Source organism: Acinetobacter sp. YH12096 (genome assembly GCF_013419215.1).
Classification (GTDB): domain Bacteria; phylum Pseudomonadota; class Gammaproteobacteria; order Pseudomonadales; family Moraxellaceae; genus Acinetobacter; species Acinetobacter amyesii.
The window spans coordinates 57,672-173,014 of sequence record NZ_VPAM01000004.1; the positions used below are offsets into that span (position 1 = coordinate 57,672).

Annotated in this window: 103 protein-coding genes, 1 tRNA gene and 3 pseudogenes (2 of these 107 cut by a window edge); 47 read left to right on the forward strand and 60 right to left on the reverse strand. The window is 40.0% G+C overall.

Annotation, left to right across the window (positions count from 1 at the left end):
• The 10 genes from cyoC to alr form a co-directional block, all read left to right on the forward strand.
• On the forward strand, positions 1-422 hold the 3' portion of the coding sequence (gene cyoC / locus FTU36_RS02465) for a cytochrome o ubiquinol oxidase subunit III (protein WP_078188581.1). The gene continues 199 nt to the left of window position 1, outside the view; 422 of the gene's 621 nt are visible here — the last part of the coding sequence; its start codon lies beyond the left edge, outside the window; it ends in the stop codon at positions 420-422.
• Positions 422-748 carry a cytochrome o ubiquinol oxidase subunit IV gene (locus FTU36_RS02470; protein ID WP_078188582.1) on the forward strand — a complete coding sequence of 109 codons (327 nt, stop codon included), beginning with the start codon at positions 422-424 and terminating at the stop codon, positions 746-748. The genes cyoC and FTU36_RS02470 overlap by 1 nt, the downstream gene beginning before the upstream one ends.
• Before the next feature lie 10 nt (positions 749-758).
• Positions 759-1,637, forward strand: a complete 879-nt coding sequence (cyoE, locus tag FTU36_RS02475) for a heme o synthase (RefSeq protein WP_180073995.1) — start codon at positions 759-761, stop codon at positions 1,635-1,637.
• 103 nt (positions 1,638-1,740) lie between these two features.
• Entirely contained in the window at positions 1,741-3,855 is a 2,115-nt protein-coding gene (locus tag FTU36_RS02480; RefSeq protein ID WP_373683878.1) for a hypothetical protein, read from the forward strand.
• Positions 3,856-3,862: 7 nt separating this feature from the next.
• The gene (locus tag FTU36_RS02485; RefSeq protein WP_180116742.1) at positions 3,863-4,654 is read left to right on the forward strand and encodes a DUF3142 domain-containing protein; all 792 of its coding nucleotides are present in this window, start codon (positions 3,863-3,865) and stop codon (positions 4,652-4,654) included.
• A gap of 157 nt (positions 4,655-4,811) precedes the next feature.
• Positions 4,812-5,198, forward strand: coding sequence for a 30S ribosomal protein S6 (gene rpsF, locus FTU36_RS02490; RefSeq protein ID WP_004696436.1), 387 nt, complete (start codon positions 4,812-4,814; stop codon positions 5,196-5,198).
• 12 nt (positions 5,199-5,210) lie between these two features.
• Positions 5,211-5,438, forward strand: a complete 228-nt coding sequence (gene rpsR / locus FTU36_RS02495) for a 30S ribosomal protein S18 (protein ID WP_004278792.1) — start codon at positions 5,211-5,213, stop codon at positions 5,436-5,438.
• Between the two features lie 9 nt (positions 5,439-5,447).
• Positions 5,448-5,894, forward strand: a complete 447-nt coding sequence (rplI, locus tag FTU36_RS02500) for a 50S ribosomal protein L9 (protein ID WP_078188585.1) — start codon at positions 5,448-5,450, stop codon at positions 5,892-5,894.
• 238 nt (positions 5,895-6,132) lie between these two features.
• Positions 6,133-7,572 carry a replicative DNA helicase gene (gene dnaB / locus FTU36_RS02505; RefSeq protein ID WP_078188586.1) on the forward strand — a complete coding sequence of 480 codons (1,440 nt, stop codon included), beginning with the start codon at positions 6,133-6,135 and terminating at the stop codon, positions 7,570-7,572.
• Positions 7,573-7,620: 48 nt separating this feature from the next.
• Entirely contained in the window at positions 7,621-8,694 is a 1,074-nt protein-coding gene (alr, locus tag FTU36_RS02510; RefSeq protein ID WP_180116743.1) for an alanine racemase, read from the forward strand.
• Positions 8,695-8,790: 96 nt separating this feature from the next.
• Here the strand turns inward: alr and FTU36_RS02515 are convergent, their stop codons facing one another.
• From FTU36_RS02515 to FTU36_RS02530, 4 genes are read right to left on the reverse strand one after another with little or no spacing between them, the layout of a single operon-like run.
• Positions 8,791-9,525 (reverse strand): proteasome-type protease, encoded by a 735-nt coding sequence (locus tag FTU36_RS02515; protein ID WP_180023501.1) that lies wholly within the window; start codon positions 9,523-9,525, stop codon positions 8,791-8,793.
• 17 nt (positions 9,526-9,542) lie between these two features.
• A complete protein-coding gene (locus FTU36_RS02520; protein ID WP_180116744.1) occupies positions 9,543-10,322 on the reverse strand; it encodes a transglutaminase family protein in 780 nt (259 codons plus the stop codon).
• Entirely contained in the window at positions 10,319-10,921 is a 603-nt protein-coding gene (locus FTU36_RS02525) for an alpha-E domain-containing protein (RefSeq protein ID WP_180116745.1), read from the reverse strand. The genes FTU36_RS02520 and FTU36_RS02525 overlap by 4 nt, the downstream gene beginning before the upstream one ends.
• Positions 10,922-10,943: 22 nt before the next feature.
• Positions 10,944-12,491, reverse strand: a complete 1,548-nt coding sequence (locus FTU36_RS02530) for a circularly permuted type 2 ATP-grasp protein (RefSeq protein WP_180116746.1) — start codon at positions 12,489-12,491, stop codon at positions 10,944-10,946.
• A 260-nt stretch (positions 12,492-12,751) separates the two neighbouring features.
• Here FTU36_RS02530 and FTU36_RS02535 point away from each other — a divergent pair, with 260 nt between their 5' ends.
• Both FTU36_RS02535 and FTU36_RS02540 read left to right on the forward strand, forming a co-directional pair.
• Positions 12,752-13,750 carry a YafY family protein gene (locus FTU36_RS02535; protein WP_168377745.1) on the forward strand — a complete coding sequence of 333 codons (999 nt, stop codon included), beginning with the start codon at positions 12,752-12,754 and terminating at the stop codon, positions 13,748-13,750.
• A gap of 871 nt (positions 13,751-14,621) precedes the next feature.
• Positions 14,622-16,292: an FMN-binding glutamate synthase family protein gene (locus FTU36_RS02540; RefSeq protein WP_180076992.1), complete on the forward strand. Its 1,671-nt coding sequence runs from the start codon at positions 14,622-14,624 to the stop codon at positions 16,290-16,292.
• A 450-nt stretch (positions 16,293-16,742) separates the two neighbouring features.
• Here FTU36_RS02540 and FTU36_RS02545 read toward each other — a convergent pair whose 3' ends face one another.
• The 4 genes from FTU36_RS02545 to FTU36_RS02560 are packed head-to-tail and all read right to left on the reverse strand — an operon-like array spanning position 16,743 to position 20,507.
• On the reverse strand, positions 16,743-17,786 hold the full coding sequence (locus FTU36_RS02545; RefSeq protein ID WP_168377747.1) for an alpha/beta hydrolase: 1,044 nt from the start codon (positions 17,784-17,786) through the stop codon (positions 16,743-16,745).
• Entirely contained in the window at positions 17,786-18,925 is a 1,140-nt protein-coding gene (locus tag FTU36_RS02550) for a YdcF family protein (RefSeq protein WP_168377748.1), read from the reverse strand. Before FTU36_RS02550 ends, FTU36_RS02545 begins: the two co-directional genes overlap by 1 nt.
• Positions 18,926-18,947: 22 nt before the next feature.
• Positions 18,948-19,982: a UDP-N-acetylmuramate dehydrogenase gene (gene murB, locus FTU36_RS02555; protein ID WP_180022008.1), complete on the reverse strand. Its 1,035-nt coding sequence runs from the start codon at positions 19,980-19,982 to the stop codon at positions 18,948-18,950.
• Positions 19,983-19,991: 9 nt separating this feature from the next.
• Positions 19,992-20,507: a low molecular weight protein-tyrosine-phosphatase gene (locus FTU36_RS02560; protein WP_180088146.1), complete on the reverse strand. Its 516-nt coding sequence runs from the start codon at positions 20,505-20,507 to the stop codon at positions 19,992-19,994.
• A gap of 118 nt (positions 20,508-20,625) precedes the next feature.
• On the opposite strand from FTU36_RS02560, the gene FTU36_RS02565 reads away from it, so the two are divergent.
• Positions 20,626-21,786 carry an iron-containing alcohol dehydrogenase gene (locus tag FTU36_RS02565; protein ID WP_180022007.1) on the forward strand — a complete coding sequence of 387 codons (1,161 nt, stop codon included), beginning with the start codon at positions 20,626-20,628 and terminating at the stop codon, positions 21,784-21,786.
• 36 nt (positions 21,787-21,822) lie between these two features.
• Complete coding sequence (locus FTU36_RS02570; protein WP_180093557.1) at positions 21,823-22,254, forward strand: thioesterase family protein; 432 nt, start codon at positions 21,823-21,825, stop codon at positions 22,252-22,254.
• 22 nt (positions 22,255-22,276) lie between these two features.
• On the opposite strand, the gene dnaX is transcribed toward FTU36_RS02570, so the two are convergent.
• The 5 genes from dnaX to FTU36_RS02595 all read right to left on the reverse strand — a co-directional run bounded on the left by dnaX (position 22,277) and on the right by FTU36_RS02595 (position 28,955).
• Positions 22,277-24,496 (reverse strand): DNA polymerase III subunit gamma/tau, encoded by a 2,220-nt coding sequence (gene dnaX / locus FTU36_RS02575; RefSeq protein WP_180116747.1) that lies wholly within the window; start codon positions 24,494-24,496, stop codon positions 22,277-22,279.
• 134 nt (positions 24,497-24,630) lie between these two features.
• Positions 24,631-25,080, reverse strand: a complete 450-nt coding sequence (locus tag FTU36_RS02580; protein ID WP_180023492.1) for a copper resistance protein NlpE N-terminal domain-containing protein — start codon at positions 25,078-25,080, stop codon at positions 24,631-24,633.
• Between the two features lie 84 nt (positions 25,081-25,164).
• Entirely contained in the window at positions 25,165-26,451 is a 1,287-nt protein-coding gene (locus tag FTU36_RS02585) for a serine hydrolase (RefSeq protein WP_180116748.1), read from the reverse strand.
• 88 nt (positions 26,452-26,539) lie between these two features.
• Positions 26,540-27,394, reverse strand: a complete 855-nt coding sequence (locus FTU36_RS02590) for a MaoC/PaaZ C-terminal domain-containing protein (protein WP_180055168.1) — start codon at positions 27,392-27,394, stop codon at positions 26,540-26,542.
• A gap of 169 nt (positions 27,395-27,563) precedes the next feature.
• Entirely contained in the window at positions 27,564-28,955 is a 1,392-nt protein-coding gene (locus FTU36_RS02595; RefSeq protein WP_180022002.1) for a 3-oxoacyl-ACP reductase, read from the reverse strand.
• 241 nt (positions 28,956-29,196) lie between these two features.
• On the opposite strand from FTU36_RS02595, the gene FTU36_RS02600 reads away from it, so the two are divergent.
• The gene (locus tag FTU36_RS02600; RefSeq protein WP_180116749.1) at positions 29,197-30,717 is read left to right on the forward strand and encodes an acetyl-CoA C-acetyltransferase; all 1,521 of its coding nucleotides are present in this window, start codon (positions 29,197-29,199) and stop codon (positions 30,715-30,717) included.
• A gap of 67 nt (positions 30,718-30,784) precedes the next feature.
• Here the strand turns inward: FTU36_RS02600 and FTU36_RS02605 are convergent, their stop codons facing one another.
• Positions 30,785-31,888, reverse strand: coding sequence for an OmpW family protein (locus tag FTU36_RS02605; protein ID WP_180007892.1), 1,104 nt, complete (start codon positions 31,886-31,888; stop codon positions 30,785-30,787).
• Between the two features lie 205 nt (positions 31,889-32,093).
• Positions 32,094-32,519, reverse strand: coding sequence for a chlorhexidine efflux PACE transporter AceI (gene aceI, locus FTU36_RS02610; protein WP_078191799.1), 426 nt, complete (start codon positions 32,517-32,519; stop codon positions 32,094-32,096).
• Between the two features lie 117 nt (positions 32,520-32,636).
• On the opposite strand from aceI, the gene FTU36_RS02615 reads away from it, so the two are divergent.
• From FTU36_RS02615 to FTU36_RS02630, 4 genes are all read left to right on the forward strand, one after another.
• The gene (locus FTU36_RS02615; RefSeq protein ID WP_180116750.1) at positions 32,637-33,527 is read left to right on the forward strand and encodes a LysR family transcriptional regulator; all 891 of its coding nucleotides are present in this window, start codon (positions 32,637-32,639) and stop codon (positions 33,525-33,527) included.
• An 89-nt stretch (positions 33,528-33,616) separates the two neighbouring features.
• Entirely contained in the window at positions 33,617-34,606 is a 990-nt protein-coding gene (gene tal, locus FTU36_RS02620) for a transaldolase (RefSeq protein ID WP_078191801.1), read from the forward strand.
• Positions 34,607-34,679: 73 nt separating this feature from the next.
• Positions 34,680-35,330: a leucine efflux protein LeuE gene (gene leuE / locus FTU36_RS02625; protein WP_180060075.1), complete on the forward strand. Its 651-nt coding sequence runs from the start codon at positions 34,680-34,682 to the stop codon at positions 35,328-35,330.
• A 561-nt stretch (positions 35,331-35,891) separates the two neighbouring features.
• Positions 35,892-37,061: a benzoate/H(+) symporter BenE family transporter gene (locus FTU36_RS02630; RefSeq protein WP_180060074.1), complete on the forward strand. Its 1,170-nt coding sequence runs from the start codon at positions 35,892-35,894 to the stop codon at positions 37,059-37,061.
• Positions 37,062-37,391: 330 nt separating this feature from the next.
• On the opposite strand, the gene FTU36_RS02635 is transcribed toward FTU36_RS02630, so the two are convergent.
• From FTU36_RS02635 to FTU36_RS02645, 3 genes are all read right to left on the reverse strand, one after another.
• Positions 37,392-37,952: a TetR/AcrR family transcriptional regulator gene (locus FTU36_RS02635; RefSeq protein ID WP_180060072.1), complete on the reverse strand. Its 561-nt coding sequence runs from the start codon at positions 37,950-37,952 to the stop codon at positions 37,392-37,394.
• 1 nt (position 37,953) lies between these two features.
• Positions 37,954-38,298, reverse strand: coding sequence for an SMR family transporter (locus tag FTU36_RS02640; protein ID WP_078188613.1), 345 nt, complete (start codon positions 38,296-38,298; stop codon positions 37,954-37,956).
• Positions 38,299-38,379: 81 nt separating this feature from the next.
• Positions 38,380-39,387: an alpha/beta hydrolase gene (locus FTU36_RS02645; protein ID WP_180116751.1), complete on the reverse strand. Its 1,008-nt coding sequence runs from the start codon at positions 39,385-39,387 to the stop codon at positions 38,380-38,382.
• Between the two features lie 311 nt (positions 39,388-39,698).
• Here FTU36_RS02645 and FTU36_RS02650 point away from each other — a divergent pair, with 311 nt between their 5' ends.
• Together FTU36_RS02650 and FTU36_RS02655 are read left to right on the forward strand one after the other, a co-directional pair.
• Entirely contained in the window at positions 39,699-40,142 is a 444-nt protein-coding gene (locus FTU36_RS02650; RefSeq protein WP_078191806.1) for a universal stress protein, read from the forward strand.
• Between the two features lie 141 nt (positions 40,143-40,283).
• A complete protein-coding gene (locus FTU36_RS02655; RefSeq protein WP_078188616.1) occupies positions 40,284-40,730 on the forward strand; it encodes a universal stress protein in 447 nt (148 codons plus the stop codon).
• Positions 40,731-40,778: 48 nt separating this feature from the next.
• Here the strand turns inward: FTU36_RS02655 and FTU36_RS02660 are convergent, their stop codons facing one another.
• The 7 genes from FTU36_RS02660 to FTU36_RS02690 form a co-directional block, all read right to left on the reverse strand.
• Positions 40,779-41,807, reverse strand: coding sequence for a DUF1311 domain-containing protein (locus FTU36_RS02660; RefSeq protein ID WP_180116752.1), 1,029 nt, complete (start codon positions 41,805-41,807; stop codon positions 40,779-40,781).
• Between the two features lie 121 nt (positions 41,808-41,928).
• A complete protein-coding gene (locus tag FTU36_RS02665; RefSeq protein ID WP_180116753.1) occupies positions 41,929-43,404 on the reverse strand; it encodes an OmpA family protein in 1,476 nt (491 codons plus the stop codon).
• 179 nt (positions 43,405-43,583) lie between these two features.
• Positions 43,584-44,486 carry a lysozyme inhibitor LprI family protein gene (locus tag FTU36_RS02670; protein WP_257224780.1) on the reverse strand — a complete coding sequence of 301 codons (903 nt, stop codon included), beginning with the start codon at positions 44,484-44,486 and terminating at the stop codon, positions 43,584-43,586.
• Between the two features lie 15 nt (positions 44,487-44,501).
• Complete coding sequence (locus FTU36_RS02675) at positions 44,502-45,212, reverse strand: hypothetical protein (protein WP_180116754.1); 711 nt, start codon at positions 45,210-45,212, stop codon at positions 44,502-44,504.
• A 116-nt stretch (positions 45,213-45,328) separates the two neighbouring features.
• On the reverse strand, positions 45,329-46,561 hold the full coding sequence (locus FTU36_RS02680; RefSeq protein ID WP_180116755.1) for a dihydroorotase: 1,233 nt from the start codon (positions 46,559-46,561) through the stop codon (positions 45,329-45,331).
• A gap of 9 nt (positions 46,562-46,570) precedes the next feature.
• Positions 46,571-47,587 carry an aspartate carbamoyltransferase catalytic subunit gene (locus tag FTU36_RS02685; RefSeq protein WP_180010388.1) on the reverse strand — a complete coding sequence of 339 codons (1,017 nt, stop codon included), beginning with the start codon at positions 47,585-47,587 and terminating at the stop codon, positions 46,571-46,573.
• A 369-nt stretch (positions 47,588-47,956) separates the two neighbouring features.
• The gene (locus tag FTU36_RS02690) at positions 47,957-48,313 is read right to left on the reverse strand and encodes a hypothetical protein (protein WP_180010389.1); all 357 of its coding nucleotides are present in this window, start codon (positions 48,311-48,313) and stop codon (positions 47,957-47,959) included.
• Between the two features lie 221 nt (positions 48,314-48,534).
• Here FTU36_RS02690 and rlmKL point away from each other — a divergent pair, with 221 nt between their 5' ends.
• Positions 48,535-50,739, forward strand: a complete 2,205-nt coding sequence (rlmKL, locus tag FTU36_RS02695; protein ID WP_180116756.1) for a bifunctional 23S rRNA (guanine(2069)-N(7))-methyltransferase RlmK/23S rRNA (guanine(2445)-N(2))-methyltransferase RlmL — start codon at positions 48,535-48,537, stop codon at positions 50,737-50,739.
• Positions 50,740-50,780: 41 nt separating this feature from the next.
• On the opposite strand, the gene FTU36_RS02700 is transcribed toward rlmKL, so the two are convergent.
• From FTU36_RS02700 to crp, 9 genes are all read right to left on the reverse strand, one after another.
• On the reverse strand, positions 50,781-50,939 hold the full coding sequence (locus FTU36_RS02700; protein ID WP_162689727.1) for a hypothetical protein: 159 nt from the start codon (positions 50,937-50,939) through the stop codon (positions 50,781-50,783).
• Positions 50,940-51,062: 123 nt separating this feature from the next.
• Positions 51,063-51,248: a hypothetical protein gene (locus FTU36_RS02705; RefSeq protein ID WP_180116757.1), complete on the reverse strand. Its 186-nt coding sequence runs from the start codon at positions 51,246-51,248 to the stop codon at positions 51,063-51,065.
• Between the two features lie 189 nt (positions 51,249-51,437).
• Positions 51,438-52,739, reverse strand: coding sequence for a DUF945 family protein (locus FTU36_RS02710; RefSeq protein WP_180116758.1), 1,302 nt, complete (start codon positions 52,737-52,739; stop codon positions 51,438-51,440).
• A 128-nt stretch (positions 52,740-52,867) separates the two neighbouring features.
• Complete coding sequence (locus FTU36_RS02715) at positions 52,868-54,034, reverse strand: GNAT family N-acetyltransferase (RefSeq protein WP_180004895.1); 1,167 nt, start codon at positions 54,032-54,034, stop codon at positions 52,868-52,870.
• A 1-nt stretch (position 54,035) separates the two neighbouring features.
• Complete coding sequence (locus tag FTU36_RS02720) at positions 54,036-55,586, reverse strand: GH3 auxin-responsive promoter family protein (RefSeq protein ID WP_180116759.1); 1,551 nt, start codon at positions 55,584-55,586, stop codon at positions 54,036-54,038.
• Positions 55,586-56,422 carry a hypothetical protein gene (locus FTU36_RS02725; protein WP_306669694.1) on the reverse strand — a complete coding sequence of 279 codons (837 nt, stop codon included), beginning with the start codon at positions 56,420-56,422 and terminating at the stop codon, positions 55,586-55,588. The genes FTU36_RS02720 and FTU36_RS02725 overlap by 1 nt, the downstream gene beginning before the upstream one ends.
• A gap of 225 nt (positions 56,423-56,647) precedes the next feature.
• Complete coding sequence (clpB, locus tag FTU36_RS02730; RefSeq protein WP_180021988.1) at positions 56,648-59,227, reverse strand: ATP-dependent chaperone ClpB; 2,580 nt, start codon at positions 59,225-59,227, stop codon at positions 56,648-56,650.
• A 347-nt stretch (positions 59,228-59,574) separates the two neighbouring features.
• The gene (locus tag FTU36_RS02735) at positions 59,575-60,624 is read right to left on the reverse strand and encodes an NADP(H)-dependent aldo-keto reductase (RefSeq protein ID WP_180116760.1); all 1,050 of its coding nucleotides are present in this window, start codon (positions 60,622-60,624) and stop codon (positions 59,575-59,577) included.
• Positions 60,625-60,826: 202 nt separating this feature from the next.
• Positions 60,827-61,537, reverse strand: coding sequence for a cAMP-activated global transcriptional regulator CRP (gene crp, locus FTU36_RS02740; protein ID WP_180004890.1), 711 nt, complete (start codon positions 61,535-61,537; stop codon positions 60,827-60,829).
• 148 nt (positions 61,538-61,685) lie between these two features.
• Here crp and FTU36_RS02745 point away from each other — a divergent pair, with 148 nt between their 5' ends.
• Both FTU36_RS02745 and FTU36_RS02750 read left to right on the forward strand, forming a co-directional pair.
• Positions 61,686-62,114: an OsmC family protein gene (locus tag FTU36_RS02745; RefSeq protein WP_180116761.1), complete on the forward strand. Its 429-nt coding sequence runs from the start codon at positions 61,686-61,688 to the stop codon at positions 62,112-62,114.
• A 124-nt stretch (positions 62,115-62,238) separates the two neighbouring features.
• Positions 62,239-62,439, forward strand: a pseudogene (locus FTU36_RS02750) (IS5/IS1182 family transposase); the annotation flags it as partial.
• 86 nt (positions 62,440-62,525) lie between these two features.
• Here FTU36_RS02750 and FTU36_RS02755 read toward each other — a convergent pair.
• The 7 genes from FTU36_RS02755 to efp all read right to left on the reverse strand — a co-directional run bounded on the left by FTU36_RS02755 (position 62,526) and on the right by efp (position 69,937).
• Positions 62,526-62,602: transfer RNA gene (locus tag FTU36_RS02755), tRNA-Val, on the reverse strand.
• A 32-nt stretch (positions 62,603-62,634) separates the two neighbouring features.
• On the reverse strand, positions 62,635-64,647 hold the full coding sequence (locus FTU36_RS02760; RefSeq protein ID WP_180116762.1) for a DUF3488 and transglutaminase-like domain-containing protein: 2,013 nt from the start codon (positions 64,645-64,647) through the stop codon (positions 62,635-62,637).
• 3 nt (positions 64,648-64,650) lie between these two features.
• Positions 64,651-65,556 (reverse strand): DUF58 domain-containing protein, encoded by a 906-nt coding sequence (locus FTU36_RS02765; RefSeq protein ID WP_180021985.1) that lies wholly within the window; start codon positions 65,554-65,556, stop codon positions 64,651-64,653.
• A gap of 12 nt (positions 65,557-65,568) precedes the next feature.
• Complete coding sequence (locus tag FTU36_RS02770) at positions 65,569-66,492, reverse strand: AAA family ATPase (RefSeq protein ID WP_373686344.1); 924 nt, start codon at positions 66,490-66,492, stop codon at positions 65,569-65,571.
• Between the two features lie 262 nt (positions 66,493-66,754).
• Positions 66,755-67,057, reverse strand: a complete 303-nt coding sequence (locus tag FTU36_RS02775; protein ID WP_078190160.1) for a YbdD/YjiX family protein — start codon at positions 67,055-67,057, stop codon at positions 66,755-66,757.
• A gap of 13 nt (positions 67,058-67,070) precedes the next feature.
• Entirely contained in the window at positions 67,071-69,173 is a 2,103-nt protein-coding gene (locus tag FTU36_RS02780; RefSeq protein WP_078190161.1) for a carbon starvation CstA family protein, read from the reverse strand.
• Positions 69,174-69,367: 194 nt separating this feature from the next.
• Positions 69,368-69,937 (reverse strand): elongation factor P, encoded by a 570-nt coding sequence (gene efp / locus FTU36_RS02785; RefSeq protein WP_067762759.1) that lies wholly within the window; start codon positions 69,935-69,937, stop codon positions 69,368-69,370.
• Between the two features lie 388 nt (positions 69,938-70,325).
• Here efp and epmB point away from each other — a divergent pair, with 388 nt between their 5' ends.
• The 3 genes from epmB to FTU36_RS02800 are packed head-to-tail and all read left to right on the forward strand — an operon-like array spanning position 70,326 to position 75,213.
• Entirely contained in the window at positions 70,326-71,342 is a 1,017-nt protein-coding gene (gene epmB, locus FTU36_RS02790) for an EF-P beta-lysylation protein EpmB (RefSeq protein WP_180010399.1), read from the forward strand.
• Between the two features lie 14 nt (positions 71,343-71,356).
• Positions 71,357-73,102 carry a GTPase gene (locus FTU36_RS02795; protein ID WP_180116764.1) on the forward strand — a complete coding sequence of 582 codons (1,746 nt, stop codon included), beginning with the start codon at positions 71,357-71,359 and terminating at the stop codon, positions 73,100-73,102.
• Positions 73,084-75,213, forward strand: coding sequence for an EAL domain-containing protein (locus tag FTU36_RS02800; RefSeq protein ID WP_180116765.1), 2,130 nt, complete (start codon positions 73,084-73,086; stop codon positions 75,211-75,213). The genes FTU36_RS02795 and FTU36_RS02800 overlap by 19 nt, the downstream gene beginning before the upstream one ends.
• A gap of 83 nt (positions 75,214-75,296) precedes the next feature.
• Here the strand turns inward: FTU36_RS02800 and rpmE are convergent, their stop codons facing one another.
• The 5 genes from rpmE to gloA all read right to left on the reverse strand — a co-directional run bounded on the left by rpmE (position 75,297) and on the right by gloA (position 77,865).
• Positions 75,297-75,521 (reverse strand): 50S ribosomal protein L31, encoded by a 225-nt coding sequence (rpmE, locus tag FTU36_RS02805; protein ID WP_078190165.1) that lies wholly within the window; start codon positions 75,519-75,521, stop codon positions 75,297-75,299.
• Between the two features lie 217 nt (positions 75,522-75,738).
• A complete protein-coding gene (locus tag FTU36_RS02810) occupies positions 75,739-75,885 on the reverse strand; it encodes a hypothetical protein (RefSeq protein ID WP_180116766.1) in 147 nt (48 codons plus the stop codon).
• 118 nt (positions 75,886-76,003) lie between these two features.
• On the reverse strand, positions 76,004-76,210 hold the full coding sequence (locus FTU36_RS02815) for a hypothetical protein (RefSeq protein WP_180116767.1): 207 nt from the start codon (positions 76,208-76,210) through the stop codon (positions 76,004-76,006).
• Positions 76,211-76,266: 56 nt separating this feature from the next.
• Entirely contained in the window at positions 76,267-77,241 is a 975-nt protein-coding gene (locus FTU36_RS02820; RefSeq protein ID WP_180116768.1) for a bile acid:sodium symporter family protein, read from the reverse strand.
• Positions 77,242-77,463: 222 nt separating this feature from the next.
• Positions 77,464-77,865 (reverse strand): lactoylglutathione lyase, encoded by a 402-nt coding sequence (gene gloA, locus FTU36_RS02825; RefSeq protein ID WP_078191833.1) that lies wholly within the window; start codon positions 77,863-77,865, stop codon positions 77,464-77,466.
• A gap of 238 nt (positions 77,866-78,103) precedes the next feature.
• Between gloA and FTU36_RS02830 the strand changes: the two are divergent.
• Positions 78,104-79,351, forward strand: a pseudogene (locus tag FTU36_RS02830) (IS3 family transposase).
• A 51-nt stretch (positions 79,352-79,402) separates the two neighbouring features.
• On the opposite strand, the gene FTU36_RS02835 reads toward FTU36_RS02830, so the two are convergent.
• Complete coding sequence (locus FTU36_RS02835) at positions 79,403-81,547, reverse strand: MFS transporter (RefSeq protein ID WP_180116769.1); 2,145 nt, start codon at positions 81,545-81,547, stop codon at positions 79,403-79,405.
• A gap of 184 nt (positions 81,548-81,731) precedes the next feature.
• On the opposite strand from FTU36_RS02835, the gene FTU36_RS02840 reads away from it, so the two are divergent.
• Complete coding sequence (locus FTU36_RS02840; RefSeq protein WP_180116770.1) at positions 81,732-84,398, forward strand: ATP-binding protein; 2,667 nt, start codon at positions 81,732-81,734, stop codon at positions 84,396-84,398.
• A 170-nt stretch (positions 84,399-84,568) separates the two neighbouring features.
• On the opposite strand, the gene grxD is transcribed toward FTU36_RS02840, so the two are convergent.
• Entirely contained in the window at positions 84,569-84,910 is a 342-nt protein-coding gene (gene grxD / locus FTU36_RS02845; protein WP_067762767.1) for a Grx4 family monothiol glutaredoxin, read from the reverse strand.
• Between the two features lie 198 nt (positions 84,911-85,108).
• Between grxD and FTU36_RS02850 the strand changes: the two genes are divergently transcribed.
• A complete protein-coding gene (locus FTU36_RS02850; RefSeq protein ID WP_180022917.1) occupies positions 85,109-86,320 on the forward strand; it encodes an aspartate aminotransferase family protein in 1,212 nt (403 codons plus the stop codon).
• Positions 86,321-86,388: 68 nt separating this feature from the next.
• On the opposite strand, the gene FTU36_RS02855 is transcribed toward FTU36_RS02850, so the two are convergent.
• The 3 genes from FTU36_RS02855 to surE form a co-directional block, all read right to left on the reverse strand.
• A complete protein-coding gene (locus FTU36_RS02855; protein ID WP_180004878.1) occupies positions 86,389-87,318 on the reverse strand; it encodes a LysR family transcriptional regulator in 930 nt (309 codons plus the stop codon).
• A gap of 92 nt (positions 87,319-87,410) precedes the next feature.
• The gene (locus FTU36_RS02860; RefSeq protein WP_180116794.1) at positions 87,411-88,241 is read right to left on the reverse strand and encodes a peptidoglycan DD-metalloendopeptidase family protein; all 831 of its coding nucleotides are present in this window, start codon (positions 88,239-88,241) and stop codon (positions 87,411-87,413) included.
• A 114-nt stretch (positions 88,242-88,355) separates the two neighbouring features.
• Positions 88,356-89,129: a 5'/3'-nucleotidase SurE gene (gene surE, locus FTU36_RS02865; protein ID WP_180055106.1), complete on the reverse strand. Its 774-nt coding sequence runs from the start codon at positions 89,127-89,129 to the stop codon at positions 88,356-88,358.
• 116 nt (positions 89,130-89,245) lie between these two features.
• On the opposite strand from surE, the gene FTU36_RS02870 reads away from it, so the two are divergent.
• From FTU36_RS02870 to purB, 9 genes are all read left to right on the forward strand, one after another.
• Positions 89,246-89,620 (forward strand): MCR_0457 family protein, encoded by a 375-nt coding sequence (locus tag FTU36_RS02870; protein ID WP_168377836.1) that lies wholly within the window; start codon positions 89,246-89,248, stop codon positions 89,618-89,620.
• 227 nt (positions 89,621-89,847) lie between these two features.
• Positions 89,848-90,234, forward strand: coding sequence for an MCR_0457 family protein (locus FTU36_RS02875; RefSeq protein ID WP_180088102.1), 387 nt, complete (start codon positions 89,848-89,850; stop codon positions 90,232-90,234).
• A gap of 118 nt (positions 90,235-90,352) precedes the next feature.
• Positions 90,353-91,501 carry a D-alanyl-D-alanine carboxypeptidase PBP5/6 gene (dacC, locus tag FTU36_RS02880; RefSeq protein WP_111884220.1) on the forward strand — a complete coding sequence of 383 codons (1,149 nt, stop codon included), beginning with the start codon at positions 90,353-90,355 and terminating at the stop codon, positions 91,499-91,501.
• Positions 91,502-91,604: 103 nt separating this feature from the next.
• Positions 91,605-92,147: a gamma carbonic anhydrase family protein gene (locus FTU36_RS02885; protein WP_180116771.1), complete on the forward strand. Its 543-nt coding sequence runs from the start codon at positions 91,605-91,607 to the stop codon at positions 92,145-92,147.
• A gap of 37 nt (positions 92,148-92,184) precedes the next feature.
• Positions 92,185-92,778 (forward strand): hypothetical protein, encoded by a 594-nt coding sequence (locus FTU36_RS02890; protein ID WP_257222267.1) that lies wholly within the window; start codon positions 92,185-92,187, stop codon positions 92,776-92,778.
• 245 nt (positions 92,779-93,023) lie between these two features.
• Complete coding sequence (locus FTU36_RS02895; protein WP_168379208.1) at positions 93,024-93,509, forward strand: NUDIX hydrolase; 486 nt, start codon at positions 93,024-93,026, stop codon at positions 93,507-93,509.
• A gap of 4 nt (positions 93,510-93,513) precedes the next feature.
• Positions 93,514-94,650, forward strand: a complete 1,137-nt coding sequence (gene mnmA / locus FTU36_RS02900; protein ID WP_180116772.1) for a tRNA 2-thiouridine(34) synthase MnmA — start codon at positions 93,514-93,516, stop codon at positions 94,648-94,650.
• A 12-nt stretch (positions 94,651-94,662) separates the two neighbouring features.
• The gene (hflD, locus tag FTU36_RS02905) at positions 94,663-95,394 is read left to right on the forward strand and encodes a high frequency lysogenization protein HflD (RefSeq protein ID WP_078190181.1); all 732 of its coding nucleotides are present in this window, start codon (positions 94,663-94,665) and stop codon (positions 95,392-95,394) included.
• Positions 95,395-95,450: 56 nt separating this feature from the next.
• Positions 95,451-96,839: an adenylosuccinate lyase gene (purB, locus tag FTU36_RS02910; protein ID WP_180116773.1), complete on the forward strand. Its 1,389-nt coding sequence runs from the start codon at positions 95,451-95,453 to the stop codon at positions 96,837-96,839.
• 134 nt (positions 96,840-96,973) lie between these two features.
• Here the strand turns inward: purB and FTU36_RS02915 are convergent, their stop codons facing one another.
• A complete protein-coding gene (locus tag FTU36_RS02915) occupies positions 96,974-97,213 on the reverse strand; it encodes a hypothetical protein (RefSeq protein WP_180060146.1) in 240 nt (79 codons plus the stop codon).
• A 212-nt stretch (positions 97,214-97,425) separates the two neighbouring features.
• Here FTU36_RS02915 and FTU36_RS02920 point away from each other — a divergent pair, with 212 nt between their 5' ends.
• On the forward strand, positions 97,426-98,091 hold the full coding sequence (locus tag FTU36_RS02920) for a DUF2238 domain-containing protein (protein ID WP_180088097.1): 666 nt from the start codon (positions 97,426-97,428) through the stop codon (positions 98,089-98,091).
• A 364-nt stretch (positions 98,092-98,455) separates the two neighbouring features.
• Here FTU36_RS02920 and FTU36_RS02925 read toward each other — a convergent pair whose 3' ends face one another.
• The 6 genes from FTU36_RS02925 to FTU36_RS02950 all read right to left on the reverse strand — a co-directional run bounded on the left by FTU36_RS02925 (position 98,456) and on the right by FTU36_RS02950 (position 104,972).
• Positions 98,456-98,881, reverse strand: a complete 426-nt coding sequence (locus tag FTU36_RS02925) for a hypothetical protein (RefSeq protein ID WP_252725857.1) — start codon at positions 98,879-98,881, stop codon at positions 98,456-98,458.
• Positions 98,882-98,986: 105 nt separating this feature from the next.
• Positions 98,987-99,949: a protease SohB gene (gene sohB / locus FTU36_RS02930; protein WP_180009607.1), complete on the reverse strand. Its 963-nt coding sequence runs from the start codon at positions 99,947-99,949 to the stop codon at positions 98,987-98,989.
• A gap of 190 nt (positions 99,950-100,139) precedes the next feature.
• Positions 100,140-101,063 (reverse strand): phosphate ABC transporter ATP-binding protein PstB, encoded by a 924-nt coding sequence (pstB, locus tag FTU36_RS02935; protein ID WP_218948527.1) that lies wholly within the window; start codon positions 101,061-101,063, stop codon positions 100,140-100,142.
• A gap of 13 nt (positions 101,064-101,076) precedes the next feature.
• On the reverse strand, positions 101,077-102,468 hold the full coding sequence (pstA, locus tag FTU36_RS02940) for a phosphate ABC transporter permease PstA (protein WP_180116774.1): 1,392 nt from the start codon (positions 102,466-102,468) through the stop codon (positions 101,077-101,079).
• Positions 102,465-103,844 (reverse strand): phosphate ABC transporter permease subunit PstC, encoded by a 1,380-nt coding sequence (gene pstC, locus FTU36_RS02945; RefSeq protein ID WP_168379200.1) that lies wholly within the window; start codon positions 103,842-103,844, stop codon positions 102,465-102,467. Before pstC ends, pstA begins: the two co-directional genes overlap by 4 nt.
• A 99-nt stretch (positions 103,845-103,943) precedes the next feature.
• Positions 103,944-104,972, reverse strand: coding sequence for a substrate-binding domain-containing protein (locus FTU36_RS02950; protein ID WP_168379199.1), 1,029 nt, complete (start codon positions 104,970-104,972; stop codon positions 103,944-103,946).
• 410 nt (positions 104,973-105,382) lie between these two features.
• On the opposite strand from FTU36_RS02950, the gene FTU36_RS02955 reads away from it, so the two are divergent.
• Positions 105,383-106,435 (forward strand): Rieske 2Fe-2S domain-containing protein, encoded by a 1,053-nt coding sequence (locus FTU36_RS02955; protein WP_180116775.1) that lies wholly within the window; start codon positions 105,383-105,385, stop codon positions 106,433-106,435.
• 355 nt (positions 106,436-106,790) lie between these two features.
• Here the strand turns inward: FTU36_RS02955 and FTU36_RS02960 are convergent, their stop codons facing one another.
• Positions 106,791-108,323, reverse strand: coding sequence for an aspartate aminotransferase family protein (locus FTU36_RS02960; RefSeq protein ID WP_180116776.1), 1,533 nt, complete (start codon positions 108,321-108,323; stop codon positions 106,791-106,793).
• A 2-nt stretch (positions 108,324-108,325) separates the two neighbouring features.
• Positions 108,326-109,699, reverse strand: a complete 1,374-nt coding sequence (locus FTU36_RS02965) for a diaminobutyrate--2-oxoglutarate transaminase (RefSeq protein ID WP_168379196.1) — start codon at positions 109,697-109,699, stop codon at positions 108,326-108,328.
• A 484-nt stretch (positions 109,700-110,183) separates the two neighbouring features.
• Here FTU36_RS02965 and FTU36_RS02970 point away from each other — a divergent pair, with 484 nt between their 5' ends.
• From FTU36_RS02970 to arsH, 6 genes and pseudogenes are all read left to right on the forward strand, one after another.
• Positions 110,184-110,885, forward strand: a complete 702-nt coding sequence (locus FTU36_RS02970) for an SIMPL domain-containing protein (RefSeq protein WP_180040632.1) — start codon at positions 110,184-110,186, stop codon at positions 110,883-110,885.
• A 187-nt stretch (positions 110,886-111,072) separates the two neighbouring features.
• Positions 111,073-113,268: a TonB-dependent siderophore receptor gene (locus FTU36_RS02975; RefSeq protein WP_180116777.1), complete on the forward strand. Its 2,196-nt coding sequence runs from the start codon at positions 111,073-111,075 to the stop codon at positions 113,266-113,268.
• 113 nt (positions 113,269-113,381) lie between these two features.
• The gene (locus tag FTU36_RS02980) at positions 113,382-113,711 is read left to right on the forward strand and encodes a metalloregulator ArsR/SmtB family transcription factor (RefSeq protein WP_180109214.1); all 330 of its coding nucleotides are present in this window, start codon (positions 113,382-113,384) and stop codon (positions 113,709-113,711) included.
• Positions 113,708-114,181: an arsenate reductase ArsC gene (locus FTU36_RS02985; RefSeq protein ID WP_180007690.1), complete on the forward strand. Its 474-nt coding sequence runs from the start codon at positions 113,708-113,710 to the stop codon at positions 114,179-114,181. Before FTU36_RS02980 ends, FTU36_RS02985 begins: the two co-directional genes overlap by 4 nt.
• Complete coding sequence (gene arsB / locus FTU36_RS02990; protein WP_180116778.1) at positions 114,181-115,221, forward strand: ACR3 family arsenite efflux transporter; 1,041 nt, start codon at positions 114,181-114,183, stop codon at positions 115,219-115,221. Before FTU36_RS02985 ends, arsB begins: the two co-directional genes overlap by 1 nt.
• A gap of 1 nt (position 115,222) precedes the next feature.
• Positions 115,223-115,343, forward strand: a pseudogene (gene arsH, locus FTU36_RS02995) (arsenical resistance protein ArsH) (it continues 584 nt past the right edge of the window).

Sequence of the window (115,343 nt, forward strand, 5' to 3'; positions counted from 1 at the left end):
CTTTAGGTTTCGTTTTAACTGAAACTTTCGCCCTTCTTATCTCTTCTGTAACTTTTGGTTTTGCTGTTCTTGCAGCATACAAGAAAAATGTTGGTCAAGTTTTAACTTGGTTAGCAGTTACTTGGGTATTTGGTGCAGCCTTCATTGGCATGGAACTTTATGAGTTCAACCATTTAGTTCATGCTGGTCATGGCCCAAGCACAAGTGCGTTCTTATCTGCGTTCTTTACTCTAGTTGGTACGCATGGTATTCACGTAACTTCTGGTTTGGTATGGATGCTTGTGTTGATGTTCCAAATCAAGAAATATGGTTTGACACTTCCAAACACTCGTCGTCTTGCTTGCCTAAGCTTGTTCTGGCACTTCCTTGACATCGTTTGGATCTGCGTATTCAGCGTTGTTTACTTGATGGGAGTTATCTAATGAGTCACGATCATAACTCTGCTGGTGCAGCTCACGGTAACGTTAAACAATATACAATCGGTTTTATCCTTTCTGTTCTACTTACCGTAATTCCATTCGGTATGGTAATGGCAGGTGGTTTTAGCCGTGGTCTATTGGTTGCCGTAATCGCGATTACTGCGGTTGCTCAGGTTCTTATTCAGTTAGTTTACTTCCTGCATATGAACTCTTCTTCAGAGCAACGCTGGAACGTGATTGCATTTGTTTATACAATCCTCACAATTGCTATCCTTTTAGTAGGTTCTGTGTGGATTATGAACTACCTTCACTTCAACATGATGATCTAAACTGGTCGTCATGCTGAAAAAGTATTTATTCCTGACTAAACCAGGAATTCTCTTTGGTAACTTTGTTACCGCTTTGGGTGGCTACTTTGTAGCTGCCCAAGGTTCTGTAGATTTCCTTCTGTTGCTTCTCACCCTCTTAGGCACCCTCTTTGTGGTCGCTTCTGGATGTGTTGTCAATAACGTTATTGACCAAGACATCGATTCAAAAATGCAACGCACTCAAAATCGTGCGATGGTTAAAAAATCAATCTCGATTCCTGTTGCTTTAGTTTTTGCTTTAGTTTTAGGTGTATTTGGTTTTAGCATTTTATGGTTCTGGGTAAATGCTTACGCTTTTCTTTTTGCTGTTATTGGTTTTGTCGTATACGTTGGTTTTTACAGCTTATGGACAAAACGAACAACAATTCATCAAACCATTATCGGCAGTCTTTCTGGCGCAGCGCCACCTGTAATCGGGTATACGGCTGTTGCAAACCAGTTTGATTTAGGTGCATTACTGATTTTTATTGGTTATGCATTTTGGCAAATGCCTCATTCTTGGGGAATTGCAGTTTACCGATTTGATGACTACAAAAATGCAGGAATTCCAATTTTACCTGTAGCACGTTCAATTCATCGAACCAAGGTTGAATCTTTGGTTTACGTGATTTTGTTCTGCATCACCATGAACGGTTTATACTTTTATGGTTATGCCAATTGGATTTATATGATTGTCCTGAATGCCTTAAGTCTGTATTGGATTTATTTAACCATTCAAGGATTCAAAGCTGAAGATGATCAAGTTTGGGCAAAACAATATTTCATGTTTTCGGTCAAATTGATCACAGTGATTAGTTTAATTTTTAGTTTTACTTCCACTGCCCCTCTAAAGCCAATTGTATTTTTTTAAAGAAGATAGAGTTTTACTCTATCTTTTTTATTTCTATATCTCTTCAATGTATCCCTGCAACTTGATAATATCGCAGCCACAATTATAAATTTATACCTGCGCTATGTCATACCAACAACAATTCATTCGCTCTTCATTTTTAACACTGTGTATACCTTTTACTCTTTTGTTTGGCTTACCAAGCAATGCAGGTGTAGACATGTCATGTGAACCCTCAACACAGGTTGATGGTCATCGCTATAATTCTTGTGACAATTTACCTGTACTTAGCCCTGCAAATGACAATCGAACTAATATTCTGCTTTTACTCAGTGATATGGGTTTGGCCAAAATTAATATCGAAGAATCAAATTCAACACTATGGATGACCAACTATAGTAAAGTTCCGTTTGAGTTTTCAAATATCATCGATCATAGTACCAATAAACTGCCAAACGCACGGAGTCAAATCACGAATCCACCCTTAATTTATAATGAGCATTGCATTAGTCTAAAATCTGGCGCGCAAGCATTTATTCAGCAAGTCAAAACAGATACAAAACTTTCAAATACAGAAAAAGATATATTAATCCGTGAACGTCAAAAAATTGCAGAATGCACGGACAAGCTGAATTTAATCACCGTGAATTCGAATTGGTCAGTACCTACACGTCAATATGCATCCTATCTAAACGCCACAATTTCTTTTTATAATGCTAACTTTTCCACAGCAACGAAGATTTATTCAGTACTCACCAGTGTTGATCAAGCATGGCTCAAAGAAACCTCTCAATATATGCTGATTCGAAGCTCTCTAGATGAAGCCTATCAAAGTGGTGTTCGTGAATATGGTGATCTTGACCATAACAAGCTCAATCAAAATTTGCTCTCTACTTTTTTTAATAACATTACCCAGTACTTTAAGCTCTATCCGCAAGGTCAATATGCTGCAAGTGCTCGTGGTTATTTGCGTCGTGGTTTTTGGCTGAGTGGCAAACATGATTTACTCATTAATGAATATGTATGGCAAATCAATAACCCTAAATCTCGTGTTTATAATTTAGAAATTCCCAATTTACCTTATGAAATAGATCGTCGTGTTTTTCAGTCAAAACATTTTCATGTCAAAAACCTGAAAGATCCATTTTTTCTTAGCATTTATGACCTTATGCATATGCGCGAAAAACAGTCTGATGATGACATTGTGATTTCGTGGGCTGAACTCAATGCACAAAAAAATTACTTTAAAGACCAACCTGAACTGTTCCACTATTTACAGGCCAATCATTTATTTTATGTGCAAAACAAAGCACAAGAAGCACTCAAATATCTGCCACAACAAGCACCGAGCAGCATCAATAGTTACCTACAGTTGAGTCAGCTACTACTTAAAGGTCGTATTCTGGAAGCAAGTGGGCAAAATCAAGCTACTCAACAATATTGGGAAAACCTACTTTCCATCAGCAAAACCGCCGAACAACGAGGTTTGGCAGAACTCATGCTTTACCCTTATTATGCAAAGCTAAATAATGCTGCGCTTTTTGTCGGTAAACTCGCAAAAATCAAACAAGCTTCCCTTCAGAAAAGCTTTATTGAAAATATAGCGAATGAACGTAGTTTGATGTCGATCATTCAAGATCAAACAGCACAAACCGATCAGAAAAATTTAGCGATTAATACGATATTGCAAAAATCTTTGATTCATCAAAACTACAATTTATTCAATCAAGCCTACGCACTTTTACCTAAAAATGCTGCGCAATATATTTATAACAATGAAAAATTCGAACACTATAAAAACCAACCCCCACTGGGCGATTTTGTATGGAAAGGTACAAAAATCAGTCATAGTTTACAATGCCCTGATTTATATACACTAACGCAAAAACTTGAAAAATCCCCTCAAGATTTAACGCTACGCTTGTGCCTAGGTGAATATATTCGTTCCGAACAAGGCTATAGCGTACATCATCAAACTTATGTCGAAAAAGACCAAACAAGTTTTCAAGGCACCGTCTTTACTCGTGGGCAGGTCTATAAAGACATTATGAAACAGAGTGCCGATCCTAAGTTAAAAGCCTATGCCCTATATCGTTCTATTATGTGTTATTCACCCAATGGTACGAATGATTGCCAAGATCAAGACGTAGTTCAATCAGTTAGAAAACAATGGTTTAATCAAATCAAACGTGACTATCCTGACACTTCTTGGGCTAAATCTCTAAAATATTATTGGTAAATAGCTTATGTGGCCATTGAGTAAGTTTGCAAAAACAATTTGTCTTTTGTTTATATCAGGCTTGGTTTTATGTACTGCTTGCTCACCGGCTCAATCTGAAAATTCATCTTTATTGAAAGCAGATGTAGATCCTTCACGGTATGTTGATGCACGGCAATATGCAAGTTTTTGGATTTGGGGCAATATTTCTAGTAGCCCCTACTTACAGCAAGCCTCAGAGCTTTATATTTTACAAGGTGAAATGAATTGGAATAAACCTTTAAAGCAATCCGAGTTTATCCCACAAGGTATTCAAGTCCTCCATAAACCACAGCAGAAAATTTGGATTGTAATCCGTAGCCATCATTTACAATGGTCAAATAACAATATTCAGCAAATTTTGCAGCGGCTTAAACATTGGGAAAATAACGGCAATCAGATCCAAGGCTTACAAATCGATTTTGACGCCAAAACTAAAAACATTCATCAATATGCCTTATTCCTTGAAAATATACGAAAGCAACTACCTCAAAAATATCGTTTAAGCATTACTGGTTTAATGGATTGGACCAATGTTCAAGATCAGCAAACGCTCAGTATATTGCGCCGCAATATTGATGAGATCGCCATTCAAACTTATCGTGGTAGTGCCACGATCGAGAATTACACGAGTTATCTGAATAAAGTCTCAAAATTGAAACTACCCTATAAAATAGGCCTCGTACAACATGGCCGTTGGCACGCACCTCAACATTTAATTAATGATCCTTATTTTAAAGGTTATGTGGTGTTTTTATTACGTACCGCTAATCGGCCTTAAACCATAAATAATTCAAGCATTTTAAATCCATGCCTTGTATTTCAAACCTAAACGCTCTAAAATTCACGCTTCGCAATTATTGCGACACAACTTTGGTTGTGACTCCTTGCTTCAATCAATTAATGATTGGGGCTGCCTAAACCGTAAGGAGCTGACAATGCGTCACTACGAAATCGTACTATTGGTACATCCAGACCAAAGCGATCAAGTTGTGGGTATGGTAGAACGTTACCTAACTCACATCAAAGAAGCTGAAGGTCAAATCCACCGTCTTGAAGACTGGGGTCGTCGTCAATTGGCTTACCCAATCAACAAGATCCACAAAGCTCACTACATTCTTATGAATGTTGAGTGTGGTCAAACTACTCTTGATGAGCTAGAAGAATTGTTCCGTTACAACGACGCAATCATTCGTAGCCTTATCATCCGTCGTGAAAACGCTATCACTGAAGAGTCACTATTGGCTAAGAGTGCTGAAGAAAAACGTGCGCGTAAAGCTCAACGTGAAGAAGCACAACAAGCTCAAGACTCTGCTGAAGCATAAGGAGAACATAACATGGCACGTTTTTACCGTCGTCGCAAGTTCTGCCGCTTTACAGCTGAGAACGTTACGTACATCGACTACAAAGATATCGACACTTTAAAACAGTACATCACTGAAAACGGCAAGATTGTTCCTAGCCGTATTACAGGTACTAAAGCTCGTTACCAACGTCAATTAGCGCTTGCTATCAAACAAGCTCGCTACTTGTCTTTGATCCCTTACACTGACAATCATAAGTGAGGTTGAGCTGTGGATATTATCTTATTACAACGCATTAAAAACCTTGGTAAATTAGGCGATAAAGTTTCAGTTAAAGCTGGTTACGGCCGTAACTTCCTTATCCCTCAAGGTAAAGCAGTTGCTGCTACTGAAGCTAACACTGCTGCATTTGAAGCTCGTCGTGCTGAACTTGAGAAACAAGAAGCTGAGGTATTAGCTGCTGCTCAAGCACGTGCTGACCAATTGAACGAAGTTAACATCGTGATCACTGCTAAAGCTGGTGACGAAGGTAAACTATTCGGTTCTATCGGTACTCGTGACATCGCTGACGCGTTAACTAATGCTGGTCTTGTTGTAGACCGCGCAGAAGTTCGTTTACCAAATGGTGCGCTTCGCAACACTGGTGAATTCAACATCGCAATCCAATTGCATCATGATGTTGTTGCAGAAGTTCTAGTTACTATCGTAGCTGAGTAATTTCTTGCAAAGAAAAGAGCATGCTTACGCATGCTCTTTTTTTATCTGTAAAAAATAGTGCTCCAACTTTTTTATATTTTTAACTCTTCATTCAATTCAATGTATGACGAATTAATCGGAAATACTTGTTCGCATTTCTGTAGAAAACGCCTATCATTTCAGTTCAATGAAGAGTTGAAAAAACTGTAATTAGCACCCATTTCCATCACATTAAATGGTTTCAGCATCAGGGATTTTTATGTCACAGGCGAATGCCAGCAAGCCAAACTCTACGCCAACAGCAAAAACCACAGAACAAAGTTCGTTGAAAGAGTTTCGTACCCCACCCCATAACCTAGCGATTGAACAAGCTGTGCTTGCTGCACTGATGACCGTTGCAGAATCTTTTGAGCAAGTGGGTGATGTACTGACTGAAGCTGATTTTTATGCGACCCGTCATAAATATATTTTCCGTGCCATCGACCAGTTATCAAAAGATAGCTCACCTTATGATGCGGTCTTGGTCAATGACTGGCTGATTAAACAAAACTTGCTCGATGCTGCAGGTGGCGAAGAATATCTGATGCAACTCATGTCAGATTCACCTTCAAGTTTCTATAACCTTGAAACTTATGCTGCAAAAATTAAAGAATTTTCCACTTTACGCAGCATGATTAAAGTCAGCTCGGAGATTTTACAAAATGCCTATGACACCAAAGGTCGTACGGTCAGTGAAATTTTAGATCTGGCAGAAACCAATATTTTCTCGATTGCCGAACAACACAACAATAACGCCAAAGCACAAGGCCCTAAAGCCATTAACTCTGTCGTTGCTAGTGTTTTTGATAAGTTGAATGAACTTTCTCAAACTGAAGGCAGTATCACGGGTTTAACCACTGGATTTGTTGAACTTGATAATAAAACCTCAGGTATGCAAGCAGGCGATTTGATTATTGTGGCGGCCCGTCCATCGATGGGTAAAACTACTTTTGCCATGAACTTGGTTGAAAGTGTGCTGTTTAATAACAACCTGCCCGCTCTAGTTTACTCTATGGAGATGCCCGCTGACTCGATTGCCATGCGTTTGATATCCTCGTTCGGTCGTGTACACCAAGGGCATTTACGTGCAGGTAAAATGGATGCAGATGAATGGTCGAAAGTAACCAGTACCATTGTGCATCTCCAAGAAAAGAATTTGTATATCGATGACTCGTCTGCACTACCTCCAACGGAAGTACGTGCCCGCGCGCGCCGAATTGCCAAAATGCACGGCGGTAAACTTGGCTGCATCATGGTCGATTACTTGCAGCTTATGAAAGTACCCGGTATGGGCGATAACCGTGTTGGCGAGATCTCAGAAATTTCCCGAAGCTTAAAAGCACTGGCTAAAGAAATGCACTGCCCAGTAATTGCACTGTCACAGTTGAACCGATCACTGGAAAACCGTCCTAATAAACGCCCAGTGATGTCCGACTTACGTGAATCAGGTGCAATCGAGCAGGATGCCGATTTGATCATGTTTATTTACCGCGACGAGGTTTATAACAAAGAATCTAAAGAAGCGGGTACTGCAGAAATTATTATTGGTAAACAGCGTAACGGTCCAATTGGTACTGTGCGTCTTGCCTTTGAAGGTCAATACACCAAATTTAGTAACCTCTCCCCTGAGTTTTATGCTCAGTATGATGATGAAGAGTAAAGACTTTTTATCATCCATTAATTCATCGACCCTGTAGGAGTATTTAGGGTGCGCCAAGCTACAGTTTATATTGATCAACAAGCACTTCAATATAATTTAAACCGTGTCAAACAACTTGCCCCAACCGCTAAAATTGTAAGTATGGTGAAAGCCAATGCTTATGGACATGGAGTTAAAGACTGCTTAGCAGCCTTAAAAGACAGTGATGCCTTCGGTGTTGCCTGCCTAGAAGAAGCCTTAGAAATTCGTGAACTGGGTTATGAACAACCCATTACGTTGATTGAAGGCATTTTCTCAGATGATGAAATGCAAATTATCATCGATAAAAAAATTGAATGTGTGGTGCATCATCAGCAACAACTAAATTGGTTACGTGAGCATAAAGATGCCTATATCGCTCAAGGTCTGAAAGTTTGGGTTAAACTCAACAGCGGTATGAACCGTTTAGGTTTTAAAGTGCCTGAAATTATTGATGTTATCAATGCATTAAAGGCGGAAGGTTTTACTTGCGTACTGGCTATGCATTTTGCCAATGCTGACGCAGAAAATCATCCACTAAATGACCAACAACGTGAACAATTCTTACACGTAAAAGAAGCTTGTGCGCCAATCATGGGTTCGTGCTGTAACTCGGCTGCGATTTTCAAATGGCCAGAACTGAATTTTGATTTTGTTCGCCCAGGCATCATGCTATATGGCGCGACACCTTTCTCAGACCGTTCTGTAGAAGCATTAGATCTTAAACCGGTGATGACCTTTACCGCTGAAGTGATTGCTTTAAATACCATTCAAGCTGGTGAATCTGTGGGTTATGGATCGACTTTCGTTGCAGAACAAGAAATGAATCTTGCGATTGTGTCGATTGGTTATGGTGACGGTTATCCACGTGCCTTCCCTAAACAAAACTATGTATCCATCCATGGACAGAAAACGCGTGTGATTGGCCGTGTTGCCATGGATATGATTGCGATTGATATCACCGGTATGCATGCACCGATAGGCACTGAAGTTGAGCTTTGGGGCAAAGATCGTCTGGTTGATGACGTTGCAGAAGCGAACGGAACCATTGGCTATGAATTATTATGCCGTATGAGCGCGCGCCCTGTACGTAAATTAGCTTAATTACGCCAAATCAAAAAGCCCAGATCAAATCTGGGCTTTTTTTTATCTCGCTTTTTTTATTCACTTTTTAAATTGATCGATTTGTTGATCAAATGGTTATTGAAAATAGTCAGCTGTTGGTTTTGCCAATTCAATCAAACCCTGACGCAATGCTTCTGACCAGCCTTTACTGATCATGGTGAAATATGGGTCCTCTTCATAAATGCGCTTACCATTTGGTATTTCTAAACTGTCTTTTTTATAAACCAAAGCATCTAAAGGCATACCCACTGACACATTTGAGCGTATCGTTGAATCAAAAGAAATTAAGCTACAACGCATTGCTTCATCGAGTGGCATATCGTAACGCAAAGTTCGGTCAAGTATCGGCTTACCATATTTACTTTCTCCAATTTGAAAATATGGGGTATCCGGTGTCGCACAAATAAAATTACCTTGCGGATAGATATTATATAGCTGCATATCAGCGCTACCAATTTGACCACCTACTAATAAACTACAGTAATAATTACTTTGTTCTAAAATATCTGAGGTGACATCAGAGATAACTTTTTTTAAGGTATGCCCGACCAATTCAGCCACTTCGAACATCGTATTTACACTATATAAATTCGGCTCTTGTTTGACCTCTAGCTGATTTTGTAAATGCCCGATGACCGCTTGTGTAGTAGCTAAATTCCCAGAGGTTTGGATGGTAATAAATCGCTCACCCGCAATACCAAAGGTATAAAGTTTACGAAAAACTGAAATATGGTCAACTCCTGCATTTGTACGTGTATCACTGACAAACACCATGCCATCTTTTAATCGTAATGCACAACAATAGGTCATTTTTATCCCTCAAATGATTAACAACTCAACACTTGTACAATTGAGCTCATTGACTCAATACCACCTTTATCACGAACACCTCGAACAGGAGCTACATCCCAGTAATCCCGCCCAATCGCGACATAAATATGTGATTGTGGTGTAAATAACTGATTACTGACATCAAAACAAAACCATTTATTTTCGATATAGACTTCTACCCAAGCGTGACTGGCAAGGTGGCTACTATTCGGTACAAATAAATACCCAGAAATATATCGTGCAGGAATACCCAAATAGCGACACATTGCGATCATGACATGAGTATGATCCTGACATACCCCTTGTTTATAATGAAAAGCATCTATTGCAGAAGTACGTACAGATGTCTGATTCGAAACATAGGGAATATGAGTCAAGATCGCTTCAGCCAAACGAATCAGATTGGCACGATTGATACGAGGGACATAACAGTCGGCAAAACTTTTCATGTGAATATCGCACTGCGTACTCGGCGTTGGCTGTAAAAATAATTTTGGGTTTAAATCATCTGCATTTGAATCAGTTGAGCTCAAATTCATCTCTACGATGCCCTGCGCCATAATGGTCATTTGCAGATAAGGTTCGCGCTGCGTTGTGGTCAACCACACATTACCAAAAGTATCCAATTGCATATCACGTTGCCCCGGCACACTCACATCCCAATTTTGCACCTGTTGATGCGCATTAGTGGATGGGGTCATTTTGATATATTGAATGCTTCTGCTAACCACATCAGTGTAAACATAATGGGTCTGATGGTTGATCATGAGCCTCATACAGCCACCTCAAACATATTTTGGATATGATCACTGAAATGGTAAAAATTTTGGCTATTCGGTTGTTGCTTTAGTGCCTGCCATGCCTCTTGCACGTTTTCCCAGCCAAACTGAACCAAAGCGATTACGATATGTTCAATCTTCGCTAGGGTGTATTGAATCTCCTGCTGCATGCGTAACTGGCGATCAAGCTGCTCTATGGCTTGTCCTAAACTAAAAAATAAAAATACATCTTCAGATTCGGACTCTAAAACATCTTGGCAATCTGTTACCACGTCACAGATATAACCCGGGTTATCACTCGCATTACGAATTAAACGGCTGAGTTCTGCATAACTTTTTGCTGAAAGCACACCCCTTAAGTCCTGTATATTACTTTGCGCATATTTAAATTGGCTGGAAAATGACGCCGGTTGCTCCGCATTTAAAACCAATTCATTCATTGAGTCGGCATCGAAGGCTGGTAAACAAAAAGCATGTGCATAGTTCAATGCCGTATCGACATCTTGAAATGGAAAAATACTGCATAAATATTGAGTGCGTGCTAAATAACGTCCCAACCAAAAAATATGTTCTGCATTACTGTTTAATAAAATCATGTTTTGCTCCTTCACTGAAGTGCTATGAGCGTAAATCGTCTACAACCCATGTATCTTTAATCCCGCCGCCTTGTGAAGAATTCACCACCAATGAACCTGCTTGCATTGCAACACGAGTTAAGCCACCCGGTACAATCTCAGTTCGATATGGAGAGCTCAATACAAATGGACGCAGATCAATATGGCGTTCCGAAACACCCGCCTCACTTAGGGTGGGGCTGACAGATAAATTTAAAGTCAGCTGTGCAATATATAAATGTGGTGCTGCGGCCACTTTATCTTTAAAGCTATTTAATTCTTGTAAAGAGGCTTGTGGACCGATCAGCATACCGTATCCACCTGAACCCTGTGCTTCTTTTACTACCAATTTTTCGATATTCGACAGCACATAGTCCAATTCGTTCTGCTCACGACATTGATAGGTCGGCACATTTTTCAGGATCGCTTGTTCGCCTAAGTAGAAATGAATCATTTTATCCACATAAGGATAAATCGATTTATCATCTGCTACGCCTGTTCCCGGTGCATTTGCAATGACCACATTATGTTGCATATACGCTGACATGAGCCCTGCTACGCCCAAAGTACTGTCAGGTTTGAAACATAATGGATCGAGGAAAGCATCATCCACACGACGATAAATTACATCAACCTGTTGTCGACCTTTGATGGTTTTCACATAAACCTTATCGTTTTCTACATAAAGGTCACGCGATGTCACTAAGGGTACATCCATCTCCCTTGCCAAAAAGGCATGTTCATAATACGCACTGTTAAAACGCCCTGGGGTTAAAACCACGATAAACGGGTTATCGACGTAGGCATTTTCTGCAAGAATTTCACGTAAAAGCTGCGGATACTGCTCAATCCCCATAATGTTGCTTTGCTGGCAAAGTTCAGGCATCAGTTTTTGACTGATCTTACGGCTTTCTAGCATATACGACACACCAGACGGTGTTCTAAGATTATCCTCAAGGACGTAAAATTCGCCTGATTGATCTCGGATGATATCAATGCCACTGATTTGGCTATAAATTTTACCTTTTAGCCCATGCATATACATTTGTGGCAAATAGGCTTCATGGGTTAAGACTTGCAGTTCAGGAATAATTCCTGCTTTTAAAATATCTTGTTGATGATAGACATCATGTAAAAACAGATTGAGTGCTTTCACGCGCTGTGCGCAGCCTAGAGATAAATTATTCCATTCCTTTCGTGCAATCACACGCGGAATAAGATCATAAGGTATGGTGCGTTCAATGCCCTCATCTTCGCCATACACTGTAAAAGTAATACCTTCATAGAGAAAATGTTGTTTTGCAACCTGATTTAGTTGCTTCAATTCATCAAGCGTATGCTGTGATAACCACTGCTCTATCCGTTGGCATGATTCTTTAGCTACCGTTTTGCTGTCGCGCATTTCATTAAAAAAATCCGAATTGAATTGATTAAACAGCGCATATCCTCGAGCAAGTGGTAAAGTTTTTAATGTAGAGACAGAAGTATTAACCAACTTTGCCTCATAACCCTCAATTCCATTTGAAGTTGTATTACGATTTTCTTTCAGCATAGCAACTCCATGTTTTTGTCATGTTTTGTAAATCAGATAAAGCAATATATATGCCATCAATACATATGCTGCTTCTCTTTGATTATTTACGCATCATTTTTGCAAAGTGGTACAGCATGTAACTGCTCAAGTTGTGTCAAATTGCGTTATTAAAATCATCTTAGTTTTTTTAGATGAAGACTTGCTTAACGCAGGAAGATTTCTTATTGTGTCCCACAGCATCATTTTATTCATTTAAGTCCAAGTTCAAGCACTAGATTATGTCTTCACAAGAAAAAGAAACGTCGAACAGCCTCTATCGTCAGTGGCAAATTCTTTCACGACTGTCCACAGGTAAGTGGATGGGTACCCGTGAATTACAAGAAATACTGAACCGTGAAGGCATTGATATCAGCCTACGCACCATTCAGCGTGACTTAAATCAAATTTCTCTACGTTTCCCAATTGAGAGCAGTAAAACAACGCCGCAAGGCTGGCGTTGGCGTTCTGATGCACCGATTCAAAGCCTGCCTCATATGACCAGCTCACAAGCGGTCACCTTTATGATGGTTGAGGAGCATCTAAAGCATTTGCTTCCGCCAAGCTTAATTGAAGAAATGAATCCTTGGTTTGACCTCGCACGTCGAAGTCTGTCGTCGCAAAATAATGTCCGTCAGTGGATTAACCGCGTGCGGATCGTGCCAGCTACTCAGCCATTGATTCCTCCTGTGGTTGAAAAAGTCGCACAGCAATCGATTTATGAAGGCTTACTACAAGACAAACAACTGGAATGTCTATATCAAGGTCGTGGACAACAAAGCGAAGAAAAGACCTATATTTTAAATCCACTGGCGTTGGTCCAAAAAGGTGCAATTATTTATTTGGTGTGCACACGTCATGACAAAACAGACATCCAAACCTTTGCTTTACATCGTTTTAAATCAGCTACAGTCTTAAATTCACGTGCATTACACCCTGTCGATTTTGATATTGATGCCTATATTGACTCTGGAGCGCTTGGCTTCCGTGTGGACTTCAATAAGCCGACTGAAATGATTCAGCTCAAATTAACCATGTCGGAATCAGAAGCAGTTTATTTTGAAGAAAGTCAGCTAAGTAAAGATCAAGTGATTCAAAAAACCGAAGATGGCTGGGTTGAAGTTAGTGCAACAGTACCATTTACCTCTCAGTTAACATGGTGGCTGCGTAGTTTTGGGAAAAAGATTCAGAAAATTGAACCTGAAGAAGTCGCTATAGTTGTACAACAACGCAATGATTAAACCGATCTAAGGTTTTCTACTATCTTAAATACTAACTAATGTTACGCACATAAAAGTAATTTCGCATTTTAAAAATGATTTTTAAGTCTATTCGACGGAGTCTTACATCTAGGGTTTAAATAAAGGAATTAGCCTTCGGCTGGAGGTACTTTTGTTTCGGCAAAATGAGAAGCAAAGCTTCGCAAGGAAACCATCTTGCGGTGCAATGCACCTCACTGACAAAACTCGTTCACTAACGTCTACTTATTCAAAGTATCGCAAAAACATTTTTAAATAAATGTAGTCCTGTCTCAAACACTTGCGGATGACCTTACCGCGTATCATTCTTTTATTTGAGGTGACAACTTCTAACGCATAATGAATATCTAGTACATTATTTATGCTTAGATTTTCCCTTAAAATATCAACACATAAAAAAGTCCCAACGCTGGGACTGGATAATTTCTTAGAATATTTTTGTAATTTTAGTCGTTTAGGTCAAAGGAACTACAGCATAAGTATCTGCTGAATACCTTATACCATAGCGCTAATTTCTCATGGCTATAATCAATTACTGACATAGGCAGGCTAGGTCGGCATTATTATAACGAATAGATTTCATAGTCATATTCAGCACCTCGTGTTTAGAAAGTAAAATCACTTTAACCTCCATTTTGCGTACTGTGAAATAACAAGAACCGCGCTGCTTTTCACAAATTTTCTTAAAGAAGATTCCTGCTTTTCTTATCTGATTTGGCTTTAAATGAAAAATTCATCCAACTTCAATGTTGTTTTTTATAAATGCTACACTGAATCAACAAATTAAAGCTTGAGCATTGTGCATAAACTCGGCAAATTATGAGCAAATGAGCTGAATAAGATTTTTCAAAATATGGCCAGTCCAGCGCAAACTATTCGCCACAAGCTACTAAATACTTTTTTTTCTCGGCATTCAATTTGGTTTGCTTGTATTTTTATCTTCCTACTCATTTCGAGTTTTCATTTAGGTTATTCCCCTCGTTATATTCAATATTTTATTCCACAAACCTTATTGAATAGTATCTGGGTCATTACTGGGCTTTTAAGCTTATTGGGTTTGTATGACGTCATACAAAACAAACATTCGATCTTAAAAAATTACCCCATCATGGGGCACTTTCGTTTTCTATTTGAAGAATTTCGACCTGAAATTCGCCAATATTTTATTGAATCTGATCAAGATGCACTGCCCTTTTCTCGTATGCAACGTAGCTTGGTCTATCAACGTGCAAAAAACCAAAATGCAGATAAACCATTTGGTTCAATTGTTGATGTTTACCAAAATGATTACCGCTTTATCAATCACTCCTTGTCACCTTGCATTCCTGCCATTCCTGAAACATTCCGTATTAACATCGGCAATGAGCAATGTAAGCAACCGTATAGCGCATCGATATTAAACATCTCTGCGATGAGCTTTGGTAGCTTAAGTGCCAATGCCATTCGTGCCTTAAACTTAGGCGCAAAAATGGGCAAGTTCTACCATGACACCGGTGAAGGCAGTATTAGTCCGTATCATTTGGAAAATGGTGGCGATATTGTTTGGGAACTCGGTAGTGGTTATTTCGGTTGTCGTACGATTGATGGTCAATTCGACCCTGTACGTTTTGCTGAACAAGCCAAGCACCCTCAAGTCAAAATGATTGAGATCAAATTATCTCAAGGTGCAAAACCAGGCCATGGTGGCATTTTACCTAAAGACAAAATTTCCGAAGAGATTGCTCAAATCCGTGGTGTCAGCCGTGAACATGACTGTATCTCTCCATCTAGCCATCCTGCCTTTAGCACCCCTATTGAAATGATGCAATTTATTCAGCAATTGCGCGAACTGTCAGAAGGCAAACCTGTGGGTTTTAAACTGTGTATCGGGCAACCATGGCAATTTATGAGTATCGTAAAAGCCATGTTACATACAGGGATTACACCTGATTTTATCGTAGTGGATGGTTCTGAAGGTGGGACTGGCGCAGCGCCAATTGAATTGATCGATAATATGGGTACACCCCTGCGTGAAGGCCTACTCTTTGTTAATAACACCCTGATTGGTGCAGGCTTACGTTCAAAAATTAAAGTCGGTGCCAGTGGTAAAATTATTAGTGCTTTTGATATTGCCAGTACCATGGCAATTGGCGCAGATTGGGTCAACTCAGCTCGTGGCTTTATGTTTGCAGTTGGGTGTATTCAAGCTCAAAGCTGTCATACCAACCAATGTCCTGTTGGGGTTGCAACACAGGACAAAGACCGTCAAAAAGCCATTCATGTTCCTACAAAGGCAGAACGTGTTTTTAATTTCCACAAGAACACCATGCATGGTTTATCTGAACTTATTGCCTCAGCAGGTTTACAACATCCATCGGATATCCGTGCACACCATCTAGCGCAGCGCATTAATAACCGTGAAATTAAAAACTATGCACAGCTACATTTTTGGTTAAAAGATGGTGAGCTGCTCAGTTGTGAAAATAAAGATGAAGAAAACTTCTATTTCCGTATGTGGAATATGGCACATCTAGAAAAGTTCTAATCCCTACCGCATAAAAAAGAGGCGACCACGCCTCTTTTTTTCGTCTAGATCCATCACACTGATTAAGGTAAGCTGTGCTCAATCGTCAATTAGTAACTGATGTTACGCGCGTAAAAGTAAATACGCATTTTTAAAATAATTTTTAAGCCTATTCGACGGAGTCTTACATCTAGGGCTTAAATAAAGGGATTACCCTTCGGCTGGAGGTACTCTTACGAAACGTTGTTTCTCATTCGGCAAAATGAGAAGCAAAGCTTCGCAAGGAAACCATCTTGCGGTGCAATGCACCTCACCGACAAAACTCGTTCACTAGCGTCAAATTATTCAAAGTATTGCAAAAACATTTTTGATTAGAAGTAGTCCTGTCTCAAACACTTGCGGATGAACTTCCCGCGTATCGTACTTTTATTTGAATCAAATTACGCTCCTGATGTTAGTGCGTAACATCAGTTAGTAATAAGACTTACTATTCGATTGAGCATGCAAGAATGCCGGGATCAAACCTGTTAATGCAGCACGAATATCGGCACGTTCATTAATCAGCTGATGTGAACCTTCTTCAAGCATGAGAAGCGTCTGTAAACGGAATTTACGACGTATAAACTCAATGTTATAACGCCAATCCACCGTTTGATCCTGTGCGCCTTGAGCTAACCACACTGGAATACGACACGCAGGTCGTTCTTCCATTTCCTGCATCCATTTTGACATGGCCAAAATCCAATCCATCCCCATCATTCGAGGTTGTAGAGGATCCTTTAAACGTACAAAACGTAAAAACTCAGGGTTGTGATTATTCCGTCTAAAATGACGTGGCACTTCACGTTTAATACGACGAATAATGCCTAATCCAACCGAGTTATGCCACCATGCCGTTTTTGCAGGACGAATCAGCGGAGATAATAATAAAACCCGTTCGACATAAGGGTTTTTGCGATGTTCAGCAAAATCTAACAGATGATGCAGCCAAATCGCACCACCCGTACTCTGCCCAATCCCTAACCACGGTGTCGGTAATTGAGCTGCATGTTTCACATAACGATATACCGCTTCCAAAACTTGTTGGTAATGGTCAAAGTTTTGAATACTGGCTGGCGAGCCATTGCTTAGACCATGCCCCGGTAAATCATAGGTCAAAACACTAAAACCTTGATCTAAGAGCTCACGAATAATCGGCTGATATATTCCACTATGCTCTAAATAACCATGTAATAAAAATACAGTGCCTTTAATGACATCTGTTTCAGCCTTTAGTTTCGGTTGAAACACTTGTACATGTAGTTTGAACAAAGGCATTTCTACATAGCCTTGCCAATGTTCGCAGTTCAAGGCATCTAAGCCGTAGAGTCGTCGATAAGATTGTATTTCGACACTAGGCTCAAACGGCCGATTTAAATTTAGCGGTTCTAATAATTGTGGGGTTAATTCTCGACTTGGAACAGGAAGATCTAATTGTTTAAGGATCGAAGGATTAAGAAATGGGATATCTGACATTATGGGACCTCCCGACAGTCACTTGAGCCAAACCAAACGTCACGTAAGGTAGCTAATAATTCATAATTGGCACGACGACTATGGTCATAATTTTTTTCACTTGGTCGCCATGTGGTTAATGTCGTTGGCATAGGTGCAACAACAGGAACGGTTTCGATACCATTTAATGCAAATAAACGCCGTGTTCGAGGCATATGATATTGGTCGGTGATTAAAATAACCGTCGGTGCGCCGCCTTTTTTCTGTAAAAGTAACGAACTAAAGCGTGAATTTTCGCAAGTATTCATACTCCGGTTTTCAAGCAATTTCGCATCGACATCATATTGCTTTAACCAAGCTTGCATATACGGTGCTTCCACACCACTCAGTACAATCGGTAGCTTATGTGTGCGTTCGACATCGAGTGTTTTTTCCAGTCGAAGTCGTGTGTAGTCATTCACCACGATATCTTTATCATTTTTATCTAAAGTTAAGCCACCACCTAACACCACGATCGCATACGGATCTGCGGTTGGCTGCTTCAGGGTTTTATCTTTCATTTTGGCCAGATCAAGATATGTTTCATCATCGATCGGTTCCGCTTCTGAAGCAGCTTGCTCAATTTCATGAGTTTTTAAGAACTCTGTATATTGCGTCATGAGTCCTTTATTTTCCGCACTATTGAGTTCGAGCAGCTCTTTCATTTTTTGAGCAGGATTTTCCGCCATTGCTTCAGAGGATGCCGCCTCGGATGCAGAAGGATTCAGCAAAGGAACTTTCGGTATGTCCTTTTGATTATCACTTATTTCTTTTTCATGTTCTTCTTCAATGAGCTGCTGTAAAGCCTTATAACGCGCTTGTATAAGGGTCAAGTCTTGAGGCTCATCAGACTGTATGGCTTGCTCCATGAGTTTTAAATACGCTTGGCGCGCGATCCATAAGTCAGAACCCGGCTCATAATTATCATCATCACTCAAAGCACCGAGTTTTTGACTTTGCGCTGCGAGCTGATTGACTTCTACAGGAACGAAATAATTTAAACTTTTAACGATCAATTTAGAATAAAACGGCGTATAGATAAAAATCATCAGACAGCCCAAAAGTACAAATAGCACTGCGGCAATTTGTACTAAGCGAACCATCCAATGTGTTTTATGCATAAATCTAAAACCTATGTTTTTATTAATCTGCGTGAGATCGAATCAAGCCATTTGTATCAAATAATACAGGCTCAGGATGTAGTTCAATATTAAATTTTTCAAAAACATCATGTTGTACAGCTTTGTAAGTTGTACGTACATCTTGCAGCGTGGCGTCCTGATAATTGACCAACACCAAAGCTTGCTTATGGAACATACCCACTGAACCCACAGATTTCCCTTTCCAACCCGCTTGATCAATCAACCAGCCAGCTGCCAGTTTTACCGCATTATTCGGTTGTGGATAATGGGGTAAATTTGGAAATTGCAGCGCAATTTGGTCAAAGGCTTGCTGGCTAATCACAGGATTTTTAAAGAAACTTCCGACATTTGGAAATTCTTTCGGATCTGGAAGTTTGGTTTGACGGATATGAATGACTTGTTGTTGTAGGTTTTCTGCACTTAAGTCTTCGCCTACCGCCTGCTTTAAATCACCATAATTTAATTTTAAATCGGCATGTTTTAAAAGTTTAAAAGTCACATGCGTAATAATAAAACGCTCTGGCTCATCTTTAAAAATACTATGGCGATATGAAAAATGACAATCGGCAGCGCTAATACTACTTTGCTGTTCTGTTACTCGGTCATAGACCTGCACAGATTCAATAAATTCACCCGCCTCAACACCATAAGCTCCAATATTTTGCACAGGTGAAGCACCGACTAAACCGGGTATCAATGCTAAATTTTGTAAGCCATAAAACTGGTGTGTCGTCGTCCATAGCACAAAGTCATGCCACACTTGCCCTGCACCCACTTTTAAAGTTTGGGTTGCGGCATCGTCTTGTACATATTCAATACCTTGAATATCCATGTGCATCACTAAAGCATGTATTTGCTCAGGCAACAGCATATTACTGCCCCCTGAAAGCACCAATACATTTAATTGCTCAGCTTTGGCAAAGTCGAGCGCTGCTTGGATATCTTCGACAGATTGAACACGTACATAATGAGATGCAACAGCATCGAGGCTTAATGTATTAAATGGCTTAAGCTGAACCTGTGTTTGAATTTGCATTCTTAAACCTTAATTTTTTTGCTGTGCTTGTAACTGAGTTTTTAAATAATTGACCCAAGCCTGACTGCTAGATTCGCATTGATCTAATACATGTTCAAACCCTGCATCACCACCATAGTACGGATCTGGTACTTCTTGTTGCGGATATTGGTGATCATGTTGACTCATCAAAGACACTTGGGCACGTAGTTGACCGAATTGTTGCTGCGCCTTTTGCATGAGGTTTTGAATATTGTCTAAATTTTCGTAGTCCATGGCCAAAATCAAATCAAATTCAATAAAATCATGAACCGTTAACTGACGTGCGCGTAATGCAGATAAGTTATAGCCTCGTAATTTTGCATGCTGTTGGCTACGAAGATCAGGCGCTTTGCCCGGATGATAATTGCTCGTACCCGCAGAGTCGACGTGAATATTGAGTTGCGCTTCATCACAAAAATGTCTAAAAACCACTTCAGCCGTAGGTGAACGGCAAATATTTCCTAAACAAACACACAACACCTTATATGGCGTGCTGGATGACATAACAACCTCAAGACTACTTTTATTTCAAGCGTCTTATGTTAAGTTATTTACAGGATGAATCCTATATCAACACTCAAGAATAATGTTTATTTGGATATAAAAAATTAGGGATAAGCCAATGAGTCAATTTCAGTTTCAAACCGTCAGCAATATTATTTCAGGCTTAGGCTCTATTTCCCAACTGAGAGAGGTCCTAGGCGACTTTCAAGCCAAACGTGTCATGCTTGTGACCGACCCCGGTATGTTGCAACAACAATTACATTTACCCATTTTGGATATTTTAGAAAGTATCCATCAAGATTATGTGATTTATTCCAGTATTCAAGCTGACCCTGCAGAACATATAGTTTTGGATGCAGTTCAATTTGCCAAGAATGAAAAAGTGGATTTGATTATTGGTTTTGGCGGTGGCAGTTCAATGGATGTGGCTAAAATTATTGCGATCTTGGCTCATCCTAAGCAAACACAACAGATCAGTGATTTATATGGTGTTGCTAATGCAAAACGACCACGCTTACCGCTCATTTTGATCCCGACAACGGCAGGGACCGGCTCTGAAGTCACACCAATCTCTATCGTCACTACAGGTGAAACCACCAAAACTGGTATCGTCTCCCCTGTACTGTATGCCGATGTCTGCATCCTCGATGCGAACTTTACATTAAATCTTCCCGCACATATTACCGCAGCGACAGGTATCGATGCCATGGTGCATGCCATTGAAGCCTATACATCAAAAATCAAAAAAAATCCGTATGCGGATATGCTCGCCAAACAAGCTTTGCGTTTATTAAATAAAAACTTAGCACTGGTTTTACAAGATGGACATAACCTCGAAGCGCGTCAGCACATGCTAGTCGGTTCAATGCTTGCAGGTCAGGCCTTTGCTAATGCACCAGTTGCAGCGGTGCATGCACTCGCCTATCCACTCGGTGGACACTTTCATCTCTCGCATGGTCATACCAATGCACTGGTTCTCGCTGAAGTGTTAAAGTTTAATGCACCTCAGGCCAAGCAGCATTATGCAGAACTTATGAGTTGGCTAGACCCATACAGTACGGGCTGTACCGATGGTTTATGTGATTTATTTATTGATCATATGCAAAATCATTTAGATCAGAGCGGTTTAGTGCTTAAACTCAGTCAACTCAATGTGCCTGAAAATATGCTCGATCGTTTAGCAGAAGACGCATTATTACAAACACGACTATTACAAAATAATCCGCGAGAACTGCAGTTTGAAGATGCTCGCCAGATTTACCAATCAATATATGCCTAAAGTTCACTCATTTTTGAAATAAAGAAAATACCAACGATGAAACCTGAAACTAAACGCCGCCAAAACTATCGATTTTTATTTCCAATCCAAACGCGTTGGGCAGACAACGATATGTATGGCCACGTTAATAATGTCACCTATTACAGCTATTTTGATACCGCTGCAAATGCACTCTTGATTCAACATGCCGGTTTTGATTTGCGAAATACCCCGATCATTGGTTTAGTGGTCGATTCAGCCTGCAGCTTTTTACAAGAACTGTCCTATCCTGAAATCATTGAAGTTGGGGTTGCAATTGAAAAGATTGGTAATTCTTCTCTACGCTATGACTTGGCTATTTTTAAACAAGGACAAAATGAGGCTGCAGCCCAAGGACATTTCGTGCATGTGTTTGTTGACCGCCAAACACGAAAAAGCACCTCGATACCCGATGATATGCGAGATGCTTTAACTCAGTTTTTACTTTAATTTTTAGAATCCAGCTTGAAACTTATTTGAGCTGGATATTTTGCAACTCACCATCAAAGCTTTTGAGTAAGTCTTTCACAACAGGCTCAGCATGTAATAACTCATTTGCACGTGCAAAGGCTTTTTCCTTGCGGACATGTTGTAAAGCAAACGGTGTGGTTTCTTCGACATCTTCAAAGCTGATATGGAAACGACATTTTGACCATTGTGCATGAATGGCTTGTTCCAATACATGCTGCAATTGAGTCACTAAAGCTTCGTATCGCTTTGGAATATGGAAAGTCGATTCACCGTCAATCGTACCGCGCATGATGCCATGCTGAGCCAACTCTTGTACCGCAGGTGAAAGTTGACTATTTCGGAACCAATACTCCCACTTTTCGACCGTCCACTCACCTTCAAGGGTTTGAGGCTGTAAAGTCAAAATATCTTGTGGCATCAAGGTAGAAGATGAACCCGTTTGAACAGCATCCGAAGAAACGGAACTTTGCGTAACTTGTGCTGATGCTAGATCAAAACCATTGTCACCTTGAGCACCCGAAACTGATTCATTCACCACATGTTGTGGTTCAATGGCATTGATCAAATGTGGCTGAGCTGTTTCAGGCTCTACACTTTTTGACTCTAAAGCTGTTGGTTCTAAAGGTGCAATATCTTCAAAATTTATAGCGCTCACATCAACTTCTTCAGTTTCAGTACTCGGCGTCGGATCTAAATCAAATAATGTGTCTTCTGCCACGGCATCCATAACAAGCGTGTCATTTTGCTGTGTCGATACAGACTCAACCGGTGCAACCTCTTGCGTATCTAGAGTGCCATTTGCTGTAGATGCTGTAGAAGTTTGGCTTATTGCGTCTTCTTCAGGATCATCTAAAAAATCATCAGATGAAGGTTCATCGACTGCAGGTGCAGAAACATAGCCATCATCGTCATCATAATGTGAATCATCAAAATCATCGAAAGCTGGCGATGTGTCTACAGCGGGTACAGCTTCAGGCTGCTCAACAGTGGCAACCTGTGCAGCAGACTCAACAACGGTATTGGGTTTCTGCAAAGACTGTGTTTGAGTCGGCTGAACTGTTTCGGCCTGATTTTGAGCAAGCTGTGGCTGTGCGGCTGACTCTTGCTGTACGGCAGAGACCAACATTTCGTTTGGCTGTAATGGTCGGAATGCTAATAGACGCAGCACACACATCTCAAAACCTTGCTCTTGCGTGACTGCCAACTGCAAGTCTGCCCGACCTTTGCATGCGACTTGATAATACAACTGCAAATCTTGAGCTGAAATCAACTGCGACAATTGCATAATTTTTTGATTGATCTCAGCGCTATATTTCAACGCTAAGTCTGGCAAGTATTGTAATAATGCCAGTTCATGTAACGTTGAAATCAACTGATCTAATACCAGCGAAACATCCAGCGCTTGTTGACGGAATTGCATGAGTAAAGCACTCACGCGTTCACGCTGATTTTGATGAATGGCTAAAATCAAATCATAAATGATCGTACGGTCAATTAGGCCCAACATGTCTTTAACATCTTGGTGCTGAATTGAACCCTGACCATAGGCAATCGCTTGATCAGTTAGTGACAGCGCATCACGCAGTGAACCTTGAGCCGATTCAGCAATTTGCCAAATCGCATCTTGCTCCGCTTGAATTTGTTCTTTTTGTAAGATATCTGTCAAATGCGATGTGATTTCATCCACCGCTAAAGGACGCAAAGTAAATTGCAAGCAACGTGAAATGACAGTAATCGGTAATTTTTGTGGATCTGTAGTTGCAAATAAGAACTTCACATGCTCTGGCGGCTCTTCCAACGTCTTTAATAACGCATTAAATGAATGCGTAGAGAGCATATGCACTTCATCGATTAGATAAACTTTGAAGCGACCTTGCGTTGGTGCATAAGGAACGTTATCGAGTAGTTCTCGCGTATCTTCAACTTTGGTCCGTGATGCCGCATCGATTTCAATTAAATCAATAAAACGACCTTCATTTACTGCTTTACACGTTGGGCAGACTTCACACGGCGTTGAGGTTACACCTGTTTCACAGTTCAGACATTTTGCCAAAATACGGGCAATGGTGGTTTTACCCACGCCACGAGTACCTGTAAATAAATACGCATGATGTAACCGACCACGTTCTAAGGCACTGGTAAGTGCGCGTGACACATGGTTTTGCCCCACGAGTTCAATGAAATTTCGTGGACGGTATTTTCGTGCAAGTACTTGATACATGTATGCTCCTTTTTACAGGTGTAAGCATACTGTTTTTTTGTCTAATAGTGAAATAAATGGCAGAGTTTGGACAATAAAAATCCGATCTTGAGCTATCACAATGATCAGGCAAATTTAATATAAATTACGAATGCTTAAACTGCTTTATTTAAAAGGAAATCACTCTGCATTTGATAGCGTTTCGCCGTCTGGTCTTCACGAATTTCTAGCAATTGCTGATCCAAATCTACATACAATAGATTGCGCGTTTGCACATTCATAAGTTCTAGCTGCTGCTTTGATTCATCTTTAAAACGAATTACACCTTTTAGCACTTCTACTTCGTTATGACCACTTAGACTTTCACGAGTAAGTGTATAGGTTTGGTCTTCATGTAGCTCTAGAGCCACAGCCATGCCAGGACAATCTTCACAACGAGAAAGACAGCCCATACACGGCGTGGTACCTTTAAAATCACCGACCCATGCAGCTTGCTGTTTTTCGGCAGTAATCGCTTCTATCTCTTTTGCTTTCGTTTGAGTTGAATCCTGACAACCCAACATTGCCGATGTTGCGACTAAGGGAATCAAAACAACTTTTTTCATAGGGATATCACAGCGGTCTAAAACTGCGAGGGAAAATAGCATATTTTTCACATTTCCCCAATTTCTGTTCTATCCCAAAGAATCTTAAAGCCAGCCCTTTCGTCCCTTTAGCGCTTTGTCTGCACAACGTAGCGTTTCTTGAGTTAAGCCCCATAAGCGATAATCGCCTGTGATCGAACCCGTCGCAAAGTTATGTGTATATGCAAAACTTAAATCACGCTGCGGATCACACCACGCCCCAGAACCATTAAAACCTATATGTCCAAAACCTTGACTAGATTTGCCTAAAGTTAAAATTCGATGATATCCCAAACGCCAATTCATCGGTAAAGGCATAATACGATCACGTTTTTTATATTGAATTTTACTTAAAGATTCAAAAACTTGTGGCGTGATTAAGGTCTGTCCCTGCCACTGCCCTTGGTTAGCCAGCATTGCATAGATTTTCGCTAAACTATTGGCACTAAATACACCAGTAGCCGCAGGTATAATGGCTTGTAAACCCTCATCACTAAAAAATGAAAACTTGCGCATTCCTTTTGGAATCATACCATCTTGAAAGTCTTGCAAATTTTGTCCCGAAAGTTGCAGAAGCTGATCAAAGATTGAAGCTTTTCGTGTCTCGGTCTTTTTTTTCGTTGTCTGCGCTTGGGTATTTTCTTGTGCAGATGTATCTACAGCACGCTCTACTTGTTTCTTTTTCGGAATCAAGCGAGCAACCTCACTAAGTTGATGCTCTGGTACGCCAAAAAAAGCATGATCCAATGCTAAAGGCTCAACCAAATACTGTTGCATCAGTTCAGCAAGCGGTCGACCTGTGGCCTTTTCAAGTACACCACCGACTTGCCAACCGAAGGTTAAAGGTTGATATGCCGCATCAGTTGTCGGCTCAAAACGTGGTTTGGCTTGCTCGATGACGTTGAGCATATGTGGCCAATCTGCCATTTCAGATGCTGTTTCAATGATATTACGGATATCGTATAAACCACTCTGATGACTCAACATGTGCCTTAATGTGATATGCGACTTGCCATTTTGAGCAAACTCCGGCCAATATGCTGCAACAGGAGTATCGTAATCAAGAAAGCCTTTGCTTACTAAGATATGTGCAAGCGTTGCTAGTACACCTTTACCCGTGGAATAACAGACAGAGGGGGTATTGGACTGCCAAGCTTCATCCGCTGACTTTTTACCAGTCCAAATATCTACGACTTTTTGACCTTTAAAATACACCACCAAGGCAGCTCCGCCTAAGTGGGTTCGAGCATCCTGCATCCGGCTAAATTGCGCCGCTAAATCTTGAAACGCCTCGTCGACTGTACCTTGATAATTATTTTTCTGTGCAAATAGATATTCTTTGAGCGCCTGCATCATCATTCCTTTGAATATGAATCGCTTGAGATTAAAACTTGAGATTAAAACAAAAAAGCCTAAACCGATATCGATTTAGGCTTAAGTCTTAAAGTGCCTTCACACTTCCCGCGACATGCGGCTTTTTGTTCTTACTATTTCGAATGGCAAACTCTGTATCTTTACCCGTTTGTGCAGTTAGGAACTCAACTTGAGAAGGCAAATACATGGGTAATTTAAACCATACATCTGCTTCATAGGCATCTGGCAAAGTTAAGCTCGACAAAGCTTTGGCTTTACTCCACATACCATGTGCAATGGCTTGTTTAAAACCAAACGCTTTAGCTGTCACAGCATGAATATGAATCAAGTTAAAGTCACCAGAAGTCAACGCATAACGGCGACCGGTATTTTCAGAAACATTCCATTCAGCTTGAACTTGCAACTCTGCTGGCTTTGTTTCGGTAGATTTTACCGCAGCTTTGTTCTCTGTTTTTTGACGTGCTAAATACGTGGTTAATGATTCTACAACCACTTCATCGCCCACTTTTGCAGTGGTAATAAAGTCAAATTGCACGCCTTTATCATGTGGCTGTAATTCACCAAATTTGCATGACAATGACAGTGTTTCATTCACACCGACTTTGCGATATTGCTTCACTTGGTTACGAATATGTACCAAACCTAAGATCGCAAATGGAAAAGCTTCCGTAGTCATCATATGCATTTGCAAACTTTGAGAAAGCACAGCCAAATAAATCGCTGGGATATAACCATTGTTTTTAAAGCCACACACTTCGTTATAAGCTTTTAAATGTTTTTGATCGACCTTAAATGAATCCACCACATATTCAACTTGCGGCAGCACTTTTTCAGCTTTAGGCTTTTTAAAAATCAAGCCTTGAATCACTTTTGGATAGGCTAAATAAGGTTTTGGAAGTTGACTAAAATGGCGAGTATTCATACTAAACCTTTGGAAGTTTTTATTTCAATGTTTTAAAAGCCTCTACTCTTACGCCATATATGGCTCGAGGAGAAGGCTGGAATGAGGGTTAGCCCCATTCCATTTATAGCAAATTTTTACCTCTCCCTAACCCTCTCCTTAAAGGAGAGGGAATTTTAAGAGGAAATTATTAAGCCCCTAACAAGCTTTGACCACACACACGTACCACGTTACCGTTCAAGCCAGTCGATGCCGTTGAAGCAAACATTGCAATCGTTTCAGCAACATCTACAGGTAAACCGCCTTGACTCATCGAGTTCATACGACGACCTGCTTCACGGATTGCAAATGGAATCGCAGCAGTCATTTGCGTTTCAATGAAGCCTGGAGCAACAGCATTAATGGTTACGCCATTTTTCAATAATGGAGCAGTAAATTTAACCACACCAACAACACCTGCTTTAGAAGCAGCATAATTGGTTTGACCTAAGTTACCTGCGATACCTGAAATAGAAGATACGCACACAATACGACCATTTGCATTGAAGCCATCATTTTCAAGAAGGTAATCATTTACACGCTCAATCGCAGACAAGTTAATGTTAATCACCAAGTCCCAAAGCTCAGGTTTCATATTGGCCAAAGTTTTGTCACGGGTAATCCCTGCATTGTGCACGATGATATCCAAACCACCTTGAGCAGCTGCAGCCGCTTTGATTTTTTCACCGGCATCGTTTGCAGTAATATCAATCGCGAGCGTAGAACCGCCAATTTCACCTGCAACACGGTCAAGATCTGCTTGCTGCTGTGGAACGTCTAAACAAATCACATGCGCGCCATCACGTGACAATACATGTGCGATTGCTTCACCAATACCACGGCTTGCACCTGTTACAACAGCTGTTTTGCCTGCAAGCGGCTTATTCCAATCAACATCCACAACATCTGCTTTAGATACACGAATCACCTGACCCGATACATAAGCTGAACGTGGTGAAATTACAAAACGTAATGCAGATTCTAAGTTTGCTTCAGCACCTTCGTCCACATAGACTAACTGTGCAGCAATCCCTTTCTTAAACTCTTTACCGACTGATTTTACAAAACCTTCTAATGCACGTTGTGCAATGGCTTGTTTCACAGTTTTCGCAGTTTCTGGTGTTGTACCAACAACGACAACGCGACCAGACGCCTGAATTTGACGCGCGATTGGGTTAAAAAATGCATATAAGACATGCAGTTGTTCTGAGTTTTGAATACCTGAAGCATCAAATACCACAACTTTAAACTTAGACTCTTTATCGCCTTCGTTAAATGCGCTTAAGTTTAGACCTGATTTTGCCGCAGCTTGTTGTAATTCAGCATTATTACCTGCATAGCTATTGGCATGAATATTTGCCAAGACTTGTGCAATAGCACCAGATAATGTTGAAGCAGGCGCTGCACCGAATAAAACCGCACCTTTAACTACAGGTGTTGCAGACTCAAAACGCTCTAAAAAAGTCGGTGATGGTAAACCTAAATTTTTGATGACAAATTTACCAATAGGAGATTTTGCAAATGTTTGGTATTGATCAGTCATGTTTATTATCTCTCATACAGATTAATTTTTGATGGATCTGAAGATATCCCTTTAACTTCAAGATGATGTCAGATACTTATATTTCAATAGTTCCATCAGTTTCCATGGAATCATACTTGAGTTAAACCGCAGATGGCTTGACCTGAATGCTTTAGCGAATGTCATTTTAGTCAATTTACCCCTTTGGTGAATATGCTAATGTAGCCGTCAAGAAGATCATCAACATGCTTGGAAAAGCCTTATGAGCAAAACAACTCAAGAAAATCCAGCAGTCGAAAGTCCGACTACGGAAACTGTGTCAAATACATCAAAGAGTACGCCACGTAGCGCTAAAAGTACGGGCACAGCAACCAAGTCTACAAGTGATGCCGCTAAAACGAGCCGTCCTCGTCGTGCATCTACGCGCACTAAGACACCCGCTTCAAACCCTAAAACAGCTTTAAAATCAACAACTCAAACGTCTGTTCAACAGGATAATACCATGAGTCAAAACACAGTTCGCCGCGTTGCTATTATCGGTGGTAATCGTATTCCTTTCGCTCGTTCTAACGGCGCTTACTTCACTGCATCAAACAGCGATATGTTCACAGCTGCATTAAATGGTCTTGTTGAACGTTTCAACCTTCAAGGTCAACGCCTTGGTGAAGTTGTTGCTGGTGCCGTGTTAAAACATAGTCGTGACTTTAACATGACCCGTGAGTGTGTACTCAATACCGAACTTGCTCCTGAAACACCTGCTTACGATATTCAACAAGCATGTGGTACTGGTTTACAAGCAGCTTTCTTGGTTGCTAACAAAATCGCATTGGGTCAAATCGAAGTGGGTGTTGCTGGTGGTGTAGATACAACCTCTGATGCACCGATCGCTTTTGGTGATGGCTTACGTAAAGCTTTACTTGAATTGAATATTGCTAAAACAGGTAAAGACCGCCTAAAAGCATTAACTAAAATTAATGTTAAAGATTTGATGGATGCACCGAAGAACGGTGAACCACGTACAGGTCTTTCTATGGGTGACCATCAAGCAATTACAACGCTTGAATGGGGTATCTCTCGTGAAGCGCAAGATGAACTTGCTGCATCTTCGCATCAAAAAATGGCAGCTGCTTATGAAGAAGGTTTCTTCGATGACCTTATTACGCCATTCCTTGGTTTAGAGCGTGACAACAACTTACGTGCAGACTCATCAGTAGAAAAACTTGCGAAGTTAAAACCAGCGTTTGGAAAAGGCGATGCACGTACGATGACTGCGGGTAACTCGACTCCACTGACTGATGGTGCGTCATGTGTCCTTCTTGCATCAGAAGAATGGGCAAAAGCAAACGGTCACGAAGTTCTTGCTTATTTAACTTTCCAAGAAACAGCGGCGGTTGACTTTGTAGAGAAAAAAGAAGGCTTATTGATGGCGCCAGCGTATGCAGTACCTCGTATGCTAGAACGTGCAGGTATTACGCTACAAGATTTCGATTACTATGAAATTCATGAAGCGTTTGCATCTCAAGTATTGTCTACACTGAAAGCTTGGGAAGATCCTAAATTCTGTAAAGAACGTTTAGGTCTAGATGCACCACTAGGTTCAATTGACCGTGCTAAATTAAACGTGAAAGGTTCTTCACTTGCTGCGGGTCACCCATTTGCTGCAACAGGTGGTCGTATTATTGCGACTGCTGCAAAATTGCTGAACCAAAAAGGTTCAGGCCGTGTACTCGTATCAATTTGTGCTGCGGGTGGTCAAGGCGTAACAGCGATTATTGAAAAATAATCCTTTATGCTTTAAAGCAAAAAACCGCTCTTATGAGCGGTTTTTTATTTCAGAGATTTCATAATTTTTAGAAACGATAACCGACACCTAAATAAGTAATGATGGGATCAATATCGATCTTTGTCGTTGCATGAATTAACTGTTCACCGGTCGTTTGGTTAATCACATCGATCTTGGTCTTATTATTTAACTTTGCATAAGACACTGAAGCTGCTGTAAACCAATTTGGGGTGAAGTCATAGGTAAAACCGAGTGTGACAATTGGAGCAATCGCATCATCCGCATCGACATCGACCACCATTTTACCTGATGATTCTTTACCGTCTAATGCAGCACCTGCAAGATTATCCTTAATATTTTGAATCATATGCCCTGCAGCAATTAAGTCAGATTCAATACCTTTATTGAGTTCAATATCATTAAAATACGCATACATAATCCCTGCACCTACATAAGGTCTGAATTTATTCACGCCCGATTTTCCAAATTGATACTGAGCTTGAAATGCTGGCGTCCAAGCACGCGCTGTTGCTGCTTTACCATAAGCATCCAGATTGGTAATTGGTACATCATAATCCAAAGGTAAACCGTCCGGAAACAGCAAACCAGCAAGACCTCCCGGCATTGCATTGCCAGATAAAGGTGCCGTAATCATCCCTTTCCCTTGAATATCCACTTTGGGAGGAATACCGCCAATCATCTGTAAGGATACGTTGTCATTGATATAATAATTGACCATCAAACCTAAAGTATCAACATCCTCTGCTTCTAGACCAGTGCCTCCTGCTGACCAATTTTCCAATCCATATAATGTCGATGTCCCTGCAATATCTGGTTTGATATTGCCTTTGCCATCTGTCATGAGTCCATTAATAAAACTATCTTCTAATAATGTTCCTAAAGTCTCCTTTAAATTTACTGTGTTATCACCGTCTTGAATCGTTGCATTTGGGTCAATTGCTTGTAAAAAACCCTCTTCACTAATGCTTCCAACTTTGGCCTGTGTCCCATTTGCCACAGAAGTATTAATGTTAAAAGGATTCGCCTTTCCTTGCGGCATCACGTGTAACCAACCTGCAGATACAGAAAAGCGCTTAAAGTTACCATCTGCAAATGTAAATTGTGTAAGCCCAAGTAAAACAACAGGTGTGACAATTTTTATCAATTTCATATGCTAACTCCTTGTCTTGCATATTTTTTTTAATTAAATCCTAAAAACATTCTTTGTTCTTATATTTAAAAGTTATGTAATTAGTATAATTTTTTATAGTTATATTATGTTTTTATATATTGTTATTTGTAAATTTTTGCACTATTTTAATGCAAAAAAGGCCTGTACTTATCAATACAGGCCAATGTGATTTTCTTATTGAAATTTAACGATATTGTGGTTGGTAACCTAGGTACGCTTCGATCTGGTCATAGCACCATTGGAAAATAAATGTGTAGACTAAAATACACATGGTCATACTAAAATCGAGCAAAATCGCCTGCCATAAGGTCATATGCATGGCATAAGCCACCATTGGGATGGTTGCAAGCATTAAACCGCCCTCAAATCCAATTGCATGTAAAACACGTACACCAAAGGTTCTTTTTAACTTTCTTTTTGCTTCAAATTTTTCAAAATAATGATTAAAAATCATGTTCCAAATCACAGAAGTGACCGCCATTGCAATACCGAGCGTACCTGTCACCTCCATCGGAACTTTAAAAATAAAACTTAAAGCAATAGCAATGATCACCAATAGGATGATCTCATAGCTTAGCGCATGAATAATCCTTCTCTTGGAAATCGTCATTTTGAAACACTCTATCATTTGTAAAAAACTTATTTTATTTTTATATTATTGATTAATCGAGTCAGGTTCTTTCAATATTATTGAAAGGTTGTATTCCTTTATTTTTTCTGTATGCACATGAATATTAATCAAGAACAACTGATGATTTTTAAAACAGTCATGGAAACAGGATCATTTTCCGCAGCCGCCAGACAACTCGGCAAAGTGCCATCAGCAGTCAGCATGTCCATTGCGAATTTCGAAATTGATCTCAACCTTAAACTGTTTGAGCGCGTTGGTCGTGAGCCTGTGCCCACCGCTCAAGCGCTTAACCTGTATGAAAAAACTGAACAATTATTGATAGAAATCAATCAGTGGAAACAGCATGCGATTGCGCTGAGTCATGGTTTAGAGTCTTCACTGAATATCGTGGTGGTATCAGAACTGCTTCATACGCAGTGGACCGACTATATCTCTTTGCTAGAAACTCATTTTCCATCTTTGCAAATCAATATTTTTTCTGCGCCTCAAGAAGATGCCCAAAAGATGTTATTACTAGGTCAAGCACAGCTTGCTCTAATGTTTGAACGTGAACAGCTTGAGAGTTATGAACAATTTGTCGAATTGAAACGTGAAGCATTGGTTCCTGTTGCTGCGACAAAACATGGCCTGTCGAAATTTAAGCAAGTCAGTTTTGAGCAAATTTTGCAAAGTCGGCAAATCGTGGTTGCAAGTCGTGATAAAAGTATCAAACCAGAGTTGTTATTTTCCAAACACAGTTGGCGTACAGATAACCACCACTCTGCCTGTTCGATGATTATTCAAGGTCTGGGTTGGGGTGTGCTTCCATTAGAGATGTTTAATGAAAATCCGACACTCAAAGATCAACTCAAAATCTTAAGCTTTCAAGATTTTACACCCAAATTTGAATATTTCGTCGACTTGGTCTGGAACCGTGAAAAACCTCTCGGCTCGGCTGCTCATTTTTTGATTAATCACATCCGAAATTCACGAAAAACTACGATTTAGACCGCCTAATTGGGCGGTTTTTGGTTGGGTTCTAAACAGATTGTGTTATAAAAGTATGTACACCAAGAACATTAAGAACTAGATTTCAAATGACTCAAAATGCGTTAAACCAATTAAAAAGCCTAACAACGATTGTTGCTGACAGCAGTGATTTAGCTGCGATTAATACATTCCGTCCATTGGATGCGACCACAAATCCATCTTTAATTACAGCAGCGGCAAATCAACCTGAAAATAAAGAACTGATTGAAAGTGCTTTTGAACAAGCGCGTAAAGAAGGTTATCAAAACGATGAGCTGGTTGAGCGCACCATCGATATTCTTACGGTCAAATTTGGTGTAGAAATTTTAAAATTGATCGAAGGACGTGTATCTACAGAAGTCGATGCAGCCTTGTCTTATGATACCGATGCCACCATTGCAAAAGCCAAAGAGTTACTGGCTTTATATGCACAGTATGGTATCGATCAAAACCGTATCTTAATTAAAATTGCCTCAACATGGGAAGGCATTCAAGCCGCTAAAGCCCTTGAAGCCGAAGGCATTCACTGTAATCTGACGCTATTGTTTGGCTTACATCAAGCTCAAGCCTGTGCAGATGCTCAAGTCACGCTGATTTCGCCATTTGTTGGTCGTATTTTAGATTGGTACAAAAAAGCTGAAAATGTGGATAGCTACCCGATTGAGAAAGATCCAGGCGTGTTATCAGTGAAGCAGATTTACCACTACTACAAACAACATGACATCAAAACTGAAATTATGGGTGCTAGCTTCCGTAGTATTGATCAAGTGCTTGGTTTAGCAGGTTGTGATTTATTGACAGTTTCACCGAATTTATTGGCAGAACTGGAAAAAGATCAGCGTACCGTGGAAGTGCAATTGTCTAATCATCATGCGCATGCACACTGTCAACACGATGTACAAGTGCTCGACAAGCAAACTTTCAAAGCTGAAGTTGAAAAAGACTTAATGTCTTTCCAACTATTACAAGGCGGTATTGATGGTTTTATTAAAGCCCGTGAGCAATTAAGTAGCTTACTGCGTCAAACTTTTGGCTTAGATGCTGAAATAAAAGCATAAATTAGAAATTTTCAGTTTCATCTAGAACCGAAGTTGTATACTACAGCTTCGGTTTTTTATTTGAGTGTCTTCAGTGTTTGGAATCACAGACTTAACGACCTTTATTATTGGTACGATATTAATTGTGATTTTACCCGGGCCAAATTCACTTTATGTCATGTCTGTTGCTTCTCGCTATGGCATTAAGGTCGGCTATTTAGGCGCTTTTGGCGTTTATACTGGCGATTTGATCTTAATCTTACTCACCGCTCTCGGTGCTGCATCCTTACTTCACGCCTTCCCTTGGTTATTCTTATTATTAAAAATTGTCGGTGCGCTGTATTTAAGTTATTTAGGTATCAAACTTTTCAAGGCTGCCTACCAAACATGGAATGCCGTTCAAACGCCAGAACAACTCGACACTAAACAACTGAGTTTGAGCGAACTGAAACCGTTTAAGACCGCATTAACCATCAGTATTTTAAACCCTAAAGCCATTCTTTTTTACTTATCGTTCTTTGTACAATTCGTCGATCCTGCATATCCATATCCTGCGATTACTTTCACCGCACTCGCGATCGTGCTGCAAATTATCAGTATGAGCTATTTAACGATTTTGATCTTTTCGGGTGCAAAACTGGCCACCTATTTTAGCCATCGTTATAAATTTACGGCATGCTGTGTAGCAGCGGTTGGCCTTCTATTTTGTGGATTTGGTCTAAAGCTTGCGACATCTACCATGTAAACGATATGTATACAGTACAAAGCTCAAAGTTTTAACTCCGGATAATCTACGATGCCTTTAACTTTTAAAAGGATGAAACATCCACAATGTGTGGTTGTCGATTCGTTCTATTAAAGTGCCGTTTGTTAATAATTGATGCTACGCACGTAAAAGTAATTTCGCATTTTTAAAATGCTTTTTAAGTCTATTCGACGGAGTCTTACATCTAGGATTTAAATAAAGGGATTAGCCTTCGGCTGGAGGTACTTTTGTTTCGGCAAAAGTACCCAAAACCATTGTCATCCGCAAAACTCGTTCACTAGCGTCTAATTATTCAAAAGTATCGCAAAAACATTTTTGAATAGAAGTAGTCCTGTCTCAAACACTTGCGAATGACGTTGCCGCGTATCGTTCTTTTATTTGAATCAAATGGCTCTTCTGATGTTACTGCGTAACATCAGTGAATAAATAAAGTATTTCCATAATCTCTCGATGAGCACTTTTACTGTACAGGACTTGAGCGTATCATCCTGAAAAATGTCATCTTAAATCTGCGCCAACAATACTCATAGCTCGATCATTATGCAAAAACTACTCCAAGACTTTTCCATTCCAGCTGCTTTTGCAGGTTTTATTACGTTCTTAGTCGGGATCAGTGTCTCGGCTGTTTTGGTGATCCAATCTGCACAACTGCTCGGTGCCAACACAGCAGAAATAACCTCTTGGTTTTGGGCTCTAGGTTTGGGTATCGGCTTAAGCGGGCTGATTCTGTCTTGGAAATTTAAATATCCCGTTGCGACTTCATGGTCCACTGCAGGACTGGCACTGATTTTAGCGACTGCAAATGGTTACAGCATGAATGCCGCCCTAGGTGCTTTCTTGGTCTGTGGCTTATTGACAGCAATACTTGGATTTTTAGGCATTTTTGAAAAAATATTGCGCTATATCCCGCAATGTCTAACTAGTGCAATGTTGGCGGGTGTACTCCTTAAATTTGGTATTGAGCTATTTGTCAGTTTACAAAATGAATGGGCATTCGTTCTTGGTTTACTCGCGGCTTACGTCCTCAGTAAACGACTGTTACCACGTTATAGCATTGTCATTACGGTGATCATTGGCATCATGCTTTGTCCATTATTACTTGGCTTTCAATTACCGGCGCTTAATTTAGAACTCGCACAGCCGGTTTGGGTCACACCTGAATTTTCGATCTCAGCAATACTGGGTTTGGCGTTACCACTCTTTGTAATCAATATGGCCTCTCAGTATTTACCGGGTTTAGCCATGATTAAAAGTTATGGTTATCAACCCCACGTCAATCAACTGATTGGTTGGACTGGTACAGCCCAAACGCTACTCGCGCCATTTGGATGTTTTAGTGTCAATATTGCTGCGATTAGTGCGGCCATCAGTCTAGATGACCAAGCCCACCCCGATGAGAAAAAGCGCTATATCGCAGGTATGACTTGTGGCTTCTTTTATATTTTGATGGGCCTGTTTGCAGCCACTTTGGTGAGTTTCTTAACTGCTTTTCCATTGGTATTTATTACCGCTTTAGCAGGAATTGCCCTACTAGGCACCATTGGACACAACATCGTCATTGCTTTCCAAGAAGCGAGTGAACGTGACGCTGCTCTACTCACCTTCTTATTTAGTGCATCGGGCGTACAATTTTTTGGTATTGGTTCCGCGTTTTGGGGGTTGGTCTTTGGTTTAGTCGTACATGCTATTTTCAAATATAAGAGAAATTAAGCCCTCAGTTAAATAATTTGCTTCAAATAAAAGAATGATACGCGGTAACGTCATCCGCAAGTGTTTGAGATAGGACTATTTCTAATCAAAAATGTTTTTGCGATACTTTGAATAATTAGACACTAGTGAACAAGTTTTGCGGTGAGGAGCAATGCTCCGCAAGATGGCTTCCTTACGAAGCACGCTTCTCATTTTACCTAAACAAAAGCACCTCCAACCGAAGGCTAATCCCTTTATTTAATCCCTAGATGTAAGCCTCCGTCGAATAGACTTAAAAATCATTTTAAAAATGCGTAATTACTTTTACGTGTGTAACATCAGTTATTTAATCTATTTCGCTCGATACGTTCGGGCGATAAGTTCTTGTTTTAATAATTCGGTTTCGCTTTCGTCTTCCACTTCTGTAAAAGCGGTGAGCCAAATACCATCGGCTGCATAACGAACAATTTTGAGTTCTATATCTGAATCGGTCTGATGATGTCGCTCTAAACGTGAGTTCATCCATTCAATCCAATATTCATTAAAAGTTTTATCGGTCAGCATGGTCATCGAAATCGCGGACCATGACTGTTGCAAACCCATGATTTGTTTTTCTAAGGTAATTTCAATATAGGCTCGGGTAAAACGACCGTATGGCTCAGGGTCTTCGTCAATCAATCGGTCAACAACCTCGTCTAATTGAGCTAAAAGCATGACGATCATGGACTCTAAGAGCTTTTGCTTATTTGAGAAATGATGAAATACACCACCTTTTGTGACCCCAACTAAATCCGCAACGGCTTGAATCGACACCCCGTTGACACCTTTATCTGCAGCAAGACGGATTGCATGCTGCAAAATACTTTGGCGTATCAGTTGAGGTTCTTTCTTGCGCTGATGCGGATTATCCATACTAGTGTCCAGCAGAAGTTGAAAACAGGTTAATTACGACCACACCTGAAACAATCAGGCCTATCCCTAACATGGCTGGGAGGTCTAAACTTTGACGAAAGATAAAGTAGCCAATTAGTGCAGTTAAAACAATACCAACACCCGCCCAAATGGCATAAGCAATACCAAGTGGTATGACTTTAATCACCTGAGACAATAAATAAAATGCCAAACAGAATAAAACTGCGACAGCCAATGAAGGCGCAAGTTTGGTAAACCCTTCTGACTTCACCAAAAATGTCGAACCAATTACTTCTGAGATAATCGCCAATGACAGTAAGCCATACGCCAATGTTACCGAATTCATTATTCATTCCAAAACAAACATACCAGCTGGTAGGTATGTTATTAAGTTAGAGATTATTCTGCAAGCCTTTTAAATCTGTTTTTAATTTTTGACGGTCTGTACGTGTTGTTTCAAAAATTCTAAAGTGCGATAAAAGGTCTGCTGACTGGCCTTTTTACTCATCATAAATTGATATTCATGTACCAAAAATTCTTTCGAATCTGGATAAAATACCGCTGTCACAGGTACATTATTTGCCTTCAATTTTTCTACAAAAGGCTCAGATTGCGTTTTGGTTAAAAAATCTTTATTGCCACCACTGATAAATACAGGCGGATAATTTGAATTAATATTTGAGGCCGTTGAAATACGCGTTAAAAACTCGGCATCATCTTTTTTGTCTCCGGTATACGCCTGAACTAAGTTATAGACGCCCCACTCGATCAGTCCAATCTCTGCGGGTGCAGTATTTACAAAGCTGTTTAAATCATAAATACCACAATGTAAAATCAGCCCTTTAAGCTGTGAAGGCTTTAATACAGGTTGAATCTTTGACGCTTTCGCAAAATCTGGATTCGTAACCAAGGCGGCATAATGACTGGCCATATTTGCACCTGCAGAATCCCCTGCCAAATACATATTTTGCGAATCAATGCCATATTGTGCTGCATGTAGATTTAAAAACATCAATGCAGCATCAATTTGGTTGAGCTGTGCAGGATAAATGGCTTCAGGTGCAAACTGATATTGAACAGAAACTACATTATAGCCTTGGGCTGCGAGTCGTTTAAAATATCCACCTGCATGTTCTTTTGAGCCAGAGACCCAACCGCCCCCGTGGATCCAAACAATCGTTGGTCTTGGTGCAATAACCGTACTAGTTTCAGGTTGATAGATATCCAAGTTTAAATTTGGATTTTGTAGATATTGAATATTTGACTGCACAATAACATTGTCAGGTGCATGTAGGTTGATGAAGGTCTTTTGAACTTGTGTCGATAAGTTAAATGCGCCTGCAATCACTTTAGTACCGCTTTGCGTGTTTTGACAACCAGACAAATGCAACACTGAACACATGCTGAGTACAACCAACCCTACTTTATATGACATATCTAACTATCCAATCGCATCAATTCTGTTATAAATCTTAGATTTAAAACTGTATATAGTTTAGGCTTATTTTTATAAAGTTCAAATTGATCTTTTAGGCTAAAAACCCGAGAAAATTAGTCGATTTTATTTTAATAATTTTTGAGCAAAGTCCGAGTTTTCCACTCAGATTTATTTGACGACTTATCGACATTAATTTATGTAATTTTATGAATTTACAATATTTTTTAGATTAATAAATTGAACCATGCACGACAATGTGTTATCAATGATCTATAGGGTTTAAAAGCAAAATTACAGGAGATTGTTCCATGTCATATCAAAACATTTTAGTACCTGTCGATGGTTCAGAAATCTCGTTTTCTGCAGTTAAAAAAGCTGCAATTATTGCCAAGGCGTTTAACAGCCAACTCACTTTAATCAGCCTTGTTGCTGAAGACCCATTTACCGATGCAGACTTCTATTATTCTTCATCAATCATGAAAGAATATTTCGTACAAGCTTATGCAAATGCAGAATCCGCATTGAAAGAAGCTGTGCAAATTACAACTGAAGTGGGTGTAGAAGCACAAAGTAAGATTATTAAAGGTCAAGTTTCTGCTGAAGGTGTCGTAGAAGCAGCCAATGAAGTCAAAGCCGATTTGATCGTGATGGGTTCACATGGTCGCAAAGGATTTAAGAAAATGCTACTCGGCAGCTTCGCACAAGATGTACTCAGTAATACTGAATTACCTGTGTTGGTTGTAAAAGCTTAAGATGACTAAGCCCACATCATGTGGGCTTTTTTGTATTCAGCACACCCTTCACCCATAGGCTTACCCTTTTGTCTAATTCATACAATATCGTGAATAGAGCAAGATTAGATTGATAACATTTAAAATATTAAGGAAGCAGATATGAGTCAATATCAACAAATTTTAGTCCCTGTGGATGAATCTCCAATTTCATATTCTGCTGTTGAACATGCCCTCAGCTTGGCTAAAAGTCAAAATGCACAAGTGACCATTGTCAGTGTTGTTGCTGTTGATCCATTCGTTGGTGTCGATTTCTATGCTGTTGCACCTGCAATCACTGAATATTTTATGCAGGCTGAAAAAAGTGCTCAGCTGCGTTTAGAAGATATCAAACAAACCTTTGTACGTGATGGTATCGAAGTTAAAACTCGTTTGATTCATGGTGTATCGCCAACTGAAGGGATTTTACAAGTGGCTGATGAAATCTCTGCGGATTTAATCATCATGGGTTCACATGGACGCACAGGTTTGAAAAAAGCCATGCTAGGCAGCGTGGCACAAAATATTTTAACGCAGTGCCCAATTCCTGTTTTGATCATCAAGCAATAAACTAAGATTCAAAAAAAGCCCTCAATTAAGGGCTTTTCTTCTTTTAGATCAATTAAACACGTTATTTAAATACACAATTCGTTCTGTAGTTTTCTGATTAAAACATTTGGTATATTGCAACTCTTGATTTTGCGTATTCATCGCATCATCCCAGTATTGCGAATGCTTTTGATAAGTCTCTTTTTCACTTTCATTTAATGAATAAACACTTTTTTGTGCAAGCACTTTACAGTCGATATCACGCTTTTCAAACCAGTCTGCTTGATCTTGCTGTAACTGCGCCTTTTGTTCATCACTAAAACGATCCCAAGTCTGATTGAGACGATCTACTACTTTTGCATTATCCTGATCTAGCTCTTTCTTACGAATATCCATTGCCTTTTGTGCAAGGCTCATTTGTTGAGATTGACTCTCCATCCCTTGCTGATAGAATTCTTCATCTCGCTTATTTTGAGCACTATATGCCGCATATAGCACCGCATGACGTGTCACTGTTACAACGCTATCAATTACGTCATTTTGACTTGGGACACTTAAACTTAAACCATCTTTGTCCGTTTTAGTGATGCTATAGCTAAAGTTCCCTTTAAGCTGATCATTGTCCATGCTTAAGCCTGACTCACCATCTTCGAGTGAATCATTCAAAGTATAATGACCACGTTCTTCACAGCCTTCATCACATGGTCGTTCAGCAAAGGCGTTTTCAGCACGCTTTTGTAATCCTTTCGGGAAAACCACCAACAATTGACTGCTACATTCCAATGTTTTGGCTTTATTAGGGTCTTCAGTTAAAGTCGTGACATTTTGAATGTTAAATTTTAGATTTTTTACAATCAGATCCATGAGTTGCTGATCGGCTTCATAATCTGACTGACGTATTTCTTTGTTTAATTCTTTGAGATATTCTTTTTTTAAATGATCTTGCAATTGGTCAATATTGGCTTGTGCTGTACAACTCCAATCTTCCAAAGCAGGCGCTTCCGTTTTGGCTTCAGTATCTTTTTTATTTTTAAAATTATCACAGCCGGATATCAATGCCGCAGACAACATGAGGCTCGTGATGACTATTTTTTTCATTGTATAAGTACCATTATGATTTTATTCTTCGGGCGTATTTTACTCAAAATTACAGCGCTTTGACGAGAAAAATCCCCGCATGTGCAGGGATTTTTTATATATCATCTCATTTAGTACGGTTTTAATTGGTCTTTTCAGTTACGCCTTCGCTGGTGACATCTCGTACTTTACCATTCTCGGTATTTAAAACTTCAAACTCAATACGACGGTTTTTGAATTGACCTTCTTTGGTGCTGTTTTCTGCTACCGGTTTTTCTTGACCATAACCCACCGCTTGAAGCTGTGCAGGATCAACGCCTTTCGACACCAAGTAATCCACCACAGCTTGTGCACGCTCTTGCGATAAAGCTTTATTCGCTTCCTCATTACCCACAGCATCGGTATGACCTTGTACAGTCAGATGTACTTCTGTAGCGCGCTGCAGCAATGCTGCCGCCTGATCCAAAATCGATTTATTTACGTCAGGAATATCAGATGAACCTGTCGCAAAATTAATAATTTGTAAGTTCAGCGCAGTCGCAACATCTAGCGCACGAACTTGTTCAGGGTTAATGCTCGCTAATGCTTTTTGTGCATCAGTAATACTGTTATCTACTGCAGTTTGTTCACTCACACCTTCTTGAACCAATACCGTCATATTTTTTGCTAAAGGCTTAATTTGATTGGCAAGGCTTTGAGCATCCGCAGGATTTTGCGACAAAATCGATAACTGATTTTCTGTCCAGGTTAAAGTGGTATTTGGCACACCTTTAAGTTTTTGCAGAACCGTTGGAATGGTATCTTGATCAATAAATTGCGTATGGTAACTGGCATCAGATGAAGCACCACAACCCGTATTAAAGTTAAAGATCTGTTTGACTTGTTGCTGCAAAATTTCAAGATAATTTGAATCACCAGTTTGAATTTGACAGTTGGTTAACTGCCCATCTGTACCGGTGCTAAATTGCAAATGTGCTGGCTGAGATGCAGCAGGCTGTGCAACCGTTGTTGCAGAGGTGGTTGGTTCTTCTTTATTAGTACAAGACTTAAACCAAAATGCGATCAGACCCAATAATATAAGCAGCGCAATAATTGGCAATAACCAATTCGAGCGTTTTTCTTCAACGATAACAGGTGTTGGTTCAACAACAGGCGCTTGGTGTAATGTACGGCCAGCTGCAGTGTTTACCCCTAAACCTGCGAGTAAAGGCACTGCCCATTGTGGTAGTGCCGCCAAAATGCTATCTGCATGATTATCAAGTAAATGCGTGATTGCGACGGGATCAGATGAACCCGCTTCATTTTCAAGTGCCCCTAAAGTTGGAGCTATAGAGTGGTTTAAGGTTTGCTCTATTTCTGACGTTGGGGCCGTACCGCCACCGAGATGTTGCAAAAATTGATCTTTTAATGTGGGATTTGCCGAAAATATATCACTAATACGAGGGTTTAACTGTTTTTGAAAGGCATCAATAAATTCAGGTTTGGATCGAAAAATATTTAACAGGAATGGAATAAATTGGCTAATGGCTGAATTTTTTTCAGTTAAGTGTTGTGTATCACCGTCCAGCACAATCGAGGAGACGTGCTGCTTAATCAGCGCTAATAAGTCTATATTCATATTTGTACTCCATGCGGTTGTCATTATTTTCATGTGTACTTTAGTTTATATGCTTATTTTTTGATCAAATGTAATAATTTGTTCGGACTTGTCAGCGCGTTAATTTCTTTTCTATTTTCAATCTATTAATTTCAATCCTCATAAAAAAAGCCAGCCGAAGCTGACTTTTTAGTATGAAATTAAGGTTCTAGATAATATATTTTTTGGCGCAACTCAGTAGTTCGTGTCACAGTCATATTTGTTTCACAGTTTAAACGATAAACCTCTGGATTTTCTGTATTTGAACTTTCTAACTTACACTCTAAATCACGTTTTTTTAGCCAAATTTTTTGTTCCGCAAGTAATTGGTCACGAACCTCTTTTGTCGTCGCATTCCAAACTAAATTCAAGTTCTCATTTGCTGTATCTAAATTCGACTTAGCTTCTGCTAACACTACTTCTTGATATTCTTGTACTGCTGCATTTTGTTCAGCAATACGTTTCACTTCTTCTTGTTTAGCTACTTCAGCTGCATTTTGCCTTGCAGACTTTAGTAAAGAGTCTACAGCAACTTCACTAACAAAATGGACTAAAGCATCGGAATTTTCCAAAGTAACAAATACTTTTTTTCCATCATCAGTTGGTTGAACTAAGTACTCAATTTCCTTTTTTAATTGATTTTGTTCTAAACTAAGATCCGAAAGTACAGCAGATTGTGCAACATTATTCTGTTCGTATACAGCCCTTGCTGCATCTGCGTCTAAAATCATTTGCTCTGGTAATTTAACAATAAAATCCGTTGCACAGTAACTTTTCTTACTATTTGGATCCGAATTATTAGTACGAACATCAGTAACTTGAAAAGTAATTTGCTTCAAAGAACTGCGTAATTTACCCATATCAATGGTGATATTTTCCGTCTCAATTAATTCTTTTATACGATTACTTGATAGATCGCTTAAACCTTTACTAAATGATTCAACCACAAGCTCTTTAGCAGTTTCATTATCACATTTGGCAGTTGTTCCAGTAATTGATGAAACTTTATCACAAGCTGTTAAAAACACAGATGCTACCGCAAGACACATAATTTTAAATTTCATATTCATCTTACCATCTTAATATTCTGAATAATATTCAGTTTCTGCTGCAGTTGCTTGTGCTGCTGCCGCGGCTGCATCTTGCGCAGCCAAGTTAGCCTCATAAGCTGCATTAACTGCTTGCTTCGTTTCAGCCTCTTTTAATTTAATTTGATTTTTCTCTATTTGAGGCTTTAAAAATGCATAAGTTAAAGTATCAGAAATCAAAGTATTAAAATTATTTGTGTTCTTAACTAGAGTAAAAATTTTATCGCCCTTGTCTGAGGGTTGGAGCGTATATTCTAAAGTTAAGTTGATTTTATTATTATTAAAATCAACACCTAAGTCATTAGCTTGACTCTCAGTTGAATAGCGATCTACTTTAACACGGGCTTCATCTGATTTTTTCACAACATCGGAAGGTAAAATTGTTGCTAAATCAATTGAACAATTCGTCTTTGAACTATTCGGATCAATAAATTCTGTACGACTATCCATCAAAGTAAAATTTATTGATTGTGCTGAAAGTTTTAATTTAGCAGGATCCAAATCTTTGATTGCGCCATCCGAAATTAGCGATTTAAGCTCACTTTCTAATTGGTTCGTTAGGTTATCTTTTAAAACTTGATTAACAAGCAGCAAAGCTTCTGTGTCATCACATGCTATATGCTTAGAAAATAAATTACCCTTACAACCTGTTACACATACTGCAACCACACCAATTGCTAAAATATTTTTATAAAACGACATATTACCCCCTATTTATTTGAATCAAATATACACAAATTTACATAAACTAACTATTTTTAATTAAAAAAAGCTGACTATTGCCAGCTTTTTTTAATTAAATTCTACTCATTTTTTGTTTATCTAAAGAAAGCGTGAACTACTTTACCTTTTACCATTTGCTGAATTAATGGTGTGTTCTTACCATTTGATACAATCGTGTCTTTATTAATAGTCCACTCAAGCTCTGGATCGACCAGTACCCAACCCGCTTCATCTGCCCAACGCTGTTGCATATTGGCCACTTTTGCCGGTGCGAGTGTAACTTTCTCAACCCATTCCAGTGGGCTTAATAGGCCTTCTTGAATCAGTTGAATACCAAAAGGTACATAGGTATCAAATGCGGTAAAACCAGGTTGTGTTTCAGCAAAAGGCGCCATTTTCGCAGAGCTGCTCAGCGGCTCATGATGCGTACAGATCGCATCAATCACACCGTCTTTCACTGCTTGGCGGAGCAAGTCTTTATCTTGCTCAGAACGCAGCGGCGGACGAACATGCGCAAGTGAATTAAAGCCGTCAATCAACTGATCAGTTAAATGCAATTGGTGCATGGCTACATCGCAAGTGACCGGCAAACCTTTCGCTTTGGCCTGTTTAATCAATTCAACGGATGCGCCTGATGACAACAGACCAAAGTGCGCACGCACTTTAGTAGCTTCAATCATCAATAAGTATTTTGCAATGGCTACGGTTTCCGCCAATGCAGGAATCATCGGCAAACCTTGACGAGATGCGACAAAACCTTCATGCACACAGCCATCTTTGGCAATCTGCGGCTCTTCGGCATAGAACACAACGGTCATGTTCAGACCCGCAGCATATTCCAAGGTGCGAATCACTACATCATCGTCCATAAATGGCGCATTGGCATTCGATACCGCAGTACAGCCACCTTTTTTCAAACCTGCCATATTCGCCGGCTGCTTGCCTAACAAACCTTGAGTTTGCGCGCCAATCACCTGCAGATAAATGCCACCATCAATCATGGCTTTTTCCACCAGGCCATGAATCAATGCGCCATTGTCCTGCACAATCGGTTTTGAGTCAGGCGGGGTAAACACATGCAAAATACCATTCGCACGTGCAGCCTTACCTTCTGACTTTAAAGTGCCATGCTGCTGCTGACCCGGCTCACGCAAACGCGCACAGAGATCAACCATACTTGGCATCAGCCATTTGCCTTGACCATCAATGGTTTCAGCGGCATTGCTTTCGGCAACCAATCGGCCATTTTCAATATAAACCGTCTGTACGCTGTCAGTTTGATTGATTGGATCTAAGACACGTACATTTTCAACTTTAACAATACTCATGACTATCCCTTAAACCGCAATCGCTTCAATTAAACCTTTTTCTTGCAGCTGACCTTGCATCGCCAAAGCCAGTACCGCCATACGCACCGCAATACCGTTGGTCACCTGATGTAAAATCACGGACTGAGCACCATCGGCAATACTCGAGTCAATTTCAACACCGCGGTTCATTGGTCCCGGATGCATCACGATGCAGTCAGGTTTTGCCAAAGCCAAGCGTTCTTTATTCAAACCGTACATTTTGTAGAATTCAGCTTGAGATGACAGCGCAGGAGAATCAATACGTTCATTTTGAATACGTAAAGTAATAATCACGTCGCAGTCTTGAATGCCGTCTTCCATATTGTTGAACAAACGAATGCCTTCGCCATAATCATCAAAACCGTAAGGCAGCAAAGTATTTGGCGCAATGACACGAATATCTTTACAGCCCAATGTTTGCAATGCAGCGACATCTGAACGGGCAACACGCGAATGCTTAATATCGCCAATAATGGCAATGGAAATGTCTTCAAAATTCTTTTTGGTTTCACGGCGAATCGTCAACATATCCAACATGGCTTGCGTTGGATGCGCATGACGGCCATCGCCTGCATTGATGATTGCCACATGCGGACAAACATCTTTGGCAATAAAATGCGGCGCGCCTGACGATGAATGACGAACCACAAAAATGTCGGTCGCCATCGCCTCTAAATTCCACAAGGTATCACGCAGTGTCTCGCCTTTTGATGTACTTGAACGTGCAATATCAATGTTCAATACGTTTGCAGACAGGCGTTTTGCTGCCGCTTCAAAAGTGGTACGGGTACGTGTTGAATTTTCAAAAAACAGGTTCATCACCGTACGACCTTCTAAAAGGTTGTTGGTAATCAGCTGATTTTGGTCATTAAAAAAGGACTGTGCAGTGTCCAATATTTTTGTGAGAGTTTCTTTAGAAAGGCCTTCGATGGTGAGGAAATGTTTTAAGTTACCATCTTGGTTGAGTTGAATCTGGCTCGGTGTATGCAATGCCGCCAAGTGCATGAGAGATTCCTTATCGTTAAGTTAACGCATTATACAGAGAATCTTGGCAAATGGCAGTTGAAGTTTTCAACGTTCAATGCAAACGCATGATGTTATTCAAAATGAATTTTCAAATTCCTATCTATCATTTCAATTAGATAAATTAAACGGTTTAAATTAAACTTCACCTTTCCCCTTTCAAAAAGCCTTCAAACAGGACTTCTATCTGTCCTTATTTTTGATTGAATTGAATACTTTCAAACAGATAAAGTTCAGCTATGAACAACCGCCTTCTGCACAGTTCAACAGCTCTTGAAACATGGAAAGATGGTTGATACTTCAGGCGGTGTGCAGCAGGAAATTTATGCTGCTGCTCACAGCGGGATTGAATTAACGCAATGCGCCAATATAACGATGTGCAACCTGTGCTTTATAGATATCTTCCGCAGTCGGTTCGCTCATTAAAATTTCTGCTGTTTCAGATTGAACTGAGCTAACTATTGGTTCTTCTTGTGCTGAAACTGCAGCTTCATGCAAATTCAACTCGCTGTAAAGCCGCGCAACCAAACGAGATAATTCAGGATCGGCCGTTTCCAAAGCCAAGTTAGAAACAAAGCGTGCGTATTCGACATTCTCAACCACATATAATGCGTCAATAACCCGACCTGACACACGACGTAAGCGCGCATAGATTAAAGTTGCAATTGAAAATGCGTTTGATTGACTATTGATTGCCAGCCCTGTCATAAATACCCCTAATGATATCAATATTATAAAGATCGAATTTTGATCAGGGTTATAGCAATTTTTGTACCATTAAGTGATATTTCTCACAATGTACGCAGAATAAATTTGGTAAAGTCATTCAAATCTACCGATATTTCTTCCGTTTCAGCGCAATATCGTCCGCCCAAATCCACGAAAATACGTTAAAATATGCGATTGCTTTTTTGCCTTTGGAAATTTACATGAATTCGAAACCGCGTCTTTCTACATATTGGGTTACCTGTGCAGATGGACTGGAAACCTTACTCCGCGAGGAAATTGAAGGTTTAGGTGTTCAAAATATTGAACAGTTCCCGGGTCGTCTTGTATTCAAAGGCACACTTGAAGATGCATACCGTATTTGCATGTGGTCACGTTTGGCTTCTCGTGTACTCACTCCAATTCATACACATGAATTAGAGTTCACGCATGATGCACGTGATGTAGCGGAAGAGCTCTATGAAGGTGCAATAAACTTTGACTGGTCACTTATTTTTGCACCACAAAGTACATTTGCCGTTCGTTTACACATCGAACGTGACATTAAAGTCAATTCTCAGTTCGCAACTTTACGTGTCAAAGATGGTGTGGTCGATTCCTTTATGGAAGCTGTGGGCAAACGTCCTAGCATTGACATTAAGCAACCTGAAATTACGTTGTATGTATTAGCTGGCAAAACTGAACATACTTATTGCTTAGATTTATCAGGTGATTCTCTACATAAACGAGGCTACCGACGCTATATGACAGATGCGCCGATTAAAGAGAACCTAGCGGCTGCCATCTTACAGAAAGCAAAACTTAAACAGCATCAACCCGATATTATCCTTGACCCAATGTGTGGTTCAGGGACATTTATCATTGAATCTTTAATGATTTTGACTGACCGCGCGCCAGGCCTTGTTCGTCGTTTTGGTTTTAATGGTTGGAATGGTCATGACCATGAACTTTGGATGTCGATCAAAGGTGAAGCTGCTGAACGTCATAAAGCCGCACTTGAAAACTCTCTGCCACAATTCTATGCATTTGATGCAGACTGGGAAGCGGTAAAAGCAACTAAACAAAATATTATCGCGGCAGGTTTCGAATCTGTACTTGATCAAATTAAGATTGAAGAACGTACACTTGCAGACTGGCCAGATTTCCAAGCAACAGGTAAGAAAAGCTTTGTTGTCACTAACCCTCCGTACGGCGAGCGTTTAGGTGATAAAGCCTCTAACCGCGCACTGTATTTAGGTCTATCGGCACTATTACAAAAGAACTTCCCGAATCAGCCTGCTGCGATTATTGCAGCACAAGTTGAACAGGCCGATGTCCTTGCCTTTAATGATCCGCAAATTTTGCGTTTGATGAATGGTAAGCTCCCAATTTACGTCCGTTTTGGTACAGTCAAACCTGCAGCAGTTCAAAAGCCTTTCCTAGAGCATTGGGAACCTCAACAATTTGAAAAAATTGAAGGTGCAGAAGACTTTACTAACCGTCTGCAAAAAAACATGCAGAATCTTAAAAAATGGGCAGTCAAAGAAAATATTTTCTGTCTACGTTTATATGATGCCGATTTGCCTGACTTTAATGTCGCGGTAGATTTGTATGGTGATCGTTTACACGTACAAGAATATGCACCACCGAAAAAAATTGACCCTGAAAAAGCCAAAAAACGCTTTAACTTAGCACTTCAAGCGATTCGTGCAGTGACAGGCTTAGGTCGTGATGCGATTTTCATTAAAACACGTGCCCGCCAAGAAGGTAAAAATCAGTACACCAAACAAAGTACCGCGTCTAAACGTTTTATCGTTCAAGAAGGCAAAGCAAAGATTTTGGTGAACCTAACAGACTACCTCGATACAGGTTTGTTCCTTGACCATCGTCAAATGCGTCTACGGATTGCCAAAGAAGCCAAAGGTAAACACTTCCTGAACTTATATAGCTATACCTCTACAGCGAGCTTACATGCAGCGCTTGGCGGTGCAGCAAGTACGACCAGTGTCGATTTGTCAAATACCTACCTAAACTGGTCTAAAGAGAACTTTGTACTGAATGGTTTGACAGTAGATCATGCAGATGAACAACATCAGTTCTTCTCTAGCGACTGTTTTGAATGGTTGAAAGAAGGTCACGAGCAATATGACCTGATCTTTATTGACCCACCAACATTCTCTAACTCTAAAAAGTTCTATGGTACGTTTGATGTCCAACGCGACCATATGTCTTTGCTTAAACGTGCCATGAACCGTTTAACCACTGACGGAACGCTTTACTTCTCAAACAACTACCGTGGTTTTGAGATGGACGATGTGATCATGGCAATGTTTGACGTTGAAGAAATCAGCAATGAAACCATTGGCCTAGACTTTAAACGTAATACCAAAATTCACCGTGCATGGAAAATCACTCATCCACAAATCTAAGGTTTGACTTTAGAAATTCCTGATCTATGAAATGAAGCACGTCAGTGCTTCATTTCAACCACGACTCCATCTGGATACGTTACTCGAATATTTTCATGTCGCTCTTGCAGCACAATACGGTTAATCGGTGCAACTTCAGGAGATTGTATTAACCCGACCTGATCCGCTGCCCTTTTCTTTTGAAGCAAATAATCACTCATGGTTGAGCCTTCAAGCTGGGTCTCCTGAATGATCTTATTATTACGATTAGATTTATGATTTGAATTGTTCTGCTGCTCTTCTTTGGGTTTAGCTGCTTCACTCTCAATAATATCTAAGGTTTCTTAACTAAATTGTTTTTTACCTTGCGTTTCATTCGACAAACGTTGATCTGAAATTGAAGTACCCGCAAAAACTGTAGACTGAACAGCGATCAGAAAAATGCTACTAATAAGACTGTGTTTTACCCAAGAACATTTAGGCATGGATGATTGAACAAGTTTCCGTCTAAAAAAATAATCGTGTGACATCGTGTCTTTCCTATTGTTGTTTTGATTGGCTAGTTGCCCATTGACGCTAGCAACTTTTCAACTGTTCAACAATGGCTAGGCCGCTGTGTTCCGATAAAGTGAAAATCATGATTCCGCAGCTAAAAATATAAAACCGCCAATCTATGACGGTTTTATATTTTTTAAACTTAACTACTCACTGCTGGTTGCTTATTTCTCTTGTATAGCTTGACCAAAAAGCTTTTGACCGAACTTATATTGCATACTCATGACCATGTTATTGCCATCGCGCTTGCCTTGCCCTGATGTTTCAAAACCAGCAAACATGGCTTCGGCTTCCTGTACTGACAAACTTTTGCCCTGTAATTGTAAAAAGTTATTCATGATTGCAGTCATCATATTTTTATCAAAACTTAAGTCTGCTTGAAAATCCAGTAAGCTCGGCACCATTTTTATAAAAGACTCCATTGAAGCATGGTGACCCGGCATGACTTTCCCCACAACATTTGCAGAGGCTTTACCTCCACCAATACTGATCGAGTTATCTTTAGACTCAAAATCAAAACCTTGGCTTGCGATTGCTAAGAATGCTCGAGTCATTTCTTCACTTGATTCACCCACTGCATCGCATGAATTTTCCACCTGATGCAAAAGTTCACTAAATGCACGAACTTTATCTAGATTAACTTTATGCAATGCCAAATTCAGTGCGAAATCTTTAGTGACCGGTGAACCTGGGAAATCCATCTCATCAGCTTTTAAGTAGCCTTCAAAGTCCACATCCTGTTTATTTAGTTCGGTCTCCCAACGCAATTGCATACCACGCATGCCGCCTGAGAACTTTTGATCTAAACGTTTGATAGAAGCCGCTTGGATTTCAACAAAACCATTTTCAAGATTTTTCTGATTTAAACCTTGATTGGTCTTCATCGAAAAATTTTGCACCATGGTTTGCATTGGACCTTCACTCAACCGAACCACAGGTAAATGGATTGAAAGCTCAGATACCTTAGTGGCTTGCCCCGGTAGACTACTGATCCGAATTTGCAATTGGCTGGCATCAGCTTGTACCGTTGTACCTTGTGCAGTCGTTTTAAATGCAGGAATCTTTAGATCTGTTTTACTTTGACCAATCCAATTGACCAAAGTTTTTGCCGTTAAGTCTGTATCAAAAAGCTTGGCATATTCGGACGTACTTTGTTGTTGAACAATCTTAAAGTTCGAGTTGATGTTATAGCCTTTCAACCCACGTTGAATCTGATCGGTACCCTTCAACACGATCACTTCTTTGGGTTTACACGGGTCTGTTTTCAGGGTTAATACCCAATCGACCGTTCCACCCATCAAACCCATTTGATAATTGCTGTACTTTACATCAACATCTTGTACAGCTGCTGACCAATTATTCTGTGTATAAAATTGGGCAAGAGATTTATCTGCATATAAATTCCCTCCCACCACAGCTGCTGAAAGCACCGCTAAACTGCCAATTCCCCACATCCATTTTGACATGTCTTTCTCATTCTGATTATTCTTTGCGCAGTATACTGAAGAACTCAGTTACATAAGTACACAATCAGAATGATTTTAAATGATTGATTTGGCAGTTTTAATTGATTTTTTGATGGCTATCACTTCAACTATATACGCCCAGCTTCAAAATAACTAATACGTTTACGATCAAAAGCAGCGTATGGATTGGCTTTAAAACTATGAAAATAGTGCTTGGCTTTTAACACATGTGAGGTCGTATTTTTCATCCACTCAATACGCGGGTCCTTCTCTGCCAAAGTAATACAATAGGTTTCTTTACCACGTTGCTTTGTCTGCTGTTTTGCATGAAAAATCAAACTTGCAAATACGTCCAGATGTTCAGGATGACATAGCGGACTATGCAACATTAAATAATCAAAGGTTCCATGAATTTTTGGCAGTGATAAAACACCACGCACACTGGCATAGGCATTATAAAAAGGTTTCATCAACTTTAATGACCTTGAATAATCGATCACTCGAGTTTGTTTAAAACTTTTTTGATTCCATAAGCCATAAAGTCCAACCAACTGATTGTGCTGATCGTAAATCAAATAGAAGTCATCTAGATTTAAGCATGCCCAAAATGGATTTTGACCATCTACCAAAGCATTAAAATCATAGCTAGGTAAAAAATTATAATGGTCTTTCATTTTTAAAATGAAATCATTCGCTTCATCTACACGTTCAGCAGTCAGGGTTTTAAATTGATATTGATTGAAAGTTTTTGGTTTCACTGCCTGTGAAACGGTAAAGGTTCGAATTTCATCATAAAAATATGGCAGCGGAAATCCAGATCTTTCATGATGTAAAATACTGGCAGCGACAATATTGTCGTTTAAAACTACACTTTCAAAAATCGTGTCTTGTGGTATTTCATCATGGAGATAGTCCATCAATAAGCGCATGACTTTAGCACCACGATACGCTGGATTCATTCTTAAATCGGCGACATAACGCATCAGGTCAGGCTGACCATTGATATAACAATAACGCCATCCCAAATTCATCATCGCAATCACGATAGATGGATCTTCCACAGGGACAACCACTTTTAAATCTGGACGATTATACTGTGCGTGGCTGGCATCAAAATAACTGGGGTGACGCGCATAAGATAATGTGATGCCATTGCTTGGCATAGTCTCTGCACTAATTTTCATTAGTTGCTCATCATCTTCGACAGTCGCATTTCGAACCGCAAACTTAGTCTCATTCTTTGAATGATATAACGCCGTTTCGTCGAACGGTGCATCTAACACATCGATATCCATCTCAATACTCAATTATTTTTGTTTTCATTTTCTTAAGCGGCTCAGGCTTAATATTCCCTTCAATCATGCCATTGTTCATGGCTAATGTTTTGTAGTAGTCCCATGCATCTTGTACATGTACAACTTCAGGTTCATCCAACTGCCCTAGATCGCGTGCCAATTCATAATGAAAATTATGTTTAAGCAAACGATCTAGTGCTTGAGCTGATGGTTGTTTGTCTACATTGCCTTCACTGAGTAAAATATAGTGTGGTTTTTTAACCGAACATTGTTCGATACCCAAGATACTAATCGGCAAATAATCCGCTTGTTTAAACTCTGCAAGAACTTTAACTGCAGCATTGTGGTCGAGCTTTTCTCCGACCAAATCTACCGTCATTTTGCGACCTAAAAACTTGAAACATGGCACTTGCTGATAAAAGTCTGTGACTTCTAATTCATCATCAATCACATAACGAATTAATCCTGAACCTGTCGTGATCACAGGACTAACAATATCACCTATTTTCAGTTGCCAAGATGGCACCACTTTTTGGCTGTCTTGCAAAATAAATTCATAAAAATGTGACTGATAACTTAAGGTAAAACGCTCTGCAAATGGAATCGTCACTACGCCTTCAGTTGCCCATAAACCTTTACCTTCAAATGCCACACCTGCAATTCGTTGCTGGAGTTGTACTGCCCACTGCTCTGCGCTCGCTGTATCCCAACTCGAAACCAGACTGAGTTTAGGCCACAGTTTTTTCCACGCCGATGCTTGGGTCAAATCCAAGTCTTGTAAGCGATAGCATTGTTGACAAGATTTAGGAACTTGCAGAAAACTCAATCCCTCACGTTGCCATTGTCCAGTTTTCAAGACCTGCACAATTTCAGCTTGATGTTCTTGAATGATATCCAACAATTGCAAAGCAAATGTAGGACTCCATACCGAAATCATGCCTAAATGCTTATCTGCAACGAGATACACCGCAGTTGCAAACATGGCATCTTCGGCTGAACTTGCCATCGCAATTTCAGTCGGTACCGACTGGGTAATTTTACTCAGCACTCGCTTCGACAGATTAAGCAGCGCACTATCATCATTCAAATTACTATTTTCTAAAAGCTTTCGCTGGCTTTCAGGCAACCATGAAACCGACCAATAATGCGTTGAGTTTTTCAGTTGTGGATGAGTTCGGTATAGATTGGTGAGCCATAACCCAATAGCTTCATCTAGCTCATCTAAAAAAGCCTGAGTATAAGGAATGAATTTAATTGCTTCACTCGACCCACTGGTCGGTTGAAATCGGACAATTTTTTCAGGCCCTAAACAATTTTTGCCACTTTGTCTGGATTGTTCAATTTGGCTTTTCCAATTGCTATAACGCGAAAGCGGATATTTTTTGGCAAATTGCTCATAACTTAAATTTTGCGAAATGTGCTGCTTTAAAAAATGACTTAATTTTTTACGTTGCACATTTTCCAACTGATGTGCCTGCTGTGTATAGCGTTGAAATGCTTTACGGCAGGCAATATTCAAGACTTGATGTGCTGTGGTGAGAAGCAATCCCATTAGGCCACCTTCGAGTCTGAACCTGTCGCAATATGCAATGTACGTGACTTATAACGTAACTTGCTGTCATGTTTACTCACACTGGTGGTCTTGGTTAAGAATCGATTTACATAACGGTATAAATCGCTCCAACGTAATTCACCAATGCATGGAAGTTCAGTTCCATCGACCCACGTTGGGTTCTTATCTTCAAAAAAAGCAATCTTGGTATTGTTTTCGCGCATCTCATGGGTGATAGGCGCAACATCTGCTTTGAGTGGCTGGTAGTCTTCGCCAAAATTTAGCAAACCTGTTTCATGGTTATAGTATTCTGAGAAATATTCTTTACAGTACGATTCGACAAAGTCTTTGAGATGAGCATTTTTCTCACCATAGTGTGGATAGTAGCTGTAGTAGTTATTGGCTAAAAGCAGATAAGTTTTAAAGCCTTTAGAGATTAGAATCCAATATACAGGTGTTCTTGGATGACGAAATTTAAAACTAATAATATAACGGAACATTGCTCTAGTTAATGCACGATTTCCCCAATACTCTTTCTCAATAATGGTATCTCCACTGAAAAAAGCATGTCGGGCTTTACCATCAACAACAAAGTCACGTTCCATAACCGTCGAAAATCCGACAATTTGATTATTTTTCGGTTCAATAATAAAAAAAACACCGGTTTTTTCTAAGAAGTCGCGTTCAAAAATTTCATAACGGGTATTGGCATAATACTTTTGATAAATACCATACATGCGTTTGAGTTCTTGAACAGTGATGTCACCAGTATGTTTATATAAACTATAAGGTTCTTTTTTGATCTGCCTAAGCAGTTTAAATTCCATCATAATCATAATTTCCTGTTGCCATTCATTCATGATGAACAAGCGATATTGTTTTTGTTTTACAGAACACAGTCATCTCGTTGGATGCGTGCGGACGTCATATTAGTGGGTGAAAATGATGAAATGCAATCAACTTTACGTATTTAAACGAAAATCACGAAAAGCGTAAAATAAAAAAACCCGGCCTAAACCGGGTTTCTGTTTTTACAACTGAACGTGGCTAATTTGTACCTTTTAATTGAGTTTCATCTTGTCAAAACTTAGGTGATCTCCTTCCGCTTGAACAACAATCGTATCGCCCGGTTGGAACGCGCCTGACAAGATTTTCTGTGCCAGTGTATTTTCAACTTGTTGTTGGATGGCACGTTTTAGAGGACGTGCACCATATACAGGGTCAAAACCAGCATCGATAAGTAACTCAAAGGCACTATCTTCAACTGCCAAACTCATGTCTTTGTCAGCCAAACGTGAACGTAAACGATCCAACTGAATATCTGCAATGCCACGAATTTGCGCTTTTTGTAAAGAATGGAAAACCACCAGCTCATCAATACGGTTCACAAATTCAGGACGGAAATGTTCAGATACAGCAGCCATGACCACAGCACGAACTTCGTCTTTCGACGGGTTTTCACCTAATTCACGAACATCGGTTGAACCTAAGTTCGAGGTCATCACGATTACGGTGTTTTTGAAATCAATCACACGACCTTGTGAGTCAGTTAATCGACCATCATCTAACACTTGAAGCAAGATGTTAAAGACGTCTGGATGGGCTTTTTCAACCTCATCAAACAACACCACACTATAAGGTTTACGACGTACAGCCTCAGTTAATACACCGCCTTCTTCATAGCCCACATAGCCCGGAGGAGCACCCACTAAACGGCTCACCGAATGCTTTTCCATAAACTCTGACATGTCGATACGAATAATCGCATCATCACTGTCAAATAAGAAGTTACCTAGAGCTTTGGTTAACTCAGTTTTACCTACACCTGTTGGCCCAAGGAATAAGAATGAACCACTTGGGCGGTTTGGATCGGATAATCCTGCACGAGAACGACGCACCGCATTCGACACTGCTACGACAGCTTCATCTTGACCAACTACACGGTTATGTAAGAACTCCTCCATGTGTAAGAGTTTTTCACGTTCACCTTGCAGCATTTTCGCAACAGGAATACCTGTAGCCGCACTTACCACTTCAGCGATTTCATTTTCAGTGACTTTGGTACGAATCAGTTTCGGTTCTTCATTCACCTCGGCAACTTCTTCTTCATTCAAGCGTTTTTGCAACTCAGGAATAACACCATATTGCAAACGGCTAGCTTCTGCTAAATCACCTTCACGTTGTGCTTTTTCAAAGGCAGTACGTGCTTTATCTAGCTCGATTTGAGCCTGATTCGTGCCGTCAACCAGACGTTTTTCCGCAATCCAAACTTCTTCCAAATCACTATATTCTTTTTGAACTTCAGCAATTTGTTTCTCTAGGTGCTCAACTTCAGCTTTTGAGACTGAATCTGCATCTTTTTTCACCGCTTCAAGTTGCATTTTTAACTGAATTAAACGGCGATCTAAACGGTCAAGTGGCTCAGGTTTTGAGTCAATTTCCATTTTGATACGTGATGCAGCTTCATCAATCAAATCAATGGCTTTGTCTGGCAACTGACGGTCTGTGATGTAACGATGCGACATTTTTGCCGCAGCAATAATCGCAGAGTCTAAAATTTGCACACCATGATGGGTTGCATATTTGTCTTTTAGACCACGTAAAATCGCAATGGTGTCTTCCACACTCGGTTCATCAACGATCACTTTTTGGAAACGACGCTCTAATGCCGCATCCTTTTCAATATATTGGCGGTACTCATCTAAGGTGGTTGCACCTACACAGCGTAGCTCACCACGCGCTAATGCAGGTTTAAGCATGTTACCAGCATCCATTGCACCATCGCCTTTACCTGCGCCAACAAGCGTATGTAATTCGTCAATGAAAAGAATAATCTCGCCATCATATTTGGCTAAATCTTTTAGAACTGCTTTAAGACGTTCTTCAAATTCACCGCGGTATTTTGCACCTGCAAGCAATGAACCAAGGTCGAGTGAAAGTACACGTTTACCTTTCAGACTTTCAGGAACTTCACCATTGACGATACGCTGTGCTAAGCCCTCAACGATTGCTGTTTTACCCACACCCGGCTCACCAATCAGTACGGGGTTGTTTTTGCTACGACGTGATAAAACCTGAATGGTACGGCGAATCTCTTCGTCACGACCAATAACTGGATCTAACTTGCCTTCTAATGCACGTGCATTGAGGTCTAAGGTATATTTGTTGAGTGAATCACGTTGATCTTCGTGGTTATTACTCATGACTTGTTCACCGCCTCGTATTTGTTCAATTGCACTACGTAATTTATCTGTCGTTACGCCTACACTATTTAATAAGGTTTTGGTTTTACCCGTTTCAGCTAAACCGAGAATCACCCAATCTGTAGAAAGAAACTCATCTCCAGCTTTTTGCGCAAAACTATCGGCTAAATTTAGCGCTTTGACTGCTTCAGGATTTAGGTTGATGTCCCCTGTCGGCGTAGCAATGGTGGCGGTATCCTGTAGGGCTTGCTGAAGTTTGGTTTTTAACTCAGGAAGATTAGCACCTGCCTGTTGTAACAAGCTTTGGTTCGAAGGCTCTTCAAGCAATGTCGAAAGAATATGGATTCCTTCAATGGCTGTATGGTCTTTCCCCATTGCTAAAGATTGGGCATCGGATAATGCTTGCTGCAAACGGTTTGTGAATTTTTCGAATCGCATTCTTGTTATTCCTCACAACAAATTCTGTACTTGAAGCATATATGGGAGTCATATTTAAAATTTCAAATACATTTTTTAAATATTTTTCAATGAGTTAATTTTAAGATAAAGATAAATCTCAATTATAATATTGGTATAAATAGAATACTTTTCAAGTCATTTATTGAAGAATTTAGTACTTTATTATATTGTTTAAATACATATGTATTTTTAGGCAATTTTCTTGTCAACTCAACTAACTTTCTGACAATAAAATTCAATGATTTTCCATTTGCTTAAATAATACAAATGTCAAAAAAGCCCACATTTACATGCAGGCTTTTGCTTAATCCACTAAAAAGTTCAGCTTAAGGTGCAGGATTTGGCTGTTGGCGATGAATAGCTTCAATCTTTTTTAAAATGTCTTCTGATAAATTCACCTCAAAAGCATCAATATTTTCTTTCAACTGATCTAGATTTGTCGCACCAATAATTGTACTGGTGACAAAAAATTGCTGCTTAATAAATGCTAGTGCTAACTGTGTCAACGTTAAACCATGCTGTTCAGCCAATTGTGCATATTGTTCTGTTGCCCATTCACTCTCCGCATTTGAATAGCGGCTGAAGCGTGAAAATAGTGTCACTCGAGCATTGGCAGGACGTGCACCATGACGGAATTTACCTGTTAGATAACCAAATGCTAAAGGTGAATATGCCAATAAGCCCACGCCTTCGTAGTGTGCAATTTCAGATAAACCGATTTCATAAGTACGATTCAACAAACTATATGGATTTTGCACACTGACAATTTTTTCTAAACCATGCTTTTCTGCAAGTTGTAGGAATTTTAACGTTCCCCATGGCGTTTCATTAGATAGTCCAATTGAGCGAATTCGACCTTTTTTCACCTCATGACTTAAAGCAACTAATGTTTCTTCTAAATTGGTAATAGTTTGCGTACTGTTTGCTTCGGCATTGCCATAACCCAATTTACCGAAAAAGTTGGTTGGACGTTGCGGCCAATGCAACTGGTATAAGTCAAGATAATCTGTTTGTAAGCGCTGAAGAGAATGATCCAGTGCAGACTCAATTTCCGAAGCAATAAATTTAGTTTGCCCGTCACGAATATGACTACCGCCTTGTGACGGCCCTGCAATTTTTGAAGCTAAGATTAATTTATCACGTCCACCGCGAGCTGCAATCCAGTTACCAATAATAGTTTCAGTTGAACCTTGGGTTTCAGGTTTCGGTGGGACAGGATACATTTCTGCAGTATCCCAAAAGTTAAGACCACGCTCTAAAGCATAATCCAGTTGCTCGAAAGCTTCTGCTTGGGTGTTTTGTTCACCAAACGTCATAGTGCCTAAACAAATTTCTGGAACTAAAATTCCGCTATGTGCCAATGGTTTAAATTGCATGCCACAAATTCCCTCTTTATTTTAAATATCAATATATAAGTCACGAAGTAGCTTACCTAAGATATCGGCTTTGTTTAAATCATAATTTTCTGTTTATTTGTCAGAAAATGTGAGAAAAGCTTGTTCAGCTATAATGGTGAGAAATGAATAGACATAAAAAAAGCAAACCCCTGAGTTTGCTTTTTTTTATTTAGAAGAATGATTATTCTTCGTCGTCAAATTCGTCAGAAGCCAATTGACTTTTATCTTCAAGCGATGCATCAAAAATTAGAATCGCTTTACCATCAGTTTCAATCATGCCTTGCTCTTCAAGTGTTTTTAGAACACGACCAACCATTTCACGGGAACAACCCACGATACGACCAATCTCTTGACGAGTAATACGAATCTGGCGACCATTCGGCAAAATCATTGCTTCAGGTTGTGAAGATAAATCAATTAAGCAACGTGCAATTCGACCTGACACGTCAATAAACGCAAGGTCGGTTACTTTACGCGTCGTATTTTTAAGACGGCGTACAAGCTGTGCAAATACCGCATAACTTAAGTCTGGGTATTGTTTACTTAATTCATGAAAGTTTTCATAGGTAATCTCAGCAATTTCACATACATCTCGCGTACGCACTTCTGCAGTACGCTGTGCATTTGCTTCGAATAGACCCATTTCCCCAAAAAAGTCACCCGCATTTAAGTACGCAACCACAATTTCACGCTCATCATCTTCACGTAAAATGATAGATACTGAACCCTTAAGAATTAAATACAAAGATTTAGATTCTGAGCCCGCATCAATGATTGTTGTACGTTTTGGGTAACGATTGATATATGCACGTTTTAATAATGCCTTCACCGACTCAGGTAACTGCCCCGGAGATAGCGCATCTGTGCTAAGTTGTGAAAAGTTTGAAGTCATGCTAACAGTTTCCGAATATGGATAATTTATAGATCGCACAAGACCTAAAGTGAACTTGTCACACGTAAGAGTTGAAATTCCTTATCAACTCAATTTATGTTAGTGTACAGGTACTGCGTAAATTTATAGCTTTTTTTAGGGACTTGCAATGCAAACTAGTGTTCATTGGCTAGAGAATGTTGCTTTTGAAGCAAAAACTCAAAGTGGTCACACTGTTATGATGGATGGATCACAAGAATATGGCGGTGAAAACCGTGGTCCGCGCCCAATGGAACTGATTTTAACAGGACTTGGTGGTTGTGCATCTTTCGATATTGTGACGATTTTAAAGAAAGCACGCCAAGGCATTACCGATGTTCGTTGTGAATTAAATGCAGAACGTGCCGACACTATTCCTGCTGTATTCACTAAAATTCATTTGCACTTTGTAGTCACTGGTCATGGCGTGAAGGAAAAGCAAGTTGCAAAAGCGGTTGAACTTTCTGCTGAAAAATACTGTTCTGCTAGTAAAATGCTGATGGATGGTGGTGTAGAAATTACCCATGACTTCGAAATTTTAGAAACTGAAGATGCATAATTTATTTGTTCAATTAAGAGCCGCATAGAATGCGGCTTTTTTGTTTCAAATAATCCGCTATAGCATACATTGTATAAAGCACTGCTATATAGTCATAAACGCAGAAATATGAGCCAAAGAAGTAGCGAATATACCAAGGAAAACGAATAGCCAATCGAACAATGACCATATGGACTGGTATTTATATAAAATCAGGCATTTAGTTGAAAATATGTTTTGTAGATTAAAGCAATTTAGAGGAATAGCTACTCGATATGACAAGCTCAAAAGGAATTATCAAAGTTCTGTTGCTTTAGCCTGTATATTTTTATGGCTACCTTTATAGGGTTAATTATGAACAGTAAATGTCAACAGACCCTAATAATTTCAGATAAAAAAAAGCAGAATCATTTTGATTCTGCTTTTTGAATTTGGTAGGTTTAACCAGATTCGAACTGGTGACCTCTACGATGTCAACGTAGCGCTCTAACCAACTGAGCTATAAACCTAGAATGCGTAGAATCATATTCATTTTTATTTTTTATGACAAGCCCTTTTCTGACTTTTTTAAACTTTGCGTACAAGTTTTAAGCAAAGCCTTAAAATATTGAATATCATGAGAACTTAGCGCGGTACCTACATAAATTTCCTGCTCAAATAACGTAATAACTTGTTCAAATGCCGCCCTTTCCTGTTCAGGTACATTTTCAGCCAAACGTTGTAACCAATGCCGAAAACTTTCAGAAGCCACTTTTTGCTGGCTCAAGGGTAAATTCTTAGCAAACTTGGCAATTTCTCTTTCAAGAGAGCTTAGGCTTTTTCTTTTTTTCCACAAAATCCATATAAAATATAATGCTACAATGCCACCAATACTCAAAATAAGAATTAAAACACCTGCATAAGCAGAATTTGTACCGAGCTTTTTAAACCATTGTTGCTGTGATTCTGCATTGTAACCCACTACTTTACTCTGCCATTGGTAACTCGCATAATCACTCCATACACGGACTTTTTTCAACATCGAAAATTGTTGATAGGCCCAAGTCGACTGCTGTCTCCCAAAAATTGTCCGATCTTGTTCCATATAATCCTGCATCCCACCATCGATACGCTGAGGTGCGATCATGGCTGTAGGATCAATTCGACGCCAATGTTGATTGACATAAACCTCTGTCCACGCATGTGCATCGAGCTGACGAACCTCCCAACTTTTTCCATCTGGTGCTAATTGACCACCTTGATATCCCACAACAATACGCGATGGAACACCCACATAGCGCATCAACATTGCAAAACTCGATGCAAAATGTTCGCAAAACCCCTTTCTTGATCCAAATAAAAAATCATCTATCCGATTTTGCCCCAATACACCTGGGCTTAAGGTATATGCAAAGCGATTTTGTTTATACCATTGCAAAACTTCGGCAATATAACGCTCAGGATTTTGACGACTTCGCTGCCATAAAGTTTGGGCCAATTGTTGTGATTGAACATCCAAGTTTTCAACATAGCGAGTGTTTAATTTTTCAAGTAAAGCTACATTTTTTATTTGAGGAGGTTCTGCACTTCCTAACCATTTCAGTTGAATCGGCTCTGTACGTGCTGTTAATCGGTAGGGTGTAATTCGACCATCTTGACCTAATGCAAAACGTGCTTCATTGGGAACGGATTGCTCCAACGACATAATCCACATCACACTTGGGTCGGCAGCCAAATATTGATAATTCAATGTCCGCTTGGGTTTTAAATCAGCTGGATTCAGCTGTATAACGTTCTGGTTAAAAAAATGACTAGTCCATTTAGAACCATCATATTCATCTAATGCCATCGCCCGCCAATACAGCTCTGTACGTGTTGGCAAGGCTTGAATATCACCAATTATACGAAAAGCCAAACTACTCGACTGTGATAACTCAGCAATATCGCCCGGAGACATGTTGTCACTGATTCCCGTTGTGGCTTTATTTTCAGGAATAGGAATATGCCATAGCGGCGGCAGGCGTGGAAAAAAGAGAAACAGCAAGATAAAGAATGGAACAGCTAAGGCAATAAATTTACCCACATGCCCAATATCTTGTTTAATCGCCTGTATTTCACCGCTTGAGTTTTGGCTAAAACCAACGGTCTGTAAGCGATACAACCCAATAAAACAGCTCAACAGAGCCAATAAAATAACCAGTGCCATGGCAAAAGACTGGCTAAACAAAAAACTACTGGCAATCACAAACATCGCAAAGTTAAATAAAATAATTACATCACGACGTGTTTTTGTTTCTAAAGATTTAGCAAATAAAAATATACTGAGTACTGCAACCCCTGCATCAACACCAATAAAGGTTTTATGGCTTATATAAATGCTAAATAATGCTGTCAATGTCAGCACATAGGTTAAAATTTTAGAAAATGGTTTTTTACTGGCGCGGGTATTGAGTAATAAAATAAGCCAAATAACTAAAAATACCAATGATGTCGCCACAGGGATATAAAGCATTTGTGCAATGAGCACCAATGCTAAAGTGAGTAATATTGAGCGGCGTATGGTATTTTCAATCATCTCTTAAGCCTGCGCCAATAACCGTTTTGCTTCGGAATAATGCAGTTTTCCAGTACCTGATGCTAACTCAGCATTAGGTAAATACAGTGCATATTGATCGTGATTTTTTTCAGCCTGCTCGACCAAACCCATCATGAGGCTAAGTTTTTCTTCATGACTTTGAGCTGGCATATGGTGATAATGAATCTCCAATTTCTTTAGATCTTCATATTGCTCAAAAACTTTGACATACAAGCCTTGTCCTCGTGCTGCTTGTTTCCATGACACCGCATGAAGTGAATCCCCCGTCTGAAAACTCCGTAATTCGCGAAATTCATCAAGATCAGGTTCAAAATTTTGCTGTTGTTGCTTATTTTCCACGGAATGCAAACTGGCTTGTGGCGCAACCCACGCGGGGTGTTGTGCATACAAATACGTCCAGGCCCGAACCAAACCAAAGGGATAAACACTATAAATTTGTATAGGTGGAATCTGAAAAACACCGCGTTGACTGGTTGTAAAATTTAATTGAAAGCCGTGCTGTTGCGTATTGAACAATAATTTATGTAGCTGATTTTCAGTTTTAATCCACAAATATCGCGCCTGTTCAACCTCTTGTTTAAAGTAAATATCGACCAAAAGTAATTCCCCAGCTTGCGGGATATCAACAACATTTATTTGAATCTGCAACGCATGAAGCTGTTTAAAAGTAATATAGAAACTAATACACAATACGGCGCTAATTAAAAAGCAAAATCCTAAAATCAAGTTATTGGCATAATTCACACCTGCAATAAAGGTGATGAAAATTAACACCAAATACAAGTAGCCTTGCTGATAGATAAAGATCAATACATCTTTTTGAGTCAGCTGCTTGTGCTGATCGATTTTAAATCGACGTTCAATCCATTGCTGCCACATTGAAGCCAAGGTTCAACTCCTTTATTGGATCGAAACTTGTTCTAAAAGCTTAAAGGCTTCAAGATCTGACAACCCAATTCGATGAGATACCACAGCTGTAAAAACGGCTTGTACATCGTCAGGATTCACATAATTTCGCTGCTCAATCAGCGCATAGGCTTGCGCAGCTTTCTTTAAGGCTAAAACACCACGAGTAGAAAGACCATGTCTCCCCTTACGTGTCTCAGCAGCAAGATCCAAAATGTAATCCATTAAACGATCACTCAGATGTATCTGCTCGACAAACCCTTGTAGTTGTAAAATTTCTGCTTCATTAAAGATATGTGCTAATGCCGCAATCAGATCATGGCGTGAAGTTTGTTGGAGCAATAATTTCTCTGCCTGACGCGATGGATAACCTAAAGACAAACGCATTAAAAACCGGTCCAACTGGGACTCAGGTAAGGCATAAGTACCACTTTGAAATAAAGGGTTTTGTGTCGCAATCACCCAAAATGGTTGAGGCAAAGCATATCGCACACCGTCGACCGTCACATAGCCCTCTTCCATCGCTTCCAATAAAGCACTTGGGGTCTTTGGACTACAACGGTTGATTTCATCTGCCAATAAAATTTGGGTAAAAATCGGCCCAGATTTAAACTCAAAATGATGTTCTTTTTGATTAAACATATTTACCCCAATCACATCGCTGGCCAGCATGTCATTGGTAAATTGAATCCGTTGAAACTTTAATCCCGCCAAATGTGACAAGGCGCTAGATAATGTCGTTTTTCCTAAACCAGGTAAGTCTTCAAATAACACATGCCCGCCTGCCAATAGACAAGCTAAAGCCAATTTGGTTTGCTGATTTTTATCCAGAATAATTTGGTTAATTTGTTCGAGGAAAGTATTTATTTTCGGGTAAAAAGGTGCAAGGCTCTGCTCACTTAAAAGCGTTGATGTAATATTTTGTTGGCTTTTCTCTGATCCCCACAACACCTTTTATTCCCCAATAAAAAAGTTAAATGAATGACTAAAATACAGTGTTTTATTTAAAAATACAGTGTTTATCTCCAAGCAATACCCAGTTCAATACTTTAAATACATACGCTTGATATTTATTGGGTATACAAAAGCGTTGTTTTCGCTTCGACTGATCACAATTCAGCAAAAAAAAAGCGTCCCGAAGAACGCTTTTTTTATTGGATTTTTAGCACAAGTCAAAGCATTAGCAAGGACATTTCTTCATGTCACCACCAGCTGATGGATAACGTGCATCTACACAGTGACGATAAAATGTTTTTGCATCCATCGCTTCCAAATCAGGATGATGTTTTGCCATATGTTCCAAATAGTTTTGGTAATCTGGCACACCCACCATCAGGCGGAAGCTTTGCTGTAAACGTTGCCACAACGTCGCAATACGTGACCAATTTTTCGGGTTCAGAATTAGATCCTTCTGCGACATAATGGTCATTTTAATGATTTTATAAATCACCGTTTTTCCACTTTTTGCAAACTTCAGGTTCATTCATATTCCCCTATTAATGTGCTGAATTCGACGGATTAATTTCAGCTGGGTCACGGTAAATCGCTTCTGCTTCATTCACCGATGGATTTGGATTTGCCAAAGCACGACGCACCACACCAATCGCTGCAAATAACATCACAAATGCCACAATCATAAAGAATGCACAAAGACCGGCATTGATTTGATTCGACAATGCAACCGTATGCATTTCAGCCATGGTTTTCGCAGGTGCCAACAATTCATTTTTCGCAATGGCTGCATTAAAACGATCTGCCTGAGCCAAGAAACCAATCTTTGGATTTTCGTGGAAAATCTTCTGCCAACCAGCGGTCATTGAAGTAATAAACAAGAATACTGTTGGGATAATCGTCACCCAAACATACTTTTGTTTTTTCATCTTGAATAAAATCACTGTACCCAAGATCAAAGCCATCGCAGCAAGAATTTGGTTACCAATACCAAATAGCGGCCATAAGCTATTAATACCGCCGAGTGGATCAACCACACCTTGGTAAACGAAGAAGCCCCAACCTGCAACAGCTACCGCTGTACCTAACAGATTTCCGAAGAAATTATGTGAGTTTTTAACCGCAGGAACCACGATACCCACTGTATCTTGCACCATGAAACGACATGCACGCGTACCTGCATCCACAGCAGTTAAAATAAAGAGTGCTTCGAATAAAATCGCAAAGTGATACCAGAACGCCATCATTGAACGGTTATTAAAAATTTCCGTAATGATATGCGCCATACCAATCGCAAATGTTGGCGCCCCCCCTGTACGAGACAGAATCGAGTTTTCACCCACTTCTTGTGCAAGTAAGGTCAATGCTTCAGGTGTTACCACGAAGCCTAATGTACGAACTGCTTCTGCAGCGGACTCAACCGTTGTACCAATCACAGCTGCTGGCGCATTAATCGCAAAATACACACCAGGCTCAAGAATCGTTGCACAGACCAAAGCCATGATCGCAACAAAAGATTCCATCAACATGCCGCCATAACCGATCATGCGAATATCTTTTTCATTATTCACAAGTTTCGGTGTCGTTCCTGAAGAAACGAGCGCATGGAAACCTGAAATTGCACCACAGGCAATGGTAATAAACAAGAATGGGAACATTGAGCCTGCAAATACAGGACCTGTACCATCAATAAAATGCGTCACCGCTGGCATTTTCATTTCAGGTAAAGCAAACATAATCCCGATTGCTAAACCTGCAATAACACCAATTTTCAAGAAGGTCGATAGGTAATCACGTGGTGCAAGCAGTAACCATACGGGTAACACAGATGCTACGAAACCATAACCGATCAGCCACCAAGTCAGTTCAGTACCTGAAAGTGTAAAGAATGGCCCCCAGTACGGATGCTGTGCAATGTCACCACCATAAATAATCCCTGCCATCATCAGTACAAAACCAATGATTGACACTTCTGCAATTTTACCCGGACGGATAAATCGCATGTAGATACCCATGAAAATCGCAATCGGTACAGTGGCCGCGATACTGAAAACACCCCACGGACTGTTGGTCAACGCTTTTACAACAACCAAAGCAAGTACCGCAAGAATGATGATCATCACGCCAAGTGCACCAAGCATCACGATGATTCCGGCAAAAGAACCTAGTTCTTGTTTTGCCATTTCACCGAGTGAACGACCATCACGACGCGTTGAGATGAACAAGACTAAAAAGTCTTGAACCGCACCGGCAAGAACAACACCCACCAAGAGCCAAATTGTTCCCGGCAAATAACCCATTTGCGCAGCAAGGATCGGTCCGACTAATGGGCCTGCACCTGCAATCGCAGCAAAGTGGTGACCAAATAGAACGCTTTTATTGGTCGGTACATAATCCAAGCCGTCAGCTAAGCGATGGGCAGGCGTTAAACGTCGCTCATTCAGTTCAAAGACTTTATTGGCAATAAATAAACTATAAAAACGATATGCAATGCTATACACACAGATTGCTGCAAGGATCAGCCAAACTGCATTGACATGCTCGCCTCGACTGAGTGCTAGTATGCCGAATGAAACGGCACCTAGAATGGCTACAAACAGCCAGATAATCTTTGAAGCCATTCCTGACTTCGGTTGAATGGTTTCCATCTCAATCCCTCATAAATGTTGAAATAAATCAGCTTGATTTTTCTTGTTCGAGGTACTGCTGTTTCTTCCCTTGAAACTCTACTCCTGTTATAGGTTTTTTCATCTAATACTTTGGCATAAAAATTTAAACCAATAGGTATAAAAAAAGGGATGAATCACTTCATCCCTTTCGATAATAGTCTATTTTTAAACCATTATGCACGTTCTAAATAGTCACCAGTACGAGTGTCTACACGAACGCTTTCTTCTTGCTGTACGAATAATGGAACACGTACAACTGCACCAGTTTCAAGCTTAGCCGGTTTACCGCCACCGCCTGAAGTATCACCACGTACACCTGGATCAGTTTCAACGATTTTTAATACAACGAAGTTTGGCGCGCTCACAGTTAAAGGAACACCGTTCCAAAGCATGATTGTGCAAAGTTCATTTGAGTCATCTTTCAACCATTTAGCCGCGTCGCCCATAGCAACTTTATCAGCAGCGATTTGTTCGAAAGATTCTGGATCCATGAAGTTCCACATTTCACCGTCGTTATACAAGTAGTTCATTTCAACTTCTTGGATGTCAGCAGCTTCTAGTGAATCACCAGATTTGAAAGTTTTTTCTAAAACTTTACCAGTTTTAAGGTTACGTAATTTTACGCGGTTAAAAGCTTGGCCTTTACCTGGTTTTACGTATTCGTTTTCCATGATTGAACATGGGTTACCGTCAAGCATGACCTTAAGGCCTGACTTGAAATCATTCGTAGAATAATAGGCCATGACTGGCTCACTCCAAACTTACTAACTTTAATCTATAGATGCTATGGGCTGTAACATGTCATTTAGCAAGTACTGACTGTAACATTGGCTGCCACATGCACATTAATGTGATATTGCGTATTCTAAATGACCAATGCACCATGTCGCAACGAAAAAATCCCCATTAAAGGGGTCAAGCTGCTTAACTTACACTCAGACATTAAAGAACTTTGTTTATACAATGCCCACAAACAGGTAAAATTGCTGTTTACTGAAACTTAATAAATGTTTCGTAGGCTTCATCCGTTGTAAGCTTTATCGGAATTATTTCAGCTTACATTTCAAAGTTCGACGCATTAATTTCAGCAATATTCCCCACTCACCTTTCTGCATTTTTTAAACAATCGGCATGATAAACTATTTATTTCAAGAGCAAAACTGGCAAACTCAATTGAGTGATTTGATTACTAATCCTCAAGAATTACTCGATGTATTAGAACTCTCGCATGATCAGTTATTATCAGGTGCTCAGTTCGCAGCAGATGAGTTTCGCCTACGCGTGCCGCGCGCTTTTGTCGAAAAAATGCAAAAAGGTAATCCGCTCGATCCGCTTTTACTCCAAGTCCTACCGCATCATTTGGAACTTGAAGAACACGCCGGTTTTGTCACCGACCCTTTAGGTGAAGAGCAGGCTAACCAACAGCCAGGGGTATTACATAAGTACAAGTCTCGTTTTTTACTGACTTTAACCGGTGCCTGCGCGGTCCATTGCCGTTATTGTTTCCGCCGGCATTTTCCCTACCAAGAAAACCTGCCTAAAAATGACGATTGGGCAAACATTAAACAATATATTGAACAACAACCCGATATTAATGAAGTGATTTTAAGTGGTGGAGACCCGCTCACACTATCAAATCGTAAACTTCAAGTGTGGATTGAACGTTTATCGACTTTGCCACAAATTAAATTTTTGAGAATTCATTCACGAGTTCCTATCGTAATCCCCAACCGTGTCGATGAAGAGCTGGTTTCTAATTTAAAAAACAGTAGGCTACGCATTATTCTAGTGGTACACTCAAATCATCCATCAGAGCTAGATGACTTCACGTGCAGCCAGCTTCAACAGCTTGTCAAACAAGGAATCACCGTGCTGAACCAAGCAGTCTTATTAAAAGGGGTTAATGATTCTGCAGAAGTGTTGGTCGATTTAAGTTACCGCTTATTCGACGCAGGTGTAATGCCATATTATTTGCATGTTCTGGATAAAGTAAAAGGTGCTCATCATTTTGATACACCAGCTCAGGATATTGATTTAATTTATAAAAAAGTTTTAGAGAACCTACCTGGTTATTTGGTTCCTAAACTTGTACGGGAAATAGCGGGCGAAAAAAACAAGACACCGCTTTTTGGGGCTTCAACTTTTTGAGTTAAATAATAAAGATGACCACGCATACTTCAGATACGTTTTACAATCCGACTGAATTAAAGCTGGATAAATTAAGCTTTTGTCCGACCAATGCTAAAGGTCTGCAAGAGTGGTTAAACGGTATTTCAATTTTACAATTGGGTACCTCATCTAAAGCTTTATTCAATGCCTTACTTGAAATCTCCGAGCTGAAATGCCAAGAGATGTTACGTTTTGATTTGGTTCAAATTTTACATCCGACTATGGAAAGTGTGCTCACAAGCTTAGAAAAACACTTTACCAATCAAAGCCTCATTACCACGGATCGTAATGACCAAATCATTGAATTGGCGATGCTTTTACGCAGTCACTTTGCCAAAATCTATATTGATATTGCCAAACGATGTAATCAGCAGCTTAATCAACAAAAGTTTTCGATTTTTTCATTCGGCCATAAAAAAAGCTTACAAACCGCTCGAATTGCATCAATCTACTATGCGTTGCAACAACTGACACTGTTGTTGTATCAACAACATATGTTGTATGCCACACCGACTGCAGGTCAATGGATTGCGGCACATCAACTGATTGAATGTGCCATTGAACACAATTTCTATCAAAGTAATGTCAATCAGTTACTGGGTACTCAACATCAAATTGCAAATATTGCTCAAGCTTATGCACAATTAATCTTATTAGATATTTTCAATAATCATCAGATTCGCCCTGCTGAAATCCAAGGTTTGTATTTATGTAGCTTTGACTGGGCAAAATTGGTTCAAATCCTACCGAAAGAAACCACGCTTTCACGCTATGTTGTAGACACGAAAAAAGATCACCCACCGATTTATAACTCAAAACAAGATCGGTCTTATCAAGCCAATGTATACATTTCAACGCAAAACTTGCTCGATCATTTGACCGAAACGCAAACTAGAAATGCCAATTATTTATCTAAAAATGAAAAGTTATTTTTAACTCCAGCGCTATATTTCCATATTCATAATATTTTGACCAACAACACTGAACGCCGTCATGAACGTTATGAATATTCTGCGCAAATTAATATTTGCTTTAGCTTAATGGTGGCGCATTTCTATCTCTCTAAAGGTAAAAACTTCCACGAAACTTTAGATTTGGAAGGCAATTATCAATTCCACAATGAAGCCTCTTTTGTCAATTCGCATGATTCAAATATGCCAACAGGCATGACTAATGCGAAAGCGCTAGATCGTGAAGCAAAACAGATTCATACTGCTGACGTATTAGATATTAGTGTGAATGGTTATCGCATTAAATGGACTGGCCCTACCCCTGCTAATTTAAAAACCGGCGAATTTATTTTGATCCAAGAAAATGCTCAAAGCCAATGGCGTGGCGGTGTTGTTCGTTGGATCAAACAATCGACTGAAAAAAGTTTGGAATTGGGTCTCGAAGTACTGGCTCAAGATTTGTATCCATGTTCAGCCCATATTCGTACCGACCGCAATACAACAAATCATCAACCTGCTTTATTGGTTCAGACCACACAACTAGATCAGGTGTCTACGACCTTAATTTTACCTGGGGCAAATCTCTTCCGAGAGAAACAAACGGTCCACCTTCGCTTAGGCAAAGAAGACATCAAAGTCTACCTCACCAAAGCGCAGTTGGTGACGCAAAGCTTTATTCGCTTTGAATATGAATTATTGAATGAAGAGCAAGAAAATGTCGTTAAAGACTATATTGCGAAACAGAGCAATGAGATCAAAAATAACGACTTATGGGAAGCATTAAAGTGAGAAATCCATTACTATCCAAAAAACTAAAACGTACGGAAACTCGATTACTCATTATTGATGATAATCAAATACGTTTTAACCAGATACGTGATTTATTGACAGACAGCGAACATCAAGTTCATGCCATATTACTTGATGATTTACAAAATTTCGAAAAACAGCTGAATCTCAATTGGGACTTGATCATTTTTGGACGTGCTTATGATTTAAAATATGAACAAGCTTTAAGTTTAGTTCAACTGTCGAGCCAACCGAATTTACCAATTATTTTACTTAAACCTGAAGACTATCAAGCTGAACAATATGCAAGTTTAGTCAAAAAAGGGATTTATGACATCGTCGATATTGCTGAACCTGAAAGTTTCTATTTTGGTTTAATCCGTGCTTTATCCTTTAGTCGCCTACAACAATCTCAACAGCATTTAATGGAAGAGCTCGAAACAGCTCAAATCCAAACTCAGTCTTTAGTTGAAGATAGTCGTAAAGCGGTTGCCGTGATTCAAGAAGGTATTCATATTCAAGCCAATGCTGAATATCTCACTTTATTTGGTCTAAAAAATGAAGACGATGTAATCGGGCTGCCCCTGCTCGATCTATTACAACCTTCTGACCTCAATGACTTTAAACAACGCTTTAAAAAAATCAGCCAAGGACAGCTCGACTTAGGACGTTTTGATCTTGATTCACAAAATATCGCAGTAGCTGGGCAAAACCCACTAAAACTTGAATTTATTGCTGCGGCTGAAGAAGATGCTTTACAGCTCGCAATTGAAATTGGCAGTCAAAACAGCAATGCTGTAAGCACCGCACCTGTTGAAGCCAGCCCACAAAAACCAAAAGCATTTCAACAACTCAACCGAACCATCGGCCAACAACCTGCCAATGTAAATGCATTAGTGCTATTTACGTTGGCTTCTTGCTCAGATGCGATTTTTCAAAAAGATTGGAATACCTATAAGAGCTATTTCACCAATATTAAAGACTTCTTGAAAGATCAGACTCATGCTCCATTATTTAGTTTAGACAATGGTGCAATTGTTGCCTTATTCCAAGCGGATAATCAGCTCAAACTTGAGTCTAAATTGATTGGTCTTAATACCCTGAGCAAACCTCAATTACTCAGTGTAAATAATGAAACTTATCCATTAAATTTACGCATGGGATACAGTGTTTTAGACAGCGATATTCGTGATGAAGCACATTTTGAGACCTTTGTTGCAAAAGCCTTTAATACTGCGCTACCAACCAACCAACAAGCACCTGAAATCGATTTAACGATTCCATTAGAAATTGACATACCAAGTTTGGATTTTGGTACACCAGAAGCGCAAATTGCACCGATTGTCGTTAGTGATGAAGCTCCTGTTATCAAGGCCCTTCGCAACTGCTTAGAACGCGGTGAAATTCATCTTAAATATCAGCAACTGTATGATAAAGAAGATTCACATCTTTATACTTATGAAGTAACCAGCGGCTTTATTTTTGAAAATAAATGGAAAGATATCGCCCAACTACGTGAATTGGCTGAAGACTCAGAGCTATCCATTAAATTGGATCGTTGGATCTTGGTTGAATCGTGTAAACAGCTACACAACTTTATTACTCAGTTCCCTGAAGCTAAATTAATCGTTAACCTGAACAAGGAAGTGCTATATAACGACCGCACCTTCCCTGAATTTATTTCAAAACTCATTACGATTATTCGTAGTAAATTGAAGAATCCACTGATTTTACAATTTGCAGAAGAAGACATTCAGCTCAATATTGATGCCGCTCAAAAAGCATTTGTTGAACTTCGTAAAAATGGTGCCGAACTGGCTTTACGTAATTTTGGTCATTCGATGTTTAGTGAATCATTATTACGTCAAATGGATGTTCACTGCTTAACACTAGATTCAAGCTTGACCCAAATGCTTGCAAACGACAAGTCATGCCAAGAGCTGCAAGAAAAAATTACCACTTATCATGAAATCAAAACTGTTGAAATCATGCTACGTGAATTAAATGACATGACCCTATTTGCCAATGCTTGGAATGTCGAAGCTCGCTTTATTCAAGGCGATTATTTCCAGAAGAAACTCGACCATCTCATCGATGTTCAGGACCAATAAGGTTCTGAACATTGCCGATTTAAGGTTTATCTTTTTTATCGGCACAAAAAAACGGGCATAAAGCCCGTTTTTCGTTTTGGATATTAACGTTTGATAGAACGTGACATACCAGCAAAACGTTGTTTGAATTTGTCGATACGACCGCCAGTGTCAACGCTTTTCTGTTTACCAGTGTAGAATGGGTGGCAAGCAGAACATACGTCTAGGTAAATAGTTTCTTTACCAAGAGCTGAACGAGTTTCAATTACGTTACCGCATGAACATGTAGCAACTAAAGTTTCATATTTTGGGTGAATATCGGCGCGCATCGTCGATTACTCCTAAGATTTAAGAAGGTTTAGCTGTCATCGCAATTGATCACTCTTGCATCACTACAAGGAAGGCTTAAAAAAGCAGACCAACACCATAACAGACCATTCTTTTGGCCCACCGAGACGGATACCGTCAGAGCTAAGCACAACAAGTTGGGGCAAATTATAGCTGATTTTTTATTGTTAATAAATAGATATTCAAGGCTGAATCGCTCTACTCTTTAGGTTGAGCTTGCTCTAAATATTTCTGATATTGTAATTCGACTGTACGCTGAAATTGGGCTTGATCAAAATGGTCTAATTTTTCAATAAATGCAGGACAAAACGTCGTAGCATTTACTGACTGTAATGATCTGCTCATACCCTCTAAAATACTTTGAAGCTGCTGTTTAAATTGTGCATCGACTGACAGATCAACATCTTTTGCCTTTAATGGCTCTACACCATTAAAACGGATAGCCTGAACTGCAGCAATTAATTTAAGTTTTTGCAGCTTGATAAGCCTGATCTAATTCCGTATTGATCTGTGGTTGTCGATCACGACAAAAATCCAACATGGGCTGCAGGCTGATGAGCGGCATTTTTTCAATGACATCACGGTTACTATTTACGGATAAATCCTCTTGGGCATGAACGACTGTGTTCAGACCTAAGAATAAAATGAAGAAGCCTTGTTTAATTTTCATGATTTTTTTCTTTTCATCTATATAAGGTATTTTAAAAGGACCTATTCATCTCGTCCTTACCCTTGCCCACGGCTTTGTTTTGCCCAAAGGTTGGCAATCACACCACAGACCATCAACTGAATTTGGTGAAAGATCATAATCGGTAAAACTATCATCCCCATCGGCTGCCCAATAAATAAAATTTGTGCCATGGGCACGCCACTCGCCAAGGTTTTTTTAGAGCCACAAAAGAAAATCGTCTTTTGATCAGCTCGGCTGAAGCCCAACCAACGTGGCACATATAACGCCAATAACATAATAATCGTTAACAGGACTGAGCACGCCACAATCAATAGGAATAAGGTCATACCACTCACTTGATGCCATAGCCCTGCCACCACTGCACTACTGAATGCACCATAAACCACCATCAAAATTGAGCCCTGATCAAATACCTTCACGATTTTTGGCATTTTCTTCATATAAGGAAACACCCAAGGACGGAGGAGCTGCCCTAAAATGAAGGGAATCAGTAATAACAGCGTAATTTGAATAATAGATGCTGTCGGATCGTAGTTATGTTGTGACTGACCAAGAATAAAATAGGCCACCATCACTGGGGTAATAAACATCCCAATAATATTTGAAAATGATGCACTACAGACTGCGCCAGCAACATTACCCTGTGCTACCGAAGTAAATGCAATAGAAGACTGTACTGTCGAGGGTAAAAAGCACATAAACAAAAAGCCCCAATACAACTCTTGCCCTAACATCGGCACGAGAATTGGTTTCGCCATTAAACCCAATAATGGAAATAATGCAAAGGTAAAAGCAAAAACTAAAGCATGTAACTTCCAGTGCATTATGCCTTCAACCACAGCCTCACGAGATAACTTTGCACCATGAAGGAAAAATAAAATGGCAATTGCAGCCGTGGTAATATAGCCAAAGATTTCTGCAGCTTGACCACTAACAGGCAAAAAAGTCGCAAGTATGACCATTACAAAAAGTAGAATGGTAAAACGATCCAAAGCCAACATTTTCAGCATAACAACATCCTGTACAAATTTCCCTTTAAACGCATCGACAAAAAAATGCCCAATAAGCTAAATTTACCATTGAGTAAATTTCATCTTACTGGGCCATGTAAATAAAGCCAGCTTTTCTCCGATATATTCATTATTTTAAACGTTGATAGTGAGCTCAACGCAAAAAAAATTATAAATAAGAATATTCAGCATTACATATGACTTTAAATGAATAATTGCAGATTAATTATTTCGTGCATTTGAGTCTTGTTGGATCAACTCAATTTTATAGCCATCTGGATCTTCAACAAAGGCAATGACGGTCACACCACCTTTCATTGGTCCTGCTTCACGTACCACGTTTCCGCCACGTGCTTTAATTTCTTCACAAGCCTTGTAGGCATCATCTACTGCAATAGCAATATGCCCATAAGCGTTACCCAATTCATAACTCTCCGTATCCCAGTTATGCGTTAACTCGAGTACGGTATGATTTTCTTCATCACCATAGCCCACAAATGCCAAAGTAAAACGACCTTCTTCATAATCACGCTTACGAAGCAAAGTCATACCGAGTACTTCAGTATAGAACGCCAATGAACGCTCTAAATTGCCTACACGTAACATGGTATGCAGCATGCGCATAATCGAGTTTCCTAAATCTATCATTATGTTTGAATACTATAGGGATTTAACATGCAAAGTTCAATTTAAGTCTAGAACGCATATACCCACTTATTTCAAATATCCTTGTCCAAAACCGTAGACCTGCTTAGGCTATTTAACAGCTTAGAATAAAAAAGCCCACTCAAACTGAATAGGCTTTTTTTAAGTTAAATTTGTCCCGTCCTGAAATAAGTTTACACCTTAAGAGACTTATTTTATGGAACATGCACAAGAACAACGAGTTAAACGCACACAACGTGATTATAGCTTCGCCTTTAAAATGATGGTTGTACATGAAGTAGAAAAAGGGCAAATTACTTATAAACAAGCTCAGGTAAAATATGGTATTCAAGGAAGATCAACTGTGCTGTTATGGTTACGCAAGCACGGACAACAGGACTGGACTTCGAATATGCCGACTTCTTCTAAACGCCAATTACCCCCCCAACAACGAATCCGCCAATTAGAAAAGCAGTTAGCCGCAGAAAAGCTTAAAACTGAATTTATTCAGGATGTGATTTATCACATTGATAAAGAATGTGATTTATCACATTGATAAAGAATGTGGGACTGATCTTGGAAAAAAGTATACCGAGCACGTTTCAAAGATTGGCAAAGCCAAAGAAGACTAAGCGTTTCACGTTATTGTCAGTGGTTGGGAATCACCCGACAAGCTTATTATCAAGCAGAAAAACGTGCTCAAATGACTGCACAAGCAACTGAACAAATACTTGAGTTGGTTATGGAATATCGTTGTCTCATGCCAAGTATCGGAACACGTAAGCTGTATTGGCTTATTAAAGGCAAATTGTTGCAGCGTGGTTTAAAGTGTGGACGGGATCAGTTATTTAAAATATTGAAAGAGCATAATTTATTGATTCGCCCCAAGCGTCGCTATACAAAAACTACGGATAGCAAGCATTGGATGAAGAAGCATCCAAATTTATTAAAGGATTATTCAGCAGTGCAAGCCAACGAAGTCTTTGTTAGTGATATTACTTATGTTGAGAGTGCTGAAGGCGTACATTATTTATCCTTAGTGACAGATGCTTATACCCGTCAGATTAAAGGTTATAAGTTATCGAATGATATGCGTGCGGAGAATGTTGTGCAGGCTCTACATATGGCGATGCAGCATGTGACGGATCGAGCGACAAGGATGATTCATCATTCAGACAGAGGCTCTCAGTATTGCTCTGAACTATATCAATCGGCATTACGCCATTATGGGGTATGTCCTTCTATGACAGATGGAGGAGACTGTTACCAGAATGCATTAGCAGAGCGGATTAATGGAATATTAAAGCAGGAGTTTTTAATTACACGATGTCAAACCATGAAGGAGTTAGATCACTTAATTGCGGAATCTATTATGATTTATAATTGCTATAGACCACATTTAAGTTTAAATATGAACACCCCGAATCAAACGTATGAGCAAACTAAAACCGAGCTAATTGCTTAACTCGGTTTGAAGTGGAATACTGTCAATCTATTTCAGGACAAGACAATTGAATTATGAATTGGATTTTTGTTCATGTTCTCTCAATAGTTTGGCGACCCAAACCACTAAAATTAAAATCGGAATACCAATTAAAGTCGTCATCAAGAAAAAGTTTGGATAACCGATATTGGTCACAATCGTACCTGAGTAACCGCCTAAAATTTTAGGGGTTAAAGTCATTAATGAACTAAAGATGGCATATTGAACCGCTGTGAAAGAAACACTGGTCAAGCTCGATAAAAATGCAATAAATGCCGCGCCTGCAAGACCTGACGCCAAGTTATCGACAATGATCGCGAAATATAGCCACAGCGAACTATAAGGCTTAATGACCTTTCCTTTGATGTCCACATTTTGTTCAGCACTAGCCAAATTAATCGGTTGAATATCAACACCAAGCACACCCGCCATATTGGCCGCTGTATTCACTTGATATGCTAAATCGACACTCTTTTTCACTACATCATTTTCTAGCAGTTGAGCCGTTAATGTTTTTTGCTTTGCTGTTTCGAGCGCTTGCCCTGGAATTGCAGCACTAAAAACACCGGTTTTATCAAGCTTCGCGTCGAATGGTTTAGCATCCAAAATAATTTGAATTTTTTGATTTTCTTTTAACTCGCCTGCCAAGTATTGTCCACGGACCACGATACTATTTGCAGTCTCTTGAGCTGAAATCGTGTTATCTGAAGTCACTGGCAACAACATCATTGCTGAGTTTGCAAAAGCATTATTCAGATACGGCAAACTCACCTGTATTGGATGTTGATTCTTAGACTGATAATCCGCACTGACTTTAATATTTTGATCTGCAGCCAAGACTGCTTTTGGAATTTGAACTGCCCAAGCACCCGTATCATCCGGCGTCGCTGTATATTGCTGCCCTGCTACATTTACAATGACATCGCTTAATGGCTGACCTGATTTGACCAGACCGATAAAAATCAAGTTTGTTGAACTTGCTAAAATCGCACCAACAAACATCAATTTCATAATGTTCATGCGCTGCGCTAGCAAACCGCCAAGGAAGCCGCCAACCAAGCTAAAAATCACACCATAGACTTTTACAGCTTCAGCAATCTGCTCTTTGGTGAAGTTTAAATCTTGATAAAACACATTAGAAATGACGCCGGCGATAATATCGGAAATACGGTAAAAACCAATAAGTAACAACAGCACTAAAGCCAGTTTTAGACCATAACGCTTAAAGAAATCTGCAACTGGATTAACCCAAGTTTCAAATGCCATCTGCTTATTTACAGCACCTGATTTCACTAAAACTGAACCGATACCAAAAGCAACCACAGCTGAACCAATAAAGCGCACAGCCTCTAAACAGAACAAGGTAAATGAATCTGAAATTTGCCACTGCTCTTTCAAACTTTCAACCGCTACACCTGAATAGATATAACTCAAGACAAAGGCAACCACGGCAGCAAAGAATACAGCGACTAAACGATAATAGTCGGTCCGTTTATAATGCTTTTGTACACGGTCAACCTGCGGCTCACGTATCGATAAAGTTGTGATAATACCGATAGCCATCACAGCAGCCATTGCAAGGTAAGTATATTTCCAAGCTTCATAAATATAGTTACCTTTGGCCGTGCCTAAATATGCAGCCAAAAATAACGCCCCTGCACCTGCCACGATCATGCCGATACGATAACCTGCATTATAGGTCGAAGCTAAAACGGTCTGCATTTCAGTTTCAGCCAACTCAATACGATAAGCATCAATCACAATGTCTTGCGTTGCGGCAGAAAAACCTAGTAATACGGCTCCAGCAGCCATTTGGTAAATATAGCTTTGTCCTAAAGCTGGGTCTGAAAATGCCATGATACAAATTGCACAGATAATGAGAACTTGAGCGATCAACAACCATGCACGGCGCCGTCCGAGTTGTTTGGTTAAAAATGGCACAGGTAACTCATCAATTAATGGCGCCCAAACAAACTTAAACGAATAGCCAAGCGCTGCCCAACTAAAAAAAGTCACTGCACTTTTATCAATTCCTGCTTCACCTAACCAAAGCGATAAACTGGAAAAGATCAGTAAAATTGGGATACCGGCCGAAAAGCCAAGAAAAAGCATAATCAGCGCACGTCGGTCTAAAAATGCAGTAAAAGCAGATTTCCATCCTGAAGCTTGTGTTGTCATGACTCAGTTATTTTTGTCAAAATCGAATGTTGCTATTCAAGCGCTTAATGACAACGGTTTCAACAACATTTATGAAATCATTGTTTTATTTTATCGATATTTCGCATGCTGTTGCTTGATCTTTGGCATTAAACCTGTATACCTTAATTACATATCTCTATTCTTTAGTTTTTTGGATTCAACAGTGACCCAGCGACTTGAACAAATTCACTCTTCTTTATCAACCACCATTAATGAAACCAACACAAAAAACTTAGCAGAAACAGTAACGACACTAAAGAGTGCTTTTGATCAACCCGAAATACAGAATACTTTAACTAAAACCCAGTTGCAGCCGCTTCAGCTGACGCATACGCCTGAGCTTAAAAAAATACCGACGTCTACCAAGCGGATCAAACCACTCAATGACTTTTTAGGACAAGATCGTGCCCGTGCTTCGGTTGAAGCTGGCATTGCATTGCCCTATTCAGGCTATAACATTTTTGCTGTAGGTACCGCAGGCTTAGGTAAGCGCACCATGATTAAGCGCTTATTACAACAACACGCTAAAAATATGCCAACGCCTTCAGACTGGGTGTATGTCAATAATTTCAAGTTTCCGCGTGAACCGATTGCGCTGAAACTTCCTTCTGGTCAAGCGACAAAATTCCAAACGTTATTACATCAAAGTTGGCAAACTATATTAAAACAGCTTGAACGTCGCTTCACCGCAGAAACCTATCACAATCGCATTGAAATGATTCGCCAACATGCTGGTGATGAACAACATCTTGCTTTAGTTGAATTAACCCGAGAAGGTGAAGAGCTCGATCTTAAACTGATTTCTCAGGATGATGATCATTGTTTCGTTCCCGTGCATTTGGTCGATAACAAATACCAAGAAATGTCCAAAGAAGACATCAATGCACTAAGCAGTAAACAACGAGCTGAAATTGCGTCAAACGTCCGTTATATGGATAAAAAACTTGAACGTCTTGGTCTACATCTTGGTGATCTTGAAGATGACGCACGCGATAAAGTTCAGGTTTTAAACCGTGAAATTGCTAAACAAGTCGTCATGCCGCGTATTGATGTAATTCAAAATAAATTTAGCATGGTTGAAGGCTTGGAAGATTATCTGAAGCAATATGCAGATGACATCATTCAAAATGTTGAGTTTGTGCTTGAGCAAGAAGAAGATGACTTTACACCTGGCCTATTTAACCGCGTGCCATCTCGCTACCAAGCAAACATCATTGCCACACACAAACCTAATGCTGGTGCGCCCGTCATTTTTGAAGATTTCCCTACCCATTACAATTTGTTAGGTCATGTTGAACAACTAACTCAAAACGGTACCATCACCACAGACTTTACCTTAATCCGTCCCGGTGCATTACATAAGGCCAATGGTGGATTCCTCATCTTGGAAGCTGAACAACTTTTAGAACAGCCTTATGCATGGCAAGGTCTAAAACGTGCATTAAAATCAGGACATTTAAAGCTGTCTTCACTTGAACATATGCTTACATTGACAGGCAGTATTTCGATTGAGCCTGAAGCTATTGATTTAAATATCAAAGTGATCCTGCTTGCTGAACCTGATATTTATTACGATATTTTAGAACTCGAACCAGAACTGGGCAGTGTCTTTAAAATTCGTGCCGATTTTACCGATACATTACAACGTAATGACATTAATGAGCAGGCATATATGCAGCTAATTGCTGATTATGTGCAAACAGACAAACTTCTGCCGTTTGACCGTACAGCACTTGCTGCACTGTTAACTGATTCAAGTCGTCAAGCTGAAGATCAAAGCTCTTTGTCATTACATGCCCTCACCTTAGGTGATTTGATTCGTGAAGCACATCATCATGCAGCACTTGCTGGCGATAAAATGGTGACAGAAACACATATCAACACCGCTCTTGATCATCGTAAATACCGTCTAGGCTACTTACGTGAATTATATTGGCAAGATCTCACTCGCGGTACACAGTTAATCGAAACCAAAGGTCATCGATTCGGGCAGATTAACGCCCTCTCTGTGATTCAATATGCTGATGTTGAATTTGGTTTACCGTCACGTTTAACGGCTTCGGTTTATCAAGGTGGCGGCGATATTTTAGATATCGAGCGTAGTGTAGAACTCGGTGGTTCTTTACATGCCAAAGGCGTCCTGCTGATGTCGAGTTTCTTAAAGGCACACTTTGGTCGTGAACAAATTTTACATTTCTCTGCTGCCCTTGCCTTTGAGCAAAGCTATGGCCAAGTAGATGGCGACAGCGCAACTGTTGCAGAGCTTTCAGCTCTTATTTCCGCTATTAGCCAATTACCGATCGATCAATCATGGGCAATCACTGGCTCAATGAACCAATTGGGTCAAGTTCAACCGATTGGTGGTGTAAATGCCAAGATTGAAGGCTTCTATGATGCATGTAAATTACAAGGGCTAACAGGCAAGCAAGGTGTGATTATTCCACGCCAAAATATGCAGCACTTGATGTTACGCAAAGATGTGATTGAAGCTGTGCAACAAGGTCAATTCCATATTCATGCCATTGATACCATTGACCAAGCTTTAGAAATTTTGATGGCGCGCCCAGTAGGTACTCTTGATAAAAAAGGTCGTTATAGCAAAGGCTCAATCTATGCTGCTGTCATGGAGCAACTTGAGTACTGGCAAGCGATTGAAGATGGCGCTGAGTTTGAGGAAGAAGAGCCAAAGAAAAAGAAAAAAAAGAAGAAGTCTAAAAAGGCAAAAGATAAAAAGACAAAGAAGTCTGAAGCTCAAGACAGTACTGCTGAAAATGAGAAAGTTGTTGAAGAAAGTCTGACTGAAGATGATCCGTCAGAAATCTTCGATTAGATTATTCATTTGTTGATTTTTCCACCATTCATTGCACTTTAAATGCCTTTGAAATGGTGGAAAAACGCATAACCCTAGGCTTTTTAGATAATTAAGTCATAAAAAAAGCGCCTTAAAGGCGCTATTTTTTATCTGTATCCAATGATTAAAATCATCAAATACATATCCAATTAAGCTTCCGGAGCTGGGCTATATTGTTCAACTAAAGGTTGTAATTCACCTTTTTGGAACATATCAAGCATAATGTCACTACCACCGATCAACTCACCATTGATCCATAATTGTGGGAAAGTCGGCCAGTTTGCAATTTGTGGAAGAGTTGCGCGAATATCTTGATTTTCAAGAATATTTACATAAGCAAACGGACGACCAATTTGACTGAGCGCTTCTACTGCACGCGCAGAGAAACCACACTGTGGAAACTGTGGGGTGCCTTTCATGTAAAGTAGAACTGCGTGTTTAGCAATTTGGTCACGAATTAACGCTTCTGTATCGCGTGCTTGTTCAGTCATTGATATATCCTCAATAAATCTGCTTCGCATTATACCCAAAACTGAGTAAAACAATATGACTAAAGCAATATTTCACGTTTTATTTACATTTCAGCTTTTCAAGTGAGTCATATTTTGCTTATATAGACCTCTTGATGCTCATATATATATGGCGTCTCCTCTATATTATTTCAATCACCTGACAAATTAGAGTTAGTCATGAATAACATTACCCTTGCCCCAGTACAAACTGATCAACCATCGCACTTGATGCCAGTATTTGGCCGCCAACCGATCAGCTTTGTCCGAGGTCAAGGTGCTCACCTGTATACCGCAGATGGCACAGAATACTTAGACGCACTGACAGGGATAGCTGTTTGTGGTTTAGGTCACTCACATCCTGCAATTACAGCTGCAATTGCTGAACAGGCAGCGACCCTCATTCATACCAGTAACTTATTTGAAGTGCCTTGGCAAACGGCTGCTGCGCAAAAATTAGCTGAAGTTGCGGGTATGGAAGAAGTTTTCTTCTCAAATAGTGGTGCAGAATCAAATGAAGGTGCAATCAAAATTGCACGTAAATTTGGTCATATGCAAGGTGTTGCAAGCCCTAAAATTATTGTTGCTGATCATTCATTCCATGGTCGTACCATGGCGACATTATCTGCAACAGGTAACAAAAAAGTTCAGGAAGGTTTTGGCCCACTGGTTGAAGGTTTCATTCGTGTGCCTTTCGGTGATATTGAAGCAATTGAAGAAGCTGCAATTCACCACCCAGACATCGTAGCGATTTTGGTTGAGCCGATCCAAGGCGAAGGTGGCGTCAACACTGCTCCTCAAGGTTTTAGCTATTTAGAAGATATTCGTCGTATCTGTAACCAACACAACTGGTTAATGATGCTTGATGAAGTGCAAACAGGTAACGGCCGTACTGGTAAATACTTTGCATATCAACATACCAATATTATTCCTGACGTGCTAACTACAGCAAAAGGTCTAGGCAATGGCTTCCCTATCGGCGCAGTCATGACTCAAGGTCGTGGTGTTGGGGTTTTAACAGCGGGTAACCACGGTTCAACTTATAGCGGTACTGCATTAGGTTCACGTGTGGTTTATACCGTGATTGATACCATTCAAAAGGAAAACCTTGTTGAAAATGCTGCAAATATGGGGGCGTATCTTGTTGAGCAATTCACAGAGCAACTTGCAGAGCAAAACGTAACTGTTCGTGGTTTTGGTTTAATGGTCGGCATTGAATTACCAAAAGCATGTGGCGAACTTGTGAATATTGCACGTGATGAGCATCACTTGATTATTAACGTAACAGCAGGCTCTGTGATTCGTTTATTACCTACGCTGAACATCAATAAAAAACAAGCGGATATCTTGATTGAACGCATTGTTAAAATGGTGAAAAACTTTCTAGCGTAATTTGTGCCGAAAGTAAAAAAAGCCGCTGATTGCGGCTTTTTTTATATCTTTTTAAACCTTTTTTGTTTTTATGAGGCTTCTTGGTATACACGTCCGCCTGGTAATTGACTGAAATACAATTTTAATGCATCTAGGCAACGATGAATTTTAGTAGGCTGTTGATCACGTTTAGACATCACCGCATATAGAGTAAATGATGGTAAACGCCATTCTGGTAAAACTTCAACAAGAGAACCGTTTAATAAGTCTTTTTGCGTATCTAGATATAATATTCTTGCAATGCCATGTCCTTGTTGACACATTGCTTTTGCAGCAAATACATTATTTGTTGTAAATCGGGAGTGCACATCCAATGCAACCTGCTCTTTAGTCACTGCATTTTCAAATGCAAAATGCTGAAAGTTTTTAACCAAATTTATTTGAACCATATCATGATTTTGTAAATCTTCTGGTCGTGTAATTAAACTGGTTTGGTTGATATAGCTTGGTGCTGCAACGAGAACTTGTTCAACATGTGCCAATGGCACCACATGAAACTGTTGATCATCAATTTTTGAACTCATTCGTAGCGCAATATCAATGCGGCCATCAATTAAGTCGATATATTGATTATCTGCTTCTAGATGAACGGATAAACCGCGATGTGCCGACATCCAATGTGACAATGCAGGAATCACATGATTCGCACAAATTTCTGGTGTCGATGCAATACGTAATTCACCGACTAAGTCGTCACGAAGTTCATTGATACGAATTTTGCCGCGCTCTGCGGCAGATAGCATCTCTTGGCAACTATGAAAAAAAGCTTGTCCAGCTTCTGTCAAACTTAACTTACGCGTAGAACGATGTAAAAGAATGACTTCCATATCCTGCTCTAGTGAGCGGATTTGCTGACTCACGGCACTCGTGGTAATACCTAACTCACGAGCAGCGCCACTAAACGAATTTTTTTCCACAACGCAAGCAAAGACACCCATTGCTCGAAGTTGATCTAACATAAATTTCCCTCATAAACTTATGAGAAGCTTCATCTTTCGATAAAAGCAACTCATTGTATTATACGGGGATATTTTGCTTTTGCATTATATATTTAATTATTTGGTAAAACTGCAGTTGGATTGATTGGTTTACCATCTAAACGCACTTGGAACTCAAGCATCGTGCGGTTGGTACCCGATGAACCCATCTCACCAATTTGCTGCCCTGCTTTCACAGTATCGCCACTTTTGACATTCATTTTACTGTTATGTGCATATGCAGTGATATAGCCACTAATATGCTTCACCAAAATTAAATTGCCGTACTCTTTAAGACCATCGGCGGCATAGACCACTTGACCATCAGCTGCTGCAAAAATAGGATCACCTGTATTACCTGCGTAACGTGTTCCTTTCACATTCGATGCTAAGTTATAGCCTTGTAATACCGTAGGACGCGATACTGGACTCACCCAACGTAAACTTGAAGAACTGACCACTGGCGTTGGAACTGTAGTTCGCGTCACTGTCGATGGAGTGGTTGAAGCTTGAGTCACGGGCGCTGTTTGCGTTGGCATTGCAATCGTTTGGCGTTGAATTGGTGCCGCTTGAGTCATGGCTTGTGTAGACGTCGTACGACGAGAGCCACTATTTTTAAGGCGAATGGATTGTCCAACATAGATGCGATAAGGCTGGGCAATATCGTTCATTTCTGCGATGCTGACATAGCTCAAGCCATAGCGAGCTGCGATGCCACTTAAAGTATCTCCCGAACGAACTGTATAATAATCCGGAGCAGTCGCATAACGGGTCGCATTATTAATTTGTGGTTTTGACGCACAGCCAGTCATGACCAAAGTTGTAACCACAGCAGCAGATAAAACAAGGGTCTTAAATAATGCTGCAGGAGCGGTAATAACGCGATATTGTGACACCAGGGACATCATCTTCCTCACTAATAATTCAAATATAGTCATTATGAATGGGCTAAGATTAGCAAAAATCCACTCTAAAAAAGTTGCGGCATAACCATTTTCACAAAGTTATAACACTAATACTTAAATTTTAGATAACTCTGCGTGTAAGTTATTCAAAATCTCATAGTTTGTAGCATCCATTTGTATAGGCGTTACACTGACATAACCATTTGCCACGGCAAAAAAATCTGACTCGATATCGGTTAAGCCTTTCTTAGGCTCTGCCACTGCCTCGCCTGCCAATCCAATCCAATAGACTTGACGACCACGCGGGTCTACATGACTGGTAATCGGTTTGGACTGTAAACGTCTTCCTTGATAGGTCACTTTGGTGCCTTTAAGTTCAACAACATCTGGAATATTAATATTAAAAATATGTCGTGCAGGTAGCGCGGGTAGTCCATTGGCAATAAAATCATGCACCCATTGCGCGGCGACTGCATAATCTTCTGGGTTATTATAACTACGCACATTTGGCCCAGCCAAAGAGACGGCTAGCGCAGGTTGTTTCATTAAACGGCCTTCAAATGCCGCACCCACTGTCCCTGAATACAGCACATCATCACCCAGATTTGCGCCACTATTGATTCCACTCACCACCAGATCAAATTCGAAGTCGAACAAGCCATTCATTGATAAATACACACAGTCCGCAGGTGTACCATTTACCGCCCACATATTCGGTGCAATTTCGACAGGTCGTAATGGTCGATCTAAAGTTAAAGCACTTGAAAAACCACTGCGTTCACTTTCAGGTGCAACAATCACCACACGACCGAGAGGACGCAATGCATGTGCTAAAGCTTGGATACCGGGAGCAAAAACGCCATCATCATTGGCAATTAATATATTCACAACTAAATTTCCATTACTAAAAAATTAAAAATGACTCGCAAGAACATTTTATTGAAATATATGAATAATTATATATATTTACACTTCAACATCCAGCATAAATGTGTGTGTACAAAATGAATAAAACCGTAGCACTTCGTGGTTTATTGGGCTTTGCTCTAGCAGCTTGCATGACTCAAACTGTGGTCGCAGACAATGACTTCACTCAAGAAGAAGCCAATACCATCGTAAAAGAAGACATTGCATCTGCACAAGTCATGTTAGAAGTATGCCCTGCGATTATTGGTCAAAATGCAAAATTTGATGCCAACATTCAAGCACTCACTAAAACATATCTTGCTGATTATTCTGATAAATCAATGACTTTAGAAAAACTACAGTCTGACAGCGAATATAAATCAGTTCTTGAAGAAGCACGTCAAGCTGCTAAAGAAACTGATAAAGCTGAACAAAAATCAGTTTGTGATGACGTTTTAAATTATGAAGGTTAATTGATCATTCAGATTTGGACGCCCTCTCAATAGGTTAGTCCTAATTGCATCAAACCTGCCAAAAAAGGATGACGCTTTATAGCCTCATCCTTTTTTCTTTCACAATGTATTGATTTCTAAACAGCTTCAATACAATTTTCTACTGATCTCTACCCAAAATATGATTAAGCTAAGCAAATAAATTTTAGCTATTTGATATCTTTTAGGTTATTTAACAGGTTATTTAAATGAAAAACTCCTTTGTAAAATCTCTTTGTGCCCTTAGTCTTTCTGCTTTTGCTTTCACTACCTTGTCTGCACATGCCGCAGATGAAAAAATTGAAGTTACCCCTACACCTCAAGTGACTACTCAAGAACTTGCAGCTATCTATGTACTATCTGAAGTCTGCCCAAAATTGGTGAATGACAAAGATCAACCAAAGTTTGAAGCGGGTTATGCAAAATTAGCTAAAGAATATATGCCGAATGAAAAGAACCCAGTAAATGCTTTACAGCAACTCAGCAAACAAAAAAGTTTTAAAGACGCTTTAAAAGAAGCGCAGTCTGATGCGAAGAAAGCTGGCGATAAGAAAAATGGTGCGATTTGCAAAGAATTGACTGCTTACAGCAAATAATACCAATTGGTTACAATACTTTTAAAATAAGCGCTTGCACCCCATAGCAGTCCGCCTAGCTTTGTCCTAAAATGCTAGGCTCTTTGTGCTTATACCTAAGTTATTGGAACCACCCAGAATGACCCGAAAAACCGCCCTTGCCGCATTACTACTTGCACCTAGTTTTTCATTCGCGGCAACTGTCCTTTCTGCACCACCTGAATTAAATAATAAATCTTATGTGCTGATGGACTATGAGACAGGGCAAATCCTTGCTTCTAAAAATGAAAACGAAAAATTAGCTCCTGCTTCAATGACAAAAATGATGACCAGTTACATCATTGAGCAAAAGTTATTAAGCGGTGAACTAACTGAAAATGAAAAAGTACGTATGAATGAGTCGGCTTGGTGTCGCGGCAGCAGCACTGAGTCATGTATGTACGTTCCGCTCAACGGTACTGCAACTGCATTAGAAATGTTACGTGGCATTATCATTCAGTCGGGTAACGATGCTTCTAAAGCTATGGCAGAACATATTGCTGGCAATGAAGGCACCTTTGCCCACATGATGAATCAAGAAGCGAAACGTATTGGCATGGTGAATACTCAATTCATCAATGCGACAGGTATGCCAGCTGAAGGTCATTTCTCGACTGCCAAAGATATGGCGACTCTAGCGCAACATATCATTCATGACAGTTCAAAATACTATCCGATCTACTCTGAAAAAGAATTTACGTTCAATGGCATTAAGCAAGGCAACCGTAATGCCCTGCTTTATACTGACCCAAGTGTAGATGGTTTAAAAACTGGCCATACTGAAGAAGCGGGCTACTGCTTAACGACTTCAGCTAAACGTGGTCCTTTACGTTTAATTTCAGTGATCTTTGGTGCGCCAAGCATGAACGAACGTGCATCTCAAACACGTGAAATTTTAGCTTGGGGTTATGCAAACTTTGAAACTGTAAAAGTTCAACCTGCTAAACAAGTGCTTGCAAAAGCAAAAGTTTGGTACGGTAAAGACAATCAAGTTCAAGTAGGTCTAGCTGAAAACTTTAACGTGACGATGCCTAAAGGCGAAGCGAACGCCATTAAAACTCAATTGGTTGTTCAACCAAAATTAACTGCTCCTTTAAAACAAGGTCAAGTGGTTGGTAAATACGTTGCAACGCTTAATGGCAAAGTCATTGCTGAAAAACCACTTGTCGCTCTACAAAATGTTGAAGAAGCTGGTTTCTTTGCAAAAATGATTGATCACATCAAACAATTCTTTAGCAACTTATTCTAAGTTTGATGAAAACTCGATATTAAGACTAAAGTGAAAGCATCTAGATTTCGGTCTAGGTGCTTTTTTATTTTATACTGCCTAAAAACCTGTAGATGACTTTCCTATGAGCCAAAACATTCGCCCTTATTTAGACACTGCCCCACGTATTGATGACTCTTGCTATATCGATGAAATGTCAGTCGTGATTGGCGATGTTGTATTGGCTGAAAATGTTTCGGTTTGGCCATTTGCTGTGATTCGTGGTGATGTAAACCATATTCGTATTGGTAAAAACTCCAATGTGCAAGACCACTCAATGTTGCATGTGAGTCATAAAAAAGCCGATAAACCCGAGGGTTCTCCACTGATTATTGGTGAAGATGTGACGATTGGTCATCACGTGAAATTACACGGTTGTACCATTGGTAATCGTGTTTTAGTCGGTATAGGTACGATTATTTTAGATGATGTAATTGTTGAAGATGATGTGATGATTGGTGCTGGTTCACTTGTCCCACCCAATAAAGTTCTAGAAAGTGGTTATTTATATGTGGGCAGTCCCGTTAAGAAAGTTCGCCCACTGACCGATAAAGAAAAAGCGCTCTTGCCTTATTCAGCGCAAAATTATGTGAAGGTGTCGAATAATTATCTTGATCAAAATAAATAATATACGCATCCGTTTTTAGTTTTAACAGTTCCAGCTTATGTCTCAACGTTTCATTGACAGACAAATTCAAATACAGAGTAACTCTTTAATGTCGATTAAATCTTATACTTTATTCATTACTAGAATATTTTTTGCAGGCGTAATTTCAAGCTCTGCAACTGCTTTTGCGAATTCAACGCAGTGTAAAGATGATTATGAAAAAATCATTGCCAAAGAAATTAAAGATATCGGCACAGCCTTGAATAAGGGTAACTATGCATTAATCGCCGAAAAAACAGAATCATCTATAATCAATTATGCAGGCGGTAAAGATAAATATAATGCAATATTAGAACTTGCTGCAAACTCCTTTAAACAAAATAAAATATATGTCTCTCAAGTTGAAACATATGCTCCTAAACAAAGTTATATCATTGGCAGAAATGAGTTTTGTGCAGTACCCAAACAAGTCACGATTTCTATGAATGGCCGCAAAATGACAGGTGATCTGTCCTTCATGCTTGCAGTACGTCCAATTGAAAGTAAGGAATGGAAATACATTGATGGTGCGGGTCTGCAAAAGAATCCTGATATGATTTACACATTATTCCCAGATTTGCCTCGAGAGAGTAAAATTCCCTTCATTGAATAAAAAATTAAATATTTAACATTACTACTTTATTAAGCAAGTAGTTTTGAAAAGCAGTAATGTTAAATCTCTAACAATTCGGTTAGTACTGAGCTAAAACTATAATTTCACTAACTAATAAAACAATACACTTTTATTTATTTAACAATTTTTCTTACTATAAACAAAAGAAATTAAGAAAAAAATCAATCATAGCCACCGCTCCCTAAATTTTGTAGAATAGCGTTTTTACCCCATGGTGCTTTTCTATGACCGCTTGGACTGCTCACGTCACTGTTGCGACAGTCGTTGAAAAAGACGGAAAATTCCTATTTGTTGAAGAACATACAGAAGGTGTGACCCATACTGTATTTAATCAACCTGCAGGTCATGTTGAAGCTGGCGAAACCATTATTGAAGCCGCCATTCGAGAAACCATGGAAGAAACAGGTCACGATGTAGAAATCACGAACCTCCTAGGCATGTATACTTATACTCCTCCGATGTTCCCTGATCGTACTTATTTCCGTTTCTGTTTCTTAGCTAAAGACATTCAGCACCATGCCGATGCACAATTAGACACAGGTATTGCCGGTGCAGTATGGATGACGCTTGATGAACTCATTGAGTCTGCCCGTGCGCGTAGTCCATTAGTCATCAAAGCTGTGCAAGATGCTCTTTCAGGTCAAAAATTTCCTTTATCGCTCATTTACGAGCACCAAAATTCTCCCTTAATTTCAAATTTGGATGCTTAATCCTATGCAACAACGTGTCATCGTCGGTATGTCTGGTGGTGTAGATTCTTCTGTATCTGCAGCACTTTTACTTCAACAAGGTTATCAAGTTGAAGGTCTTTTCATGAAAAACTGGGAAGAAGATGACGGCACGGAATACTGTACGGCAATGGAAGATCTTGCCGATGCTCAAGCCGTTTGTGACAAAATTGGAATCAAACTTCATACCGCAAACTTTGCGATGGAATATTGGGACCGTGTCTTTGAGCATTTCTTAGAAGAATATGCCGCAGGTCGTACACCAAACCCAGATATTCTCTGCAATAAAGAAATTAAATTCCGTGCATTTCTCGACCATGCTGTGAACTTAGGTGCTGACTTTATTGCGACAGGCCACTATTGCCGCCGTGGTGAAACGCTAAAAAATTCACGTGGTGAAGAGTATGCCCCTCTACTGCGTGGTCTAGACAACAACAAAGACCAAACCTATTTCCTACATGCAGTGCATGGTCGTGAAATTAACAAAACTTTGTTCCCTGTGGGTGAAATTGAAAAACCACAAGTGCGTAAAATCGCTGAAGAATTAGGTCTAATCACCGCGAAGAAAAAAGATTCAACAGGAATTTGTTTTATTGGCGAACGTCGATTTAATGACTTCTTAAAGCAATATTTACCTGCTCAACCCGGAAAAATCGTCTTAGACACGGGTAAAGAGGTTGGTGAACATCACGGCTTAATGTACTATACGCTCGGCCAACGTGGTGGCATCGGTCTTGGTGGTCTAAAAGGTGCTGAAGAAGGCGCTTGGTTTGTACTGCATAAAGATATCGAAGGTAACCGCCTAGTCGTTGGTCAAGGTCATGAACATCCACTCATGCAAAGCACCATTTTATGGTCTGAAGCGATTGATTGGGTGGCTGGTGAACAAGAGATTCCTCAATCAGGTTTCCGCTGCACAGCGAAAACTCGTTATCGTCAGCCTGACCAAGACTGTACAATATTTAAAGACCCTACAGCACCAAATGGTGTGCGTGTCGAATTCGATGAGCCACAACGTGCTGTTACACCGGGTCAAAGTGTGGTGTTCTACACCGGTGAAGTTTGTTTAGGTGGCGGTGTGATTCATCATACAAATGCGCCTAAACCGGATTTTATTGAATAAGGATTGTTTCGGATGACAGAGTTACCGTTTCAACAGCCTCAGACTCTGAATACTCGCCAAAATCGTGCATTGGCGTTAGCTGCTGTATTTCAAGCAACACAGCTGACCCACATGACTGCATTGACTGGGCAACAGAGTATCGGAGAAAGCGGTAACTTTTATTTTGAACATCTCATTAAAGCCAGTTTAAATATCCGTCCTAAGTCGAATCAGTCTAGTCAGACGCTTGATTTTTTTAGTGGCTTGGCGGATATTTCGCTGGGATTAAAAACCTTAGAAAGTAGCATTACTCAGCCCTTCAATACTTCTCCCAAATCTAGACTTCCTAAACTTGCCAATACTAAGCTACCCATGACGTATGCGATGGCGTTATTGCAGTTAGAAAAGAAAGTCTATAGCAATCCTAAATTTGTCGAAATCATCGAACAATCCCAACAAAAAATTCTAAGACAGCTTTCCTTTTTTGATAATAATTATTTACATCCAAGTATCATTGCCAATTTAGCGCAAACCTATATTGAAACTGCAGGCCAAATTAATCCACGTATTATGGTTCGTGGTAATGCCGAAGCATTTAAAGACACTTCTCATACCAATCGCATTCGCGCCACCTTATTTACCGGCTTACAAATGGCACATTTATGGCGTCAGCTCGGTGGTAGCTCATGGGGTATGATTTTCAGTAAGCGCAAGCTACTACAAGATATTCAAGATCTTGCCCGTTTACAGTATCAGGTGGTTTAACTGATGCAGTACGGGCTTTTTGTTTTACGTTTAATTCCAAAATTTAAGGAATCGCTATGAACGCTTTAACCGCACTTTCTCCATTAGATGGACGTTACGCAAGCAAATGTGATGCTCTACGTCCCTTCCTCTCTGAGTTTGGTTTAATCCATGCTCGTGTGACTGTTGAAGTGCGTTGGTTACAAGCGCTTGCAAACCGTCCTGAAATCACTGAAGTTCCAGCGTTCAGTGCTGAAACCAACGCTGCGCTTGATGCAATTGTTGCGAACTTCTCTGAAGATAATGCTAACCGCATTAAAGAAATTGAACGTACAACTAACCATGACGTAAAAGCAGTTGAGTACTTCTTAAAAGAGCAAATCGCACATATCGATGAGCTTAAAAATGCAGGCGAATTCATTCACTTTGCATGTACCTCTGAAGACATCAACAACTTGTCTCATGCTTTAATGCTTAAAAATGGCCGTGAAGTTTTAGTTGCTGCGATGCAACAAATCATCGATTCAATCGTTGCTTTGGCTGAAAAACATGCTGAACAACCAATGTTGTCTCGTACACACGGTCAAACTGCTAGCCCAACAACTTTGGGTAAAGAAATGGCGAACGTAGCTTACCGTTTAGCGCGTCAAATCAAGCAATTCAAACAAGTTGAACTTCTAGGTAAAATTAACGGTGCTGTAGGTAACTACAACGCTCATTACTCTGCTTACCCTGAAATTAACTGGCCTGCTCATTCTCAAGCTTTTGTAGAGTCTTTAGGTTTAACCTTCAACCCGTACACGACTCAGATTGAACCGCATGACTACATGGCGGAACTTTTTGATGCGCTACGTCGTTTCAACACAATCTTAATCGACTTTAACCGTGACGTTTGGGGATACATCTCACTTGGTTTCTTCAAACAACGTTTGAAAGAAGGCGAAGTTGGTTCTTCAACAATGCCACATAAAGTTAACCCAATTGACTTCGAAAACTCTGAAGGTAACTTGGGTATTGCGAATGCGGTATTGGCTCACCTTGGTGAAAAACTTCCTGTATCTCGTTGGCAGCGTGACTTAACTGACTCAACTGTGCTTCGTAACATGGGTGTTGGTTTTGCACAAAGCTTGATTGCATTTGAAGCTTGCTCTAAAGGTATTGGCAAACTTGAGTTGAATGCTCAACGTATTCTAGAAGACCTTGACCATGCTCAAGAAGTTCTTGCTGAACCAATTCAAACTGTAATGCGTCGTTATGCAGTTGAAAAACCTTACGAAAAACTTAAAGCCCTAACTCGTGGTCAAGCAATGACTCGCGAAATAATGGTTGATTTCGTAAATGGTAACGAGTTAGAAGCTGTTCCAGCTGCTGACCGTGCACGTCTTGCTGAAATGACACCTGCAACATATACAGGTAATGCATCAACTCAAGCAAAACAAATTGCTGAATTAATTTCAAAGATCTGATTTCTAAAATCTAATTTTAAATAGATCAAAAAAACGAGGCTTCATGCCTCGTTTTTTATTTCCACCTATATACTCCTACTCCCTTTGGGATGAAGAGCATGCTCCGCAAGGAGATAGAAAATTTAGACGTAATTTTATTCTGCAGGGCAATATTTCGCCCAATCATCTTTCATCCGTTGTAATTCACAGCCTGTTAAAACATCTGAGTAATAAACATAATATGTGGCATTGGGATACTGAATTTCATGGCGAAACATCATGCCGCGCAAAGATACAGAGAGCTCTTCTGGAAAATCATCTGTTAAATTAAGTTCTTCAAACTCATAGTTAAAATAACAATTTTGAGTCGCAATAAATGCCTCAACAACGGCCATAGTTACTTCCAAATACATAAACTTCGATATACATCTGAGTTTAATACAATCTTTTTGAAAATACTTATCCCTAGTAGCGAACTGATGACATTTGAAAAAATAATGCACAAATTCTAACGCCATCGAACTAACACCTTTCATCGCATTATGGCTATACTTGCCGCGAATTATAACCACTGCACACCGATAAAAAATTTGAGCTTTGCCTTTTCATGATTGATTTCAAATTAAAACTTAAGCACATCTTAGCTTTTGCGTTATTAACTCTTGCCATTGTGATCGCCAGTATCCAACCTTTAGAAATGGAAGCATATATCCTCCATCAAATCGGCACAGCGTTTATGCTGATCGTGCTGCTCGTTTTCCTCTATAAAATAGGGCTAAGTTTCACAACTGTTTGCCTGTATCTTGGCTTTTTATTGATTCATGTTATCGGTGCCCATTATTTATATTCTTATGTACCTTATTCTGAATGGACACAAGCTCTCTTCGGTTTCAACCTTGACCAAAGCATGGGATGGTCTCGGAATATGTATGATCGGCTTGTACACCTTGCCTATGGATTGCTGCTCTATCCGTTCTTTTATCGCATATTTCAAATCTGGCTACCACAATTAAAAGCCGGAACACTCTTTTTATTGGTCGTACAATTCGTCATGGCGACCAGTTTATTTTATGAATGGATCGAATGGCTGATTGCCATTGGCTTATCACCAGAAGAAGCTGAAAATTATAATGGGCAACAAGGTGATATTTGGGATGCGCATAAAGATATGCTGCTCGCAACACTTGGTGCGATGATCACTGGTGGTATTTGTTTAATGACATCAAATTTGTTGAATAACGCTAAACAAAAGCCTGAATATTTTTTATCTTAAATACTGATGTTACGCACCTAGAAGTAATTTCTCATTTTAAAAATGATTTTTAAGTCTATTCGACGGAGTCTTACATCTAGGAATTGAATAACGGGATTAGCCTTCGGCTGGAGGTACTTTTACGAAACGATGTTTCTCATTCGGCAAAATGAGAAGCGAAGCTTCGCAAGGAAACCATCTTGCGAAGCAATGCTCCTCACCGCAAAACTCGTTCGCTCGCGTCTACGTATTCAAAGTATCGCAAAAACATTTTTGATTAGAAGCAGCCCTGTCTCAAACACTTGCGGATGACGTTACCGCGTATCGTTGTTTTATTTGAATCAAATTGCACTTCTGGTGTTACTGCGTAACATCAGTTAAATATTTAAGCAGTCCATTGAATTAAGATTGAATCTGACATTTGCGGATTCAATTTTCGGTCATAATACTGAAAGCACGCTTTTGCTCCCGCTGGCATTTTTTGTAGATCATCATCTATACGAAAATGCCGTGTATATTTTGTATGATTCACTAAAATTTCAACCCGCTCAAAAGGCTGTCTTTTATTTATATTTCCGCTACTCATATAACTCTGATAGGCCACAACAGTGCCGCAGGCTTCAGAGCGAACATCTACCTGTAGTGATGAACAATAAATATAGCCTGCCAACAGTGTTGCTGCTGGGCCAAACAGCGCAGCATACTGTTTCAGCACAGATTTTTTCACACTTTGAAAATGCAGCAAATATAGCCAAGGCCAAACCATTAGGCAAATGACACCACCTAAAATAAACAGAAAATTAGACATCATTATCATCAATATCTATGTACGCAACGCAATCTATCACAACAGCATCGTTTAGCATAAAAAAAGCTCACCGAAGTGAGCTTTAAATACTTTATAAGCATAAAGATTTTAAAATTTTAGATCTTTTAATTGAACGATATTTGCATTAGCTTTGCTCAATGATTCCATCACTTTTGACATGACAGCAGGAACCAATGAATCCGCAATTTGTGCTGCTTGTAAGCCTAACTTCTCACCCAGTGTTGGTTTTTTGCGGGTTTCAATCATATATACATCATGTTGTGGCATAAGACTTAATAGATATTCATCTGACGTTTGGAGTTTATCGACCAAATTGAGATCCATTGCATCTTGACCATACCAATGCTCACCTGTGGCAACTTTATCGACATTGAGCTGAGGACGGTATTTTTCAACAAAGTGTTTAAACAAGTTATGGGTTTGCTGTAACTCTTCTTCAAATTTGGCTTTACCTTCAGCAGTATTTTCACCAAACATAGTTACGGTACGTTTGAACTGACCCGCGGTATACAGTTCAAAATCGATATGTTTTTCTTTCAATAAACGGTTAAAGTTCGGCACTTGTGCAACCACACCAATCGAACCCACCACGGCAAATGGTGCTGAAACGATCTCATTTGCAATGCAGGCCATCATATAGCCACCGCTTGCAGCAACTTTATCCACGCAAATGGTTAAGTTAAATCCAGCATCACGTAAACGTACCAATTGTGCAGCGGCCAGACCATAGCCATGCACCATCCCGCCTGGACTTTCTAAACGTAAAACCACGCGGTCACGTCCTGCTTTTGCTGTCGCTAAGATCAGGGTAATTTCTTCACGTAGACTCGTTACCGCAGATGCAGCGGTATCACCATTAAAATCGATTACATAAATTTTTTGGTTATTCTTTTTACGTGCGCGCGCTTCTTTTGATAATTGTTGGCTTAGTTGCAGCAGCTCAAGTTTAGATGCAGTCGTTTGCGCAATTTTTTTTCGTTGTTCATTGATACGTGCATTTAAGTGGCTTACACGAATTTCCGCAGGCAACTTGGGATTATGAAATAGCATAAAATTGAAACTCATTTAATTCATATTTATGTTGTATAACATGTGGGTTACATCACAAAAATTCAATCTATTTTTTGAAAATAATTCTCATTGAGTCAAATTGAGCTTTTTATTTCTATCAATCCTTTTCTACCTAATTATTGACTTCATAAAAAAAGAGCCTTTCGGCTCTATTTTCAAACAGTCTAGATTAACCAAAACGACCGGTAATATAGGCTTCTGTAAGCTGATGATCCGGTTGGGTAAAGACTTTTTCAGTGGAATTCACTTCAATTAAATCACCCAAATGGAAATATGCGGTACGGTCAGAAACACGCGCTGCTTGTTGCATCGAGTGTGTCACAATCGCAATGGTATATTGCGCTGAAAGTTCAGTGATGAGCTCTTCTACTTTTGCTGTTGCAATTGGATCGAGTGCTGAACAAGGTTCATCCATTAAAATCACTTCAGGACTGACAGCAATGGTTCGCGCAATACATAGACGTTGCTGCTGACCACCTGAAAGTCCTGTACCCGGTTGGTTCAAACGGTCTTTCACTTCATCCCAAAGGCCTGCTTTACGCAGACTATTTTCAACAATTTCTTCCATGTCGTATTTGTCACGTGCCAAACCATGCAATTTTGGACCATAAGCGACATTGTCAAAAATAGACTTTGGGAATGGGTTCGGCTTTTGGAAAACCATACCCACTTGGGCACGCAGTAACACCACATCGAGATTTGGATCATAGATATCTTGATTATCCATAAGCACTTGCCCTGTCACACGACAAGAATCAATCGTGTCATTCATACGGTTGAGCGTACGTAGGAAAGTTGACTTACCACAACCAGACGGACCAATAAAGGCAATCACTTCATTTTCATAAATGTTCAGATCTATGCCTTTGATCGCTTCAGATTCACCATAGTACACATGCACATCATTGGTACTGATTTTCACATTGCTCGATTTCGCATCTTTTTTCGCGCTAGATTGCGTATCGAATTGTGACACAAACGCAGTATTGGTTTGTTTTTGGCTGCCTTGAGCAGAGGTAAATTGTGTTTGTTCTGGATTCACGGACTTATCCTGATATAAGGAATTCTTTTCAGTTGTAATGACGCTATTCATATAATGCCCTCAATTACCAGCGTACTTCAAATTTCTTACGTAACCAGATGGCTAAACTGTTTAAGCCGATCATGAGAGCAAGAAGTACAATGATTGCTGCTGCGGTACGTCCTTCAAAGAAGTTACGTAGCTCATTACCTTGCCAAAGGAAAATTTGTACTGGTAATGCAGTAGATTGATCTAAAGGAGTGGCTGGTACACTTGCCACAAAGGCACTCATACCAATCAATAATAATGGAGCAGTTTCACCTAGCGCTTGCGCAACACCAATAATGGCACCAGTTAAGATACCCGGTAATGCCAATGGCAAGACATGGTGAAATACAGTTTGTAAACGTGAAGCACCCAAACCTAAAGCAGCTTGACGAATCGATGGCGGAACAGCTTTTAGTGAAGCACGTGTAGTAATAATGACCGTTGGAAGTGTCATCAAACTCAAGACTAAACCACCAACCACAGGTGCCGAAAGCGGCATGTGCATCCAACCAATAAAGATTGCAGCACCAAGCAAACCAAACACAATTGAAGGTACTGCTGCTAGGTTGTTAATGTTGACTTCGACAACATCGGTAATCCAGTTTTTAGGTGCAAATTCTTCTAAGTAAATTGCGGATGCAACACCGATTGGAATCGAAATAATGATCACGATCAGCATCATAAAGAGTGAACCCATAAACGCCCCTGCTAAACCTGAAGTTGCAGGTGAGCTACGAGAGTCTGGATTCTTAAATATTTCAGTATTAAACGAGTTAGTGATAACACCATCTGCTTTAAGTTTATCTGCGAGTTGACGCAGTTCCGGACTTAATTGCTGCTGTTCATCAGGCAAGCTACGGTCAATATTACCCGCTAACCAGACATCGACATTGGCATCTGCAAGGATTTTTAAATCTTGTTTTTGACCGATCAATGAAGGATTTGCCATGACCATGTCACGTAAGCGATAAGCTTCTGAACTGGTATATAAACTGTTGAGATCATCACGTTGAGAGGCAATCGATGGATCTTTTGCAACGATTCCATTTACGATCAGCGCATCCCAATCCACCATGCCCATTTCAGTTTGCCAAGCAATATAGCGCTCTTGGAACTGTGCAGGAGATTCACCTTCTTTTTGAACCGGTTTCGCTCCTACATTAACAATGCTTGGATCAAAAAATACAGGCACTGTCATCGAGCTTTGCCAAAATGCAGGTAAGCCTTTGGCTAAAATACTGCCAAACAAAAGCACGACGAACAATAAGCCAGTCACTACTGCACTAAAGCCCAAGACACGGAAAGTTTTTTCTTTACGGTGTCTTTTCGCCAATGAGTTTTCAATGATTTTCTTACGTTTTTCACGAAGCTCAGCTGCTACGTTCGGATCAAAATTTTGATCCATGTTTGATGTATTCGTCGTACTCATTCGTATTGCTCACGGTATTTACGCACAATGTACAGTGCAACAATATTCAGCCCTAAGGTAATCACAAACAGTGTTAAACCGAGTGCAAAAGCAACTAATGCTTGAGGACTCGCAAAGTCTGTATCACCTGTTAATTGGTTTACGATGGTAATAGTGACGGTAGACACCGCTTCGAGTGGGTTGATATGCAGTAAAGGACTGTTCCCTGCTGCAAGCACCACAATCATGGTTTCACCAATTGCACGAGATGCTGCCAATAAGAATGCACCGATGATGCCCGGCAATGCAGCTGGAATCACTACTTGGCGAATGGTTTCTGATTTTGTAGCACCCAAACCAAGTGAACCATCACGAAGCGCGCGAGGCACTTGAGTAATGATGTCGTCAGATAATGATGAAACGAATGGGATAATCATAATCCCCATCACAAAGCCTGCTGTTAAAGCACTGGTTGCATTAATATCGAGTCCAATATACGCGCCGAGCTGTTTTGCAAAAGGTCCAATAATCATTAAGGCAAATACACCGTAAACAATCGTTGGAATACCTGCGAGAACTTCAATGGCCGGTTTTGCCCAAGCACGGAAACTTGGCTTGGCATATTCAGCCAAGTAAATCGCAATCATCAGACCAACTGGAACAGCAACCAATAGCGCAATTCCACTAACCATGAGTGTGCCCCAAAGGAGTGGCAGCAAACCATAACTACCTTCAGCATTCCCTGATGTACTAAAGCCGGGGTTCCATTCAGTGCCTAAGAAGAAATCGAGTGGACTGACAAAACTAAAGAAACGCATGGCTTCACTGAACATCGACATCACAATGCCAACTGTTGTCAGGATTGCGACACCGGAACATAGTGCCAATGCGATATTAATAACTTTTTCGACTTGGTTACGTGCACGATATTTTTCTGCGATGCGGCGTTTAGCCATGACTAAACCAATCAATGCCGCACAAATCACAATGGCCAATTTTGCATATGAGCCAATGTTTTCAATTTTCTTTAATTGTTCTGCTGCTGCAAGTTCATATGCAGCTGGCGTATCACTCACCCCAAAACCAGAAGCAATCGCTTGAACGCGGTCAACCATTACGCTCGTGCTTGCAGGATCTAAACTTAAACGAATATTTTCAGGGACATTATTTAAAATAACGTGTTGAAAAATACTCGGTTCAACCAAGTTCCAAACAATCAAGATTAAAAAAGCGGGAATCCCACACCATAAAGCGACCAAAACACCATAATAGCCCGGTCGTGAATGCAACATTGCTGAGTTATTGCCTTTACCTGCAAGTTTGCGACTTTTGGTCAGTCCAACTTGATAAGCGATTGCAATAATTGCGAGCAACACACCAATAAGTAGCAGATTCATGTAATCTCCACTGTTTTTTCAAAAGCCCTTCTTGAAAAAACTGTTTCTTTGCAAAAAGCCAATGGCAGGTCAATCCTGCCATTGGCTGTTTCAATCCAATTATTTAACTGCTTTACCAGCTTTAAAGTTTGCAAGAACTGCAGCGCGCTCTTTATCAGACATTGAAATTAAGCCTGCTTTTTCTAGCTTAGAACCTTTACCTGATACTTTTTTACTTAGGAAGAATTCTGTGAACTCTTTTAAGCCTTTAATTGATTTTAAGTGCTCACCCTTTACATAGAAGAACAATGGACGAGATACTGGGTATGAACCATTTAAAATTGTCTTCTCAGACGGCGCTACATTATTCACTGTTGCTACACGTAACTTGTCACGGTTTTGGTCATAGAAACCTAGACCGAATACACCTACAGCGTTAGGTGAAGTTTTTAAGCGTGCCAATGTCTCTGTATAGTCGCCTGCGATTTCAATCACACGACCATCTTTACGGAATGTTGAACATGCTTTTTTCTGAGCATCTTTATCTAATTTTGCGAAAGCTTCATAAGTTTCACAGCCAGCATCGACCATTTTTTCTTGGAACACTTCACGTGTACCATGGTTTGATGCAGGAATAACTAAAGTGATTGCTTCGTTTGGTAAAGTTGGGTCGATTTGATTCCAACGTGTGTATGGGTTTGGAACCAATTTACCTTTTGAAGGTAATTCAGCAGCAAGTGCAGCAAATACGTGCTGTGGGCGAAGTTTGAATGCCGCTTTTTTCGCATTTGAAGCAAATACGATACCGTCATATCCAACTTTAATTTCTAAGATTTGGTTAACGCCGGCTTTTTTACATGCAGCCAATTCAGTACCTTTAATTTTACGAGATGCGTTTGCAACATCAATTGTGTTATCGCCTACACCATTACAAAATTGTTTCAAACCACCTGAAGTACCGCCTGAACCTACGACAGGTGCTTTAAATTGTGGGAATGTATTACCAAACTCTTCTGCAACAATACTTGCATAAGGCAGTACAGTTGAAGAACCAGCAATTTGGATCGTGTCACGAGCTGCATTTGCAGTTGTAGCGACTGTTGCCCCAGTAGTGAGTACCATAGCAAGTGCGATATGATTTAAGCGCATTCTCATCTCTCTTAATTGATGCATTTATTGGAGTACGCCACTTTTATTTTTAAAGTCTTGTACTTTTTCGATATCTGCATTTTGATTTTAGAGTATGACAGTTAGGTTACATCTTTATGACGCTTTTATGATAATTGATGATCGCTCATTGATTTAAATATAATTCTTTATTTTTCAATACGTAATGAAATTTATCAAAGTATTGGTCTTATTTATTTCTACTTTGATATTCGTAAGAATTCATGTCACTGTCATATTTTGTCTTATTTTCTTTTTTCAAATTCTCCTCTTTTTCTGAATGATGCACATTTGCATGTTCGATTTTTTATTCCATGTTATTCCAATAATTGAAATTTCATTACATTTTTAGTTCGCTCAATATGCAACTTTACATAAAAACAGAGCCTAAAATGACCAGTAAAGCCATTGCGACATTTAATCCAGACTTGCCTGTGCATATGACTTTTGAAAAACATGACTGGCACTTACTTGCAGAATATTGGTATCCCATTGCACTCGCTCGAGACATTACAGAACAACCTTATGGCACCATGCTTTTAGATATGCCGCTCGTCATCTATAAAATGGGAGAAGAACTGATTGTCGCTAAAGATGCCTGCCCACACCGCGGCGTACCCCTAAGTTTAGGTAAAAATGATGGTCTAGGCGTTGTCTGCCGCTATCATGGTTTACGCTTTGGTGAACATGGTCATTGCAATCGCATCCCTGCACATCCTGAGCACAAAATTTCACCTCGTTTCAACTTGCGTACTTATGCTGCTGTTGAGCGTTATGGACTGATATGGTGCTCACTTACTGCCGCTAAAGATACTGCACCGAATATCCCTGCAATGCCATATTGGGATGAAGCCGAGTTTCAGCAATTGGTGTGCCCAACGGTCGATTTTCAATGTTTTGCAGGCCGGCAGCTTGAAGGCTTTATTGATGTTGCGCATTTTGCATGGGTACATCCCGATACCTTTGGTGACCCTGAAAATGTAGAAGTACCTGACTATAAAACATTTGAGACTGAAACAGGGTTTAATGCGGATTATTGGAGCAGTGTTGGGCGCTACCCGATTGGTTTAGAACAACGTGGACAAGATGGCTTTCAATGGCTGCGGCATTTTGAAATTCATCTGCCTTTTACTGCAACACTCACCATACATTTTCCAAACGACAGCAAGCAAGTGATTATGAATGTGGCTTCACCGATGACTGCCCGCTCCACCCGTCTATTTGCTCCCATTTGCCGTAATTATGACAAGGACTTACCTGTCGAAGATGCTTACGACTTTAACCTGAAAATATTTGAGGAAGACCGATTAGTCTCTGAATCACAAAAGCCTGAATATTTGCCTTTGGATTTAAGCATCGAAGCGCATTTCCCGGCGGACCGCAGTTCCAGCATGTACCGCAAATTATTGCGTAAAAAAGGTTTTAGTCCATTATTTGCGGCATAACATCAATATCGTATTGCATTCACCTCACCCTAACCCTCTCCTACAAGGAGAGGGAAACTCCTTTACAAGTCTTATATTGGTTATAAATATTGTGGTATCTCATTCATCAAATGATAAACATCAATGAATATCGCGACTGGCGACAGGGATGTCACTATAAGGTAATGGTCACATGGATGTACCTTTTACATGAGAAGGATTTTAGATACTTTGATCCCTCAAAGTAACAATCTGCCTACGCAGTAAACTATCATCTTTCAATGAAAAATTGTGGCCATGTAATAAATTAAGCGCCTTTTCATTTAAAAAAAAGGAGCTCAAATGAGCTCCTTCTTCTACACCTACAAAATGATGATTAGTCAATTGCAGGAGTATATGTACCTTCAGCGATTGGGCCTTTGATACGATCCGCTTCCGCTAGCACAAGAGCAAGCAAATTCTTCACGTTGTCTAAAGTCGCTACTGGGCTTAAAGTCGTCATTTTCAATGATTGAACTTGACCTACTTTAGTTACACCAATATTCGCTTCACCACGAGCAAACAATTCGTCTGCAACGTTTTGGTTCAATGTATCTAACAATTCAGCTGGGTAACCTGCTGGTACTACACGGAACAATACCGATGCAAATTGAGGATCAACCAGCATTTCTAGACCGTCAGTGGCAGTAATATAGTCTGCAACATCACGTGTTAGACCTACACCATGATCAATCATCGAACCGTAAAGCTCTTCACCTAACGCTTCAACCGTCATCCACAATTTCAACGCGTCAAAACGGCGAGTTGTTTGTAGTGACTTAGATACTAAGTTAGGAACGCCATGCTCTTCATCATAAGCAGAGTTTAAATACTCAGCTTCATAATGCATGAAACGATAGTTCGATTCATCTTTAAGCAAAAATGCGCCACATGAAATCGTTTGGAAGTAATGCTTATGGAAATCAAGCGTTACCGAGTCAGACAGTTCAATACCATCTAACATTGAACGATAGTCATTTGAAAGAATCAGTGCACCGCCCCATGCTGCGTCGATATGCATCCACGCGTCATATTTATTGGTGATTGCACGCACTTCTTTCAATGGGTCAATCGCGCCCGCATCAGTTGTACCCGCAGTTGCAACTACACATGCCACGATTTTGCCTTCAGCTTGAAGGTGCGCCATGGTTTTCTCAAGTGCATCCATGTCCATGCGTGCATTTGCATCTACAGGAACAGTGACAACAGATTGGAAACCCATACCCATCATGGCCATGTTCTTTTGCACAGAGAAGTGTGCATTTTCAGAACAGATCACTTTGACGTTACGCATTGCTTCTGCAGGTACGCCATCACGCTGAACAGACCACGGATTGCCGTTTTCGTCTTTCCAGTTTTTAGCAATACATGCATCACGAGCAAGTAAAACGCCCATCAAGTTTGACTGTGTACCGCCAGAGGTGAATACACCTGCTTGACCTGCACCATAGCCAACTTTTTGGCGAAGCCAGTCAATTAACTGAACTTCCATCAATGAACCTGCAGGGCTTTGATCCCATGAGTCCATAGATTGGTTTGTCGCGTTAATGAGCACTTCAGCGATTTGGCTTGTTACCATTGTTGGGCAATGCAAATGCGCTAAAGAATGTGGGTGATGTACTTTTAAGCTTTTGTTTAAGAACAGCTCAACCATACGGTCTAGTGATTTTTGTACACCCATACCTTCTTTAGAAGGATTGAATGCAATTGCACTACGAAGCTCTTTAATACTACCGCCGGTGTACATTTTGTCATTTTGCAACCATGCAGAAACGGCTTTTACCGCTTCGCCCATTGCTGACTGGTAGTCAGCAATGGATTGTGCATCATTGCAGAATAACGCTTTACGATGTTCTGCAAAATCAACCATTATTACGCGCCTCGAGTTGCAACAAGTGCTTCAGCAAGTGCTTTCTTGAAGCGAACGATCACCTCAATACATTCAGCTTGATTGATGATCAGTGGACAAAGTAGACGAATCACCGTACCGTTACGACCACCTTTTTCTAACAACAATTTATTGTTGAAACATGCTGCTTGAATTGCTGCTGCCAATTGAGAATCACCCGGTAAAGAACCCATGTGATCTGCTTTTTGACGTTCATCAACAATTTCAACACCAATCATCAAACCACGGCCACGTACGTTACCGATACATGGGAATTCTACCGCTAATTTTTTAATTTCAGCTTGTAAGAAGTCACCACGCTCTTGTGCATTTTGCGCAAGATTTTGCTCTTTAATGGTTTTGATTGTTGCAAGACCCGTACCCATCGCCAATTGGTTACCACGGAATGTACCCGTGTGACCCGCTGGTTGCCATGCGTCAAACTTACGTTTAATGCCCAATACTGCAAGTGGTAAGCTACCACCTACCGCTTTAGACATTACAATGACGTCTGGCTCAATACCTGCATGTTCAAAGGCAAACATTTTACCTGAACGTGCAAAGCCCGCTTGTACTTCATCAAGAATCAACACGATGTTGTGCTTTTCAGTCACTTCGCGGATTTTCTTTAACCATTTTACAGGTGCAGTCACTACACCGCCTTCGCCTTGGATTGCTTCCAAGATTACAGCTGCAGGTTTTGTTACACCGCTTTCTACGTCTTCAATGAAGTTTTCGAAATAATACGTTAATGCGTCTACACCCGCTTCACCACCTATGCCTAATGGGCAACGGTATTCATGCGGATACGGCATAAATTGAACACCCGGCATTAAGCCGTTCACAGCATTTTTAGCAGACAAGTTACCTGTCATTGCTAAAGAACCGTGAGTCATACCATGGTAGCCACCTGAGAAGCTGATTACTGAACTACGACCAGTGTAAGTTTTTGCTAATTTAATTGCTGCTTCTGTACCATCTGCACCAGACGGGCCACAGAACTGTAGACAATACTCTTCTTTACCACCAGGTAATTGCTCAAGTAGTGCTTCAGTAAAAGCATCTTTTAAAGGCGTTGTTAAATCCAAAGTATGCAATGGGAGGCCACTTGCAAGTGTGTCTTGGATACTTTGAATTACCGCAGGATGATTATGGCCTAATGCCAATGTTCCTGCCCCAGCTAAACAATCGAGGTACTCTGTACCTTCAACATCAGTAACCCAACAACCTAAAGCTTTTGCTATCGCAAGTGGAAGTTTACGCGGATAGCTACGAACATTGGATTCCATCTGGCTTTGGCGAGTCAAATAGTATTCGTTAGTAGAATTAGTGGCAGGGTTTACAGAAGAAACGCTCATATCGAATTACCATCTCTGATATGGGTTGAAAGAAATAAGTCGGGTGACTTGCGGTCCTTTGACTCGGTGCTTTATGAGTTTCTAGTTAGCTTTAAAAGCTCTTTGAGTATGGGCTAACTAGGAGGCGGATGATACAGACTTTTTCAAGAAAATAAATCACTTTTATGATCAAATAAAAAGATAATTTAGAGAAAAAACAGATCTATTCCATGGATATCTTGAATTATCATCTTACAGTGTGACAAAACAAAGAAAACCTTTTTATTTTATGCTTTTTTACAACTTATGAATGATTATTGTAATCATCAATTATTTAAACAACTAAGTACTGATTATTTAAATAAATATTCATCAAGCACTACATTTATTTTTCTTGAAAGATTTACAATCCCACCACAGATTTTCCTTTAATCCATCACAATCCCCTTTTAAGATAACAGCATAAGCTAAATTAGTCATTCTGAAAGAAGAATAGGTCATAACAATGCGTAAAATTATCTTATCTACTGTTTTATTAGCATCAGGTTTAGGTTTGGCAGCAGCAACTCAAGCAGCTGACCCACTCAATTACAACATCGTGAACATTCAAGCGGATGCTACTCGCCAAGTGTCGAACGACCAAATGTATGCCGTTTTATATATTGAAAAATCAAATAAACAGCCGGCTGAACTTGCTACCCAAATCAACCAATTAATGACCCAAGCGGTGAACACAGCCCGTAAATACCCTGCGGTAAAAATCGAAACGGGATCTCAAAGCACCTACCCGATTTATGACAATGACAGTCGTAAATTGAAAGAATGGCGTGGTCGTGCTGAAGTTCGTTTAGAAAGTACTGACTTTAAAACTGCTAGCCAATTGGTGAGCGAGTTACAACAAAATTTCCAAACTCAATCCATCAGCTTTAGTGTGTCAGATGCACAGCGTAAAAAAGTTGAAAATGAACTGATGGTTGAAGTATCCAAAAACTTTCAACAACGTGCCCAAGCGCTCGCTCAGGCATGGAATAAATCAGGCTACAACTTGGTTAATATTAATTTAAATACCAGCAATTATGGTGGTCAGCCAGTTCCGCGTATGGCGATGATGAAAGCTGCAAGTGCCGATGCTATTCCTGAACAAGAAATGGCAGGTGGTGAATCTAAAATCACGGTCAGTGCAAATGGCTCTATCCAGTTTAAATAATTAAATTCATTTTAAGAAACCGTGCTTTAGCGCGGTTTTTTTGACTATAAATTCCATCTATTCTTTATTTAAATTAAAAAGTCTATTAGCTTAATCAAATTCATAGTTTCAAATGATAATCATCCTTATTTAAATTTATCGCACTCAAGATTATGATACGCGCTCTCTCTCCATTGCTCACACTTTTATGTATAGTTCAAGCAAAAAATCTCTAAAGCTTCAAAACTTCCCGTTATTACCGCTAAGTATTGCCGTAGGTATAAGCATGGTTGCCACTATGGCTTCTGCTGCTGAAAATACAGATACCGCGCAAGCTGATGTTTTACCGACCATCACCATTGAAACTCAAGGGAACTGGCTGGAAAACGCCAATGAAAAAAAGGTGCAAAAGCATGCCGGTGCGCGGACCATTATTGACCGTAAACGCTTAAACGAAAGCGCAGCAACATCTCTAAAAAATGCGTTACGCCAAGTTTCTGGTGTTCAGGTTCAAGAAAATAATGGTACTGGCGGTAGCGATGTTTCATTAAATATTGGCGTTCGTGGATTAACTTCTCGCCTCTCTCCACGTTCAACTGTGTTGATCGATGGCATACCAATGTCATTTGCACCGTATGGCCAACCACAGCTTTCGATGGCGCCTGTCTCTTTAGGAAATATAGAATCTGTTGATGTAGTCCGTGGTGCAGGTTCTGTCCGTTTTGGGCCACAAAATGTCGGCGGTATTATCAACTTTGCCACACGTAGCATTCCTGAAGACTTTAAAGGTACCGTGGCATTAAACTCTGAATATGCAACAGGTACAGATCAGGTAAAATTAGGTCCTAGTCTGTTTGTTGGTGGAACATTAGATAATGGTTTAGGTCTTGCCTTGCTTTATTCAGGTACTAAAGGCAACGGTTATCGTGAAGCGAACAATAAAAATGACATTGATGATGTCATGTTAAAAACCGCTTATGACATCACTGATCAGGATAAAATCGCATTAAATTTCCATCATTACGATGGTACAGGTGAAATGCCTGAAGGTTTAAGCGCTGCTGAATTCGAAGTAAATCCATATCAAACGTCGCATTATCGTGACTTTTTCACTGGCCGTCGTTCAGATGTATCCCTACGTTATACACATAAAGACGACACGAACAACTTTGAACTTTTAAGTTATTACATCGATTCATTCCGTACCAGCAACCTTGAATCTACTTTAGCCAATGGCAATCATCGCTTAGATACCTCACCACGTGATTATAAAGTCTTTGCCATTGAGCCACGTTATTCACGTAGCTATAGCTTAGGAAGTACGCTGAATGAAGTGACTGTCGGTTACCGTTATATGGACGAAGAGAGCACCGAGTTCGCAGGCCGTACTGAATACGCAGCAGATGCAGAACCTGGTCAGTTTATAGCACGTACCCGTAGTGCGGGTGGCACCAAAGCACACGCTGCTTATATCGATAACCGTATAGAACTGGGTAAATGGAATATTACACCCGGCGTTCGTTTTGAATCGATTGATACGCAAAACAGTTTTAGTGCCTATAAAAATGGCGTATTACAAAATACTGTTCATCCATCGATCCAATCTGAGGAATTTTTGCCAAGTTTAGCTATCCTGTATAAAGCAACAGACCATTGGAATTTCTTTGCCAATGCCGGTGTCTCTTTTGGTCCACAGCAATATAACCAGTTAGCAACAACGCAAGGTACTACAGCGGTCACCACCTTAGATGGCTTACATCCTGAAAAGTCTAATAACTATGAAATTGGTACCAAATATTTAGGCAATGGTTTGAGTGCTGAATTGACTGCGTTTTATCTAGATTTTGACAAAGAACTGATTTTAGAACGTGATGCTGCAAACAATGGCATTTGGACTGACCTCGGTGCTACAAGTCATAAAGGGATCGAAACCGGTTTTAGCTATGACTTTGGACATTTAGCTGACAATCTCGAAGGCTTAAAAGCCTATGGTAATTACACCTATACCAAAGCGGTTGCTGAAGCAGGTAACTTTAAAGGTAAAGATTTGCCCTTCTATTCACAAAATGTCGCAAACTTTGGCTTAGGTTATAAATATGATGCTTGGTCCATCAATGCCGACATGTATGCACAATCTAAACAACGTGCCCCAGGCAACCAAGATTCTAACATCTACCAAACTGAAGAAACAGCAAATGGTAAACTAGGCGATATTCCAGGCTATTCAACTTTTGCTGTGCGTACAGGCTATGACTTTGGCGGTTCGCTACAAGGGGTTAGAGTTGCTGCTGGTATTAAGAATGTCTTTGATAAACAGTATTTCACCCGTTCATCAGATGCAACAGGTGGTAAATATATTGGTCAGCCACGTACTTTCTTCTTACAAACTTCATTCGACTTTTAAACTGATCTAAATATAAAAATCCCACCAAGTGTGGGATTTTTATTGAAGAAAACATATGGACATCCATATATTCATATGTAAATATATATGCAAATCCATATATACAGATAAACATGGAACAGACTGAATTTTTCAAATTACTTGCAGATGAGACTCGTCTGAACATCATCATGCTGTTGGCATGTAAAGGTGAACTCTGCGTCTGCGAACTCACCGAGTCCCTTGAATTAAGCCAACCCAAAATTTCGCGCCATCTAGCGCTACTACGGTCATCTAGTGTTTTGAGTGATCAACGCAAAGGTCAATGGGTCTATTACTCCATTCACCCTGCACTGCCTACTTGGTGTACACAAATACTTGATGTCATGCGTCACCAAGAACGATTTAAAAATCTCGATTTAAACTCTCCGAAAGGCACTACAACATTGTGTGAAACGCTATGAATTTTTTATTTCTATGTACTGGCAATAGCTGCCGCAGCATTTTATCCGAAGTACTTTTTAACCATCGTGCCCCTGAAGGTTTCCATGCCTATAGCGCAGGTAGTAAACCTTCAGGACAAGTCCACCCGTTTACCTTGAAAACCCTACAAAACCTCAATCTACCGACTGAGGGTTTGTCGAGTAAAACCATCGCAGCATGTGAACAATATCAACCCGATGTGGTAATTACCGTCTGTGGTTCTGCCGCTCAAGAAGCTTGCCCAATTTACTTAGGCTCTGCCATCAAAGCCCACTGGGGCTTAGAAGATCCTTCCCATTTAGAGCTTGTAGATGAAATAAAACTTGCAGCATTTCTTGATACCGTGGCGCATATTAACCGCCGTTTAGATGCTTTATTTGCACTCGATTTTACGCAATTAAGTCGTGAAGAACTCAACCTAGAAATCCAAAAAATTTCAGAGATCCAATAATGGCTGCTGCAAAACTGTCATTTCTAGACCGCAATCTAACGCTATGGATTTTTATCGCAATGGGGCTAGGCATTGCGATTGGCGTCTATATTCCAAGTGCTTCAAGAGCTTTAAATCAACTCAATATCGGTGATGTCAATATTGCGATTGCCATTGGTTTAATCCTGATGATGTATCCGCCTTTGGCCAAAGTGGATTACAAAGCGCTGCCTGAAGTGTTTAAAGATAAACGTACCTTATACCTATCACTGGTTCAAAATTGGTTAATCGCACCTTGCCTGATGTTTATTTTGGCGATCGTGTTTTTACAACACTACCCTGAATACATGACCGGTTTGATTCTGATTGGTTTAGCACGTTGCATTGCAATGGTTCTGGTTTGGAATGATCTCGCTTGTGGGGATAACCAATACGTAGCGGCTTTAGTGGCCTTTAACAGTATTTTCCAAATTGCATTTTTTAGTACCTACGCATGGTTCTTTTTGAGTTTTTTACCGCCTTATTTTGGTATAGAAGCACAAGTGATCCAAGTCAGCTTTTGGACCATCACACATGCAGTATTGGTGTATCTAGGTATTCCCTTCCTGCTCGGTTTCCTGACGCGTGCCATATTGGTAAAACAAAAAGGTCTGGCTTGGTATAAAAATCAATTTATACCCAAAATCAGCCCGATCAGTTTAATCGCATTACTCTTTACCATTGCGGTGATGTTTAGCCTCAAAGGTGCAGATGTCGTGAGCCTTCCAATGGATGTACTGCGTATTGCCATTCCCCTCACGATCTACTTTGTGGTGATGTTTTTCATTAGCTTTTTGATGAGCAAATGGATGGGCAATAACTACGCCAAAACCACTGCCATATCCTTTACAGCAGCGGGTAATAATTTTGAACTTGCCCTCGCTGTTGCCATCGCCACCTTTGGTATCGCATCTCCGATTGCATTTACCACGATTATTGGCCCATTGGTTGAAGTCCCTGTGCTTATTGCATTAGTGAGTGTATCGCTATGGTTAAAACGCAAATGGTATAAAGAGAACTAAAATGAAGCTCCCCAATATTCAACTAGATTTACTTGAGACACCGCGTTTTGAGCAAGTTCAAGCTAAAGCACTTGAACATCCGCCACGCATCCTGCTGCTATATGGCTCCAACCGTGAACGCT

Bases quoted from the DNA above. Each gene is read 5' to 3' on its own strand.
- FTU36_RS02705 (WP_180116757.1), bottom strand. From the start codon at position 51,248: ATGTCACACGATTATTTTTTTAGACGGAAACTTGTTCAATCATCCATG.
- FTU36_RS02615 (WP_180116750.1), top strand. From the start codon at position 32,637: ATGAATATTAATCAAGAACAACTGATGATTTTTAAAACAGTCATGGAA.
- FTU36_RS02950 (WP_168379199.1), bottom strand. From the start codon at position 104,972: ATGCGCTTAAATCATATCGCACTTGCTATGGTACTCACTACTGGGGCA.
- efp (WP_067762759.1), bottom strand. From the start codon at position 69,937: ATGGCCTATTATTCTACGAATGATTTCAAGTCAGGCCTTAAGGTCATG.
- FTU36_RS02960 (WP_180116776.1), bottom strand. From the start codon at position 108,323: ATGGTTGATTTTGCAGAACATCGTAAAGCGTTATTCTGCAATGATGCA.
- grxD (WP_067762767.1), bottom strand. From the start codon at position 84,910: ATGACTGAACAAGCACGCGATACAGAAGCGTTAATTCGTGACCAAATT.
- aceI (WP_078191799.1), bottom strand. From the start codon at position 32,519: ATGACGATTTCCAAGAGAAGGATTATTCATGCGCTAAGCTATGAGATC.
- FTU36_RS02570 (WP_180093557.1), top strand. From the start codon at position 21,823: ATGAAACCTGAAACTAAACGCCGCCAAAACTATCGATTTTTATTTCCA.
- FTU36_RS02795 (WP_180116764.1), top strand. From the start codon at position 71,357: ATGACCACGCATACTTCAGATACGTTTTACAATCCGACTGAATTAAAG.
- FTU36_RS02975 (WP_180116777.1), top strand. From the start codon at position 111,073: ATGTATAGTTCAAGCAAAAAATCTCTAAAGCTTCAAAACTTCCCGTTA.
- FTU36_RS02820 (WP_180116768.1), bottom strand. From the start codon at position 77,241: ATGCTGAAAATGTTGGCTTTGGATCGTTTTACCATTCTACTTTTTGTA.
- FTU36_RS02715 (WP_180004895.1), bottom strand. From the start codon at position 54,034: ATGGATATCGATGTGTTAGATGCACCGTTCGACGAAACGGCGTTATAT.
- FTU36_RS02835 (WP_180116769.1), bottom strand. From the start codon at position 81,547: ATGACAACACAAGCTTCAGGATGGAAATCTGCTTTTACTGCATTTTTA.
- FTU36_RS02650 (WP_078191806.1), top strand. From the start codon at position 39,699: ATGTCATATCAAAACATTTTAGTACCTGTCGATGGTTCAGAAATCTCG.
- FTU36_RS02855 (WP_180004878.1), bottom strand. From the start codon at position 87,318: ATGTTAGATCAACTTCGAGCAATGGGTGTCTTTGCTTGCGTTGTGGAA.
- dacC (WP_111884220.1), top strand. From the start codon at position 90,353: ATGACCCGAAAAACCGCCCTTGCCGCATTACTACTTGCACCTAGTTTT.
- FTU36_RS02720 (WP_180116759.1), bottom strand. From the start codon at position 55,586: ATGGGATTGCTTCTCACCACAGCACATCAAGTCTTGAATATTGCCTGC.
- FTU36_RS02535 (WP_168377745.1), top strand. From the start codon at position 12,752: ATGTCTTCACAAGAAAAAGAAACGTCGAACAGCCTCTATCGTCAGTGG.
- FTU36_RS02485 (WP_180116742.1), top strand. From the start codon at position 3,863: ATGTGGCCATTGAGTAAGTTTGCAAAAACAATTTGTCTTTTGTTTATA.
- FTU36_RS02985 (WP_180007690.1), top strand. From the start codon at position 113,708: ATGAATTTTTTATTTCTATGTACTGGCAATAGCTGCCGCAGCATTTTA.
- FTU36_RS02660 (WP_180116752.1), bottom strand. From the start codon at position 41,807: ATGAAAAAAATAGTCATCACGAGCCTCATGTTGTCTGCGGCATTGATA.
- crp (WP_180004890.1), bottom strand. From the start codon at position 61,537: ATGACTTCAAACTTTTCACAACTTAGCACAGATGCGCTATCTCCGGGG.
- FTU36_RS02800 (WP_180116765.1), top strand. From the start codon at position 73,084: ATGGGAAGCATTAAAGTGAGAAATCCATTACTATCCAAAAAACTAAAA.
- FTU36_RS02925 (WP_252725857.1), bottom strand. From the start codon at position 98,881: ATGATGTCTAATTTTCTGTTTATTTTAGGTGGTGTCATTTGCCTAATG.
- FTU36_RS02725 (WP_306669694.1), bottom strand. From the start codon at position 56,422: ATGATTATGATGGAATTTAAACTGCTTAGGCAGATCAAAAAAGAACCT.
- FTU36_RS02470 (WP_078188582.1), top strand. From the start codon at position 422: ATGAGTCACGATCATAACTCTGCTGGTGCAGCTCACGGTAACGTTAAA.
- hflD (WP_078190181.1), top strand. From the start codon at position 94,663: ATGACAGAGTTACCGTTTCAACAGCCTCAGACTCTGAATACTCGCCAA.
- FTU36_RS02890 (WP_257222267.1), top strand. From the start codon at position 92,185: ATGTCTCAACGTTTCATTGACAGACAAATTCAAATACAGAGTAACTCT.
- cyoE (WP_180073995.1), top strand. From the start codon at position 759: ATGCTGAAAAAGTATTTATTCCTGACTAAACCAGGAATTCTCTTTGGT.
- pstB (WP_218948527.1), bottom strand. From the start codon at position 101,063: ATGAATAGCGTCATTACAACTGAAAAGAATTCCTTATATCAGGATAAG.
- sohB (WP_180009607.1), bottom strand. From the start codon at position 99,949: ATGCTATTTCATAATCCCAAGTTGCCTGCGGAAATTCGTGTAAGCCAC.
- FTU36_RS02685 (WP_180010388.1), bottom strand. From the start codon at position 47,587: ATGCACTTGGCGGCATTGCATACACCGAGCCAGATTCAACTCAACCAA.
- FTU36_RS02605 (WP_180007892.1), bottom strand. From the start codon at position 31,888: ATGAAATTGATAAAAATTGTCACACCTGTTGTTTTACTTGGGCTTACA.
- murB (WP_180022008.1), bottom strand. From the start codon at position 19,982: ATGCAAATTCAAACACAGGTTCAGCTTAAGCCATTTAATACATTAAGC.
- dnaB (WP_078188586.1), top strand. From the start codon at position 6,133: ATGTCACAGGCGAATGCCAGCAAGCCAAACTCTACGCCAACAGCAAAA.
- FTU36_RS02735 (WP_180116760.1), bottom strand. From the start codon at position 60,624: ATGCAATTTAAACCATTGGCACATAGCGGAATTTTAGTTCCAGAAATT.
- FTU36_RS02585 (WP_180116748.1), bottom strand. From the start codon at position 26,451: ATGCAGGCGCTCAAAGAATATCTATTTGCACAGAAAAATAATTATCAA.
- FTU36_RS02920 (WP_180088097.1), top strand. From the start codon at position 97,426: ATGATTGATTTCAAATTAAAACTTAAGCACATCTTAGCTTTTGCGTTA.
- FTU36_RS02810 (WP_180116766.1), bottom strand. From the start codon at position 75,885: ATGAGCAGATCATTACAGTCAGTAAATGCTACGACGTTTTGTCCTGCA.
- rpmE (WP_078190165.1), bottom strand. From the start codon at position 75,521: ATGCGCGCCGATATTCACCCAAAATATGAAACTTTAGTTGCTACATGT.
- tal (WP_078191801.1), top strand. From the start codon at position 33,617: ATGACTCAAAATGCGTTAAACCAATTAAAAAGCCTAACAACGATTGTT.
- FTU36_RS02875 (WP_180088102.1), top strand. From the start codon at position 89,848: ATGAAAAACTCCTTTGTAAAATCTCTTTGTGCCCTTAGTCTTTCTGCT.
- FTU36_RS02515 (WP_180023501.1), bottom strand. From the start codon at position 9,525: ATGACCTATTGTTGTGCATTACGATTAAAAGATGGCATGGTGTTTGTC.
- dnaX (WP_180116747.1), bottom strand. From the start codon at position 24,496: ATGTATCAAGTACTTGCACGAAAATACCGTCCACGAAATTTCATTGAA.
- rlmKL (WP_180116756.1), top strand. From the start codon at position 48,535: ATGAATTCGAAACCGCGTCTTTCTACATATTGGGTTACCTGTGCAGAT.
- mnmA (WP_180116772.1), top strand. From the start codon at position 93,514: ATGCAACAACGTGTCATCGTCGGTATGTCTGGTGGTGTAGATTCTTCT.
- pstA (WP_180116774.1), bottom strand. From the start codon at position 102,468: ATGAGTACGACGAATACATCAAACATGGATCAAAATTTTGATCCGAAC.
- pstC (WP_168379200.1), bottom strand. From the start codon at position 103,844: ATGAATCTGCTACTTATTGGTGTGTTGCTCGCAATTATTGCAATCGCT.
- FTU36_RS02675 (WP_180116754.1), bottom strand. From the start codon at position 45,212: ATGTCGTTTTATAAAAATATTTTAGCAATTGGTGTGGTTGCAGTATGT.
- FTU36_RS02850 (WP_180022917.1), top strand. From the start codon at position 85,109: ATGAATAACATTACCCTTGCCCCAGTACAAACTGATCAACCATCGCAC.
- FTU36_RS02745 (WP_180116761.1), top strand. From the start codon at position 61,686: ATGCAAACTAGTGTTCATTGGCTAGAGAATGTTGCTTTTGAAGCAAAA.
- FTU36_RS02760 (WP_180116762.1), bottom strand. From the start codon at position 64,647: ATGATTGAAAATACCATACGCCGCTCAATATTACTCACTTTAGCATTG.
- clpB (WP_180021988.1), bottom strand. From the start codon at position 59,227: ATGCGATTCGAAAAATTCACAAACCGTTTGCAGCAAGCATTATCCGAT.
- FTU36_RS02530 (WP_180116746.1), bottom strand. From the start codon at position 12,491: ATGCTGAAAGAAAATCGTAATACAACTTCAAATGGAATTGAGGGTTAT.
- FTU36_RS02545 (WP_168377747.1), bottom strand. From the start codon at position 17,786: ATGTCAGATATCCCATTTCTTAATCCTTCGATCCTTAAACAATTAGAT.
- FTU36_RS02540 (WP_180076992.1), top strand. From the start codon at position 14,622: ATGGCCAGTCCAGCGCAAACTATTCGCCACAAGCTACTAAATACTTTT.
- FTU36_RS02565 (WP_180022007.1), top strand. From the start codon at position 20,626: ATGAGTCAATTTCAGTTTCAAACCGTCAGCAATATTATTTCAGGCTTA.
- FTU36_RS02885 (WP_180116771.1), top strand. From the start codon at position 91,605: ATGAGCCAAAACATTCGCCCTTATTTAGACACTGCCCCACGTATTGAT.
- FTU36_RS02635 (WP_180060072.1), bottom strand. From the start codon at position 37,952: ATGGATAATCCGCATCAGCGCAAGAAAGAACCTCAACTGATACGCCAA.
- FTU36_RS02970 (WP_180040632.1), top strand. From the start codon at position 110,184: ATGCGTAAAATTATCTTATCTACTGTTTTATTAGCATCAGGTTTAGGT.
- FTU36_RS02560 (WP_180088146.1), bottom strand. From the start codon at position 20,507: ATGTCATCCAGCACGCCATATAAGGTGTTGTGTGTTTGTTTAGGAAAT.
- FTU36_RS02595 (WP_180022002.1), bottom strand. From the start codon at position 28,955: ATGACTGATCAATACCAAACATTTGCAAAATCTCCTATTGGTAAATTT.
- FTU36_RS02680 (WP_180116755.1), bottom strand. From the start codon at position 46,561: ATGAGTATTGTTAAAGTTGAAAATGTACGTGTCTTAGATCCAATCAAT.
- FTU36_RS02895 (WP_168379208.1), top strand. From the start codon at position 93,024: ATGACCGCTTGGACTGCTCACGTCACTGTTGCGACAGTCGTTGAAAAA.
- FTU36_RS02815 (WP_180116767.1), bottom strand. From the start codon at position 76,210: ATGAAAATTAAACAAGGCTTCTTCATTTTATTCTTAGGTCTGAACACA.
- FTU36_RS02630 (WP_180060074.1), top strand. From the start codon at position 35,892: ATGCAAAAACTACTCCAAGACTTTTCCATTCCAGCTGCTTTTGCAGGT.
- rpsR (WP_004278792.1), top strand. From the start codon at position 5,211: ATGGCACGTTTTTACCGTCGTCGCAAGTTCTGCCGCTTTACAGCTGAG.
- FTU36_RS02965 (WP_168379196.1), bottom strand. From the start codon at position 109,699: ATGAGCGTTTCTTCTGTAAACCCTGCCACTAATTCTACTAACGAATAC.
- FTU36_RS02600 (WP_180116749.1), top strand. From the start codon at position 29,197: ATGAGCAAAACAACTCAAGAAAATCCAGCAGTCGAAAGTCCGACTACG.
- arsB (WP_180116778.1), top strand. From the start codon at position 114,181: ATGGCTGCTGCAAAACTGTCATTTCTAGACCGCAATCTAACGCTATGG.
- FTU36_RS02670 (WP_257224780.1), bottom strand. From the start codon at position 44,486: ATGAAATTTAAAATTATGTGTCTTGCGGTAGCATCTGTGTTTTTAACA.
- FTU36_RS02480 (WP_373683878.1), top strand. From the start codon at position 1,741: ATGTCATACCAACAACAATTCATTCGCTCTTCATTTTTAACACTGTGT.
- FTU36_RS02655 (WP_078188616.1), top strand. From the start codon at position 40,284: ATGAGTCAATATCAACAAATTTTAGTCCCTGTGGATGAATCTCCAATT.
- FTU36_RS02700 (WP_162689727.1), bottom strand. From the start codon at position 50,939: ATGAGTGATTATTTGCTTCAAAAGAAAAGGGCAGCGGATCAGGTCGGG.
- gloA (WP_078191833.1), bottom strand. From the start codon at position 77,865: ATGCGCATGCTGCATACCATGTTACGTGTAGGCAATTTAGAGCGTTCA.
- FTU36_RS02775 (WP_078190160.1), bottom strand. From the start codon at position 67,057: ATGAACCTGAAGTTTGCAAAAAGTGGAAAAACGGTGATTTATAAAATC.
- epmB (WP_180010399.1), top strand. From the start codon at position 70,326: ATGATAAACTATTTATTTCAAGAGCAAAACTGGCAAACTCAATTGAGT.
- FTU36_RS02915 (WP_180060146.1), bottom strand. From the start codon at position 97,213: ATGGCCGTTGTTGAGGCATTTATTGCGACTCAAAATTGTTATTTTAAC.
- purB (WP_180116773.1), top strand. From the start codon at position 95,451: ATGAACGCTTTAACCGCACTTTCTCCATTAGATGGACGTTACGCAAGC.
- FTU36_RS02640 (WP_078188613.1), bottom strand. From the start codon at position 38,298: ATGAATTCGGTAACATTGGCGTATGGCTTACTGTCATTGGCGATTATC.
- FTU36_RS02590 (WP_180055168.1), bottom strand. From the start codon at position 27,394: ATGAATACTCGCCATTTTAGTCAACTTCCAAAACCTTATTTAGCCTAT.
- FTU36_RS02580 (WP_180023492.1), bottom strand. From the start codon at position 25,080: ATGAAAAAAGTTGTTTTGATTCCCTTAGTCGCAACATCGGCAATGTTG.
- FTU36_RS02665 (WP_180116753.1), bottom strand. From the start codon at position 43,404: ATGAATATAGACTTATTAGCGCTGATTAAGCAGCACGTCTCCTCGATT.
- rpsF (WP_004696436.1), top strand. From the start codon at position 4,812: ATGCGTCACTACGAAATCGTACTATTGGTACATCCAGACCAAAGCGAT.
- FTU36_RS02690 (WP_180010389.1), bottom strand. From the start codon at position 48,313: ATGACAGGGCTGGCAATCAATAGTCAATCAAACGCATTTTCAATTGCA.
- FTU36_RS02710 (WP_180116758.1), bottom strand. From the start codon at position 52,739: ATGTCAAAATGGATGTGGGGAATTGGCAGTTTAGCGGTGCTTTCAGCA.
- FTU36_RS02860 (WP_180116794.1), bottom strand. From the start codon at position 88,241: ATGTCCCTGGTGTCACAATATCGCGTTATTACCGCTCCTGCAGCATTA.
- FTU36_RS02870 (WP_168377836.1), top strand. From the start codon at position 89,246: ATGAATAAAACCGTAGCACTTCGTGGTTTATTGGGCTTTGCTCTAGCA.
- FTU36_RS02550 (WP_168377748.1), bottom strand. From the start codon at position 18,925: ATGCATAAAACACATTGGATGGTTCGCTTAGTACAAATTGCCGCAGTG.
- FTU36_RS02525 (WP_180116745.1), bottom strand. From the start codon at position 10,921: ATGATTTTATTAAACAGTAATGCAGAACATATTTTTTGGTTGGGACGT.
- FTU36_RS02520 (WP_180116744.1), bottom strand. From the start codon at position 10,322: ATGAGGCTCATGATCAACCATCAGACCCATTATGTTTACACTGATGTG.
- FTU36_RS02645 (WP_180116751.1), bottom strand. From the start codon at position 39,387: ATGTCATATAAAGTAGGGTTGGTTGTACTCAGCATGTGTTCAGTGTTG.
- FTU36_RS02980 (WP_180109214.1), top strand. From the start codon at position 113,382: ATGGAACAGACTGAATTTTTCAAATTACTTGCAGATGAGACTCGTCTG.
- FTU36_RS02955 (WP_180116775.1), top strand. From the start codon at position 105,383: ATGACCAGTAAAGCCATTGCGACATTTAATCCAGACTTGCCTGTGCAT.
- FTU36_RS02780 (WP_078190161.1), bottom strand. From the start codon at position 69,173: ATGGAAACCATTCAACCGAAGTCAGGAATGGCTTCAAAGATTATCTGG.